Annotated in this window: 118 protein-coding genes, 1 tRNA gene, 1 pseudogene and 1 riboswitch (2 of these 121 running past the window's edge); of the genes and pseudogenes, 70 read left to right on the top strand and 50 right to left on the bottom strand. The window is 39.7% G+C overall.

What is annotated here, in order from left to right:
* From gatA to dksA, 7 genes are all read left to right on the top strand, one after another.
* Positions 1 to 1,382: the 3' portion of an Asp-tRNA(Asn)/Glu-tRNA(Gln) amidotransferase subunit GatA gene (gene gatA, locus QMN06_RS11830; protein WP_281970316.1), read on the top strand. It extends 118 nt beyond the left edge of the window; the window shows 1,382 of its 1,500 coding nt (coding positions 119-1,500); its start codon lies off the left edge, out of view; its stop codon occupies positions 1,380 to 1,382.
* Entirely contained in the window at positions 1,379 to 2,863 is a 1,485-nt protein-coding gene (gene gatB, locus QMN06_RS11825) for an Asp-tRNA(Asn)/Glu-tRNA(Gln) amidotransferase subunit GatB (RefSeq protein WP_281970315.1), read from the top strand. Before gatA ends, gatB begins: the two co-directional genes overlap by 4 nt.
* 22 nt (positions 2,864 to 2,885) lie before the next feature.
* On the top strand, positions 2,886 to 3,527 hold the full coding sequence (locus tag QMN06_RS11820) for a DUF484 family protein (RefSeq protein WP_281970314.1): 642 nt from the start codon (positions 2,886 to 2,888) through the stop codon (positions 3,525 to 3,527).
* Positions 3,527 to 4,519 carry a tyrosine recombinase XerC gene (locus QMN06_RS11815; protein ID WP_281970313.1) on the top strand — a complete coding sequence of 331 codons (993 nt, stop codon included), beginning with the start codon at positions 3,527 to 3,529 and terminating at the stop codon, positions 4,517 to 4,519. The genes QMN06_RS11820 and QMN06_RS11815 overlap by 1 nt, the downstream gene beginning before the upstream one ends.
* 2 nt (positions 4,520 to 4,521) lie before the next feature.
* On the top strand, positions 4,522 to 5,727 hold the full coding sequence (locus QMN06_RS11810; RefSeq protein ID WP_281970312.1) for a class I SAM-dependent rRNA methyltransferase: 1,206 nt from the start codon (positions 4,522 to 4,524) through the stop codon (positions 5,725 to 5,727).
* Positions 5,728 to 5,762: 35 nt separating this feature from the next.
* Positions 5,763 to 6,803: a GTP-binding protein gene (locus QMN06_RS11805; protein WP_281970311.1), complete on the top strand. Its 1,041-nt coding sequence runs from the start codon at positions 5,763 to 5,765 to the stop codon at positions 6,801 to 6,803.
* Positions 6,804 to 6,949: 146 nt separating this feature from the next.
* Entirely contained in the window at positions 6,950 to 7,399 is a 450-nt protein-coding gene (gene dksA, locus QMN06_RS11800) for an RNA polymerase-binding protein DksA (RefSeq protein ID WP_281971788.1), read from the top strand.
* Positions 7,400 to 7,411: 12 nt separating this feature from the next.
* Here the strand turns inward: dksA and QMN06_RS11795 are convergent, their stop codons facing one another.
* Positions 7,412 to 9,448, bottom strand: coding sequence for a TonB-dependent receptor (locus tag QMN06_RS11795; protein WP_281970310.1), 2,037 nt, complete (start codon positions 9,446 to 9,448; stop codon positions 7,412 to 7,414).
* A gap of 584 nt (positions 9,449 to 10,032) precedes the next feature.
* Between QMN06_RS11795 and argB the strand changes: the two genes are divergently transcribed.
* The 5 genes from argB to QMN06_RS11770 are packed head-to-tail and all read left to right on the top strand — an operon-like array spanning position 10,033 to position 14,668.
* A complete protein-coding gene (gene argB, locus QMN06_RS11790; RefSeq protein WP_281970309.1) occupies positions 10,033 to 10,935 on the top strand; it encodes an acetylglutamate kinase in 903 nt (300 codons plus the stop codon).
* Positions 10,936 to 11,586, top strand: a complete 651-nt coding sequence (gene slmA / locus QMN06_RS11785; protein WP_281970308.1) for a nucleoid occlusion factor SlmA — start codon at positions 10,936 to 10,938, stop codon at positions 11,584 to 11,586.
* Positions 11,583 to 12,719 (top strand): homoserine O-acetyltransferase, encoded by a 1,137-nt coding sequence (locus QMN06_RS11780; RefSeq protein ID WP_281970307.1) that lies wholly within the window; start codon positions 11,583 to 11,585, stop codon positions 12,717 to 12,719. Before slmA ends, QMN06_RS11780 begins: the two co-directional genes overlap by 4 nt.
* A complete protein-coding gene (gene metW / locus QMN06_RS11775) occupies positions 12,716 to 13,306 on the top strand; it encodes a methionine biosynthesis protein MetW (RefSeq protein ID WP_281970306.1) in 591 nt (196 codons plus the stop codon). The genes QMN06_RS11780 and metW overlap by 4 nt, the downstream gene beginning before the upstream one ends.
* A gap of 3 nt (positions 13,307 to 13,309) precedes the next feature.
* Complete coding sequence (locus QMN06_RS11770; protein ID WP_281970305.1) at positions 13,310 to 14,668, top strand: MFS transporter; 1,359 nt, start codon at positions 13,310 to 13,312, stop codon at positions 14,666 to 14,668.
* On the opposite strand, the gene QMN06_RS11765 is transcribed toward QMN06_RS11770, so the two are convergent.
* Positions 14,635 to 15,432 (bottom strand): exodeoxyribonuclease III, encoded by a 798-nt coding sequence (locus QMN06_RS11765; RefSeq protein ID WP_281970304.1) that lies wholly within the window; start codon positions 15,430 to 15,432, stop codon positions 14,635 to 14,637. The genes QMN06_RS11770 and QMN06_RS11765 overlap by 34 nt on opposite strands.
* Between QMN06_RS11765 and pyrE the strand changes: the two genes are divergently transcribed.
* The gene (pyrE, locus tag QMN06_RS11760; protein ID WP_281970303.1) at positions 15,431 to 16,093 is read left to right on the top strand and encodes an orotate phosphoribosyltransferase; all 663 of its coding nucleotides are present in this window, start codon (positions 15,431 to 15,433) and stop codon (positions 16,091 to 16,093) included. The genes QMN06_RS11765 and pyrE overlap by 2 nt on opposite strands.
* Positions 16,094 to 16,136: 43 nt before the next feature.
* On the opposite strand, the gene QMN06_RS11755 is transcribed toward pyrE, so the two are convergent.
* The 4 genes from QMN06_RS11755 to QMN06_RS11740 form a co-directional block, all read right to left on the bottom strand.
* Positions 16,137 to 16,628: an arsenate reductase ArsC gene (locus QMN06_RS11755; RefSeq protein ID WP_281970302.1), complete on the bottom strand. Its 492-nt coding sequence runs from the start codon at positions 16,626 to 16,628 to the stop codon at positions 16,137 to 16,139.
* A 124-nt stretch (positions 16,629 to 16,752) separates the two neighbouring features.
* On the bottom strand, positions 16,753 to 17,619 hold the full coding sequence (dapF, locus tag QMN06_RS11750) for a diaminopimelate epimerase (RefSeq protein WP_281970301.1): 867 nt from the start codon (positions 17,617 to 17,619) through the stop codon (positions 16,753 to 16,755).
* Positions 17,616 to 18,506 (bottom strand): lipid A biosynthesis acyltransferase, encoded by an 891-nt coding sequence (locus tag QMN06_RS11745; protein ID WP_281970300.1) that lies wholly within the window; start codon positions 18,504 to 18,506, stop codon positions 17,616 to 17,618. The genes dapF and QMN06_RS11745 overlap by 4 nt, the downstream gene beginning before the upstream one ends.
* A gap of 5 nt (positions 18,507 to 18,511) precedes the next feature.
* Entirely contained in the window at positions 18,512 to 19,360 is an 849-nt protein-coding gene (locus QMN06_RS11740) for a lysophospholipid acyltransferase family protein (protein ID WP_281970299.1), read from the bottom strand.
* Positions 19,361 to 19,531: 171 nt separating this feature from the next.
* On the opposite strand from QMN06_RS11740, the gene metK reads away from it, so the two are divergent.
* The 3 genes from metK (at position 19,532) to metF (ending at position 23,161) form a co-directional block, all read left to right on the top strand.
* Entirely contained in the window at positions 19,532 to 20,698 is a 1,167-nt protein-coding gene (gene metK, locus QMN06_RS11735; protein ID WP_281970298.1) for a methionine adenosyltransferase, read from the top strand.
* A 9-nt stretch (positions 20,699 to 20,707) separates the two neighbouring features.
* Positions 20,708 to 20,812: riboswitch (S-adenosyl-L-homocysteine riboswitch) on the top strand.
* Between the two features lie 69 nt (positions 20,813 to 20,881).
* The gene (ahcY, locus tag QMN06_RS11730) at positions 20,882 to 22,315 is read left to right on the top strand and encodes an adenosylhomocysteinase (RefSeq protein ID WP_281970297.1); all 1,434 of its coding nucleotides are present in this window, start codon (positions 20,882 to 20,884) and stop codon (positions 22,313 to 22,315) included.
* Between the two features lie 3 nt (positions 22,316 to 22,318).
* Complete coding sequence (gene metF, locus QMN06_RS11725; protein ID WP_281970296.1) at positions 22,319 to 23,161, top strand: methylenetetrahydrofolate reductase [NAD(P)H]; 843 nt, start codon at positions 22,319 to 22,321, stop codon at positions 23,159 to 23,161.
* Here the strand turns inward: metF and QMN06_RS11720 are convergent.
* Positions 23,158 to 23,697, bottom strand: a complete 540-nt coding sequence (locus QMN06_RS11720) for a DUF1439 domain-containing protein (protein WP_281970295.1) — start codon at positions 23,695 to 23,697, stop codon at positions 23,158 to 23,160. The two genes, metF and QMN06_RS11720, sit on opposite strands and share 4 nt — an antisense overlap.
* A gap of 2 nt (positions 23,698 to 23,699) precedes the next feature.
* Positions 23,700 to 24,326 (bottom strand): 5-formyltetrahydrofolate cyclo-ligase, encoded by a 627-nt coding sequence (locus QMN06_RS11715; protein WP_281970294.1) that lies wholly within the window; start codon positions 24,324 to 24,326, stop codon positions 23,700 to 23,702.
* A gap of 80 nt (positions 24,327 to 24,406) precedes the next feature.
* Between QMN06_RS11715 and QMN06_RS11710 the strand changes: the two genes are divergently transcribed.
* From QMN06_RS11710 to cca, 3 genes and pseudogenes are all read left to right on the top strand, one after another.
* Positions 24,407 to 26,347: a lytic transglycosylase domain-containing protein gene (locus QMN06_RS11710; protein ID WP_281970293.1), complete on the top strand. Its 1,941-nt coding sequence runs from the start codon at positions 24,407 to 24,409 to the stop codon at positions 26,345 to 26,347.
* A gap of 16 nt (positions 26,348 to 26,363) precedes the next feature.
* A complete protein-coding gene (locus QMN06_RS11705) occupies positions 26,364 to 27,278 on the top strand; it encodes a complex I NDUFA9 subunit family protein (protein WP_281970292.1) in 915 nt (304 codons plus the stop codon).
* Positions 27,275 to 27,910: pseudogene (gene cca, locus QMN06_RS11700) on the top strand (multifunctional CCA tRNA nucleotidyl transferase/2'3'-cyclic phosphodiesterase/2'nucleotidase/phosphatase); the annotation flags it as partial. The gene QMN06_RS11705 and the pseudogene cca, both read left to right, overlap by 4 nt.
* A gap of 436 nt (positions 27,911 to 28,346) precedes the next feature.
* Here the strand turns inward: cca and QMN06_RS11695 are convergent.
* Positions 28,347 to 29,576, bottom strand: a complete 1,230-nt coding sequence (locus tag QMN06_RS11695) for an SAM-dependent methyltransferase (RefSeq protein WP_281970291.1) — start codon at positions 29,574 to 29,576, stop codon at positions 28,347 to 28,349.
* Positions 29,577 to 29,593: 17 nt separating this feature from the next.
* On the opposite strand from QMN06_RS11695, the gene QMN06_RS11690 reads away from it, so the two are divergent.
* The 6 genes from QMN06_RS11690 to glmS all read left to right on the top strand — a co-directional run bounded on the left by QMN06_RS11690 (position 29,594) and on the right by glmS (position 36,651).
* Positions 29,594 to 30,394, top strand: coding sequence for an SDR family oxidoreductase (locus QMN06_RS11690; protein WP_281970290.1), 801 nt, complete (start codon positions 29,594 to 29,596; stop codon positions 30,392 to 30,394).
* A 321-nt stretch (positions 30,395 to 30,715) separates the two neighbouring features.
* A complete protein-coding gene (gene iscB / locus QMN06_RS11685) occupies positions 30,716 to 32,095 on the top strand; it encodes an RNA-guided endonuclease IscB (protein WP_281970289.1) in 1,380 nt (459 codons plus the stop codon).
* Positions 32,092 to 32,484, top strand: coding sequence for a dihydroneopterin aldolase (locus QMN06_RS11680; RefSeq protein WP_281970288.1), 393 nt, complete (start codon positions 32,092 to 32,094; stop codon positions 32,482 to 32,484). Before iscB ends, QMN06_RS11680 begins: the two co-directional genes overlap by 4 nt.
* A 9-nt stretch (positions 32,485 to 32,493) precedes the next feature.
* The gene (gene ttcA / locus QMN06_RS11675; protein WP_281970287.1) at positions 32,494 to 33,402 is read left to right on the top strand and encodes a tRNA 2-thiocytidine(32) synthetase TtcA; all 909 of its coding nucleotides are present in this window, start codon (positions 32,494 to 32,496) and stop codon (positions 33,400 to 33,402) included.
* Between the two features lie 32 nt (positions 33,403 to 33,434).
* Complete coding sequence (gene glmU, locus QMN06_RS11670) at positions 33,435 to 34,796, top strand: bifunctional UDP-N-acetylglucosamine diphosphorylase/glucosamine-1-phosphate N-acetyltransferase GlmU (RefSeq protein WP_281970286.1); 1,362 nt, start codon at positions 33,435 to 33,437, stop codon at positions 34,794 to 34,796.
* 31 nt (positions 34,797 to 34,827) lie between these two features.
* The gene (gene glmS, locus QMN06_RS11665; RefSeq protein ID WP_281970285.1) at positions 34,828 to 36,651 is read left to right on the top strand and encodes a glutamine--fructose-6-phosphate transaminase (isomerizing); all 1,824 of its coding nucleotides are present in this window, start codon (positions 34,828 to 34,830) and stop codon (positions 36,649 to 36,651) included.
* A 69-nt stretch (positions 36,652 to 36,720) separates the two neighbouring features.
* On the opposite strand, the gene QMN06_RS11660 is transcribed toward glmS, so the two are convergent.
* Genes QMN06_RS11660 through aceK form a run of 3 tightly spaced genes read right to left on the bottom strand, consistent with a single transcriptional unit; the run spans position 36,721 to position 40,090 of the window.
* On the bottom strand, positions 36,721 to 37,638 hold the full coding sequence (locus tag QMN06_RS11660; RefSeq protein ID WP_281970284.1) for an MBL fold metallo-hydrolase: 918 nt from the start codon (positions 37,636 to 37,638) through the stop codon (positions 36,721 to 36,723).
* A complete protein-coding gene (gene can, locus QMN06_RS11655) occupies positions 37,635 to 38,300 on the bottom strand; it encodes a carbonate dehydratase (protein WP_281970283.1) in 666 nt (221 codons plus the stop codon). Before can ends, QMN06_RS11660 begins: the two co-directional genes overlap by 4 nt.
* A gap of 5 nt (positions 38,301 to 38,305) precedes the next feature.
* A complete protein-coding gene (gene aceK, locus QMN06_RS11650) occupies positions 38,306 to 40,090 on the bottom strand; it encodes a bifunctional isocitrate dehydrogenase kinase/phosphatase (RefSeq protein WP_281970282.1) in 1,785 nt (594 codons plus the stop codon).
* A gap of 43 nt (positions 40,091 to 40,133) precedes the next feature.
* Between aceK and QMN06_RS11645 the strand changes: the two genes are divergently transcribed.
* Positions 40,134 to 41,192, top strand: a complete 1,059-nt coding sequence (locus tag QMN06_RS11645; protein ID WP_281970281.1) for an MBL fold metallo-hydrolase — start codon at positions 40,134 to 40,136, stop codon at positions 41,190 to 41,192.
* On the opposite strand, the gene QMN06_RS11640 is transcribed toward QMN06_RS11645, so the two are convergent.
* On the bottom strand, positions 41,143 to 41,700 hold the full coding sequence (locus QMN06_RS11640; protein WP_281970280.1) for a PhaM family polyhydroxyalkanoate granule multifunctional regulatory protein: 558 nt from the start codon (positions 41,698 to 41,700) through the stop codon (positions 41,143 to 41,145). The two genes, QMN06_RS11645 and QMN06_RS11640, sit on opposite strands and share 50 nt — an antisense overlap.
* Before the next feature lie 75 nt (positions 41,701 to 41,775).
* On the opposite strand from QMN06_RS11640, the gene QMN06_RS11635 reads away from it, so the two are divergent.
* Together QMN06_RS11635 and metH are read left to right on the top strand one after the other, a co-directional pair.
* The gene (locus tag QMN06_RS11635; protein ID WP_281970279.1) at positions 41,776 to 42,855 is read left to right on the top strand and encodes a homocysteine S-methyltransferase family protein; all 1,080 of its coding nucleotides are present in this window, start codon (positions 41,776 to 41,778) and stop codon (positions 42,853 to 42,855) included.
* On the top strand, positions 42,848 to 45,598 hold the full coding sequence (gene metH / locus QMN06_RS11630) for a methionine synthase (protein ID WP_281970278.1): 2,751 nt from the start codon (positions 42,848 to 42,850) through the stop codon (positions 45,596 to 45,598). The genes QMN06_RS11635 and metH overlap by 8 nt, the downstream gene beginning before the upstream one ends.
* Here metH and QMN06_RS11625 read toward each other — a convergent pair.
* The gene (locus tag QMN06_RS11625) at positions 45,595 to 45,927 is read right to left on the bottom strand and encodes a DUF1840 domain-containing protein (RefSeq protein ID WP_281970277.1); all 333 of its coding nucleotides are present in this window, start codon (positions 45,925 to 45,927) and stop codon (positions 45,595 to 45,597) included. The two genes, metH and QMN06_RS11625, sit on opposite strands and share 4 nt — an antisense overlap.
* On the opposite strand from QMN06_RS11625, the gene argS reads away from it, so the two are divergent.
* The 3 genes from argS to QMN06_RS11610 are packed head-to-tail and all read left to right on the top strand — an operon-like array spanning position 45,926 to position 48,996.
* On the top strand, positions 45,926 to 47,689 hold the full coding sequence (argS, locus tag QMN06_RS11620) for an arginine--tRNA ligase (protein ID WP_281970276.1): 1,764 nt from the start codon (positions 45,926 to 45,928) through the stop codon (positions 47,687 to 47,689). The genes QMN06_RS11625 and argS overlap by 2 nt on opposite strands.
* 36 nt (positions 47,690 to 47,725) lie before the next feature.
* Entirely contained in the window at positions 47,726 to 48,307 is a 582-nt protein-coding gene (locus QMN06_RS11615) for an SPOR domain-containing protein (RefSeq protein ID WP_281970275.1), read from the top strand.
* Positions 48,304 to 48,996 carry a thiol:disulfide interchange protein DsbA/DsbL gene (locus QMN06_RS11610; protein WP_348649140.1) on the top strand — a complete coding sequence of 231 codons (693 nt, stop codon included), beginning with the start codon at positions 48,304 to 48,306 and terminating at the stop codon, positions 48,994 to 48,996. Before QMN06_RS11615 ends, QMN06_RS11610 begins: the two co-directional genes overlap by 4 nt.
* A 1-nt stretch (position 48,997) precedes the next feature.
* Here the strand turns inward: QMN06_RS11610 and QMN06_RS11605 are convergent, their stop codons facing one another.
* From QMN06_RS11605 to QMN06_RS11580, 6 genes are read right to left on the bottom strand one after another with little or no spacing between them, the layout of a single operon-like run.
* Positions 48,998 to 49,429, bottom strand: a complete 432-nt coding sequence (locus QMN06_RS11605) for a nuclear transport factor 2 family protein (protein WP_281970274.1) — start codon at positions 49,427 to 49,429, stop codon at positions 48,998 to 49,000.
* Positions 49,430 to 49,438: 9 nt separating this feature from the next.
* Positions 49,439 to 50,230, bottom strand: a complete 792-nt coding sequence (locus QMN06_RS11600; protein WP_281970273.1) for an SDR family NAD(P)-dependent oxidoreductase — start codon at positions 50,228 to 50,230, stop codon at positions 49,439 to 49,441.
* On the bottom strand, positions 50,220 to 51,410 hold the full coding sequence (locus tag QMN06_RS11595) for a cyclopropane-fatty-acyl-phospholipid synthase family protein (protein WP_281970272.1): 1,191 nt from the start codon (positions 51,408 to 51,410) through the stop codon (positions 50,220 to 50,222). Before QMN06_RS11595 ends, QMN06_RS11600 begins: the two co-directional genes overlap by 11 nt.
* Before the next feature lie 2 nt (positions 51,411 to 51,412).
* Entirely contained in the window at positions 51,413 to 52,195 is a 783-nt protein-coding gene (locus QMN06_RS11590; RefSeq protein ID WP_281970271.1) for a DUF1365 domain-containing protein, read from the bottom strand.
* Positions 52,196 to 52,197: 2 nt separating this feature from the next.
* Positions 52,198 to 53,547 (bottom strand): FAD-dependent oxidoreductase, encoded by a 1,350-nt coding sequence (locus tag QMN06_RS11585; protein WP_281970270.1) that lies wholly within the window; start codon positions 53,545 to 53,547, stop codon positions 52,198 to 52,200.
* Entirely contained in the window at positions 53,547 to 54,131 is a 585-nt protein-coding gene (locus tag QMN06_RS11580) for a glutathione peroxidase (protein WP_281970269.1), read from the bottom strand. Before QMN06_RS11580 ends, QMN06_RS11585 begins: the two co-directional genes overlap by 1 nt.
* A 100-nt stretch (positions 54,132 to 54,231) precedes the next feature.
* On the opposite strand from QMN06_RS11580, the gene rfaE2 reads away from it, so the two are divergent.
* Positions 54,232 to 54,732 (top strand): D-glycero-beta-D-manno-heptose 1-phosphate adenylyltransferase, encoded by a 501-nt coding sequence (rfaE2, locus tag QMN06_RS11575; protein WP_281971786.1) that lies wholly within the window; start codon positions 54,232 to 54,234, stop codon positions 54,730 to 54,732.
* On the opposite strand, the gene QMN06_RS11570 is transcribed toward rfaE2, so the two are convergent.
* From QMN06_RS11570 to QMN06_RS11560, 3 genes are read right to left on the bottom strand one after another with little or no spacing between them, the layout of a single operon-like run.
* On the bottom strand, positions 54,729 to 54,959 hold the full coding sequence (locus tag QMN06_RS11570; RefSeq protein ID WP_281970268.1) for a hypothetical protein: 231 nt from the start codon (positions 54,957 to 54,959) through the stop codon (positions 54,729 to 54,731). The genes rfaE2 and QMN06_RS11570 overlap by 4 nt on opposite strands.
* Before the next feature lie 4 nt (positions 54,960 to 54,963).
* Positions 54,964 to 55,770: a type III pantothenate kinase gene (locus tag QMN06_RS11565; protein WP_281970267.1), complete on the bottom strand. Its 807-nt coding sequence runs from the start codon at positions 55,768 to 55,770 to the stop codon at positions 54,964 to 54,966.
* Entirely contained in the window at positions 55,770 to 56,555 is a 786-nt protein-coding gene (locus QMN06_RS11560; RefSeq protein WP_281970266.1) for a biotin--[acetyl-CoA-carboxylase] ligase, read from the bottom strand. The genes QMN06_RS11565 and QMN06_RS11560 overlap by 1 nt, the downstream gene beginning before the upstream one ends.
* Positions 56,556 to 56,595: 40 nt before the next feature.
* Here QMN06_RS11560 and QMN06_RS11555 point away from each other — a divergent pair, with 40 nt between their 5' ends.
* The 7 genes from QMN06_RS11555 to QMN06_RS11525 are packed head-to-tail and all read left to right on the top strand — an operon-like array spanning position 56,596 to position 61,213.
* The gene (locus tag QMN06_RS11555; protein ID WP_281970265.1) at positions 56,596 to 57,672 is read left to right on the top strand and encodes a VanZ family protein; all 1,077 of its coding nucleotides are present in this window, start codon (positions 56,596 to 56,598) and stop codon (positions 57,670 to 57,672) included.
* 35 nt (positions 57,673 to 57,707) lie between these two features.
* On the top strand, positions 57,708 to 58,025 hold the full coding sequence (locus QMN06_RS11550; protein ID WP_281970264.1) for a ferredoxin: 318 nt from the start codon (positions 57,708 to 57,710) through the stop codon (positions 58,023 to 58,025).
* On the top strand, positions 58,015 to 58,713 hold the full coding sequence (locus QMN06_RS11545; protein WP_281970263.1) for a CocE/NonD family hydrolase: 699 nt from the start codon (positions 58,015 to 58,017) through the stop codon (positions 58,711 to 58,713). Before QMN06_RS11550 ends, QMN06_RS11545 begins: the two co-directional genes overlap by 11 nt.
* Positions 58,703 to 58,975, top strand: coding sequence for a DUF493 family protein (locus QMN06_RS11540; RefSeq protein WP_281970262.1), 273 nt, complete (start codon positions 58,703 to 58,705; stop codon positions 58,973 to 58,975). The genes QMN06_RS11545 and QMN06_RS11540 overlap by 11 nt, the downstream gene beginning before the upstream one ends.
* Entirely contained in the window at positions 58,975 to 59,628 is a 654-nt protein-coding gene (gene lipB, locus QMN06_RS11535; RefSeq protein ID WP_281971785.1) for a lipoyl(octanoyl) transferase LipB, read from the top strand. Before QMN06_RS11540 ends, lipB begins: the two co-directional genes overlap by 1 nt.
* 9 nt (positions 59,629 to 59,637) lie before the next feature.
* Complete coding sequence (lipA, locus tag QMN06_RS11530; RefSeq protein ID WP_281970261.1) at positions 59,638 to 60,621, top strand: lipoyl synthase; 984 nt, start codon at positions 59,638 to 59,640, stop codon at positions 60,619 to 60,621.
* 10 nt (positions 60,622 to 60,631) lie between these two features.
* A complete protein-coding gene (locus QMN06_RS11525) occupies positions 60,632 to 61,213 on the top strand; it encodes a hypothetical protein (protein WP_281970260.1) in 582 nt (193 codons plus the stop codon).
* 11 nt (positions 61,214 to 61,224) lie between these two features.
* On the opposite strand, the gene QMN06_RS11520 is transcribed toward QMN06_RS11525, so the two are convergent.
* Positions 61,225 to 61,485, bottom strand: a complete 261-nt coding sequence (locus QMN06_RS11520) for an accessory factor UbiK family protein (RefSeq protein WP_281970259.1) — start codon at positions 61,483 to 61,485, stop codon at positions 61,225 to 61,227.
* A 218-nt stretch (positions 61,486 to 61,703) separates the two neighbouring features.
* Here QMN06_RS11520 and QMN06_RS11515 point away from each other — a divergent pair, with 218 nt between their 5' ends.
* From QMN06_RS11515 to ptsP, 8 genes are all read left to right on the top strand, one after another.
* Entirely contained in the window at positions 61,704 to 62,570 is an 867-nt protein-coding gene (locus QMN06_RS11515) for a TorF family putative porin (protein WP_281970258.1), read from the top strand.
* Positions 62,571 to 62,594: 24 nt separating this feature from the next.
* Positions 62,595 to 62,933: a P-II family nitrogen regulator gene (locus tag QMN06_RS11510; protein WP_281970257.1), complete on the top strand. Its 339-nt coding sequence runs from the start codon at positions 62,595 to 62,597 to the stop codon at positions 62,931 to 62,933.
* A gap of 15 nt (positions 62,934 to 62,948) precedes the next feature.
* The gene (gene amt, locus QMN06_RS11505) at positions 62,949 to 64,427 is read left to right on the top strand and encodes an ammonium transporter (RefSeq protein WP_281970256.1); all 1,479 of its coding nucleotides are present in this window, start codon (positions 62,949 to 62,951) and stop codon (positions 64,425 to 64,427) included.
* A gap of 114 nt (positions 64,428 to 64,541) precedes the next feature.
* Entirely contained in the window at positions 64,542 to 65,834 is a 1,293-nt protein-coding gene (gene gshA, locus QMN06_RS11500) for a glutamate--cysteine ligase (protein WP_281970255.1), read from the top strand.
* Position 65,835: 1 nt separating this feature from the next.
* Positions 65,836 to 66,783, top strand: coding sequence for a glutathione synthase (gene gshB, locus QMN06_RS11495; protein WP_281970254.1), 948 nt, complete (start codon positions 65,836 to 65,838; stop codon positions 66,781 to 66,783).
* Positions 66,784 to 66,785: 2 nt separating this feature from the next.
* A complete protein-coding gene (locus tag QMN06_RS11490; RefSeq protein ID WP_281970253.1) occupies positions 66,786 to 67,199 on the top strand; it encodes a PTS fructose transporter subunit IIA in 414 nt (137 codons plus the stop codon).
* 17 nt (positions 67,200 to 67,216) lie between these two features.
* Positions 67,217 to 67,486 carry an HPr family phosphocarrier protein gene (locus QMN06_RS11485; protein WP_281970252.1) on the top strand — a complete coding sequence of 90 codons (270 nt, stop codon included), beginning with the start codon at positions 67,217 to 67,219 and terminating at the stop codon, positions 67,484 to 67,486.
* Entirely contained in the window at positions 67,483 to 69,234 is a 1,752-nt protein-coding gene (ptsP, locus tag QMN06_RS11480) for a phosphoenolpyruvate--protein phosphotransferase (protein ID WP_281970251.1), read from the top strand. Before QMN06_RS11485 ends, ptsP begins: the two co-directional genes overlap by 4 nt.
* A 46-nt stretch (positions 69,235 to 69,280) precedes the next feature.
* Here the strand turns inward: ptsP and QMN06_RS11475 are convergent, their stop codons facing one another.
* The 3 genes from QMN06_RS11475 to gpmA are packed head-to-tail and all read right to left on the bottom strand — an operon-like array spanning position 69,281 to position 72,172.
* On the bottom strand, positions 69,281 to 70,030 hold the full coding sequence (locus tag QMN06_RS11475) for a HesA/MoeB/ThiF family protein (RefSeq protein ID WP_281970250.1): 750 nt from the start codon (positions 70,028 to 70,030) through the stop codon (positions 69,281 to 69,283).
* A gap of 15 nt (positions 70,031 to 70,045) precedes the next feature.
* Complete coding sequence (locus tag QMN06_RS11470) at positions 70,046 to 71,479, bottom strand: S41 family peptidase (protein WP_281970249.1); 1,434 nt, start codon at positions 71,477 to 71,479, stop codon at positions 70,046 to 70,048.
* Positions 71,480 to 71,482: 3 nt separating this feature from the next.
* Positions 71,483 to 72,172, bottom strand: a complete 690-nt coding sequence (gene gpmA / locus QMN06_RS11465) for a 2,3-diphosphoglycerate-dependent phosphoglycerate mutase (RefSeq protein ID WP_281970248.1) — start codon at positions 72,170 to 72,172, stop codon at positions 71,483 to 71,485.
* Between the two features lie 22 nt (positions 72,173 to 72,194).
* On the opposite strand from gpmA, the gene QMN06_RS11460 reads away from it, so the two are divergent.
* The 4 genes from QMN06_RS11460 to QMN06_RS11445 are packed head-to-tail and all read left to right on the top strand — an operon-like array spanning position 72,195 to position 74,446.
* Entirely contained in the window at positions 72,195 to 72,611 is a 417-nt protein-coding gene (locus tag QMN06_RS11460; protein WP_281970247.1) for a rhodanese-like domain-containing protein, read from the top strand.
* Between the two features lie 11 nt (positions 72,612 to 72,622).
* Positions 72,623 to 72,880 (top strand): glutaredoxin 3, encoded by a 258-nt coding sequence (gene grxC / locus QMN06_RS11455; RefSeq protein ID WP_281970246.1) that lies wholly within the window; start codon positions 72,623 to 72,625, stop codon positions 72,878 to 72,880.
* Positions 72,881 to 72,901: 21 nt separating this feature from the next.
* Positions 72,902 to 73,396 carry a protein-export chaperone SecB gene (gene secB, locus QMN06_RS11450; protein WP_281970245.1) on the top strand — a complete coding sequence of 165 codons (495 nt, stop codon included), beginning with the start codon at positions 72,902 to 72,904 and terminating at the stop codon, positions 73,394 to 73,396.
* A gap of 24 nt (positions 73,397 to 73,420) precedes the next feature.
* A complete protein-coding gene (locus tag QMN06_RS11445; RefSeq protein WP_281970244.1) occupies positions 73,421 to 74,446 on the top strand; it encodes an NAD(P)H-dependent glycerol-3-phosphate dehydrogenase in 1,026 nt (341 codons plus the stop codon).
* Positions 74,447 to 74,448: 2 nt separating this feature from the next.
* Here the strand turns inward: QMN06_RS11445 and trmL are convergent, their stop codons facing one another.
* Positions 74,449 to 74,919: a tRNA (uridine(34)/cytosine(34)/5-carboxymethylaminomethyluridine(34)-2'-O)-methyltransferase TrmL gene (gene trmL, locus QMN06_RS11440; RefSeq protein WP_281970243.1), complete on the bottom strand. Its 471-nt coding sequence runs from the start codon at positions 74,917 to 74,919 to the stop codon at positions 74,449 to 74,451.
* Positions 74,919 to 75,614 (bottom strand): hypothetical protein, encoded by a 696-nt coding sequence (locus tag QMN06_RS11435; protein WP_281970242.1) that lies wholly within the window; start codon positions 75,612 to 75,614, stop codon positions 74,919 to 74,921. The genes trmL and QMN06_RS11435 overlap by 1 nt, the downstream gene beginning before the upstream one ends.
* 34 nt (positions 75,615 to 75,648) lie before the next feature.
* Here QMN06_RS11435 and QMN06_RS11430 point away from each other — a divergent pair, with 34 nt between their 5' ends.
* The 6 genes from QMN06_RS11430 (at position 75,649) to QMN06_RS11405 (ending at position 81,156) form a co-directional block, all read left to right on the top strand.
* Positions 75,649 to 76,428: a hypothetical protein gene (locus QMN06_RS11430; RefSeq protein ID WP_281970241.1), complete on the top strand. Its 780-nt coding sequence runs from the start codon at positions 75,649 to 75,651 to the stop codon at positions 76,426 to 76,428.
* A 109-nt stretch (positions 76,429 to 76,537) separates the two neighbouring features.
* Entirely contained in the window at positions 76,538 to 77,695 is a 1,158-nt protein-coding gene (gene coxB / locus QMN06_RS11425) for a cytochrome c oxidase subunit II (RefSeq protein ID WP_281970240.1), read from the top strand.
* Between the two features lie 44 nt (positions 77,696 to 77,739).
* Positions 77,740 to 79,338, top strand: a complete 1,599-nt coding sequence (ctaD, locus tag QMN06_RS11420; protein ID WP_281970238.1) for a cytochrome c oxidase subunit I — start codon at positions 77,740 to 77,742, stop codon at positions 79,336 to 79,338.
* A 152-nt stretch (positions 79,339 to 79,490) separates the two neighbouring features.
* A complete protein-coding gene (locus tag QMN06_RS11415) occupies positions 79,491 to 80,054 on the top strand; it encodes a cytochrome c oxidase assembly protein (RefSeq protein ID WP_281971784.1) in 564 nt (187 codons plus the stop codon).
* Positions 80,055 to 80,062: 8 nt separating this feature from the next.
* On the top strand, positions 80,063 to 80,266 hold the full coding sequence (locus tag QMN06_RS11410) for a DUF2970 domain-containing protein (protein WP_281970237.1): 204 nt from the start codon (positions 80,063 to 80,065) through the stop codon (positions 80,264 to 80,266).
* A gap of 29 nt (positions 80,267 to 80,295) precedes the next feature.
* The gene (locus tag QMN06_RS11405) at positions 80,296 to 81,156 is read left to right on the top strand and encodes a cytochrome c oxidase subunit 3 (protein ID WP_281970236.1); all 861 of its coding nucleotides are present in this window, start codon (positions 80,296 to 80,298) and stop codon (positions 81,154 to 81,156) included.
* Between the two features lie 26 nt (positions 81,157 to 81,182).
* Here QMN06_RS11405 and QMN06_RS11400 read toward each other — a convergent pair whose 3' ends face one another.
* A complete protein-coding gene (locus QMN06_RS11400; RefSeq protein WP_281970235.1) occupies positions 81,183 to 81,392 on the bottom strand; it encodes a twin transmembrane helix small protein in 210 nt (69 codons plus the stop codon).
* 21 nt (positions 81,393 to 81,413) lie between these two features.
* On the opposite strand from QMN06_RS11400, the gene QMN06_RS11395 reads away from it, so the two are divergent.
* From QMN06_RS11395 to QMN06_RS11375, 5 genes are read left to right on the top strand one after another with little or no spacing between them, the layout of a single operon-like run.
* The gene (locus QMN06_RS11395; RefSeq protein WP_281970234.1) at positions 81,414 to 82,172 is read left to right on the top strand and encodes an SURF1 family protein; all 759 of its coding nucleotides are present in this window, start codon (positions 81,414 to 81,416) and stop codon (positions 82,170 to 82,172) included.
* A 36-nt stretch (positions 82,173 to 82,208) separates the two neighbouring features.
* On the top strand, positions 82,209 to 82,856 hold the full coding sequence (locus QMN06_RS11390; protein WP_281970233.1) for a hypothetical protein: 648 nt from the start codon (positions 82,209 to 82,211) through the stop codon (positions 82,854 to 82,856).
* 18 nt (positions 82,857 to 82,874) lie between these two features.
* A complete protein-coding gene (locus tag QMN06_RS11385) occupies positions 82,875 to 83,981 on the top strand; it encodes a COX15/CtaA family protein (protein WP_281970232.1) in 1,107 nt (368 codons plus the stop codon).
* Positions 83,978 to 84,856: a heme o synthase gene (cyoE, locus tag QMN06_RS11380; RefSeq protein ID WP_281970231.1), complete on the top strand. Its 879-nt coding sequence runs from the start codon at positions 83,978 to 83,980 to the stop codon at positions 84,854 to 84,856. Before QMN06_RS11385 ends, cyoE begins: the two co-directional genes overlap by 4 nt.
* A complete protein-coding gene (locus QMN06_RS11375; RefSeq protein ID WP_281970230.1) occupies positions 84,849 to 85,451 on the top strand; it encodes an SCO family protein in 603 nt (200 codons plus the stop codon). The genes cyoE and QMN06_RS11375 overlap by 8 nt, the downstream gene beginning before the upstream one ends.
* On the opposite strand, the gene rpoH is transcribed toward QMN06_RS11375, so the two are convergent.
* The 4 genes from rpoH to ftsY all read right to left on the bottom strand — a co-directional run bounded on the left by rpoH (position 85,448) and on the right by ftsY (position 91,300).
* Entirely contained in the window at positions 85,448 to 86,299 is an 852-nt protein-coding gene (rpoH, locus tag QMN06_RS11370; protein ID WP_281971783.1) for an RNA polymerase sigma factor RpoH, read from the bottom strand. The genes QMN06_RS11375 and rpoH overlap by 4 nt on opposite strands.
* A 213-nt stretch (positions 86,300 to 86,512) precedes the next feature.
* On the bottom strand, positions 86,513 to 88,321 hold the full coding sequence (locus tag QMN06_RS11365) for a response regulator (RefSeq protein WP_281970229.1): 1,809 nt from the start codon (positions 88,319 to 88,321) through the stop codon (positions 86,513 to 86,515).
* 544 nt (positions 88,322 to 88,865) lie between these two features.
* Positions 88,866 to 90,170, bottom strand: a complete 1,305-nt coding sequence (locus tag QMN06_RS11360; protein ID WP_281970228.1) for an AAA family ATPase — start codon at positions 90,168 to 90,170, stop codon at positions 88,866 to 88,868.
* Between the two features lie 230 nt (positions 90,171 to 90,400).
* Positions 90,401 to 91,300, bottom strand: a complete 900-nt coding sequence (ftsY, locus tag QMN06_RS11355; RefSeq protein ID WP_281970227.1) for a signal recognition particle-docking protein FtsY — start codon at positions 91,298 to 91,300, stop codon at positions 90,401 to 90,403.
* A gap of 122 nt (positions 91,301 to 91,422) precedes the next feature.
* On the opposite strand from ftsY, the gene QMN06_RS11350 reads away from it, so the two are divergent.
* From QMN06_RS11350 to QMN06_RS11330, 5 genes are read left to right on the top strand one after another with little or no spacing between them, the layout of a single operon-like run.
* Positions 91,423 to 92,757: a pitrilysin family protein gene (locus QMN06_RS11350; protein ID WP_281970226.1), complete on the top strand. Its 1,335-nt coding sequence runs from the start codon at positions 91,423 to 91,425 to the stop codon at positions 92,755 to 92,757.
* Positions 92,758 to 92,768: 11 nt separating this feature from the next.
* The gene (locus tag QMN06_RS11345) at positions 92,769 to 94,109 is read left to right on the top strand and encodes a pitrilysin family protein (RefSeq protein WP_281970225.1); all 1,341 of its coding nucleotides are present in this window, start codon (positions 92,769 to 92,771) and stop codon (positions 94,107 to 94,109) included.
* Positions 94,106 to 94,711 carry a 16S rRNA (guanine(966)-N(2))-methyltransferase RsmD gene (rsmD, locus tag QMN06_RS11340; RefSeq protein ID WP_281970224.1) on the top strand — a complete coding sequence of 202 codons (606 nt, stop codon included), beginning with the start codon at positions 94,106 to 94,108 and terminating at the stop codon, positions 94,709 to 94,711. Before QMN06_RS11345 ends, rsmD begins: the two co-directional genes overlap by 4 nt.
* Positions 94,712 to 94,738: 27 nt before the next feature.
* Positions 94,739 to 95,227, top strand: coding sequence for a pantetheine-phosphate adenylyltransferase (gene coaD / locus QMN06_RS11335; protein WP_281970223.1), 489 nt, complete (start codon positions 94,739 to 94,741; stop codon positions 95,225 to 95,227).
* A 3-nt stretch (positions 95,228 to 95,230) separates the two neighbouring features.
* On the top strand, positions 95,231 to 95,479 hold the full coding sequence (locus tag QMN06_RS11330; RefSeq protein WP_281970222.1) for a YfhL family 4Fe-4S dicluster ferredoxin: 249 nt from the start codon (positions 95,231 to 95,233) through the stop codon (positions 95,477 to 95,479).
* A 46-nt stretch (positions 95,480 to 95,525) separates the two neighbouring features.
* On the opposite strand, the gene pth is transcribed toward QMN06_RS11330, so the two are convergent.
* From pth to QMN06_RS11300, 6 genes are all read right to left on the bottom strand, one after another.
* Complete coding sequence (gene pth / locus QMN06_RS11325) at positions 95,526 to 96,116, bottom strand: aminoacyl-tRNA hydrolase (RefSeq protein ID WP_281970221.1); 591 nt, start codon at positions 96,114 to 96,116, stop codon at positions 95,526 to 95,528.
* Positions 96,117 to 96,204: 88 nt separating this feature from the next.
* Entirely contained in the window at positions 96,205 to 96,855 is a 651-nt protein-coding gene (locus QMN06_RS11320; RefSeq protein ID WP_281970220.1) for a 50S ribosomal protein L25/general stress protein Ctc, read from the bottom strand.
* A 105-nt stretch (positions 96,856 to 96,960) separates the two neighbouring features.
* Positions 96,961 to 97,920, bottom strand: coding sequence for a ribose-phosphate pyrophosphokinase (locus tag QMN06_RS11315; protein WP_281970219.1), 960 nt, complete (start codon positions 97,918 to 97,920; stop codon positions 96,961 to 96,963).
* Positions 97,921 to 97,992: 72 nt separating this feature from the next.
* Positions 97,993 to 98,069: transfer RNA gene (locus tag QMN06_RS11310), tRNA-Gln, on the bottom strand.
* Complete coding sequence (gene ispE / locus QMN06_RS11305; protein ID WP_281970218.1) at positions 98,047 to 98,946, bottom strand: 4-(cytidine 5'-diphospho)-2-C-methyl-D-erythritol kinase; 900 nt, start codon at positions 98,944 to 98,946, stop codon at positions 98,047 to 98,049. The genes QMN06_RS11310 and ispE overlap by 23 nt, the downstream gene beginning before the upstream one ends.
* A 4-nt stretch (positions 98,947 to 98,950) precedes the next feature.
* Entirely contained in the window at positions 98,951 to 100,387 is a 1,437-nt protein-coding gene (locus QMN06_RS11300; protein ID WP_281970217.1) for a lipoprotein insertase outer membrane protein LolB, read from the bottom strand.
* A gap of 100 nt (positions 100,388 to 100,487) precedes the next feature.
* Between QMN06_RS11300 and mutM the strand changes: the two genes are divergently transcribed.
* Both mutM and mutY read left to right on the top strand, forming a co-directional pair.
* Complete coding sequence (gene mutM / locus QMN06_RS11295; RefSeq protein ID WP_281970216.1) at positions 100,488 to 101,321, top strand: bifunctional DNA-formamidopyrimidine glycosylase/DNA-(apurinic or apyrimidinic site) lyase; 834 nt, start codon at positions 100,488 to 100,490, stop codon at positions 101,319 to 101,321.
* Positions 101,318 to 102,403 (top strand): A/G-specific adenine glycosylase, encoded by a 1,086-nt coding sequence (gene mutY / locus QMN06_RS11290; protein WP_281971782.1) that lies wholly within the window; start codon positions 101,318 to 101,320, stop codon positions 102,401 to 102,403. Before mutM ends, mutY begins: the two co-directional genes overlap by 4 nt.
* On the opposite strand, the gene rapZ is transcribed toward mutY, so the two are convergent.
* From rapZ to QMN06_RS11245, 9 genes are all read right to left on the bottom strand, one after another.
* Complete coding sequence (rapZ, locus tag QMN06_RS11285; RefSeq protein WP_281970215.1) at positions 102,388 to 103,290, bottom strand: RNase adapter RapZ; 903 nt, start codon at positions 103,288 to 103,290, stop codon at positions 102,388 to 102,390. The two genes, mutY and rapZ, sit on opposite strands and share 16 nt — an antisense overlap.
* The gene (gene hprK / locus QMN06_RS11280) at positions 103,290 to 104,252 is read right to left on the bottom strand and encodes an HPr(Ser) kinase/phosphatase (RefSeq protein WP_281971781.1); all 963 of its coding nucleotides are present in this window, start codon (positions 104,250 to 104,252) and stop codon (positions 103,290 to 103,292) included. The genes rapZ and hprK overlap by 1 nt, the downstream gene beginning before the upstream one ends.
* A 14-nt stretch (positions 104,253 to 104,266) precedes the next feature.
* The gene (locus QMN06_RS11275) at positions 104,267 to 104,722 is read right to left on the bottom strand and encodes a PTS sugar transporter subunit IIA (protein WP_281970214.1); all 456 of its coding nucleotides are present in this window, start codon (positions 104,720 to 104,722) and stop codon (positions 104,267 to 104,269) included.
* A 7-nt stretch (positions 104,723 to 104,729) separates the two neighbouring features.
* A complete protein-coding gene (gene raiA / locus QMN06_RS11270) occupies positions 104,730 to 105,086 on the bottom strand; it encodes a ribosome-associated translation inhibitor RaiA (RefSeq protein ID WP_281970213.1) in 357 nt (118 codons plus the stop codon).
* A 129-nt stretch (positions 105,087 to 105,215) separates the two neighbouring features.
* Complete coding sequence (gene lptB, locus QMN06_RS11265; RefSeq protein WP_281970212.1) at positions 105,216 to 105,977, bottom strand: LPS export ABC transporter ATP-binding protein; 762 nt, start codon at positions 105,975 to 105,977, stop codon at positions 105,216 to 105,218.
* Positions 105,974 to 106,537: a lipopolysaccharide transport periplasmic protein LptA gene (lptA, locus tag QMN06_RS11260; RefSeq protein ID WP_281970211.1), complete on the bottom strand. Its 564-nt coding sequence runs from the start codon at positions 106,535 to 106,537 to the stop codon at positions 105,974 to 105,976. Before lptA ends, lptB begins: the two co-directional genes overlap by 4 nt.
* 2 nt (positions 106,538 to 106,539) lie before the next feature.
* Positions 106,540 to 107,193 carry an LPS export ABC transporter periplasmic protein LptC gene (gene lptC, locus QMN06_RS11255; RefSeq protein WP_281970210.1) on the bottom strand — a complete coding sequence of 218 codons (654 nt, stop codon included), beginning with the start codon at positions 107,191 to 107,193 and terminating at the stop codon, positions 106,540 to 106,542.
* A complete protein-coding gene (locus tag QMN06_RS11250) occupies positions 107,193 to 107,759 on the bottom strand; it encodes an HAD hydrolase family protein (RefSeq protein WP_281971780.1) in 567 nt (188 codons plus the stop codon). The genes lptC and QMN06_RS11250 overlap by 1 nt, the downstream gene beginning before the upstream one ends.
* Before the next feature lie 10 nt (positions 107,760 to 107,769).
* On the bottom strand, positions 107,770 to 108,765 hold the full coding sequence (locus QMN06_RS11245; protein WP_281970209.1) for a KpsF/GutQ family sugar-phosphate isomerase: 996 nt from the start codon (positions 108,763 to 108,765) through the stop codon (positions 107,770 to 107,772).
* A 12-nt stretch (positions 108,766 to 108,777) separates the two neighbouring features.
* Between QMN06_RS11245 and QMN06_RS11240 the strand changes: the two genes are divergently transcribed.
* Positions 108,778 to 110,802: a cation:proton antiporter gene (locus tag QMN06_RS11240; RefSeq protein WP_281970208.1), complete on the top strand. Its 2,025-nt coding sequence runs from the start codon at positions 108,778 to 108,780 to the stop codon at positions 110,800 to 110,802.
* Here the strand turns inward: QMN06_RS11240 and uvrA are convergent.
* Positions 110,786 to 113,120, bottom strand: the 3' portion of a protein-coding gene (uvrA, locus tag QMN06_RS11235) for an excinuclease ABC subunit UvrA (RefSeq protein WP_281970207.1). 521 nt of this gene lie beyond the right edge of the window; 2,335 of the gene's 2,856 nt are visible here — the last part of the coding sequence; its start codon lies beyond the right edge, outside the window; the stop codon is at positions 110,786 to 110,788. The genes QMN06_RS11240 and uvrA overlap by 17 nt on opposite strands.

The raw sequence follows: 113,120 nt of genomic DNA, 5'->3' as shown, positions 1-113,120 counted from the left end.
ATTCCTACTTAGACATTCAAGAGGATTTATCCCTTCGAGATGCAAGGATCGCCGATCAAAAAATTGCAAAAGGAGAGGCTGGGCTTTTAACTGGAATTCCAATTGCACACAAAGATGTTTTTGTGACCAAGGATTGGAAATCCACCGCAGCTTCAAAAATGTTAGAAAACTATTTAAGCCCATATGATGCTAAGGTTGTGGAACTTCTTGGGGTCAATGGTGCTGGCATGGTGTGTTTGGGTAAAACCAATATGGACGAATTTGCCATGGGTTCCTCAAACGAAAACTCTGCCTATGGTCCCGCACTCAATCCTTGGAACACTAGTTATGTGTCAGGAGGATCTTCTGGAGGCTCAGCCGTGGCAGTTGCCGCAGGTTTGACGCCAATTGCCACCGGCACTGACACTGGCGGCTCCATACGTCAACCAGCAGCGTTTTGTGGGATAACAGGTATCAAACCCACTTATGGAAGCGTATCTAGGTACGGGATGATTGCTTATGCATCCTCTCTTGATCAGGCAGGTCCAATGGGTAAATCTGCTAAAGATTGCGCCCTTTTACTCAATGTAATTTCTGGGCACGACCCAAGGGACTCCACATCATTACGTAAAGATAGCTTGGATTTTGAAGGATTACTTGGAAAACCTTGGTCTACTCCTGGAGGATTACCTCTACAGGGATTACGCATTGGTATTCCAGACGAATATTTTGCACAAGGCCTTCAAGAGGAGGTTCGTAACTCGGTACAAGCGGCTTTAAAAACATTTGAAGAGTTAGGTGCGACTTGTATTTCAGTATCTTTGCCCAAAACAAAGCTTTCAATACCGGTTTACTATGTTTTGGCACCTGCAGAGGCTTCTAGTAATTTGAGTCGATATGATGGCGTACGTTATGGATTTAGAGCTAAAGAATACAAAGATCTCAATCAAATGTATGAAAGATCTAGATCCGAAGGATTTGGTGGCGAAGTGAAACGTCGAATTTTGATCGGTACTTATGTACTATCCCAAGGCTATTACGACGCATATTATTTGCAAGCGCAGAAAATTAGACGAATCATTGCCGAGGATTTTCAGGCGGCATTTACCCGGTGTGATGTTTTGATGGGTCCTGTCGCTCCTCAAGTTGCATGGAAAGTCGGCGAAAAGTCTAAAGATCCTGTGGAAATGTATTTAGAAGACATTTATACACTTAGTCCAAATCTTGCGGGTCTCCCCGCAATGAGTATTCCATGTGGAATGAGTCAACAAGGCTTACCAATCGGCATACAAATCATTGGAAATTATTTTTCTGAAGCAAAAATGTTGCAAATAGCGGATCATTATCAACAGAGTAGTTCTTGGCATCAGTTGGTCCCACCAAGTTCCGGAGTCCAGCTATGACAAGGTCAAATTGGGAGGTGGTGATTGGGCTTGAAACACACGCGCAATTAAAAACGAATTCAAAAATATTTAGTGGTGCAAGCATTGCTTTTGGTGCGGAACCGAATGTTCAGGCTTGTCCAGTTGACTTGGCGCTTCCTGGAACTTTGCCCGTATTAAACCAAGAAGCGGTCAATCATGCCATTCGTTTTGGGTTGGCGATCGGCTCTAAAATTGCCCCTATCAGCGTTTTTGCAAGAAAAAACTATTTTTATCCAGACTTACCAAAAGGTTATCAAATTAGTCAATTTGCATTACCCGTTGTAATCGGTGGCAAGATTCCTATTGAAATTGACGGCGTAAAAAAAGAAATTCAATTAACTAGAGCTCATTTAGAAGAAGATGCTGGAAAATCTTTACATGATGATTTTGTTGGACTGCATGGTGAAAAATCGAGTGGTATTGATTTAAACCGAGCGGGAACACCCTTATTAGAGATTGTTACTGATCCTGTCATGCGCAGTGCAGCTGAGGCAGTTGCGTACGCAAAAGAGTTACATGCACTCGTGATGTGGATTGGAATTTGTGATGGCAATATGCAAGAAGGCTCATTTAGATGTGATGCCAATGTGTCAGTAAGACCACTCGGACAGCAAGAGTTTGGTACAAGGTGTGAGATAAAAAATCTGAACTCCTTTAAGTTCCTAGAGGAAGCAATTCAGTATGAAGTACAACGGCAAATTGAGCTCATTGAAGATGGGGGCGTCGTTAAGCAAGAAACCCGCTTATATGACCCGGATCGTCAAGAGACCAGAAGTATGAGAAGTAAAGAGGATGCTCAAGATTACCGTTACTTTCCTGATCCAGACTTATTGCCGCTGCATATTACAGAGGAAATGATTGCCAGCATTCGAGCAACCATGCCCGCCTTACCAAGTGCATTAAGAAATACATGGCAAACCTCTTATGGTTTAAGTGACTATGACGCTTCTTTGTTAACCCAAAGTAAATCAACTGCGGATTACTTTATTGAATTACTCACCTTAATAAAAGAAGATATAGTCAAACCTGCCGTCAATCTGATGTCGGGAGATCTTGCGTCAGCTTTGAATCGAGATGGTCTTGAAGCATCCGAATCACCAGTACGACCATCCCACCTTGCTCAAATCTTGCAAAGAATTCAGGATGGAACTATTTCCAACAAAATTGCCAAAGATATATTTGCAACACTTTGGGAAAGAGGCGTATCAGGAGCATTAGCCGATCAAGGTGTAGTAGATGCACTCATCGAAGAAAAAGGATTAAAGCAAATCAGTGATGTTGGAGCGATTGAAAAAATTATTGACCAAGTTCTCTCGGATAATCCAAAATCGGTTGAAGAATTTAGGAGTGGCAAGGAAAAAGCGTTTAATTCTTTAGTAGGTCAAATTATGAAGGCATCTAAAGGCAAAGCCAATCCTGCACAAGTGAATCAGATTTTAAAAGAAAAATTAAGCAACTAATTTATTAAGAAAAAATACTTAAATGGATACTGATATCGATCAACCTCAGCAAGAACAAGAGCGTTTAGTTGCGCAGTGGCTTTTATCAACAGCCGGATTTTTTGACCGTCATCCGGATTTATTGGCCCAAATTGAGCTGGCTAACTCGCATAGTGGTAAAGCAATTTCTTTACAAGAAAAACAAATGGCTTTACTCAGAAACCAAAATCGAGATTTAAATCAGCGATTATCTGAGATGCTACGTTTCGGGACTGAAAATGATCGTACTCAAACCTTAATGGTGAAGTGGTTAGAGGGATTGCTGGCTTCTAAAGATCGAAATGCAACCATTGAGAGCATTACTACTGGCCTTAATAAGTTGTTTGATATTGGAAATGTAGAAATTATTTCCCCAGAACAAGTCTCAGAGGAATTAAAGACTAAATTAGATCTAGCGCCTATTTGCGGTAGTGTCGATCTTGTAACGAATCTAGTGAGTTCAGATCTTTTGTTAGATGCTAGCAGCATGGTTGTGATTCCATTGATGTATCAAGGTACTAATTTGGGGGCGTTATTCATGGCGAGCCAAGACAAAGAAAAATTTTCGCCTCAGATGGGCCTTAGCTATATACATCAATTGGCTCAACTGGCTGCCGCAGCGCTGTACCGATTCCAGGGTCAGTAATGCAAGGCACAACCACTAGGGAACTCCTTGCGGTTGAACAATTCATTGAAGAGCTTAGGGTCGTTAGACAACTATCTCCCCATACCCTCAAAGCTTATCGTCAAGATTTAATGATTCTTTGTCAAAACATATCCGAAGAGCATCTGGAGTTACATCAAGTAAAGAGTATTCATACAAGATCTTGGGTTGCAAAACTTCATAGTCAAGGATCTTCACCTAGATCCATCTCGCGACTTCTTTCTGCTTGGAGAACCTTTTTCGATTGGCTAGCTACAAGTAAGACTCAGGCACCTATTCATGAGATAAAGGTAAATCCTGTTCAAGATCTGCGAGCCCCAAGAAAAGCGAAGAGCCTACCTAAAGCCTTGAGTGTTGAATACGCTATTGTTTTAATGGAAAAGGCTCAGCAAGAAGCAAGTCAACCCTCAAATGAACAATGGTCTTTGTTGCGAGATCATGCCTTAGTTGAGTTGTTTTATTCATCGGGATTGCGCTTATCTGAAATTCTTGGAATTGATAGTTCCATGACAAAAGGGTATTCGAAAGATTCTTTTGGATGGATAGCTTGGGATAGTCAAGAAGTTCATGTGTTGGGTAAAGGTGGAAAACGTCGGATTGTTCCTATCGGATCGTCAGCAATGCAGGCTCTTAGAACTTGGTTTGATGCATGGGCAATAAAAATGGCGGAACAAGCGAAGAGTGCAGGCCCTCTATTTATGAATCAAAAAGCCCAAAGACTTTCGCCAAGGACTGTTCAAGAGCGTTTAAAAAATCTTGCCATGAGGTCAGGATTACCAGTCCATGTTCATCCACATATGTTGCGACACAGTTTTGCAAGTCATGTATTACAGTCATCTCATGATCTAAGGGCCGTTCAAGAAATGCTTGGACACGCCAGCATTGGGAGTACTCAGATTTATACTGCCCTAGATTTTCAACATTTAGCGCAAGCATATGACTTAGCGCATCCAAGGTCAAAGGCAAGTAAATAAATATGCAAGCAAGTATCTTTTTAGAGGGTGGTAAAGAGCACTCCGTACTTCACCAACATCCATGGATCTTTGCTAGTACAGTGGCACGCTATGAAGGCAAAGTTGGGGTTGGAACAACCGTTAGTGTTTTCAATGATGCCAAAAAAATGGTTGGTAGGGCTGCTTATAGTCCTCATTCACAAATCAGGGCAAGGATGTGGACGTGGGATCCAGAGGAGTCTATTGACCATGCTTTTTTCAAAAGAAAAATAGCCGTAGCTTTAGATCATCGAAAAAAATGGATTAAAAATACGAATGCCATACGCTTAATTTTCGGAGAGGCAGACGGACTACCTGGGCTCGTTGTCGATCAATATGACAAGCTATTGGTTTGTCAGTTCTTAAGTGCTGGCTCGGATCACTGGAAAGATGTCATTGTAGAAATTCTTGCTCAACAGACTGGTTGCGATTCGATTTATGAACGCTCAGACGCTGCTGTTCGACAACGAGAAGGACTTGAGTCGCAAACAGGCCTTTTATATGGAAAACAGCCCAATACAGAAGTTTTGGTTCAAGAAAATGCCATTTCTTATTTAGTGGACCCAATACATGGACATAAAACAGGTTTTTATATTGATCAGAGGGACAACCGTCTTCTTGTTCAAGAGTTATCTCAAAACCGTCGAGTATTAAATATGTTTTGCTATACAGGAGGGTTTTCGTTATCCGCTTTAAAGGGCGGTGCTAAAGAAGTCATCTCCGTAGATTCTTCTGGAGATGCTTTAGAGGTAGCAAAAAAACAGACAAAATTGAATGATTTTGACGAAAATCGTGCCATTTGGTTAGATGAAGATGCTTTTGAGACACTCAAAAATATGCGAATTCGAGAAGAGTTTTTTGATTTAATTATCTTAGATCCCCCTAAATTTGCCCCCTCAGCGGCGCATTTATCGAAAGCAATCAGGGCTTATAAAGAAATTAATCGAACCGCGATGCAAATGTTAAATAAAAGTGGGTTAATACTCACTTTCTCTTGTTCTGGCGCAATGGATATGGAGACTTTTGAAAAAACGATTTTTACGGCAAGTAAAGAAGCTGCTAGCCATCAAAAATCTGGCGAATTTAAATTTCGTGTACTAAAGCGCTTGACATCAGGCCTAGACCACCCTAAATTAATATGTTTCCCTGAAGGCGATTATCTCAAGGGTTTATTATTGGAACGAATTTAAGTTCATCAATAGCTTTAACAAAGATTTAGGAAAAAATGGCACTTATACCTGTAACGATTTTGACTGGCTTTTTAGGAAGCGGCAAAACGACACTTTTAAAACACATCCTGACTGCTGATCATGGAAAGAAAATTGCTGTCATAGAAAATGAGTTTGGTGAAGAAAATATCGATAATGAAATCCTAATCCAAAACAGCAATGAACAAATTGTGCAAATGAGTAACGGCTGTGTTTGTTGCACCATTCGTGGCGATTTGGTAGAAGCACTAAATCAGCTTTGGGAACAGAAAAAATCTAAACAAATCTCATTTAACCGTGTGGTGATAGAAACAACCGGAATCGCCAATCCAGGTCCAGTAGCTCAAACATTTTTCATGGATGATGATGTCGCCGAGCATTATGTATTAGATGCAGTTGTTACTCTAGTAGATGCCAAGCATGGAGATCAGCAATTAGATGAGCATGAAGAGGCGCAAAATCAAGTAGGCTTTGCCGATCAAATATTTATTACTAAATGTGATGTTGTGGATGAAAAAATTCGACAGGCTTTAAGAAATCGTATTGTCCATATGAACCCCAAAGCACCCATAAAAGAAATCACGCATGGAGTTGTCAACTTAGATGAAGTGTTTGATCTTCATGGGTTTAATTTAAACGCAAAATTAGATATAGATCCGCACTTTTTAGAACAAGAAAATCATGATGATTGTGGACATGATCATAGCCATGACCACGATCACCATCATGACCATGATCATCATCATGAGCAACATGGCCATACAGATAAAATCCAATCTTTTGTGTTTAGAAGTGAAAAGCCCTTTGATCATAAAAAGCTGGAAGATTTTTTAGGCGGCATATTATCTGTCTTTGGCTCCAAATTATTGCGCTATAAAGGCGTTTTATACGTTAAAGGTTCAAATCGTAAAGTTGTATTACAAGGTGTCCATGAAATGATGGGTAGCGATATGGCCGGCCCATGGGGCACAGAACTTAAGCAAACAAAAATTGTATTTATAGGACAGGATTTGCCAAAAGATACTTTAATGATGGGTTTAGAAGGTTGTTTAGTTTAATCTGTAAAAAACAAAAGAAAAATATATAAGGATGACAAATGGCTACTTCAACGATAAAAAAAACAGTTAGTAAAAAAACAAGCGTAGATACTGAAAAAAACACAAAAGGAAATAAAGCAGATCCTAAAGATCAAGCTAAAAATGAAATGACTACAAAAACAAAAACACCGGCTACACCGAAAGTAATTGAATTAATCTCTGAAGCGCAGTTAGTGAAAATGTCTGATAAAGACTATATGAATCCAGAGCAGTTAGAGTTTTTTAAAGATCGCCTACAAAAATTGCGTGATGATATTTTAAAAAATGCTGATGCTACTACTGAAAACTTACGTGAAAACACCTTGGTTCCAGATCCTGCTGATCGTGCAACGATTGAAGAAGAGCACGCTTTAGAATTAAGAACAAGAGATCGCGAAAGAAAGCTTTTGAAGAAAGTAGAACAAGCGCTTGGCAGAATTGAGTCAGGGGAATACGGTTGGTGTGAAGAAACTGGTGAAGCCATCGGAGTTTCAAGATTACTGGCTAGACCAACTGCCAATCTTTCACTCGAGGCTCAAGAAAGACGCGAACTTCGTCAAAAACTATTCGGTGATTAAAACCTCACAACTCTAGTAGTCAACCTTTATTCCTAAAATAAAGGTTCTACCAGGTTGCGGAGCGTAAAGCCTGAGAGTGTCTACAGTCGTTGAGTAACGAATCGTATCGTTTAATAAATTGTTCGCTTGTAAATAGTAAGTAACAAGCAATCGATTGATTGCTTGTGATTTTGACAAGCGAAAATCAAGTTTGTTATAGCCTGCTGTACTAGGCTCGTTATAAAACGTAGAAGTAGCAGTTTTATATTGCCCTAATGCATGAATTAAAGAGAGATTTGCTTTCCATCCGAACCGGCTGTAATAAATAGCACTACCTATTCGAGTAGCTGGTTGAAGCGGTAGATAACCACCTTGGTCTAATGTTCCTTCAGAGTAATCACCAAAAATTCGACCAGCAAATCCATCCCCATTCATGTTGTATGTCACTTCAGACTCAACTCCCTTAATAATTGCATTTGCTTGCAAAAATTGACGTACTGGAAAGTCACTATTTAGATCGGTTGCACCCGTATACTGGGTATAAACAAAGTTAGAGACAAAATTTTGATAAAGATTAAGCTTACCCTGTGTAAGACCTTTATTCTTTCTCCAGCCTATTTCAAAATGATTAGAGCTTTCCTTATTTAAATTTGGATTACCAACATCAAAAGTTGCTGTTGCATCATGGTTTCCGAACGAGTACAACTCATCAACGCTCGGTGCACGTTGTGAAAAGCTATAGCGAATTAATATAGCTTGTTCTGTAATAAAGTTCCAAGCTGCCTGTGAAGACAGGGACACTAAAGAAAATTGATTTGATTTAGGAATAAAACTTAATGGAGCACTCCCACCTGAGGGTATGTCAAAGTTTGGGCTATCAGAATAAGGGATTGAGGCATCGGGATTTCGTCGCACCCATTCATAGCGAAAGCCATTTTGCACATCTATATTGCCAAAAGATTTATTTTCTATGAGGAAAATGGCCATATTATCCGACTTGGTTGATGGAATGATGGCAGCGTTAAGGTTCGGATTTGTTAAATCTGTAGCAGAAATTGTGCCACTACCAGCTTGAAGACCAAATGAGCCCGTCCAACTAAGAATTGGCTCATGAAATAACTCCATGCGCGTCTCAATGGATTGGTTTTTAAATTCAGACTGTGGTGACTGTGTGTTTGATAACTCTTGATGTCTGTAATTGGTATAAATAAACTGTGTTTTAAGTTTAGAAATACCAGTAAAGGGATTTGACTCTTCATCTAGGAGGGAAAATCGATTTTGTAATAAGTCAATCTGAGACCCTTCTGCTGAGGGAATCCCATAAAAATTTTGGAATTGACTGAAAGAGAAGCCGGTGTATCCAGAGGCTCTAAAATAACATGCTCCCAATCCCAAATCATTTTGACGGGAAAATGAATATGGTTGAAGTTGACCATCAGGCCTTTGATAGTCATTCAAACGACGAGAAGTATTATCCACATGTAAGGTCCAATTGCCGATGGAGTCTTCAGCCAATATGCCAGTGGAGAGGCCCTGTTGATTCAGGTTATATTGACCAACAAAGCTCGCACTTGGCTCCGCTAAAGTACTGGAGGGTATTCGCAGATCAATCACATTAAGAAGACCTTGATTTGCACTAGAGCTATAGCGTAAGGATTCACTGCCACGCAATAATTCAAAAGATTGACTAAACATAACATCAGAGGCAACAGCGTGATCAGGAGAAACGCTCGATACATCCCCTGAATTCATGCCATTTTGAAGAATCGGTACCCTTGAACCAGACATTCCCCTGATAATCGGTCGACTAGAACTTTGACCAAATGATGAGCTACTAAATCCAAGCTCATCATGAAGAGACTCAGCAATATTAGTCGGAAGTTTACTTTGGATTTCTCGTTGCCCAACATTGAGTTCGACCCTATTAGAAAGGGGTGAGGAGCCCTCTACAGTTAATGTTGGAATGTCTGAAACCCGAATCGATGGCTCTTGAGCAAAAGTTAATTGACTTAAAAAAAAGAATGAACTTAGTAAAAATAGATGTGAAAAACAAAAATGATGTTTATTCATGACGCCCTCAAAAAAATTAATTTAAAAAACGAATTAATTTGAGAGTGGCGGAGCCCTTGATAGATAAGAAAAAGTATGGAGAAAACAGGTAGATTGATAACTCGCTTGTTGTACACCAAAGCTAACTGATAAAAGCTTTATTTGAAATATAAGACTTGACAATCCATAACCCAAAACAGCATGATCCCAAGAAACACAGTTGTGTTTAACGTCATGATAGACAAAAGGATTAGACTCTTCAAAAGCCTCAGGTGAGGCATTGAATTGATTAAAAGATATATCCGGGGAATTAACACTTACCGCGTGCGCTATTCGATGCTGAAAACCCCAGAATTGCATGAGCAAAATGCATAACAAAATGACTTTGCACCAATTGGAAGCAAATTTTTTTTGGGGATTATTAAAGTAAAACATGTAGGTAATGTATCATTTTTTTTAAAACTAGCTTAAAAGATTCAATACAAGATAGATGTTTCAAATTAGAAATAAAAGTGTTGAATTAGAAGAGTATATTTATGGTATTGCGAAAAATTAATAATTACTTAACTATCACTTATCATTAAGACTATCTCTTGTAAAAAATTATGGACCATAAAGACCTTACCCTAAGCGATATCGCGCCAACCCTTAAAGCTGAAATTCTAGCTGAGGCATTGCCTTATATCCGTCAATATCATGGCAAAACTATCGTAATTAAGTACGGTGGTAATGCGATGACAGAGGAGCGCCTTAAAGAAGGTTTTGCTCGAGATGTGATTTTGCTCAAGTTGGTTGGAATGAATCCCGTTGTTGTGCATGGTGGTGGACCACAAATTGATGATGCTTTGAAGAAAATCGGTAAAGCTGGAACTTTTATTCAAGGCATGCGTGTTACGGATGATGAAACGATGGAAGTCGTGGAGTGGGTCCTTGGTGGAGAAGTACAGCAAGACATCGTCATGATGATTAACCAATTTGGTGGTCAAGCCGTCGGTCTTACTGGTAAAGATGGTGGTTTAATTAAAGCAAGAAAATTAATGATGCCTGATAAAGATGATCCTACAAAGGAAATTGATATTGGTTTTGTCGGTGAAATTAGCTCAATCAATCCTGCCGTAGTTAAGGCCTTACAGGATGATGCTTTCATTCCGGTTATTTCACCTATTGGATTTGGTGAGGACGGAAGGGCTTACAATATTAACGCAGACTTAGTTGCGGGAAAAATGGCCGAGATTTTGCATGCAGAGAAATTAGTGATGATGACGAATATTCCTGGTGTGATGAATAGCAAAGGTGAGTTATTGACCGATTTAAGTGCAAAAGAAATAGATGGCTTGTTTGCAGATGGTACGATATCAGGTGGCATGTTACCAAAAATATCATCCGCGCTAGATGCAGCAAGAAGTGGCGTAAATTCAGTACATATCATTGATGGCAGGATTGAGCATTCTCTGCTATTAGAAATTTTGACAGAACAAGCTTTTGGAACAATGATTCGATCACATTAAATGAGTAGCCTAGATGCAGTAAATCTGGAGACATACGGTACTCCAACCCAAGAAGACTCGAAGGGCCGTAAGCGCCCTAAGCCAGGGGAGCGTCGCATCCAAATTTTGCAAGCATTAGCTGAAATGTTAGAAAATCCGCAAGGTGAAAGAGTTACAACAGCAGCTTTAGCAGCCAAAATTCAAGTATCTGAGGCAGCACTTTATCGACATTTCGCAAGTAAAGCGCAAATGTTTGATGGTTTAATTGCCTTTATTGAGCAGACTATTTTTGGACTAATTAATCAAATCATTGCTAAAGAAGAGAACGGCAGAATTCAGATTCAAGAAATTGCCATGATGTTGCTGGCTTTTTCTGAGAAGAACCCTGGCATGACAAGAGTATTGTTAGGGGATTCATTATTTCAAGAAGATGCTCGCTTGCAAGAGCGGATCAACCAAGTATTGGAGCGTGTTGAAGCTTCCATGAAGCAATCCTTTCGGATCATGCAAACACAACAAAACATTAGTTGGTCAGCGGATGATATTAGTCATCGATCGGGATTAGTGATGTCTTATGTTGTGGGGCGTTGGCATCGTTTTGCAAGAAGTGGTTTTACAAAATCGCCATTAGATAATGCAACAGCATCCATGGGTGTACTTCTATTTGTATGACTGGTCTAAATACTCAGTCATATTCCATTCAATTTAATGAGCCCCTAGCACTAAAAAGTGGCGCTCAGTTGGGTTCTTACTCTTTAGAAGTTCAAACCTACGGGCAATTAAACGCCAATAAAACGAATGCAGTTTTAATTTGTCACGCGCTTAATGCTTCACATCATGTCGCAGGAGTTGATCCTGTATCAGGAAAAGCTGGGTGGTGGGATAACATGATAGGTCCAGGCAAGCCCTTAGATACCAATCATTTTTTTGTGATTGGCGTTAATAATTTAGGGTCTTGTTTTGGCTCAACTGGTCCGATGAGCATCAATCCAGAAACTAATACACCTTATGGTAGTACTTTTCCTTTAGTAACTGTGGAAGACTGGGTAATCTCTCAAGCCCGACTTGCGGATTATTTTGGGATTCAAAAATTTGCTGCTGTTATGGGAGGTAGTTTAGGAGGGATGCAGGCACTTGCTTGGGGGATTCAGTTTCCAGAGCGAGTTGAACATTGTCTGATCATAGCCTCTGCCGCAAGTTTATCTGCACAAAATATCGCCTTTAATGAAATTGCGCGAAGCGCTATCATGAGTGATCCGGACTTTCATGAGGGCAATTATTATGCTCATCAAGTCACACCTCGCAGAGGTCTGCGTGTTGCAAGAATGATTGGGCACATAACGTATTTATCGAATGACGATATGGCAGAAAAGTTTGGTAGAGATTTAAAGCGTCTCCAAGGCGATCCGCAAGATTATCGATTTAGCTTTGACACGGAGTTTGAGGTAGAAAGTTATTTACGCTATCAAGGTGAAAAGTTTGCGGATTACTTTGATGCCAACACTTACCTGCTCATTACTCGAGCGCTTGATTATTTTGACCCAGCAAAAAATCATGGCGGAAACTTATCTAAAGCCTTAGCGGTCATGCAATCAAAATCTCTTGTCATTAGTTTTACAACGGATTGGCGTTTTGCTCCTGATCGAAGTCGAGAAATTGTCAAGGCTTTGTTAGATAACAAACATTCAGTAACGTATGCTGAGATAGACGCACCTCATGGCCATGATGCTTTTTTACTAGACGATGAAAGATATCATGGTATTCTTCGCGCCTATTTTTCTAGAATGCAAAAGGATTTGGCATGAGTACAAAAGTTCGCGCGGATTTTTCTGCCATTGCCAATTGGATACAACCTCATTCGAGCTTATTAGATCTCGGTTGTGGTGACGGTGATTTTTTGGAATACATCAGAGCACAAAAAAAAGTACAAACCTATGGCGTTGAGATTTCTGATTTAAGTGTTTTAGCTTGTGTGGAAAAAGGACTCGATGTTATTCAGCAAGATTTAGAGGCAGGCTTGGCATTATTCGAAAATCAAAGCTTTGATATGGTACTTCTGTCACAGACACTGCAAACGATTCATGAAACAGAATCGATCTTAAATGAAATCGTTCGCGTAGGTAAAGAATGCGTTATTTCATTTCCTAATTTTGCACATTGGTCGCATCGCATTGATATTCTTTTAGGCAGAATGCCCGTGTCAAAATCATTACCTTTTGATTGGTACAACACGCCTAATGTGCGTGTTTTAACTATTGCAGATTTTGAAGCATTAGCGAGTAAGATTGGCATCAAAATTCTAGATCGTGTCATTCTGCATGAAGGCAAAGAAATCAGCTGGGCCGCAAACCTGTTTGGAAGTCTCGCAATTTATAGAGTACAAAGCGCTTAAAGAATGTCAAGTACTACAACTGAAGCAAAACAATCCTTAGCGGAAATTCTGAGCGCCTATACCCAAAAAATCACACTACGGATGTTCTTTTTAGGTTTCTCCGCAGGACTGCCCTTGTTGCTGGTTTTAGGGACACTGGGTTTTTGGTTAAGAGAGGCAGGAATTGATCGTAGTACGATTGGGTACCTATCTTGGATCGGCCTTATTTACGGCCTGAAATGGGTTTGGGCGCCATTAGTTGATCGCTTGACCTTGCCCCTTTTATCCAATTGGCTTGGACGCAGAAAAGCTTGGCTACTCATTGCGCAAGTGTTGGTTATGATTGGACTTGTGGGCATGTCGATGTCAGATCCTTCGCAGCAAGTCAATGCAGTTGCATGGTTTGCAGTTTTAGTTGCCTTTGGTTCAGCCACCCAAGACATCGCTTTAGATGCATTTCGTATTGAATCAGCCGACACTAAAATGCAAGGCGTCTTAGCAGCAGCTTATCAAACGGGTTATCGATTTGCGATGATATGGGCTGGCGCAGGTGTATTGTGGATAGCCGCTCGAGCGCAAAATACTCCAGACAATGTCTATGATCATTATGGCTGGCAAATTGCTTATTTATGCATGGCCGCATCCATGTTGGTTGGTGTCATCACAGTTCTCATCTCTAAAGAGAAGCCGTTTGTTCCTAAGACAGATGTTCACTCCGTCAAACAATGGATCCATGTTGCGTTTATAGAGCCCTTTGCAGATTTTTTAAAAAGATATCAATGGCATGCCGTATTAATACTTTCATTAATTGCTGTGTACCGAATTAGTGATGTCGTGATGGGGATTATGGCGAATCCCTTTTATGTGGATATGGGCTATACCAAAGATGAGGTTGCCAGTGTGACCAAAATATTTGGCGTCATCATGACTTTATTGGGAGCATTTATTGGTGGAGGATTAACAGTTCGGTTTGGCATCTTTCGGATTTTGATGTTGGGCGCCATCTTATCTGCTGCAAGTAATCTACTTTTTGCTTGGTTAGCTACTCGAGGCCATGACTTAAGTGGTCTGATATTTGTGATATCTGCAGATAATTTAAGCTCTGGGATTGCCTCCGCAGCTTTTATTGCCTATTTATCGTCACTCACGAATGTTTCATATAGTGCGACTCAATATGCTTTATTTAGTTCAATGATGTTATTAATACCAAAATGGATGGCTGGTTTTTCAGGAGTTTTTGTAGACCATTTTGGTTATTCAACATTTTTTATTTCTACGGCAATCATTGGTTTGCCGGTACTCATTTTGGTTTGGTTCGTAAGTAAATTAAATCTTATTCAAAATAGTGATCAAGCAGAAAATTCAGTTAAATCACAATCATAATCAATGATCAAAGGGGCATGATCAGAGAAACGTTCTTGTTTATAAACTTGTTGCGTCTTCGCGAATGACCCTAAACCTGATGTAGCAATGTGGTAATCAATCCGCCAACCCACATTATTGTTATAGGCTTGACCGCGTTGACTCCACCAGGTGTAGCAACTATCTGTCGCATTTGGTTCTATTTTTCGATACACATCTACAAATCCTTCAATATCAAATAAATGGGTCATCCAAGCTCTTTCCTCAGGAAGAAAGCCAGAATTCTTGATATTCCCTTTCCAGTTTTTTAAGTCAATTTCTTGGTGGGCAATGTTGATATCACCGCATAAGGCAATTTCAAAACCCTGCTTTTTTAAGGACTGCAGATGAGGTAAAAACACCTCTAAAAACCGAAATTTAGCGGCTTGCCGATCTTCAGAGCTTGAACCTGATGGAAAGTAGACCGAGATAATCCATAACTTGCCAAAGCGCAGAGCCGTATATCGCCCTTCATCATCAAATTCCGCAACTCCAAAACCAGTGCTTACTTCATCAGGCACTTGTTTTGAATAAATGCCTGTGCCGCTATAGCCCTTTTTCTGAGCACAATGAAAATAGGATGAGTAATTTAACTGCGCAGTTAAATCATTTGATAAATCACCCAATTGTGCTTTAATTTCTTGTAAGCAAATAAAGTCTGCGTGAGTGCTTTGCATCCATTCAAAAAAGCCTTTTTTTGCTGCAGACCTTATCCCATTAACATTTGCCGTTATTATTCTTAACATGAAACCACATTCCTCTGAATTTATTGATTTTGCACTTCAGGCCAAAGTACTTTCTTTTGGCGAATTTAAAACTAAAGCTGGTCGTCTTTCACCTTATTTCTTTAATGCCGGTGATTTTAATGATGGCGCTAAATTAGGTGCTTTAGGTGAATTTTACGCTCGCACTTTACTGTCTGCACAAATCGAGTTTGACATGTTATTTGGACCCGCATACAAAGGCATTACTTTATCTGCGAGTACCGCCATTGCGCTTGCCCATTTAGATAAAAACGTTTCATTTGCATATAACCGTAAAGAGGCAAAGGATCATGGCGAGGGAGGCATTTTGGTTGGCGCACCTCTGCAAGGGCGGGTTGTGATCGTTGATGATGTGATTTCTGCAGGGACATCAGTACGTGAGTCGGTTGAGTTAATTCAAAAGGCTGGGGCAACTCCTTGCGCTGTGTTAATTGCTTTAGACCGTATGGAAAAGTCTGGAAATGCTATTGATATTGGGGAATTCTCTGCAGTTCAAGCCGTTCAAAAGGATTTTGGTATTCCGGTCATTGCGATAGCTAATCTTGCGGATCTATTACAGTTTTTAGAGAAAACAGATGACACGGTTCTAAAAGAACATCTACCCAAAGTACAAAGTTATCGTCACCAATACGGCATTAATTAGAAAGGCGCTTAGGTAAGCGCCTTTCAATGGGAATCAATCTAAATCAAGCCGTTTGATTAATCTCAGCAAGTTTCTTCTGAATAGCAATCGCATCGAGTTGCTCAAAAGGTAATGAAGCTAAAATCTCCACACGCTTTTTTAAACCAACCATGACAGCACGCATTGCACGACGTTTGACATCATCACTACCCGAAAGATTGGATGGGTCTGGGAATATCCAATAAGCGCTTGCAGGATTGCCAGGAAGATGAGGAATCGCTTCGCCATTGGAAGGGTCATACAAAGAAATAATAAAATTCATGGTCGGAGCATCTGGAGCATTAAACTCTTCCCAGCTTTTGCTACGAAGATTAGCACTTGAATATTGAAGTTCATCAGCAATTTCTAAGGCGAATGGACTAACAGAATCTTGCGGGTGTAAGCCAGCCGAGTAGCCAACAAATTTTCCACTGAGATGAGTCGAAGCAACTGCCTCACCAATAATAGAACGCGCTGAATTATGGGTACAAATAAATAGAATATTGTATTTAGACATAAAAAACCTTATTGAATGAAAACAATTCAACAAATATGAAGAATTGATAAGTTAATTTAGTCTATCAGTGTGAATAATTCGTTAAAAGCAATATAAAAATTAAAAAATCAATTAAATCAGCAGATTAAATCTCAATAATGCCATCAAAAACAGTTGTCGCTGGACCGGTCATGATAACGTTTGCCTGAAGACCAAGTTGTGCATATTGCCAATCAATCTCTAACAATCCACCACGGGTTTGAACAGAGACTGGTGAGTCAACGAGATTTTTTAAGATGACAGTTACTGCTGCAGCACAAGCGCCAGTGCCACAGGAAAGAGTTTCACCAGAGCCTCGCTCGAAGACTCTGATGTTGATATGACCACGATTCACTACTTCAACAAACCCAACATTGACTCGTTTAGGGAAGCTTGGATGGCTCTCAATTTCTGGACCAATTTGGCTGACTAAAGCAGTTTGAACTGATTCTACCAATTGGACTGCGTGAGGATTCCCCATTGAAAGTGGAGCAATCCAAACGTTTGATTGCGTTAGTGGTAATAAAAATTCACTAATGGGGCCAATCACTCGAGTATCAAAATTACCTGGAATAAAAGGAATCAAGTTATGCTCAAAAATCGGAGCGCCCATATTGACTCGAACGCGCTGATCTTCCTGCTCAGTCAGAGTGATCGTAGTGTGTGCAACTTCGACCTTGATTTCTTTTTTGGAGCTTAGACCTTTTTCACGAACAAACCTTACAAAACACCTTGAACCATTTCCGCACTGCTCTACTTCAGATCCATCGTGATTGATAATACGATAACGAAAATCTGCATCGGTAGTTGTTGGAGATTCGACAAGTAAAATTTGATCAGCGCCAATACCCAATTGACGATTGGCTAGAAAAATCCAATCGTCTTTAGTCAATTGACTAATGTCTTGCGCAATTGCATCAATGACAATAAAGTCATTTCCTGCACCATGCATCTTTGTAAAGTGAAGTTTCATGAATAAAACCTAGCTTGACCCTCAGGCCGATTTTTAAAGCGTTTATGAACCCAATAATACTCTTCTGGCCTAGGAATGATTTGTGCCTCAAAGAATTGATTTAATCGCAGCGTGTCTGCCACCTCATCATCTGTTGGGAAGTTTTCTAATGGCCTACCGATATGTACCGTGTAGGATTTTCCGTCAGGATTTAACGTCGTAATGACAGGACATACTTCAGTTTGAACAATTTTTGCCATTCGAGATATGGAGGTCACAGTGCAGGTTGGCACACCGAAGAATGGCACAAATACAGAGTCTTGTTTACCAAGATCCATATCTGGAGAAATCGCAACTGCTTGATTAGACCGAATCGCACGAATCATTTCCCTGGCATTTTGTTGCCGAAGAATCATTCTTCCACCAAAACGCTCACGCCAAAACTTAATTTTTTGATTGAAAAAATCATTTTTCATTTTGATGTAAAGCGTGATGGGGCTTTGCAACCCACGCTTATTTAAATAAAGAGAAATCCCGATTAATCCGGCTTCGATACCTAACAGATGCATACTAAAAAATAGACGGGATTTACCATCCGCCATATCAATGTCAGATGTGACTTGCACCAGTTTTTCTATTTTGGCCTCTGAACCTAACCATAAGTATCCGCGCTCAGTGATTGATCGACCAAATAATCGCCAATGCTTGAGAGCTAATTTATTTAATTCTTGTTCAGATAAATTAGGGAAGCAAAGCTTTAAGTTAATATCCACTACTTTTTTGCGCTCAATCGGCAAGTGATAGGCAATCCAACCTAAAGCATCACCAATGGCATGGTTCGCTGTAATAGGTAAGGCGTTTAGGAAATATAAAAAACCTAAGCCTAAATAATTAAAGATATGCGTCACGACTTTCATTCTGGAGGAGGTGGTGGCGCACCTGCTGGGTGCTTATATCTTTTATACATCCAAAGATATTGTTCTGGGTTTTGAATAATCACTTGCTCAAGAAAGTGATTGAGTTGTGTGGCAGCCGTTACTGAATCACTTGAAAATGGTTCAGATATCCTTTGGGCAATCATCGACCATCCATCCCCATCAGGTTTGCGGATTGCAGAAAAAACAATAGTAGGAATATTGTTTTTCAGTGCAATCTTTGCCGGTAATACTGCCGTATAGGCAGGTTTGCCAAAAAATGGTGCCCACACGCCTTCGCCATTTCCCGGAACTTGATCTGGCAAAATTCCGACTGCTTCGCCCCTGACAAGAGCTCGAGCAATTTGCCGAACCCCTTGCATATTTGCTGGCACAAAGTTCATGCGAGGATGTGCTCTACCTTCCTCAATCAGATCGTTTAACCAAGCTTGTTTAGCGGGTTTATAAATAATGGTTGCCGGAAAATGTTCCGCAAGCACCCGAGGAATCATTTCAAAAGCACCTAAATGAGGGGTAAGCATCAAAAGCCCCTTACCCTCTTCCATCGCTTGTTCGACAACATCCCAGTGAATTAATTCTGTTTTTTTCAAGGCTTCTTTGGGATGTTGCCAAATCCAAAGGCTGTCCGTTAACATTTTTCCGGCGGATTTAGCAACTTCTTTAGGGCTGGCGTTAAAGCTGTAAAGCGCTTGGGCATAAGACAAGTTTTCAAGGATCAAGGCCTTATCTTTTGGTGAGAACCAATAGGTTAAAAGACCCAGAAAAGCACCTACAGACTGTAGATACTTTAGAGGAAGGCGACCGATAAGATGAATTAACCAATGCATTCCCTCTATGATATGCAAAAAACCATGAAGTTTGAAAAAAATCAAAAGAATCGTTATACTTCATTACATCGCCGAGTTAAGACAACTTGCAGGGCGACTATAAATTCTGCTAAAGCGTCGCCGTATAGGTAGTTCGGCACGTGTTGTCGAATTTTTAATTAAGGAACCTATATGGCAAATGATTATTTTTTCACATCTGAATCTGTATCTGAGGGACACCCAGATAAAGTTGCAGATCAAATCTCAGACTCTATTCTTGACGCAATTCTTGCTCAAGATCCAACAGCAAGAGTTGCAGCAGAAACTTTATGTAATACCGGTTTAGTTGTACTCGCAGGTGAGATCACCACTACAGCTAATGTGGACTACATCAAAGTAGCTCGAGAGACTCTTCGCGAAATCGGCTATGACAATACTGATTTTGGTATTGATCATCGTGGTTGTGCGGTGTTAGTCGCTTATGACAAACAAAGCCCAGACATTGCTCAGGGCGTCAATAATGCTGAAGATGACCCTTTAGATCAAGGTGCTGGTGACCAAGGTTTGATGTTTGGTTATGCGGTGGATGAAACACCAGAACTCATGCCAATGCCGATTTATCTTTCTCATCGATTGGTTGAGCGTCAATCTCAGCTTCGCCGTGATGGTCGCCTAGACTGGTTACGCCCTGATGCGAAATCACAAGTTACTTTACGCTATGTGAATGGTCGTCCTGACTCGATCGATACGGTTGTTTTGTCGACACAACACTCCCCAGAAATGGGGCTCGATAAATTACGCGAAGCAGTGATTGAGGAAATCATCAAACCTGTATTGCCGAAAGAGCTCATTAAAGGTGAGATCAAGTATTTGGTTAATCCTACAGGTCGATTTGTCATTGGTGGTCCGCAAGGTGATTGTGGATTGACTGGTCGCAAGATCATTGTTGATACATATGGTGGCGCAGCCCCGCACGGTGGCGGCGCTTTCTCAGGCAAAGATCCATCTAAAGTAGACAGATCTGCTGCCTATGCAGCACGTTATGTTGCAAAAAATGTGGTTGCTGCAGGACTCGCGTCTAAGTGTTTAGTTCAGGTTTCTTATGCAATTGGTGTAGCTAAACCAACATCAGTCATGGTAAGCACCTATGGAACTGGAAAAATCTCTGATGAGGAAATTTCAATGTTAGTAAGTGAACACTTTGATTTAAGGCCTAAAGGTATCGTGAAAATGCTTGATCTTTTACGTCCTATATACCGTAAAACAGCTGCATATGGTCACTTTGGTCGTGAAGAGCCTGAGTTTACTTGGGAAGCAAGGGATCGTGTCATCGCACTGAAATCTGCCGCAGGTTTATAATAGTCTTAATTCTTCAAGGAGCGTTGCGAGGTTAACTTAGGTTATTTTCTAATCTAAGTTTCCCCAGGCTTGAAGGGACTCTATCTAGAGTCTAGGCAACGGCGCTCACTAACCTTTTGAACTCTTGGTTGGTGGGCTTTGAATCCAGCATCCCCAAGATTTCTGTAATTTTTGGAGAGCTGCATGAATTCCGTATCAAATATTAAAAACGACTATGTCATTGCCGATATCACTTTAGCTGATTTTGGTCGCAAAGAAATCGCCATTGCTGAAACAGAAATGCCAGGACTCATGGCAATCCGTCAAGAGTATGAAAAAGCACAACCTTTGAAAGGTGCTCGTATCACTGGTTCATTACACATGACGATTCAAACTGCCGTGTTAATTGAAACACTTGAAGCTTTAGGTGCTAAAGTGCGTTGGGCATCTTGCAATATTTACTCAACTCAAGATCATGCAGCAGCAGCAATCGCCGCTAATGGAACACCAGTATTTGCAATTAAAGGTGAAACATTAGAGCAATATTGGGATTTCACACACCGTATCTTTGAATGGGCCGATGGTTCATATTCCAATATGATTTTAGATGATGGTGGTGATGCAACTTTGTTATTGCATCTTGGCGCTAGAGCAGAAAAAGACATCACTGTTTTAAATAACCCAACGAGCGAAGAAGAAACGATTCTTTATGCATCCATCAAAGCAAAACTTGCAATTGATTCGACTTGGTATTCAGTTCGTTTAGCTGAAGTTAAAGGTGTAACAGAAGAAACTACAACTGGCGTGCACCGTTTATATCAAATGTTTGCCAAAGGCGAACTGAAGTTCCCAGCAATTAACGTCAATGACTCTGTAACAAAAAGCAAATTTGATAACTTATATGGTTGCCGCGAATCTTTAGTCGATGCGATTAAGCGCGCAACTGATGTAATGATAGCCGGTAAGGTAGCAGTCGTTGCTGGTTATGGTGATGTTGGTAAAGGTTCTGCTCAAGCATTAAGAGCATTATCTGCTCAAGTTTGGGTAACTGAAGTTGATCCAATTTGTGCATTACAAGCGGCAATGGAAGGTTACCGTGTTGTAACGATGGAATATGCTGCTGATAAAGCTGATATTTTTGTGACCGCTACTGGAAACTATCATGTGATTACCCATGACATCATGCTCAAGATGAAAAACCAAGCAATCGTATGTAATATTGGCCATTTCGATAACGAAATTGATGTTGCAAGCGTTGAAAAATATCAATGGGATGAAATCAAGCCACAAGTTGATCACATTATTTTCCCAGCGCAAAATGGCCAGCCAGAAAAAAGAATTATTCTGTTAGCAAAAGGTCGCTTAGTCAATTTAGGTTGTGGAACAGGTCATCCATCATTCGTGATGAGCTCATCATTTGCAAATCAAACGATTGCACAAATCGAACTTTGGACAAAAGCTCATACCAATGAGTACCCAATTGGTGTGTATACATTGCCTAAGCATTTGGATGAAAAAGTGGCGATATTGCAGTTAAAGAACCTAAATGCAGAATTAACAGTTCTTACAGACCAACAAGCTAATTACATCGGCGTGGATAAATCTGGGCCATTTAAACCAAATCATTATCGTTATTAAACAATGAGCCTACTCGATAATATTGAACTCAGCGCAGAATTTTTCCCCCCTAAGACGGAAGAGGGGGCGGAAAAGCTTCGTGCTGTGAGAGGCCGACTGATCCAGGAACTAGCCCCAAGCTTTTTTTCAGTAACTTTTGGTGCTGGTGGTTCTACACAAGATGGCACGATGAATACCGTGCGAGAGATTCATGAAGGCGGCATTTCTGCAGCCCCGCATTTATCTTGTGTTGGAAGTACAAAAGCCAAAGTATCAGAACTGTTAGAACAGTACCAGGCCATCGGCATTAAACGCATCGTGGCGCTTCGCGGTGATTTACCCTCTGGAATGGGAAATTATGGTGAGTTTAATCACGCCAATGAGCTCGTGGCTTTTATTCGAGAAGCCACAGGTGACTGGTTTCATATTGAAGTTGCAGCTTATCCAGAGTTTCATCCGCAGGCAACATCAGCGGTAGATGATATTGAAAAGTTTGTCCAAAAAGTTCAAGCAGGAGCAAACTCAGCAATAACACAGTACTTTTTTAATTCTGATGCCTATTTTCAGTTTTTAGAGGATGTTGCTAGCCATGATGTCAATATACCTATTATTCCAGGGATTATGCCAATCGTAAGTAGTACTCAGTTGATTCGTTTCTCTGATGCTTGTGGAGCTGAGATACCACGTTGGTTACGCAAGCGCCTCGAAAGTTTTGGTGACGACACACAATCAATTAAAGCCTATGGTTTAGAAGTGGTAACCGACTTGTGTCATCAGCTGATTGCTGGTGGTGCTCCAGGCCTCCATTTCTATACCTTAAACATGGCTGAACCGACGATTTCTATTCTGCATAATTTAGAAGATTAATCAAAGTTAAAACGTAAGCCCCCATCCTCAATGAGTATTGAGGATGGGGATTTTTTTAACATGTTGAGATCAGAACTAGAAAGTTCATACACTACTTGTTGATTAAAAATTGGGCCTAAAAAAGGACTTAATTGTTTTAAAAGAAGATTATCCTTCTCATTTAAAACATCCAGATGGATAGAAGATAATTTAGGATCTAACAAAGCGATCTTATAGGTTTTAGGATCATATTGAAAAGAAGAGTCAAGAGCTAACTCCCCCTTAACTGGCTTTTGATTCGGCGCTGAGATTTCAATATCGCAAGTTAAAAATAGGCGCTGACCTTTTTTGACAAACTCTAAAATAGGATTTGAGCATTGAATACTGAAAAATAAAAAATTCTTTGTAAAAGGCGATTGATGTATAAGGTATAGATTGATCAACCGCCCAGGTATATAGTAAGTAGATTGAGCATAAGTAATCCCTGACCTTATAAGTAAAACGGTGCCAATAATTCCAGCTGACTTGATGAGTAATTGTCGTTTTAACGAATCCATTTTTATGAAGCTGCGAAGGGCGTCAGGAAGTAATTAGATTCAGTTAGGATCCCATCCAAAGGATAATCATGAACCTGAGGAGTCCAATCGGAAGAAGATAATTCTGAAAAGTCAAAACCAATACCTACGCAAATGGGGCGACGACCGCTCTTTTCCCATGATTGAATTGATCGATCATAAAAGCCACCACCATAACCAAGCCGCCAAACTTTTTCTGCACTCTTTTGCCAGCCAATACAGGGTATAAAGATTAAATCTACTTCTAAAATAGCCGTCCCATCGGGTTCAGCAATATTTCCAAAACCTTTCGTCATGGCAGAAGTAGGGGTCCATTCATGAAATGTAAGTACCTGATCCTTTTTACAAATTGGTAATGCTAATTTTCTTAAAGGATTTTGACTTTTCCACTCAATTAAAGTTTCGGTAATCGAGGGCTCACCGCGGATTGGCCAATAAAATCCGATATGAAATAATGGTTTGGTCGTGACTTTTTCAAACTCTTGCAATACAAATAAGACGTTTTTCTTCAAAGAATCATTAGATAAGAGATAATTGGGCTGATCCTTTTGCAAATCAAGCCTTGTATTAATGAAGTCTTTTCGAATCAATTCTATCGAAGGGTTTTTCATGAATAGTAAAATTTCTCAATGTTTTTGTATGATGAATACATCATACGAAATCTTTTGCAAAGTTAGTTAATAAATTAAAAATGAACCTTCTTAGAATATCCACGCTCATCATCTCTCTACTCTTTAGTATAAGTCTTTGTGCCGCAACGAAGAATACTTTTAAGTCCTCGAGTAGTAATCAGGCATCTCAATCGACTAAGAAAGTTGAGGGCCTTTCAGAGCAAGATAAAAAGTTTATCGAGTTAAGAGAGGCTGCCAGAAAAAATGACCTTTTAAAAGCATCTCAATTGGCTAATCAACTGTCTGATTATGAAATTCCTGATTATGTAGAGTATTTCAAGATCAAACCACGTTTGTACGATAGTGCCGCAAAATCTAATGCTGCGACAGATGCAGATTCTGAAGTAAATAATTTCCTTAAAAAATATAAAGGAAGTGGTCTTGCGGATCGGATGCGCAATGATTGGTTGCTCGTACTTGGCAAAAGAAAAGATTGGGCAAATTTTGACATTGAGTATCCGCAATTTGCTTTAGATGATGATACTCAAGTCAAGTGTTATGCCATGATGTCTAAGCTTGCAAAAGGCGAGCCACCCAAAAATGTCGGAGCTCAAGCGAAGGCAACTTTATTAGACCCTAGATATTTTGGTGATGCTTGTCCAGAATTGGTCTCGCAACTCTATGCGCGTGGTGGTTTATCAAAACAAGAGTCACAGGGTATTAGCCGAAGTGCCACAGAGATGAATTTTGATAGCTTGGGACAAAGAATGGGAGTGGATGATCCCATTGCTGGAATTGTCAAAAAAGCGCGCACAAATCCCAACTTGGCAATGAAGACATTTGACGAAAATGATTGGAAAAATAATACCGAATATAAAGGTATGGCGTGGGGCGTCATTGGTCAATTTTTAGCAAAAAAACTAGACCCAACAGCAATTGATGCTTATCGTAAACAACATGCATTAGGAAATAGCGAATTACTTTCGCCAGAATCAAGTGAATGGAAAATTCGCGCAGCACTTCGAGAAAAAGATTGGCGTTTGGTTAAAGAGTCAGTTGAGACTATGCCCGAGGCTGTTCGCGCTCGTGATCCAGCCTGGACGTACTGGTATGGAAAAGCCTTAAAAGAATTAGGTGATGAGCGTGCCAATGAGCAATTTGAAAAACTAGCAAACCAATTTAATTTTTATGGACAGCTTTCATTAGAGGAGCTTGGGAGGCCTATACAAGTTCCACCAAAAACAGTTATTACAGATGCAGATATGAAGTCGATTAGTAAAAGTATTCCTGCATTTAACAAAGCCGCTAAGTTATATGACATGAACCTTCGCACTGAGGGTAATCGTGAGTGGAATTGGGAATTGCGCGGTATGTCTGACAAAGAATTACTTGCTAGCGCTGAATATGGCAAAAAAATTAATATGCTCGATCGTACCGTCAATACGTCGGATAGAACAAAGCAAGAGCATAATTTTTCATTAAGATATCCTACGCCCTATATTGATAAATTAAATCCCATTACCAAGCAAATCCAGTTGGATGTCAACTGGGTCTATGGCTTAATCCGACAAGAGTCTAGATTTGTTACGGCTGCGCGCTCACATGTTGGGGCGTCAGGACTGATGCAGGTTATGCCAGCCACAGGACAGTTTGTGGCTAAAAAAATAGGTATGAGTGATTACACGCCCGATAAGTTATCCGAATTACAAACCAATCTAGTACTTGGAAGTAATTATCTTAATATGGTTTTAAATGATCTTGATGGCTCTTGGGGATTAGCTTCTGCTGCATATAATGCTGGACCAGGAAGACCTAAGCAATGGCGTCAAACCCTTACTAAGCCTGTCAGCATGGAGATTTTTGCAGAAACAATCCCTTTTACAGAAACGAGAACCTACGTCAAAAATGTTCTTTCAAATGCTGTATATTATGAGATATTAAGTACTGGCAAGCCCCAGTCACTTAAAGCGAAACTCGGGACTGTTAATCCAAGCCAAGTCATCAATAGCAACTTGCCATAATTTTTGGAGAGTATCAATGAAAGAACGTGTAGTTCTAATTGGCGGTTCTGGTTTTGTTGGTAATAATATGTCCAAAAGGCTCACTTTTAGCGAGCATTCATCAATTATTCCAACGCGCAATAAAAACCAAATTGCTGAAATTGAAAATAAAAATTTATTTGTTAAGGCCATTCACTTACCTGAATTTACTCCAGCTGCACTGAATGAGTTTTTTAAAACTTTAACTCCAGCAGATGTGGTCATTAATTTAATTGGTATCTTACATTCAAGTAAAGGAACCCCTTATGGCCCAGAGTTTGCTCACGCTCATGTAGAAATTCCGCAGATGATTATGGCTGCAATGAAACAACATGGATTAAAAAGATATATTCATATGAGCGCCTTAGGTGCGGATGTGAACGGCCCATCGATGTACTTAAGAAGTAAAGGTGTTGCAGAAGAGCTTGTTAAAAAATCAGATCTTGATTGGACTATTTTTAGACCTTCAGTTATTTTTGGAAATAACGATAATTTCATCAATATGTTTGGTAAATTACAAAAATATTTTCCAGTGATGCCGCTTGCTGGTTCAAAGAATCTTTTTCAACCAGTCGCAGTAAAAGATGTTTCGGAAGCATTTATATCATCGATTTCAATGCCACAGACCATTCATCAGTCATATGATTTGGCTGGACCAGAGGTATTTACTTTGGCACAAATTATTCAATTTGCGGCCAAAAGAGAAGGTTTCAAACGCCCTATTATTCCCTTGCCTGCTTGGATGGGTTACATTCAAGCACTTGTTCTTGAAAATCTACCAGGTCCTAAGATTATGTCTCGCGATAACGTGGACTCCATGAAAGTACCAAGTGTATTACCACCAAATCAACCCAATGCCTTGATGGATGTTTTTGGTATTACTCCAACACCACTTGAGAGTTTAATGAAGTGAGAATTTATATTGTTGGTGGTTTTCTTCGAGACCAATTACTCGGCGTAACTCCCAAAGATAAAGATTATGTGGTGGTGGGCTCTACCCCAGTAGAAATGCAAGCCAAAGGCTTTATCCCAATTGGCCAAGATTTTCCTGTTTTTTTACATCCAAAGACAAAAGAAGAATATGCTTTAGCGAGAACTGAGCGTAAAACTGGACAGGGGTATAAGGGCTTTACTTTTTATGCTTCGGCAGAAGTCACTCTCGAGCAAGATTTGTTGAGGAGAGACTTTACGATCAATGCAATGGCCCAAGAGATCAATCTTGAAGGAGAGATGATTGGACCATTAATTGATCCATGTGGTGGTCAGAAAGATCTTGAACAGCGCGTGATTCGGCACGTGAGTAAAGCCTTCAATGAAGATCCACTGCGCATCCTTCGTTTAGCGCGGTTTATGGCCAGATTGGTTGAATTCGATATTGATCCGAATACATTGAGTTTGGTTCAGCAAATGGTAAAAGATGGCGAACTCAAATATTTAGTGCCTGAGAGAGTGTGGCAAGAATTGAGCCGTGGGTTGATAGAAACAAAGCCTTCTAGAATGCTTGACGTCCTTATTCAGACTGGGGCAAGTAAAGATGTTTTACCTAATGGTTTAGAGGATGCACAGAAAATACATCTGACAAAAGAGTATGTGAATCTGGGAATACAACACACCGCTGATTTACAAATACAGCTCGCTTATTTTCTGTCTCAGGTAGAGATGCATGAGTTAGAACAGTGGATCACACACTGGAAAATCCCAACCGAGTTAAGAAATTTTTCGCTAGCGTTTCATCATTTTTATCAAATTCTGCAAAAGCCAACATGTCGTGCTGAAGAAGTTCTTCAGTTGTTTAATAGCGTTGATGCATGGCGTAAGCCAGATCGCCTGAATAAAATATTGAATGCAATGAGCCAATTAGGCTTGAAAATAGAAAAGTGGCAAATAGCTCTTAAAGCAGCTTTGTCAGTCGATGCAGGCCTGATTGCAAAAAATCTACAAACGAATGACGGCTCAGTAATTCAGACTGTGGTTGCAGGTTCTAGACTACAAGCGATCGCTGCCTGTTGGTAAAGCCTGGTAAATTTGCGCATAGATTCTCAAACTCAATACTTGCGGGTAAATTTTTACACCAAGCAATGATTTTAAAAAGTTCACCCATTTCTGCTTCAGAAATGAGTTTTTGAAAAGCATGCCCCTCAGATGTATACCTTACTGAATCTGACGGACTAACTTTGCTCATGAACAAGTCTCCAATACCTGCGTGCAGAAGATAAGCTCCCTGACTTTGATAATGAGTAAGACTACATCCAGCACGAGCAGCGACACGATTCAGAGAAGACCATTCCACATGTGAAGTGATATCGCAAAGACCTGGCAAATAAAACATATCCGGTATCGATTGATGACGATGGTGGGCGATATGTGTGCCTTGAGTTCTTTGGGGATGATAGTACTCATGCTCAGGAAAACCATAGTCAAGAGCAATGATGAGCCCTTGAGACACATGATGAGCAATCATATCCGTCCAAGCATGGGAACGTGGATGGATTTCTGTAAGGTAATTCTCAGGATATAACTGACTAGAATCTTTGAGATAGTCAGGAAGTAAATCTGCAGAAACCTCTTCGCCAATATGCCAAAGCCAGTGATCTGAAAATGAGGGTGAACTAGGAGTTGGACTGATAGTGACCCCTTGAAAATGCCATTTGTCACCCCTTCGAATGATGAGATCAAAAGGTATTGCGTCTAGCACCTCATTCGCTAGAACGATACCCTTAAAATCCTTTGGCATCTCTGTTAACCATTCAATCTTCGTAGTGATTTTTCGCTCTTGAAGGAAACTCCTCAGACGACTTTGTTGACGATCAATTAAATCAGGTGAGACTTCTAGGATGAAGTATTGATCAGGCAATTGATCTATTTCTAAAAGATGCTCTAGGATATCCTGACAGAGTTTTCCAGAGCCAGCCCCAAACTCTAAAATCGCCTTCACTTCTTTTTGCATAGAAAAGTATTCCAATACCGGTGCAATCGTGTTGGCTATGGTCGCGCCAAATAAGGGGCTTATTTCTGGGGCGGTAATAAAGTCTCCTTTTGCACCAAATTTAAAACTTCCCGAGGTATAGTAGCCAAGTTGCGGTGCATATAGTGCATGATCCATAAATTGCGAAAATGACAGCCAACCACCATTTTTTTTGATGTCTTCATCAATAAGGTTGGATAATAGATTGCAATGCTGTAAAGCTTCGCTATTCGTTAATATTTCCATGCTGCTAAGTAATCCTCATGAATGAAACTCGTAAAATTGTATTAATCACTGGTGCCGCAAAACGCATTGGTCATATTATCGCCCTAGAAATGGCCAAGGCGGGGTGGGATATTGCTATTCATTATGGCAAATCTAAGCAAGAAGCTGATGAAACGGCCAAATTAGTCATAACCATGGGGCAACAGGCCATTTGTCTTGGAGCAGATCTTGCCCATGAATCTGAAGTAGAGCAACTTTTACCGACCTGTATAGAAAAACTGGGTTTGCCAGACTGTATTGTCAATAACGCCTCTATTTTTGAATATGATGATCCTAGCAGTTTTCAACATCAGAACTTGACACAGCATATGGCGGTCAATTTAGCCGCCCCAGTATTGTTAACCAAAATATTTGCGCAATTCTTAAAAGACTCCCCCCTTAAAAAAGGGGTCGTGGTTCATTTACTTGATCAAAAGTTAGACAACTTAAATCCCGATTTCTTTTCTTATACCTTATCTAAAAGTGCTTTGAATACAGCAGTCACTATGCAGGCGATGTTTTTTGCACCCCAATTAAGAGTGATGGGCGTAGCGCCTGGTATTTCTCTTACTTCAGGAGATCAAAGCCAGGAAGGATTTGAAGAAGCACATCAAGCTGTCTTGTTAGGACAATCATCGACCCCTAAAGATATAGCTCAAGCAATTTTATACATTACGCAAGCACAAGCCATGACAGGTAGTGTTTTATATGTGGATGGTGGGCAACATTTACAATCATCACCTCGAGACGTCATGTTTCTCACTCAAGCCAATAAGGATATGTCAACTACCCCTCCCTAAAGGAAGGGGCTTGAAGGTAAAAAGCCTTAAGAGCCAGGTTGACCAGACTCAGTAGCAGAACACCGCTACTACGTTAGCAGTAAGTCGTCAAGACGCACCTTGGAATGCTTCCTTAGTTCCAAGCTCTGCAAGAAGTAGTCGAAGAAGCAGCAAGGTAAAACTGCCAACGATTACTTCGGTAGCAAAACATCGCTACGAGCTGACTGCTAACATTGTCGAAGGGAGAACGCCGTTAGGCGTCGTAACAAGATCCCGTAAGGGATACGTAGTAACAGTGCAGTAATAGCAGTAGCAGTATTTTTTTATTAAAAGGAGTTTTAGTTGGTCTTTGTTTTAGATAAACGCGGCAAGCCTTTAATGCCATGCACGGAGCGCCGAGCAAGAATCTTGCTCGAACGAGGTCGTGCACGTGTTCATCGCCTGTATCCGATGGTTATCCGACTCGTGGACCGCTTTGCAGAGGATTGTGAGTTCCAAGAGTTAAATCTCAAGCTCGATCCAGGCAGTAAAACAACTGGTGTGGCATTAAACCGCGTAGATGGTTCGACTGAAGCAGTTTTAAATCTGTTCGAACTCATACATCGTGGTGCTTTCATTAGCAAGAAGTTAGAACAAAGACGAGCGCTGCGAAGAACTCGTAGAAATCGTCATACGAGATATCGGCAGGCTCGCTTTTTAAATCGTTGCAACAAGCAAAGAGGCTGGTTAGCGCCATCGCTGATGCACCGCGTCAATACCACAGCTGCATGGGTTGATCGGATCGTGCGCTGGTCTCCAGTGCCTCTTATCACGCAAGAGTTAGTCCGCTTCGATACACAAAAGCTCGAAAATCCAGAGATATCTGGTGTCGAATATCAGCAAGGCACACTGCTCGGCTACGAGGTGCGTGAGTATCTCCTCAACAAGTGGCATCGTGCTTGTGTTTATTGCGATGCTCAGAATGTGCCTTTTGAGGTTGAGCATATTCACCCAAAATCTAAGGGGGGCTCAAATCGTATCTCCAATCTCACACTTGCTTGCAGACCTTGCAACGAGAAGAAAGATAATCGAGACATACGGGAGTTTTTAGCAAGCGATCCAACATGCTTGGCGAAAATTCTGGCGCAAGCAAAAGCACCTCTCAAAGACGCGGCGGCAGTGAACTCCACGCGCTGGAGGCTGTTTAACGAACTAAAGACGATGGGTATTGTTGTGAAAACAGGCACCGGTGGTCAAACAAAATTTAATCGTTTACAAAACAAGATACCCAAAACCCATGCCCTGGACGCTGCTTGTACTGGTCATGTTGAGTTCATTTCCGATTGGCAAAAGCCTACGCTCTCCATCAAAAGCTCTGGTCGTGGAACCTACGCAAGAACCAAATTAGATTCTTATGGTTTCCCGCGCGGCTATTGCCTGCGTCAAAAGCAAGTACATGGTTTTGCAACGGGAGATATCGTCCGAGCCGAAGTCACTAAAGGTAAGAAGATCGGCTCTTATTTTGGCAAGGTCGCCATTCGGGAATCAGGTAGCTTTAACATCAGCACCAACGCTGGTGTCATTCAAGGTGTATCGCATAAATACTGCAAGGTAATTCAACGTGCAGATGGCTATGGATATTTGTTTAACCAAGATAGCAAACAAAGTCGAGTCAAGGGGATTGCTTTGCAATCCGCGCTATCCCTCCCCGGCATGAATGCCGAGGTTTCTCGCGCATTATGATGAACTTAGCCTCAAGCATTCCAGACTTACAGAACTGTCGGCGCCTATATTTACGTAATTACGACATATTAATCAATATTGGCGTACATGATTTTGAAAAAAAAGCTGAGCAGCATGTCATCGTCAATATTGATTTATATGTTCCCTTACTTCACAATACCCCTCAAGATGATGAGCTCCATGAAGTAGTGGATTATGATTTCATGAGAGAAACCATCAAAGAGATTGTGAGTCATGGACATATTCAGTTACAAGAAACTTTATGTGATGAAATTATCAAAAAAATGCTTGCCCATCCTTTGGTAATTGCTGCTCGGGTGTCGACTGAGAAGCCTGACGTCTATCCAGATTGCGATGGGGTTGGGGTAGAAGTTTTTATAATCAAATAATTATTGAGTATGACGGTCCTTACAGATTCTAGAAAAGTTGCCTTTGAAGAAAATAAGCTTGTTAAAAAGCTTTGCCGATTAATGGGTCAAGCCATTAATGACTTCAAGATGATTGAGGAGGGCGATAAAGTAATGGTCTGTGTTTCGGGGGGTAAAGACAGTTATGCCATGTTGGATATCCTCTTAAAACTTAGAGATCGTGCCCCCATTCATTTTGACTTAGTTGCTGTTAATCTTGATCAAAAACAACCAGGGTTTCCAGAAGAAGTTTTACCCAATTATCTAAGACACCTTCAAGTGCCTTTTCATATTGAAGAGCAAGATACATACAGTATTGTGAAACGCGTTATTCCAGATGGCAAAACGACCTGTGGCTTATGTTCCCGTTTGCGAAGAGGAATTTTGTACCGTGTTGCCGATGAGTTGGGAGCCACTAAAATTGCTCTGGGGCATCACCGAGAAGATATTCTAGAAACGTTTTTATTAAATATGTTTTATGGTGGGCAGTTAAAGTCCATGCCGCCAAAACTGCAATCGGATGATGGCAAGCATATTGTGATTAGACCTCTTGCTTATGTGCCTGAAAAATATTTAGAGCGTTACGCAAAGGATCAAGAGTTCCCGATTATTCCATGCAACCTCTGTGGAAGTCAGCCAAATTTACAGAGAAATGCCATGAAAGAGCTTCTCAAGCAATGGGGTAAGTCTCACCCTGGTCGGGTAGAAAGTATGTTTCGAGCCCTCACGCATGTGGTTCCATCGCATCTTTTGGACGCACAATTATTTAATTTCAAAGAACTCGTTGTTGGCGATGCCCCATTCGATGGGATTGGTGATCTAGCTATTGATGAAGGGCTTGACGAAGCCTGTTCCTCCGAAGAATTAATACAATCGGTGAAGTTCTTTTCGATGCCTTAAAGTCAGTCAAACTAAAGACATATAATGTTTCTATGAATATTGTGATTCTAGCCGCTGGACAAGGGAAGAGAATGTACTCCGCCCTCCCGAAAGTACTCCATCCTATTGCAGGTAAACCGATGCTTGGGCATGTGTTAGATACAGTCCAAAAGATGGATTCTACAGTCAAGCCCTGCATTGTTCTTGGGCATGGTCAAGAAGCTGTAAAGGCATACCTAAACAAGAATCACTCTAATTTTACGATTGCTATACAAGCAGAACAACAAGGCACGGGTCATGCAGTCATGCAAGCACTGCCTTATTTAAATGAAGACGCAAGTACCCTGATACTTTATGGCGATGTGCCCCTAATCCAAGCGAGTACGCTAAAAGATTTATTACTTTTAGCTCAAGATGAAACCCTGGTGATTTTGACGCAGGAGTTGGAAAACCCAACCGGATATGGACGGATTGTCAAATCCCTTGAGGGAGATGTAACCGGCATCGTCGAAGAAAAAGATGCTACTGTTGAGGTAAAGCAAGTTCGAGAAATCAATACGGGCATGATGGCTTGTCCCACAAAAGAATTGCGTCAATGGTTATCTCAAATACAACCAAATAATGCCCAAGGTGAGTATTATCTAACCGATATTGTTGGACTAGCTGCAGGGCAAGGCTTACCGATTCGTACGATGATGCCGCAATATGGATTTGAAGTTGAAGGGGTCAATAGCCGTGTGCAGTTAGCAGCATTAGAGCGAACTTGGCAGACCCATCAAGCAGAAGAATTACTCCTCAAGGGGGTAACCTTAATTGATCCACAGCGTATCGATATAAGGGGCGATTTTAACTGTAGCAACGATGTCACGATTGATATTGGGTGTATCTTTGAAGGTCAGGTTGAGATTGCCGGCAATGTGCATATTGGCCCTTACTGTGTCATTAAAGATAGCAAAATTGGGCCTCATACACAGATTAAAGCGTTTTCTCATTTAGACGGTGCCGTGGTTGGTGAGTCTGCGGTGATTGGTCCTTATGCGAGACTTCGACCTGGAACAGAAATTGATGAGCAAGCTCATATAGGTAATTTTGTTGAAGTTAAAAATAGTCGTATTGGTAAGGGAAGTAAAGCAAATCATTTGTCTTATATCGGTGATGCTCAGGTAGGCAGTCGCGTCAATATCGGTGCAGGAACGATTACTTGTAATTATGATGGCGTTAATAAACATCAAACCATTATTGAAGATGATGCCTTTATTGGTTCAGATACGCAACTCGTTGCACCTGTGACTGTCGGGAAGGGCGCAACTATTGGGGCTGGAACCACCTTAACGAAGAATGCGCCTGAAGACAAGTTGACGATTAGTCGTGCCAAGCAACTTAGCGTAGAGTGGAAGCGACCCCAGAAAAAATAATCAATCAGTTGATGAATCGAAAGAAATCTTTATGTGCGGAATTGTTGGGGCAGTCTCAAAAAATAATGTTGTAGACATTTTGGTTGAAGGACTCGAGCGTCTTGAATACCGTGGATATGATTCCTGCGGTTTAGCTGTTGTTGATTCCAAACTGGGACTGCAAAGAAGTAGAACTACTTCAAGGGTTGAAGATCTCCGACAAAGTACAGCAAATTTTGCTGGGACTTGGGGGATTGCTCATACCCGTTGGGCCACCCATGGAAAGCCCAATACCGCGAATGCACATCCGCATTTTTCAGGGGATTTAATTGGTGTTGTACATAACGGCATCATTGAAAACTTTGAGATCTTAAGACAAGATTTGCGCGCTAAAGGGTATATCTTTGAGTCACAAACAGATACTGAAGTTATTGCTCACTTAATTTACGACCATTATTCTAAGATGAGCCATCGATCATTAGTAGAGGCCGTTCAGGCAATTTTACCGAAGCTGCATGGGGCCTATGCCATTGCCGTGATCGCGACAGATGCGCCGGATACATTGGTTGGAGCGAGAGTCGGTTCACCCTTGGTAATCGCATATGGGGAGAGTCAAAATTTCTTGGCCTCAGATGCGTTGGCAGTGGCTAGGCATGCAAAACAAATGACTTATCTGGAAGAAGGTGATGTAGTAAAAATCACCTCACACCAAGTAGAAATTTATGATGGACAGGGCCAATTAGCGACCAGAGCAATTAAAGATGTCCCAGAATTGGCTGCATCTGTCGAGCTTGGACCTTACCAACACTTTATGCAAAAAGAAATTTTTGAACAGCCCTTTGCACTAGCAAATACAGTCGGTGATATAGAAACAATTGATCCGGATATTTTTGGTGCAACGAATGAGGAATGGCTCGGGATTAAAAATGTTCTGATACTGGCCTGTGGAACAAGTTATTACTCAGCTTGTGTAGCCAAATATTGGATTGAGTCTCTTGCTGGTATTAATGCACAAGTAGAAATTGCTAGTGAGTATCGTTACAGAACATCTGTTCCAAATCCACAAGCCTTAGTAGTCGTTGTATCTCAGTCTGGAGAAACCGCGGATACTTTAGCGGCACTTCGCCATGCAAAATCACTAGGACATCATCTAACGCTTGCCATTTGTAATGTGGCAACTAGCGCCATGATGCGTGAAACACTTTGGAAGTTTCAGACAAAAGCAGGCACAGAAATTGGTGTTGCTTCAACCAAAGCATTTACGACGCAACTTGTTGGATTGTATTTTTTAGCCCTAGCTTTAGCCAAAAAAGAAAACAAGTTAAATCCACAAGCAGAGCAAAAAGAAGTTCAAGCGCTAAGACATTTACCCGCCGCTCTAAACGCTGTTTTAGCCTTAGAGCCACAAATCATTGCATGGAGTGCAAAATTTGTAAAATTCAAGAATGCGATATTTTTAGGCAGAGGCATGCATTACCCAATTGCTCTTGAGGGCGCCTTAAAACTGAAAGAGATATCTTACATTCATGCTGAAGCATATCCTGCTGGAGAATTAAAGCATGGGCCACTCGCATTAATCGATGAAACGATGCCGGTGGTAACCGTAGCGCCCAACGATGAGCTTCTCGAAAAACTTAAATCAAATATGCAAGAAGTACAGGCCAGAAGTGGCCAACTATATGTATTTGCTGATGTTGATGCCAACATACAGTCCTCAGAGGGTATTCATGTCATCAGAATGCCTGAGAATTATGGAAACTTATCACCCATATTGCATGTGGTCCCACTGCAATTACTTGCATACCATACAGCTTTAGCCCTTGGCACAGATGTGGATAAACCAAGAAACCTCGCTAAAAGTGTAACTGTGGAGTAATTTCGTTGTGGGGTGGTTATGTGCGCACGTAAAAAGCACATAAATATTTCTTGATAAACATACAATTATTTACCAACGATATTGAATTTGCCCATTGATAAAAGTTAAACTTTTTTTATTTTGAAGATATTCAAGTGTTTGTGAAAGTAGTTCTTCAACACCAAGCCCCAATTGATGTGCAGACTTTCTAAATAATGGCGTTTTGTGACACCAATTGAGGCCTTCCTCCAAAGTCAGTGTCTCGGCAAACATCACCATAAACTGAAATAAAACTTGAGCAACATGGTGTGTATTGCGTTGTGGAGATGACTCCAAATAGTCTAGCCGTGAATATGCATGTTGAAGTGCCGATTGAATATTAGTAAAAGGACTACCATGACCAGGGACGACTAATTTGACAGGCAAAGATTTGATTAATTCAAGAGTAGCTCGTTGCTCTTGAAATCCAATCTGATGAGAAACTTCAGAGAAGAGTGCACCGAAACCTTTTTCCCACAGAGAGTCAGCAGAGAGCAGCAATCCCAAAGAAGGGGCAAAAAAAAGTATCGAGTGTGGATGGTGTCCTGGAGTGCCGTGGATTTCAAAATCGATGGACCCAATTTGAATCGTAGTACCAATTTTCAAAAAATCATGGGCAGTAAATTTAGGACATGGTTGACCCAAGTCGTCAAAGGACTGTTTAGCTATGGGCCAATTATTAACGGAGGCAAATTCAGATTCAGGAACAAGGCATTTCAAATGAAACTTATCTTGTAAAGCGCGATTGCCGCCACAATGATCAGAATGTAGATGTGTATTGAAAAGATGTCGAGGAAGAATTGAGGGGTGTTGAGTTAAATACGATTGAAATAATTGAATTGTTTGCTCTGAATGAAAACAAAAGCCACTATCAATGATGTCTACAAAAGAATCGTCATGAATATAAATCTGGTTAGCAGAAAGCCAACCTCGTTCAATCACATGGATATTCTTTGGAAGATCAATCAAGATGTAAAGGAATCAATCATGATGGCGTAACGCTCTTTGAGCTCTGCCATGTTTTGAATACTCATCCCTAAATCTCTGGCTAATCCATCTTTAAGACCGTAGATCCAACCATGAACTGTAAGCTCTTGGTTTCTAAGCCAAGCATCTTGCACAATCGTGGTTTCACAAACGTTAACGACTTGTTCAATCACATTGAGCTCACACAAGTGATTAAAACGTTCTTGATAATCTAACACCTGACCCAAATAAGGACCGTGTTTATCATCCACATCTTTAATATGCCTGATCCAGTTATCTGCAAGACCAACCCGAATATTGTCTAAAGCGGCTTTAACACCTGAACAGCCATAGTGACCAACAACAATGATATGTTTTACTTTGAGTTGATCAACCGCAAACTGAATCACAGATAAAGCATTTAAATCCGTATGCACAACCACATTGGCAATATTACGGTGCACAAAAATTTCACCTGGAGCAAGACCAATAATTTGATTAGCAGGAACTCTGGAATCTGAGCAACCGATCCATAGATATTCAGGAGATTGTTGAGATGCTAAACGTTGAAAGTAATCAGGATCACCCTTCGTAACGTGATCTACCCAAGTCTGATTATTATCAAAAAGTTTTGTAAGAATATGTGGATTTTTAGAGGTAGTCATAGTATTCAATTAGGGGGATAGCGATGCTTAAAACGTAACTGTTCAGGATAGCCAAAATGATCAGGGGTGCGACCATCTTTTAAAATATTTTGAGAGTTTCGCCAAGTTTGGGGATCAAAAAAATCAGCGTGATGTTTCATAAAGTATTTATTAACCCGGGTATCCCCAAGTAAAAAGGTACCATACGACTCTGGAAAAATATCTTTAGGGCCTACGTGATACCAAGTCTCCCCAGACATTTCTTCCTCTTCTGTTCGTGCTTGAGGAATGTTTCTGATATTGCAATCTGTAAAGTACTCAATTTCATCATAGTCATAAAAGACAACACGACCATGCCGCGTTAAGCCAAAGTTTTTGTACAGCATATCGCCTGGAAATATATTGGCAGCAATTAATTCTTTGATTGCATTTCCATATTCAATCAGACCTTTTTCAACCTGCTCATCTGAGCCAGTTTGAAGCATGATATTTAAAGGAATCATTCTTCTCTCAATATACAGATGAGAAATCATTAACTCTTTTTCACCGGCATCATTTTCAATATAGGAAAGTAATGATTTGCAATGTTTTTCGAGTTCAGCCAACAGTTCAGGCTCAAATCGGTCCAGTGGCAGCGCAATATTAGAAAATTCCAAGGTGTCAGCCATTCGCCCCACACGATCATGCTGTTTTACTAATTGATACTTAGACATAATCAGTTCCCTTGTCGTTTCTTTCGGAGGAGGGAAATAATCTTTTATGAGCTTAAAAACATAAGGATAACTGGGTAAATCAAATACTAGCATCACTAAACCTTTAATACCAGGCGCAATACGAAATTGATCAGTTGAGTGATGTAAGTGATGTAAAAAATCTCTATAGAAAAGATTTTTACCATGTTTTTGAAGGCCCAAAGAAGTATAAATTTCTTGACGAGGCTTACGCGGCATTAATGTTCTTAAGAAAGTGACGTAAGCAGAAGGCACTTCCATTTCCACTAAAAAATAACTATAGGTAAAACTAAATAAAATAGAAACTTCTTCTTTGTTTAGTAATATCGCATCAATCTCTAATAGGCCTTTTTGATTGATTTGTAGAGCAATCACCATCGGGATTGTGAATTCACCATTAATAATTCGCCCAACGATATAAGCCATTTTGTTACGGAAGAATAGAGATGTTAAAACATGAATCTGAAAATTCACTCTAATTTCATAAGCGCCTAATTTTTCGTCTACTGCCTTAATGAGTGCGTCTAGATTTTGATCTAAATGATCAAAGGGAACCTCAAGGTCATAACTTGTAACAATGGCGTTAAAGGTGGACTTTAAATCTTCCCTTGTTTTTGGATAATGCGCTTTATAGGTGGGTTTAGATCTGATTTCATCATTTTCAATATATTCTGTCGAAATGGTGGGCCGCAGAAAGATAAAGTCATTATGAAAGTAAGTGTGATTTAAGACTCTAGTGATGATTGAATTGAAAAAAGTTTCGGCCAATTCAGGTTGATGATGATGAGTCAATAAACCGATATAGTGCAATTTAACTTGTTGCCATATTTCCGTATCTAAATTAGCCGCATCGAACTCTTCGTCTAAAACGATGATACATTCGCTTACCCGTTCCGCATAATAATCAATTCGGCCTTTAATTAACTCCCGAATACCATTCCAATTTTGTGACTCAAAGTTCTTTTTAGCATCAAAGCTGGCTTCTCGAAAAATTCGATAATGTTTATCAAATCCTTCGAGAATGACTTGAGCCATATCATAGGCATATTGAGAAGAAAGTAGCTTTGGAAAATTTGACATATAAATATATTAAACGAAACAATTTGAGTAATAAAATAACTTTATGGAAAATATAAATTACCCCTTAGAAGATACTTTACCTGAATTAGGCCAATTACAAGAAGTAGCTGATGGTGTTTTTTGGTTAAGAATGCCTCTGCCTTTTGCACTTGATCATATTAATTTATGGTTATTACGGGACTCCTTTGAAGGAACAGAAGGTTGGACGATTGTTGATTGCGGAATTACTAGTGATATTACGAAGCAAGCCTGGGAAACGATTTTTGCTAATTGTTTAGAGGGTTTACCTATTGTTCGAGTCCTCGTGACACATATGCATCCAGATCATATTGGACTAGCCCATTGGTTATGTGAAAAATGGCAAGTGCCGTTGTGGATGTCGATGACAGATTTTCTTATGGCTAAATGGTTAAGCTCTAAAGAAGGTGGCTTAAATATTGGCTCAATTGCCGGAGGCGGTGGCTCAGCAGATCATTTTTATAAGCACGGATTAACCGATGAGGAAGATTTACAAAAAGTGCGTGCAAGAGCGGACCATTACAGTAGTTTGGTGCCACAAGTTCCACAGCGCTTTAGAAGAGTCATGGATGGTGAAGAGGTTCTCATTGGCAATCGCCAGTGGCAAGCGATTAGTGGTTATGGGCACGCACCTGAGCATCTATCTTTTGCTTGTATTTCAGATCAAATCATGATTTCTGGAGATATGATGTTACCCAGAATCTCTACCAATATTAGCGTTTACGATGCTGAGCCAGATGCTGATCCTTTAGGTATGTTTTTAGATTCAATCGCAAAATTTGAGTTTTTAGATAAAAACACATTAGTTCTCCCATCGCATGGGAAGCCTTTTTATGGCTTACATTACCGAATTGGGCAATTACGAGAGCACCATGAAGAACGTCTTAAAGAGACATTTGAGGCATGCCAAGAACCTACGACTGCCAAAAAACTACTTCCAGTGTTGTTCCATCGCAAGTTAGATACCCATCAGATGACATTTGCCATGGGTGAAGCTATTGCCCATTTAAATTATTTGTGGCGCAGAGGGACTATCAAACGCCAGCTCGACGAGCACGGGGTTTTGTGGTTTTCGCAGAAGTAGATTTTGCCGCAGCTTTTTTCGCAGCAGGTTTTTTTACAACTTTGGATTTTGGTCCTGCGCCTGTTGGGAAAGCAGCCATCATGCTCGTCATTGATTTAGACATCTGATCCATGAGGTCTTGTGCCAATTTGCCACCAGCGCCCGTCAGGTCTGTTGGTTTTGTTGGATTTGAAGAGCTAGCTTGATTTTCGGCTGGTTCGGTTGCAGTTTTCATCGTCTCAGCAATACCTTGCAGAGTAGACAATGTTGCCTTTTGTACTTCTAAGCCTTGTATGGTAGATTGCAATACGTTCAGGTTTAAGCTGAGCCAAGCTTCAACACTTTTAAGGTCTTTAATCCGTTTATCAAGTTCCTCAATGTCAACCATGGGGATACCAAAGGGGTTGAGAGTGCTCATGCCAGGCAATCCAAAGCCAGAAGAAGCATCTGAGCCACCTTTAGCGGCTGAAGACCACATGTTTTTCATCATCTCTACGCTTTGATGAAAGTCGGGCATTCCATTAAACATATCTCTCCCCAATATAAAAGTTTAATAAATGTAAAATATAGGACTTTAGTCAGTAAATCAATCTTTAAGTAATTTATGACCCAGAAAACAGATCAATCTACGATGAGTTCTTATACCAAGGGGCAACAGCTTCCAGAGTTGTTAAAAAAACGCATTCTGATTTTAGACGGTGCGATGGGAACCATGATTCAACAATATAAATTGTCTGAAAAAGATTTTCGTGGAGATTTGCCTGATCTTTTGAATCATCCCATTGATTTAAAAGGAAATAATGAACTTTTGTCGATTACAAAGCCTGAGGTTATTTCTGAAATACATGAGCAATATCTAGCCGCTGGCTCAGATATTATTGAGACGAATACGTTTGGTGCAACAACGATTGCACAAGAAGACTATAAGTTAGCTCACATGTCCCGTGCGATGAATCTTGCTTCAGCGAAATTAGCCCGTGCAGCATGTGATAAATATAGCACCCCCGAAAAACCTCGTTTTGTGGCAGGAGCTGTGGGCCCAACGCCTAAAACAGCAAGTATTTCTCCAGATGTGAATGATCCTGGAGCAAGAAATGTTGATTTTGAGTCATTACGTCAAGCCTATTATGAGCAAGTTGAAGCACTTGTTGAGGGTGGGGCTGATTTATTACTAGTTGAAACTATTTTTGATACCTTAAATGCAAAAGCTGCCATCTTTGCAATAGACGAATATTTTGAAAATTCAAAACAACGCCTACCTCTCATGATTTCAGGTACGGTGACGGATGCTTCAGGAAGAATCTTATCTGGCCAGACGGTAGAAGCCTTTTGGAATAGTTTGCGACATGCAAAACCACTTATGTTTGGACTGAATTGTGCGTTAGGTGCAACTTTAATGAAGCCCTACATTGCCGAGCTTGCCAAAATTTGTGATGTGGCAGTGTCTTGCTATCCGAATGCAGGCTTACCCAATCCGATGAGCGATACTGGCTTTGATGAAACCCCAGATATTACCTCTCATTTGTTGGAGGACTTTTCTAAAGATGGCCTTGTTAATTTAGTAGGCGGATGTTGCGGTACGACACCTGCACATATTGCGGCAATTGCAAAAGCCGTACAAAATTATCAACCACGTCAGTGGGCAGCAAAATGGAATGCTTACAAGGAGCTAGTGAGTGAGTAAAGATGTCGTTATACCCTTATTGAAACTCTCAGGACTTGAGGCCTTTAATTTAGAGTCTTACATTCGATTTGTAAATATCGGTGAGAGAACCAATGTCACTGGCTCAAAAGCATTTGCGCGTTTAATATTAAATAATTTATTTGATGAGGCTCTACAGGTAGCTCGTCAACAAGTTGAAAACGGCGCACAAATTATTGATATCAATATGGATGAAGCCATGTTGGATTCTCAGGTTGCGATGGTAAGGTTTTTAAATCTTATTGCTTCTGAACCAGATATTGCACGCGTTCCTATCATGATTGATTCCTCTAAATGGTCTGTGATCGAAGCGGGTCTCAGATGCGTTCAGGGTAAGGCAATTGTTAATTCAATATCTCTCAAAGAAGGCATTGAGCCATTTATTCATCAGGCGAAGTTAATTAAGCGTTATGGTGCTGCAACCGTAGTCATGGCGTTTGATGAAAAAGGACAAGCGGATACTTTTGAGCGCAAAACAGAAATTTGTAAACGTTCATATGATTTGCTCCTCAGTTCGATTGATTTCTCACCTGAAGATATTATTTTTGATCCAAATATCTTTGCAATTGCAACAGGAATTGAGGAACATGACAATTATGCAGTTGATTTTATCAATGCAACCCGATGGATTAAAACGAATTTACCTGGCGCAAAAGTAAGTGGTGGAGTGTCAAATGTAAGCTTCTCATTCCGGGGCAATGATGTAGTTCGTGAAGCAATCCATACAGTATTTTTATATCACGCCATTGAAGCTGGTATGGACATGGGTATCGTGAATGCTGGTCAATTAGGTGTATACGCAGATTTAGATTCAGAACTTCGTGAGCGTGTAGAAGATGTGGTTCTGAATCGTTTTAAAGAAAAAGAAGGTAAGACACCAACCGAGCGCTTGTTAGAGATTGCGGATAACTATAAAGGTGGTGGTATCAAGCAAGCAGAAACTCTTGCATGGCGAGAGTTACCTGTTCAAGAAAGACTCTCTCATGCTTTAGTTCAAGGTATAACGAATTTCATCGTAGAAGATACCGAAGTGGTTCGACAAGAAATCGAAAATCGTGGTGGAAGACCCATCGAGGTGATTGAAGGACCTCTCATGGATGGCATGAATGTCGTTGGTGAACTGTTTGGGGCTGGAAAAATGTTCTTACCTCAAGTAGTCAAAAGTGCTAGGGTCATGAAACAAGCGGTAGCCCACTTGATTCCTTACATCGAAGAAGAAAAAAGGCAATATGAAGCCGCGGGTAAGGATGTAAGGTCTAAAGGAAAAATTATCATGGCAACCGTGAAAGGTGATGTCCATGACATTGGTAAAAACATCGTCACGGTGGTTTTGCAATGTAATAACTTTGACGTTGTTAATATGGGTGTGATGGTTCCTTGTAGTCAAATTCTAGAAAAAGCTAAAGAGGAAAAAGCCGACATCATTGGTTTATCAGGCTTAATTACTCCGTCACTTGAAGAAATGACGTATGTCGCACAAGAGATGCAAAAAGATGAGTATTTTAGAAGTAGAAAAACCCCTTTGATGATAGGTGGAGCAACAACTTCAAGAGTTCATACTGCAGTAAAGATTGCGCCCCATTATGAAGGTCCAGTAATCTATGTGCCAGATGCTTCTCGCTCTGTTTCAGTTGCATCAAATTTGTTATCTGATGAGTCAGCCACGCGGTATTTAGATTCTATTAAAGAAGAGTATGAGCGGGTTCGTCAGCAACACGCAAATAAAAAAGCAACACCATTGATCACTCTCGAAGAAGCTCAAAAAAATGCTGAAATTCTTGATTGGAGCAACATCGATATCAAGCCTCCAAAGTTTATTGGTCGCAGAGTCTTCAAAAACTATGATTTAGCTGAAATTGCAAAATATATCGATTGGACTCCTTTTTTTCAAACGTGGGATTTGGCTGGTAAGTTCCCACAGATATTAACCGATGAAGTTGTTGGCGACTCTGCATCAAAAGTGTATGCAGATGCCCTAAAAATGTTGGAGCGAGTCATCCAAGGACGCTGGCTTCAGGCGCATGCGGTGATTGGCCTTTATCCAGCCAATCAAGTGGGTGATGACATTGTTTTATATGCGGATGAAACGAGAAGTGAGCCACTCCTGACTTGGAATTGTCTAAGACAACAGACCAATCGCCCCGTCGTAGATGGCGTTAAAAGACCGAATCGTTGCCTATCGGATTATGTTGCCCCTTTAAGTTCTAACAAAAAAGATTATGTTGGGATGTTTGCCGTGACAACCGGTCATGGAGTAGATAAAAAAGTTGAGGAGTTTCAGGCAAAAAATGATGACTACGATGCGATTTTGCTCAAGGCAATTGCTGATCGCCTTGCAGAGGCATTTGCTGAATGCTTACATCATCGTGTGCGGACTGATTTGTGGGGCTATGCCTCTGAAGAGACTCTGACGAATGAAGACCTCATCTCAGAAAAATATCAGGGTATCCGTCCTGCACCTGGTTATCCAGCTTGTCCAGAACATACCGTCAAACATGCCATGTTTGAAGTATTACAAGCACAAGACATCAGCATGGAGCTGACAGAGTCTTTAGCAATGAACCCGGCTTCTAGCGTTTCAGGCTTCTATTTAGCAAACGCTGCGGCCCAATATTTTAATGTTGGACCGATTGGTTTAGATCAGGTTAACTCGATTGCACTGCGCTCAGGAAGAAGTTCTGAAGAAGTGGCAAAAGCCCTTCAAAGTAACTTTGAAAGCAACTAATAACCCCAAACAATGGGCTCTGATTTCTTGAAAGACGCTTTAAGAAGTTCTAAAAAAGGAAATGCCCTCTGACCCAGTCGGTCAGATTTTAGTTGGTCATCGCCAAGTGCTTGACGCTCTTTTGCGTCATGAGCAATAGCATCTTCCAATTTAGTTATTAGACTAGGTAGTTGTTCTACGAGTAAAATACCTTCTTTACTTAATTCGCGGTCGAGAGTTTGAAAAATGCGAAGAGTTAAGTCCTCAAGCATGAGGCACTCAGGAGAATTTTTTGAATGAAATCGATAGAGCATTTTTTTAGCATACACCACTGGACACTCTTTTGTCATGCTTCCTGATATAGCCATACAAATTAAAACCTTATTTACTCAAGCTCTCAGAACTATAGGGCAAAACTTAGGTAAGGATGTAGCAAGCCTTCCTGAGCCTAGATTAGAGCGACCAAAAGTTGCTGAACATGGTGATTTGGCAACCAATATTTCTATGCAAATTGCAAAATCATGGGGTATGAATCCAAGAGATTTAGCTCTACAGCTTGTCGCAGAATTAAATAACACTCCACATATTCAGGATTGGATCAGTGGTTTAGAAATTGCTGGACCTGGCTTTATCAATATGCGTTTAAGTCAAACCACAAAAACTATGGTGATTCACCAAGTTTTAACGAGCAAAGATGATTTTGGTCGTATTTCTCATGACGCTCAACCAACTACATTAATTGAGTTTGTATCTGCAAACCCAACTGGTCCATTACATGTTGGGCACGGCAGACAAGCCGTGTTGGGTGATATTCTTGCTAATCTTTTAGCTTCGCAAGGTAAAAAGATTTATAAAGAGTTTTACTACAATGATGCCGGGGTGCAGATTCAAAATTTAGGAATCTCGACAAAAGCACGTCTTGACGGCTTAAAGCCACAACAACCGCATTGGCCAGAAAATGCATACAACGGCGATTACATCGCCGATATTGCACAAGCGTATCTGGCTGGAGAAACAGTTCAGGCTGCAGATATACAAGTGACATCACATAAAGATCTGCAAGACTTAAAAAGTATTGAGCGGTTTGCTGTTGCATATTTAAGAAATGAACAAGATATTGATTTAAAAACCTTAGGCGTCCATTTTGATAACTATTACCTAGAGTCGTCTTTATATACCGACGGGTTAGTAGAGCAAGCGGTACAAGACTTAGGAAAGATTGGTAAGACTTACGAGGAAGATGGTGCTTTGTGGTTAAAGTCAACGGACGATGGTGACGACAAAGATCGTGTTATGAAAAAATCAGATGGCACTTACACGTATTTTGTTCCAGATGTTGCTTACCACGGTAGTAAATGGTCGCGTGGTTTTCATGAAGTTATTAATATTCAAGGCAGTGATCATCACGGCACGATTGCACGGGTTCGGTCGGGTATTCAGGGCATCGCTCAAGCCAGAAGCTGGGACATTCCTAAAAATTACCCAACCTATATTTTGCACAAGATGGTGACTGTGATGAAAAATGGTCAAGAGGTGAAGATTTCTAAACGGGCAGGCTCTTATGTAACTGTTCGAGATTTAATTGAATGGTGTGGCGGATATTTAGATGGCATGACTGAACAAGAGCAACAAACTGCTCTTATCCGAGGGCGTGATGCGGTTCGTTTTTTCTTGATATCAAGAAAGGCAGATACTGAATTTGTTTTTGATATTGATCTGGCCCTTACACAAACTGATGAAAACCCCGTGTTTTATGTTCAGTATGCCCATGCCCGAATTTGTTCTATTTTGCGATCATGGGGTGGTGATGAGAGCCAATTATTACAAGCGAAGGTTAATCTATTAGAAAGCCGCGCAGCGCATGCCCTGATGCAGCGTTTAGGAGAGTTTCCGCAGGTTCTTGCTGATGCTGCTAAAGATCTTGGACCGCATGCGATTGCCTTTTATTTAAGGGATTTAGCAAGTGACTTCCACTCTTTTTATAACTCGGATCGGGTATTGGTTGATGATGCTGAATTACGATTAGCCAGAATTGCCATATTAGTTGCATGCAAACAGGTGCTTAAAAACGGTCTAACTTTGTTAGGAGTTAGTTCCCCTGAACAAATGTAATTTAGTTCACTATTTTCGAGGTATCATTATTTCATCATGACTAAAAAAGCACAATTTCAAAAAGAATTACACCAATTGCAATCAGAGCAAGGAAATATTCTTCTTGGAATGGTCATTGGTCTCGTGATTGGGCTTGGTATTGCTTTAGCTGCCGCGTATTTCATACAAAAAAATCCTCCAACAGAGAGACCTAATGTAAGACCACCAGAATTATCTGTTACGCCAAAAGTAAATGCGGATGGCACCACTACTAATGAATTAAGAGACCCTAATGCGCCTCTCCATAGCAAGCCAAAAACACCAGATAGTGTGGCAGATAATCAAAATATTCCTACCCCAGTCATTGAGCCGGTTTCTCCTGTACCCGAAGTAAAAACCTCTGCAATATATTGGCTTCAAGTTGGCGCTTACAGTGATAAAGCTTTTGCAGATAGTCAAAAAGCACAATTAGCCATGCAGGGTTTGCAGGCTAAGATCACAGAAAATAAAGTTGAAGGTCAGTCGACTTGGAGAGTGCGGATTGGTCCTTACAGTGAGTTACCCGACTTAAATGATGATAAAAATAAATTAGATAATTCAGGAATTTCTTATAGTGTTATAAAGGCGAATAAACCATGAAGCAATGTAAAAAAATATTGATGAGTATGTTGATTCTTGCAGGATCAATATTAACTGTTCAGGCACAATTATTACCTCCAGGAACTGCGAGTAAAAATACCCCCTCTAATAGTCCAAGTAATTCGGCATTTATGGAAGGCTTAGATTACAAATTATTGAGCTCTCCTCAACCGACAGAGTCTAAAGGCAAAATTGAGGTAACAGAATTTTTTTGGTACGCATGTCCGCACTGCTATGACCTTGAGCCAGAAATCCAAGCATGGGTCAAACGTCAAAAAAATGATGTGGTTTTTAAACGGGTTCCTATTGCATTTAGAGATGATTTTTTACCGCATAGTCAAATTTTCTATGCACTTGAGGCGTTGGGTAAAGAAGCAGAATATTCCCCAAAGGTTATGAAAGCGATTCATGTAGATCGTAAGCAGATGTTAAAAGAAGACGAGATTTTTAATTGGGCAACTAGCGTTGGTTTAGATACTGCTGCCTTTACGACCGCTTATAAGTCATTTTCTGTTCAGACGAAGGCAAAGACAGCTAATGCAACGGGTTCTGCGTATCGAGTCAATGGTGTACCAACTATTTTTGTTCAGGGAAAATATGAAACATCGCCCTCGATTGCGGGCACAAAAGCTAGAGCGATTGATACCTTGGATTACTTAGTCGGTAAGGCTAGAACTGAAAAAAAATAAGTTAGGCTAAGGATTTTAATCCGCGCATAACGGGGCCTATCAGAGGCAGGTGTTCATAGATACCTGCCGCGGGGTCCCAATAATCATGGTGTTTAGTTACAAGAAAAGCATCATTAAAATATAACCAGCTCACACCTGAAAAAGATTTAGGAGTTGTATTCCATCTTTTCATAGAAAACTGAAAATCCCATAAAAAAGCAACTTGCTTTTCGCCAATTAACTGTTCACGCACAATAAATTGGGGTTGATTGAGTTGTTCATACATCTTGAGAAAAATGTGCTTAATTGCTGGATGGCCTTGAACCTCTTGAAAAGGATCTTTAAAGATAGCATCGACACTATAGCAATTTAGCAATCCATCTACATTGGTAGACGATAGTTGATCATATTGTGATTTTAATTTTTCAACTGCGTCTAAAAGATGAGTGGGCATTTTTAAACCTTAGATTTTGACAAATGTTTTTAAAAGCCAAAAATAGATGGGATAGGGCAAGATTCTTAGGAACTTTAAAAAATAAGAAAACTTCTTTGGAAAGTGTATTTCAAAATCACCTCGTTGAAGACCTGCACCAATTTCTTTTGCAGCTTGATCTGCTGAGATGATCGCGGGCATCTGAAAATCGTTAATTGCCGTTGCTGGAGTTTCTACAAAGCCTGGACAAATAATATGTACATTAATTCCTCGTGGCTTTAAGTCATAGTACAAAGATTCTGCAAAATTAAGAAGAGCTGCTTTGGTTGGACCATATACGAGTGACTTAGGTAAGCCACTATAACCAGCAACACTTCCTACCAATGCGATATGACCAAAGCCCTGCTTTAAAAATTGCGGCATAAGGGTGGAGACGACTCGCATCGGCCCCATTAAATTCGTATCAATCATTTTTGAAGTAATGTCCATATCAAAATCATCTGCTCTGACAGGAGTATAAATTCCAGAAACAAACAAAATGATATCAATCTTGTTCCAAATCGAAAGAACTTGAGATAGCGCTTGACTGACTTGTTCTGCATTAGTGACATCGAGCGCGACTGGGTGAATCTGTTGACTCTGAGATTTGAGTGGGATAGAGCTCTTGAGTTCTTCTAAATTTTCCAAGCGGCGTGCTGAAAGAATCAGATTAGAACCCTGATCAGCAAACCAACTTGCACAAGCTTTGCCAATACCAGATGAGGCACCGATAATCCAAACATTTAAATGCTCGAAATTGGGAATCGGTTGATTAAGACTCATATAGAGGTTTTTCTAAAGTGAATTGGACTACGTCTAAATTCTTACCAGCAAAGCCTGCTGCACAATAGAATAAATAAAAGTTCCATAAACGAATAAATTCATCTTTGAAGCCCAAAGCCTTCACTTCTTTTAGCTTATCGTTAAAAGATAAAGCCCAAGTTCTAAGGGTATTGGCATAATCATCCCCAAAAAATAATTTATCTTTTACTCGCAGCCCAACATCATGAGCGTGTTGTTCAAACACACTGACCGCAGGTAGCATGCCACCGGGGAATACATATTGTTGAATAAAGTCAGTCTTGGTTCGATATTTAGGAAATAAAGCCTCATCAATCACAATACTTTGTATCACGGCACGCTTGCCGGGTTTGAGACAGCGATAAATCGTTTTGAAATACGATTGCCAATATTCTTCACCGACAGCTTCAAACATCTCAATAGAAACAATGCCATCATATTGTTGATGACAGTCCCTATAGTCTTTTAACATGACGGCACTTTTTGCTGCTGGCGATGCTTGGAAAGCTAATTGTTCTTGAACATAGCGATATTGTTCATTAGAAATCGTAATGGCATCAACATGAAGCCCTTGCTCGTTTGCTTGTTTAATAAACCCACCCCAACCACAGCCGATTTCTAGAATATGATCACCTGCTTGGGGATTGAGCATGCCGATGATTCGATCACACTTATCTTTTTGCGCTTGCTCTAAAGTTTTACTATTTCCTTCAGAAAATAAGGCACTTGAGTACATCATGCTAGGATCTAACCAAAGTGAATAAAAGTTATTTCCTAGGTCGTAGTGAGCCTGAATATTTTTCTTACTGCCAGTTTTCGTATTTTTGTTTAAAAAATGCTTAACTTTAGAAAATAATGAACCCCACCAGGAGCCATAAATCAAGGCATCTAATGCGGCCCTATTTTGGATGGCGAGATGTAAGAAGCGCTCTAAATCATCCGTATGCCACAGATTTTTAAAATAGGATTCAGCAACGCCAATATCACCCCTAGAAATAACCCACTTAAACGCTTGTATATCATTCACTTGGATATGAATCGGCGGCTGTTGGTTATTTTGGCCAAACTGATGTTGAGATCCATCCGGCAATGTCATGATGACACTGCCGCCTTTGATATTTTTAAAGGCTTGAAAAATGAATTTTTGAGCAAATGTTGACATAATTAAGAAATAGGCACTTCTGGCGGTTTCGGTTTTTTATAAAATTTAGCACCCTTAACCCATAGTTTAACTGCTTGCCAATGAATTTTCACAATCACTGACAAAGTAAGGAACGGAAAACTCATAATGGCCCTCATTTTAGAAGAAAAATTGAGTTCAAACTCTGAGCCGCTGACACTGGTCATTAAAGTATGTCGATCTTCCTGAAAGTAGTCGATACGACTAACAAACTTTGGATGCACAGCACTACCCTCTTGTTTCATAAATCGGAATCGGTATTGTCCTACAACATCAAAAAATGGAGAAACATGAAATATTTTTTTCGTCGTCAGTTCTTGACCCCAGAGGATATTAGTTGATGTTTCAGATTGCAACAAGTAGGCATGGCGCTCACCAAACGTATTATTCACTTCAGCAACAATCACTTTTAAATCACCATTTGAGGCATGACAAAACCAAAAGCTGACAGGATTAAAGACATAGCCAAATACTCTGGGAAAGGTATGTAGCCAGATTTCACCATCAACATCATTACATTGGTTCATTTTTAGCAAATGCTCGACCCAATCTAAAGAGGAAAGACTTGTATCCCCATAATCTCGATCATAAAAAGAAATCCATGAAAAAGAGTTATCACCAATACCCTGATTTTTTAATAAATGATGGTCTAACCTTCTTGAGCGCATAGGGATGCGCAAATAAAAGGTCGGGTAATTAAAACGATTATTGGGTGAGTAACGTTGATGGATAACTTGCCCAAAATGAATGGAGGCCTGATTGAGCATACTTAGTTTAATTTCAGGGAATCAAGCAGAGATTGAGCCACATTTTTTCCAGATTGAAAGCCATCTTCATGAAAACCATAGCGCGTCCAAGCACCGCAAAAATAGGTATTTTGGATTCCCTGAATCCTAGGCAGTTTTTCTTGAGCTTGGATTGCCGCTTGATTAAATATGGGATGAGAATACTCGATAGTTGCATGTGTTTTATCAACAGCAGGTTTAATTTGAGGATTAAGGCTAACCACCACAGGTGGCAGACCTTTAATTTCTGGCAATGGTTGTAATTTATTAATCAGGTAGTGAACGCAAACGGCCGGAGACTGATCCACTCCAGTACCCGGTGTTTGCTCGCAGGTATAGTTCCAAGCAGCCCATACTTCAGATAGTTGCGGCAGTAGTTGACGATCTTCATGAACATAGGCGATATTTTTTTTATAGGCAACAGCACTTAATACCTGGTTTTCTTCAATAGATGCATCAGCTAATATTGCTCGTGTTTCGTCAGAGTGACAGGCAAAAATGACTTTGTCATAATATCGTTTTTCGCCACTGCTTAATACAAGTTGAATAGGACCATCTGTCGAATCAGTGAGGCGATGACATTGATCAACTTTAACTTGATCAATACAAACGTGGTTTTCTTTTAAAGCTGCAATAGCACGCGAAACATATTCTTGAGAGCCACCTGCAACCGTCCTCCATTGTGGGCGGTTGATGATGTTGAGTAAGCCATGGTTATTACAAAACTGCATCAAGGTTTGAATGGGAAATTTCAGCATATCTGATAATGAACATGACCATATAGCTCCAATCATTGGGAGTAAATACCAGTCACGAAAAGCCGAGCTAAATTTTTTACGGGTTAAAAATTCTTCAACCAACTCCAATTGATGCTTATGGGCAAGGCTGGCTGGATGGGCACACATTTTTTTCCCAGCTTGATTAAACCTCACAATATCCACTAGCATTTGTAAAAAACGAGGCCTGAATATGTTTTTACGTTGTGCAAATAAAGTATTTAAATTATCTCCAGCCCACTCAAGACGCTGCTGATCATGTGTTTTCAAGGAAACAGAAAAAGACATTTCAGACTTAGCAATTGGAACATTAAGCTCTTTAAAAAAGGCGATGAGTCCAGGGTAAGTCCAATCATTAAATACCAAGAAGCCTGTATCAATTGGAAAACTATCGGAAAAACCCTTGGGTGTAAATTCGATGGTATTACTATGACCACCAATGTAAGAGGCTTTTTCAAACAAAGTAATATCTAGAGATGCTTGTTTTCGTAGGGCATAAGCACAACTTAATCCTGAGATACCAGCCCCTACAATAGCAACCCGCAACTTATTCGTCATTACTTGCTTCCAACTAATAATTTTTCGATTTCTGAAGTGATTGTTTTACTATCAGGCTTCACCATACTGCTGTAAGAGTTAACCACATTCCCCTCACGATCAATCAGGTATTTATAGAAATTCCATTTAGGTGAAGTTTTTGTTTTTTCTATTAATAGTTTAAACATTGGATTGGCATTCGAGCCACTCACGATGCTTTTAGCCATCATTGGAAACTTCACATCGTAGGTATTTTTACAAAAATCTGCAATTTCTTTATTACTGCCAGGCTCTTGTTGGCCAAAGTCATTCGATGGAAAACCAATAACGACCAGACCTTTAGAGGCATACTTCGAATAAATGCTCTCTAAACCCTCATATTGAGATGTGAAGCCACAATAACTTGCAGTATTTACAACCATCACAACTTTACCCTTGTACTGACATAAGTCTTGTATTTTTTCATCTTGTAGTCTGGGAAATTTAAAATTAAGAGCCGCTGGACAATTACCGCTCATTGCAGGATTTTTATCATTAGATTGTGCATGAACCGTGAGACTACATCCAGTGAAAATCAAAGGGATTAAAAATTTCCAGAAGTTCATAAAAATCCTATTAGTAAGCAACAGTTTCAAGTGATTCTTGTGAGAGTCTAAGCGAAAATGAAAACTCTTTCAGAAACCATCATAGAATATACCCATGGATATGAGCCATTTACCTTTACCTAATTTTGAGAAAAAAATTCTTGCCTTAGATTTTAGTCAAGAAAATCTCCAAAAACTCTTACAAGCTCTTGAAAAGCCAGTAGTTTTCACTAATGGAGTATTTGATATCTTGCATCGTGGTCATGTGACTTATTTAGCTCAAGCAAGATCTTTAGGAAAAAGCTTAATTGTTGGCGTCAATGCGGATGAGTCGGTAAAGATGTTGGGTAAAGGTGATGATCGACCAATTAATAATGAAAGCGATCGGATGGCTCTTTTAGCATCACTTGAGTGTGTTGACTTAGTGATCTGTTTTAAAGAAAAAACACCCGTTGAATTAATGTCTCGTGTTCGACCAGATATTTATGTAAAAGGTGGTGATTATCAAATTGATACTTTACCGGAAACTGCATTGATCAGAACTTGGGGTGGTCAAGCTTTTGCAATCCCTTTTCTGTTTAGAAGGTCAACTACCGCGTTATTGCAAAAAATAAGAACTTAGAGCTCTTTTTTGACAAACTCAGCTTCACCAGTGATTGAGCCATTGACCTCAATCCTTTGTATATTGAACCTCAAATCCTTTTCTAAAATAGAGTCTTCAGGGCTTATATGGCTAATCGCTATAGTTTCTACCCAGTGAGTAAACGTGTATGGAATATAAAGAATAAGGCTGGCAGCACAAAAATTAAAAGTAATCAAAAGCCAAAGAGAAATATGTAGGAAGCGCATCAGATTATTTAATTGATTGAAGATACCAAAGACGAAGTCCACGAAAAATAACATGTAGATCTAGAGTGACTGAACAAGAAGTATGGGTATTCAAATCCAGATTTTTGTGAATTAAGGCACCATTACCACCAGAAATAATCAAATGACGAATTTCCGGGTGATGATGAAGTGCAAACTGAATAGACCCTAATTGGGCATGCAACACGCCTTGCAAAATTGCAGACTCGGTAGAGTTGCCAAATATATTTTCATTCTTCTCATCATACGGATGTTGAGAAAGATTTGGCAAGAGCGCTGTTTTAGAGCCTAAAGACTGTAACATCATGTTGATACCTGGCAGAATCCAGCCACCATTAAACTCCAAATTACGGTTGACATAATCGATGGTTGTGGCAGTGCCACTATTGACGATCAGATAGTTACCTTCTTTTGCAAAATGATAGCCCCCAATAATCGCCGCCCATCGATCATTCCCTAAATCACTTGGTGCTTGATAAAGGTTTTGAATAGGCAAAAAATTCAAACTTGAATCAAATACAGAAATCGGAGAGTTTGGTAATTGTTGTGCAAACCATTGATGCCAGATACTCTCAATAGAAACACTAGCAACACTACACAAAATAATATGAAAGATGGAGTCTTTCACTTGAACTAATGATTGCAGTTGATTTGCGCCTTGTTGTGAAAAGGGGGATTCTGTATGAGGTAAAGCGCCATATACAAAATCGAAATCCTCGCTCCGGACAGCATCAGATACACACCATTTGGCTCTAGTATTACCAATATCGACGAAAAGTAGTTTTCGGTTCATCAATTTTCTTTACTCAGCGATAAATCACCACTTGAAATTTCTTGTATACCTAAAGGAGTATCTAATAATAAATAGCCTTTTTCATTCACACCAAGGTTTTTCCCCTGAAACATTTTGTTTGATTCTTGATGAAGAACCACAGTTTGATTGTGCCAAAGATCCCATTCATTCCAGTCATCTTTAAAACCCCTAAAGCCACTTTCAGAAAATATCTCAATAGTATGACCCAACCGCAGGGTAAGATCTTTCCAAAGAGCATCAATGTCTAGCGAAAGATCATTTACATTAATTTCGCTTAGATTAGTTGTCATTAAATGATTGGTGGATTGATTGGGCAAATCCAAATTAAGACCAATACCAATCACCATCCAAATCGGATCCTGAGCAGATTTTTGGCCGCCTTCAACCAATATACCCCCGAATTTTCTATCTCCAATTAAGATGTCATTTGGCCACTTTAGACCAAGACCTAAAGACTGCGCATTTGATTTAGATAGTTGTAAAAATTGACATAAACCTTGGATGATACTCAAGCCACATGCAAGAGATAGGCCTTGGAGTTGCATCAGATTGAGATGGTTTACAAAAGGGTAGGCCAATGAAAAAGTGAGGGATTGATTTTTCTTAGAAATCCATTGATTTCCTCTTCTACCTCGTCCTGATGTTTGTTCAAGAGCCAAATAAGACGTAGGCTTAGTTAGGGTATGATGATGCCAACGATTCAATAAATCTGAATTGGTAGATTCAGTTATAGATACTGTTTCATAATGCCAATTGATAGTCATACATGCTATTGTAGAAACAAATCGATTGCCTAGGGATAAATTGATTCATTCAAGTGATAAATTGAAGATAGCTAAGCCATTTTATTTGGCTCAGCTTTTACTTATTTTGTATCTTTGCTTAGTCATCTATACAAGCCTTACCCCTTTTAATTTTTTATTAGATAGCCATTTATTGCCATGGGCATGGCTATTGGCTGCAACACCTCGTTATATTCCTATCTTTGATGTCATAACAAATATTGTTGGTTATTTACCCTTTGGTTTTTTGATGGTTTTTTCGCTGTATCCTAGACTATTAAAATGGTCGGCTTTTATGGCGACTCTTTTTTTAGGGATATTTGTTTCTGGTTGTTTAGAAAGCTTACAAACGTATTTGCCGACTAGAATTCCGAGCTCTATTGATTGGTATTCAAATGCATTAGGCGTTTTAATTGGAGCGCTCTTTGCCTTGCCATTTAGTCCGCAGTGGTTGTCAGGAAATAAGGCTGAGCGGATTCGAGAGTCAATTTTTGGGGAACATCAAGGATTTTTGTTGTTGTTGCTTTTATGTCCATTCGCACAGATTTATCCTCAAAATGCATGGCTTGGTATGGGCGACTTTGGTTTTCAAATAACACGTATATCCCCCTTTTGGAGTTTTCCGTTAAATAACGCCTCACAAGAAATTTTAATTACCTCCTTAGCGACGCTGAGTATTGGAACGGTATTCCTTTTTGGAGTCCGTAAAAAAGCCTCACCACTGAAGTTGATTGGCGGACTATTAATTTTCATGCTTCTTTTAAAACTGCTGATTTCGCAATTTCAATTTGGTCAAACGGGAGCTTCTATTTGGTGGAGTGCCTCTGTCGGTGTTGGCCTAGCAACTGGGTTTTTATTGATATTCTTAGCCAATTTTTTATCTCGAAAATCCATCTGGAAATTGAGTATGTTGTCTTTGGTATGCCTCATCGTTTTTGTCAATATCTTGCCATATAACCCATATTTTTTTAACTTGTTGGAGCAATTACCTCAAGGTAAGATGATTCATATCAATGGTTTGTTTGCCTGGATTTCGATAGTATGGCCATTTTTAGCGATGATATTGTTGTTGAAAAGTAGAAATTCAAGCTTTAAATAAATGTTGGTAATAACAGCAAAGGATATAATTTTTTCATGGAATATTTCAAGCACCACGCCTTTTTTTGCCTCAATCTTAGAACAAATGGAAATGCCTCATGTGATCAGCATGACGCATCCAAATTATTTGATTACGCAAAAAATAAATGTAAAGCATTAAACCTCAATGGCAAGCATCAAGTGCGTGTGAATCGAGCTGGCTGCTTAGATCGTTGTGAATATGGACCTGTAATGGTTGTATATCCTCAAGGAGTTTGGTATCAATTTGTTGATGAGCACGACATTGATGAGATTATCCAAAGCCATTTTATTGAGGGTGTGCCGGTCGAAAGGTTGATGATTAATGAATCCTAGAACCATGCATCATTTAATCCACATTGGGGTTGGCATTGCTGAAGTCAGCATTGATTTACCAGAAGAGTTGCAAAATAATCCTGAATTTAAGCCAAGAGGCCTGGCATTAATTGGTCACCCCCACCCGCTTTTGGGTGGCTCTATGGATAATAAAGTCGCGCAAACCTTAGCGAAGACTTTGAATCTATTGGGGTATGTGAGTGTTCGCCCCAATTTCAGAGGCGTTGGTAAATCACAGGGAAGTTTTGATGATGGCGTTGGTGAAATTGATGATCTAGAGCAAATTCTGGAATGGATGCAAAAGCCAAATTCATGGAAAGAACTTACTTCCATTGTGGACGATGGCTGGACAAATGAAGTAGCAAATTTACCTGTTGTCCTAGCGGGCTTTTCTTTCGGAAGCTTTGTGAACAGCAATCTGACAGAACGTTTAACAAACAAGGGAAAAGCGCCTGAAAGATTAGTCTTAATCGGTAGCGCAGCTGGTAAATGGGATATGCCCAATATTCCTAAAAATTCAATCGTCATACATGGTGAAGTTGATGAAACCATTCCTTTGCAAGCAGTCTTTGATTGGTTAAAAGAGCAGGAAGTGGTTGTGCATGTGATACCTGGCGCAGATCACTTTTTTCATCGTAAGTTACATTTGATTCGGGATACAGTGATGGGTCTTTGGCATGCAAAATAATCCACCTGAGTCCTTAATCGAATATCCTTGTGATTTTCCTATTAAGGTCATGGGCAAAAATAGCCCAGACTTTAAACCTGCAGTGATTCATATCTGCCAACAATTTGACGCTAATTTTGATATTGCTAAAGTTGAAGAGCGTAGCTCGAAAGAAAATAAATATATTGGTTTAACGGTGCTGATTCATACAACCAGTCGAGCGCAGTTAGATGAGATTTATAGGACACTTTCTACCCATCCCTTAGTGAGTGTCGTCTTGTGATGCAAGCGCCTGTAGAGATTCATTATTTAGGTCTGCAGGATTATCAACATACGTATGATGCGATGAAGGAGTTCACTCTTCATCGAGATCAAGACACACCCGATCAAATTTGGGTTTTAGAGCACCCTCCCGTTTTTACATTGGGACTCGCTGGAGATTTGAATCATTTGCTTGATCACAATACCAAGATCGATCTTGTACAAGTGGATCGGGGTGGACAAATTACTTACCACGGACCAGGGCAAATTATTGTTTATTTGCTCCTAGATTTAAAAAGATTAGGTATTTACGTTAAAGAATTAGTCTTTCGGATGGAGCAGGCCATCATTAATACCCTCGAGCATTATCAAATTGATACAGAAAGACAAGCGGGGGCGCCTGGAATATATATCAGTTCGACAGGTGCATCTCTACATGCCGGGGCAAAAATTGCCGCCTTGGGCCTAAAAGTTACCCGCCATTGCTCTTATCATGGCTTAGCACTTAATGTAAATATGGATTTAGCCCCTTTTTTGATGATTAATCCATGCGGTTACCCTGATCTTGAGACAGTCGATATGAAAAGTTTGGGAGTAGAGAAAGAGCTTGCAGAGGTTTCAAAGACCTTAGTGAATGAACTACAACTGCAACTGAGTTCACTCAATTTCCAATAGAATAGATGTATGAATGATAAAAATGTAGTTGCCTCGACTTACGACCCGACAAAGAAACAAAAATCTGCGGAAAAAACTTCGCGCATTCCTATCAAAATCGTTCCCATCGAGGAGGTATTAAAAAAGCCCGATTGGATTAGGGTTCGCGCTAGTTCTGGTAATTCACGGTTTGGTGAAATTAAAAAAATCTTAAGAGAGAACCAATTAGTCACTGTCTGTGAAGAAGCGAGTTGCCCAAATATTGGTGAGTGTTTTGGTAAGGGTACTGCCACTTTTATGATTATGGGTGAGAAATGTACGCGCCGGTGCCCATTCTGCGATGTCGGACATGGCAGGCCTGATCCACTAGATGTCAATGAACCTGCCAATCTTGCTAAGACAATCGCTGCATTAAAACTCAATTATGTAGTGATTACGAGTGTGGATCGAGATGATTTACGCGATGGTGGTGCAATGCATTTTGTGCAGTGTATTGAGCAAACAAAAGAACTTTCCCCAATGACTAAAGTAGAAGTTTTAGTGCCTGACTTTAGGGGGCGTCTCGAGTTTGCTTTAGAGGTTTTTGGCACCAATGACGGTCGAGGCTTACCAGATGTGATGAACCACAATTTAGAAACTGTGCCACGCTTATACAAAGAAGCAAGACCTGGCGCAGATTATTTGCACTCCTTAAAGTTACTGAAAGACTTCAAAGCAAAGTATCCTGGAATACCTACCAAAAGTGGACTCATGGTTGGATTAGGTGAAACCGATGATGAAATCTTACAAGTCATGCAAGATATGCGTGACCACGATATAGATATGCTCACGATTGGGCAATATCTAGCACCCTCTAATCATCATTTGCCCGTGAGGCGTTATGTACATCCAGATACCTTTAAGATGTTCGAAAAACGTGCTGTTGAAATGGGCTTTACACATGCAGCAGTTGGCGCGATGGTCAGATCAAGTTATCACGCTGATCAACAAGCGCATTTAGCTGGAATTGTTTAATTTAAGATTCATGAAAAAAATACTTTTCACTTTGACAGTGATGCTGATGCTTTTACAGGCGTCTTGTACGGCTACTTATAATTGGCGTGAAGTCAAGTTAGATGAGCAGAAGTTTTTGGCTTTATTCCCAGCAAAGCATCATTTTGAGCAACAAACTTTTCTTTTTGAAAAAAATGAACTCACTATGACAATGGCTGCGTCTAAGGCAGGTGAGATTTTATTTGCAATTGGTGCGATTCCTTTTGATACAAAGGTCATATCGGAAACAGCTTTGATTGATTGGATGAAGTCGAATGTCGCCAAAATTGTTCAAGGTAATTCAGAACAACAACTCATACAATTTGAAGTGAAGACGGCTGGAACACCAGCACTAATTCTCCCTGCGCAGGGATATAACTTAAAAGGTTTTGGACCTGATGGTGTGTATCGAATCTATTGGGTACGCTGGGTCATCAGACAACATGCTAATGGTCAGTCATCTATTTATCAAATGAGCGCGATTCAGTCGTTCAAAGCAGAACCTACAGCACAGATTCAGAAACAAACAACTGAGCAGATAGAAACTTTTATGGGTGGGTTTCACCCATATTAATTAGCTACTTATTAGCCATTAATTTTGGCTTGGAGAGCTTCAACTTTTGCTTCAAGCTCTTCTAATTTCTCACGAGTTTTAGCCAAAACTTGGATTTGAATATCAAACTCTTGGCGAGTAATCAGATCCATTTTCTGAAATCCTTGATTCATTAAGCCACGCACATTTTTTTCTAAATCTTTGGCCGGAGAGTCTTTGACTGCATCAGCTACCTTTTTTTGTACATCTTCAGCCATCGTTTGAAATTTTTGGAAAAAATCAGAATTACTCATATTAAAACCTATCAAGTTGATATATTGAAGCCCTATTATGGGGAATATTATGTGAATATGCAATTCACCAAATTGGTGCAAATATGACAGTTATGCTACAAAATGGGGTGAAACCCTAAGAATACCCAAGCTCGAATGGTGAAAATAGCATTAAGCAAGAAGAGGAATTTTTGATTAACTTCTCGCTATACCCTTTACATTTTTATAGGAGTTTTGCAATGAAAAAATTTATCGCTATATCCGCAATCGCAGCAGCATCATCATTCATGGTCGGCAACGTGATGGCAGCAGACGAGCCAGCAGCAGCTCCTGATACAGGTCCTGTAACTGCTAACGTTACATTAGCTAGCCAATACCGTTATCGTGGTATTTCGCAGTCAAACTCATTACCTGCGATTCAAGGTGGTTTTGATTACGCTCATGAGAGCGGTTTCTATATTGGTAACTGGAATTCAAGCATTAGTTGGATTAATGATGGATATGGCTCAAATGCGGCTCCGCCCGCTACAGGTGTATCAGCTCCTATTGAAATGGATTTCTACGCAGGCTACAAAAAAGAAGTTACTGAAGGTTTGATGTTAGACGTTGGTTTATTAGAGTACTACTATCCAACTAAAAACCTAATTGGCGCAACTACATATACGGGCAGTACTGGTGCTTACTCTGGACGCCAAGCAGTTGGCCAATCTCCAAGTACTTTAGAAGCTTATATCGGCGCTACTTACGGTTTTGCAACATTGAAGTATTCCTATGCTTTAACGAATTTATTCGGCATTGACCAAAGTAAAGGTTCTCAGTACATCGACCTTTCGCTTAACTACGACACAGGTTGGGAAGGCGTAACACTTAATGGTCACGTTGGTTATCAATATGTTCCAAGTGTTTCCGTAGTAGCAGGTAATGTAGCTGATGCATCTTTCTCATACACTGATTGGAAAATTGGATTAACGAAGGACTTTGGTCATGGTTTAGCTGGCGCAATCGCTTATATTGGAACTAATGCAAATGGATATGCTTATTACAATCCAAACTTAGACAATACCGGTAAGGGTACGGCTTTTGTTTCTTTAACAAAAACTTTCTAATAATCATCTGACTGGGAGTCAAGTATGAAATTGATCATTGCAATTATCAAACCCTTCAAGTTAGATGAAGTTCGTGAAGCGCTCGCGGGAGTGGGCGTTTCAGGAATTACAGTAACTGAAGTTAAAGGTTTTGGCCGTCAAAAAGGTCACACTGAGTTGTATCGTGGAGCTGAATACGTTGTTGATTTTCTACCTAAAGTACGTGTAGATGCTGTAGTTAGTGACGATTTAGTTGATCGTGCTATCGAAGTCATCGAGACAGCTGCAAGGACTGGAAAAATTGGCGACGGAAAAATCTTCGTTACCCCTGTTGAGCAAGTTGTGCGTATCCGTACCGGTGAAACCGGCGCGGCGGCACTATAAAGAGGAGCAATACTAATGAAACATTGGATGAAAAAATTAATTGTCTCAGGCGCCTTGTTATTGAGTTTTGGAGCTGCATCTTTAGCACCAACATCAATGGCATTTGCTGAAGATAAAGCAGCACCTGCTGTATCCGCTCCTGCCGCTACTCCAGCAGCAGCTGAACCAGCAGCACCAGCACTTGTTCCAAACAAGGGTGATACTGCCTGGTTATTAGTCTGTACGGCATTGGTAATTATGATGTCAGTTCCGGCTTTAGCCTTATTCTACGGTGGTTTAGTCAGAAAAAAGAACATGCTTTCTGTATTAATGCAATGTTTGGTCGTGTTCTCGCTCATTATGGTTTTATGGGCTATTTACGGCTACAGTATTGCGTTTACCGAGGGTAATGCTTTCTTTGGTGGATTTGATCGCTTATTCTTGATGGGCATAACTCCTGATTCTGTTGTAGCAACTTTCAGTAAGGGTGTTGTAGTTCCTGAATTAGCATACATGGTCTTCCAGGCAGCTTTTGCATCCATTACAGTATGTTTAATTGTGGGTGCGTTTGTAGAGCGTATGAAGTTTTCTGCGGTGCTTTTGTTTGCAGTCTTATGGTTTACTTTCAGTTACTTACCAATGGCACACATGGTTTGGTTCTGGTCAGGTCCTGATGCCTTTACAGATGCTGCCGCAGCTGAAAAAGCATTGGCTACTGCTGGATGGTTATTCCAAAAAGGTGCGCTTGATTTCGCTGGTGGTACGGTAGTTCACATTAATGCCGCGATTGCTGGTTTAGTTGGTGCTTACGTAGTTGGTAAAAGAATTGGCTACGGTAAAGAGCCATTCAAGCCACATAACCTTACATTAACGATGGTTGGTGCATCTTTACTGTGGGTAGGTTGGTTTGGATTCAATGCTGGATCTGCTTTAGAAGCCAACGGCAGTGCATCACTCGCTTTTGCAAATACATTGATGGCAACTGCAGCTGCAGTTTTATCATGGATCTTTGCTGAGTGGGCACTAAAAGGTAAACCATCGATGTTAGGCGGCGCTTCTGGTGCAGTTGCTGGATTAGTAGCCATTACTCCTGCAGCAGGCTTTGTTGGTGTCATGGGATCCCTCATTATTGGCTTAATCGCTGGTGCTTTATGTTTGTGGGGCGTAACAGGACTCAAGAAGCTGTTGAAAGCTGACGATAGTCTTGATGTTTTCGGTGTTCATGGCGTCGGTGGTATCACAGGAGCATTATTAACAGGTGTATTTGCAGCCCCGTCATTGGGTGGAACAGGCATCTATGACTACGTAGCTAATGCTGTAGCTCCTGAGTATGACATGATGGGCCAAGTGATGATCCAAGCAACTGCCGTTGTAACAACTTTAGTTTGGTCTGGTGTGGTTGCTTTCATTAGCTATAAATTGGTTGATATGTTAATTGGTTTGCGTGTTTCTGAAGAAGAAGAGCGCGAAGGCTTAGATATCTCATCACACGGTGAAACTGCCTACGAAATGTAATATCCCCTAGTAGTTGGAGTATCTTAAGGGCATCTTTTGATGCCCTTTTTTTACTTTTGATTAGACCTATGAAGATTTTGTACGAGTTCGCAAAAGTTAAATACAATAGGGGGTATGGTTCCTCATTTAATTACTGCCCTTACTGGCCCTTTACTCGAGTTAGAGAAAAAGGTATTAGACGCTACCCCAACAATCGAACGTTGGTTCAGATTAGAGTGGCAAGATCACACGCCGCCTTTTTACTGCTCGGTGGATTTGCGAAATGCTGGTTTTAAGCTAGCGCCTGTAGATACCAATTTATTTCCTGGGGGATTTAACAATCTTTCTCAAGAAATGATGCCCTTAGCTGTGCAAGCTGCAATGGCCTCTATTGAAAAGATCTGTCCTGAAGCTAGAAATTTATTATTAATTCCAGAACGGCATACCCGTAATGTGTTTTATCTGCAAAACGTGGCCAGGTTAGCTGCCATATTAAGACAAACAGGATTAAATGTTCGCTTAGGAGGTCTTTCAGAAGAAATTAAAAAGCCTACTAATGTTGATCTTCCAGATGGACAACGTCTGGTTTTAGAACCTTTAGTTCGTTTGGGTTTAAAAGGTAGAAGACTTGGATTAAAAGATTTTGATCCTTGCTCTATTTTGTTGAATAATGATTTATCAGCTGGTGTTCCTGAAATCTTGAAAAATATTCATGAACAGTATGTGCTACCACCATTGCATGCGGGATGGTCGACTAGACGCAAATCGAATCACTTTGCTGCATATGATGATGTCATTAAAAAATTTACGAAAGTTGTTGATATTGATCCTTGGTTATTAAACCCTTATTTTTCAACAGTAAAAAACGTAGACTTCAATGAGCGCATTGGAGAGGAAGAGCTTCAAGATAAAGCTGCCGCGTTACTGAAAAAAATTGCGAAAAAATATAAGCAAATGGGTATCAAAGAAAAGCCTTATGTCGTTGTGAAGCCCGATGCGGGAACATACGGTATGGGAATTATGTCGATTCATGATGCGAGTGAGTTAAAAGAGCTCAATCGCCGCGATAGAAACAAAATGAGTGTCATTAAAGAAGGTTTAGAGGTTCATGACGTTATTATTCAAGAAGGGGTACACACCTTTGAGAAAGTAAACGAAGCGGTCTCTGAGCCAGTTGTATACATGATTGATCGTTATGTTGTTGGTGGATTCTATCGTGTGCATACAGGTCGCGGACCAAATGAAGTTTTAAATGCTCCAGGGATGCATTTTGTGCCACTTGCTTTTGAACAAAACGCTATTCCGGATGTAACTGCTAAACCTGGTAGTGCTATACCTAATCGTTTTTATTTATATGGAGTTGTTGCACGCTTAGCGCTATTAGCAGCATCCTTAGAACTCGAGCGCACAGACCCCAATATCGAATAATATGTTAAAGCTGCTTTTTATTGCTGACCCACTTGAGACTTTTAAAGCATATAAAGACTCAAGCTTAGTAATGATGCAAGTAGCTTTTACGGCTGGTCATCAGGTATTCCATGCGAAAGCGCATACCTTAAGTGCAAAGCATGATGATATTCAGGCTATTTGCCAAAAAATTTCCATTGATACGGAAAAAGATCCTTGGTTTGAAGTACTTCAGGAGCAATTACAAAGTTTAAGAAACTTTGATGCGGTCATCATGCGCCAAGACCCTCCTTTTAACGTCGAATACTTAGCAAACACCTGGCTACTTTCTCAAGCAAAACGAATGGGAGTTCGTGTTGTGAATGAACCCAGTGCTTTAAGAGACCATTCAGAAAAAATAGCCATCTTAGAGTTCCCTGATTTTGTGGCACCAACCATGGTTACTCGATCACTAGAGCAGATTCGAGAGTTTCATGGATTGCATCAAGATATAGTCATTAAACCTTTAGATGGTATGGGTGGGATGGGGGTTTTTCGTGTAAACCAAGATGGATTAAACCTTGGTAGCATTGTAGAAACACTAGGGGAGTACGGTCAACGAAGTTTGATGGTGCAAAAATATTTACCAGAAATTAAAGATGGCGATAAAAGGCTATTGTTGATTCATGGGCAACCAGTACCTTATGTTCTCGCACGTATTCCTCAAGCTGGAGATATTCGAGGTAATTTAGCGGCAGGTGGTAAAGGCGTTGCTAAACCACTTTCTGCCCGCGAACAAGAAATAGCATCTTTGATAGGGCCCATTTTGGAAAAAAGAGGTTTGAATATCGTAGGCTTGGATATCATTGGTAATTATTTAACTGAAATCAACGTCACAAGTCCAACGGGTTTTGTGGAAATTACTCAGCAAACAGGTTTTAACGTTGCCAAATTTTGGCTTGAACAACTTGAAAAAAGTTTGAAAAATTAAACATGGCTGGAATTATTATTGTTGCTCACACCCCCCTAGCAAGCGCTTTGTTAGAGTTTGTTGGACATATTTACGGCCAAGTGCCAGAAAATATTTTTGCAGTCAATGTCCCTCCTCATGAGGACTCCAAAATCACGTTAAACAAACTACAAGAGTTAGTAGATGGCCTTCACTCTGAACATGAGGTTCTGGTGATTACGGATATTATGGGAGCAACTCCCTCTAATGTGGCAAGTCGTTTAACGAGTAGGTCGAATCAAGCGCAGGATATTCAAGTTCTGACGGGGGTGAATTTACCCATGTTATTACGCGCGGTTAGTCATCGCCATGAACCAATTTCTGAAATCGTTGAAAAATCACTCCAAGGTGGCCAGCAAGGAGTGATGAGAATTAGAGACGCCACAAAAATTTCTTAGTCAATTATTCTATCTATATGCCATCAGAATCTATTACGATCATCAATAAATTAGGGTTACATGCAAGAGCCTCAGCAAAACTGACGCAACTAGCTAGTCAATATCCTTGTGAAATCACCTTGGAGCGTAAAGGTAGAAAAATTAACGCTAAAAGTATTATGGGAGTAATGATGCTTGCAGCAGGAATTGGTTCCGAGGTTGTCCTTGAAACCCAAGGAGATCAAGAACAAGAAGCTTTTGATGCAATTAAAGCCCTCATCAATGATTATTTTGGAGAGGGTGGATGACGTTTGTCATTTCTGGACTTTCAGTATCCAATGGTGTGGCTATTGGAAGGGCGCTTACTATTTCCTCAGCATCTTTGGAAGTGAATCATCGATTCATTCAAGAAGGTGAGGAAGAGCAAGAATTACAAAGACTCTTTGATGCATTTGAAATTGCCAAAAAAGAATTATTTGATCTGAAAAAAAGCCTGCCAGAAGATGCTCCTGAAGAGATGGAAGCTTTTTTAGAGGTTCATCAATTAATTCTAGATGATCCTGAGTTACAAAAAAAACCGATTGAGTTGATCAAAAAAAGAAGATTGAATGCGGCTTGGGCTTTGACTACTGAGTTAGATGACTTACTAGATAACTTTGAAACTATAGAAGATCCATATTTGAAAGAGCGTGGAGCAGATTTTCGTCAGGTCATTGAAAGAGTATTAGTTGCACTTCAAGACTCTAATAAAAAAGAGGAAACAACGAAGTATCAAAAACTTGATCGAGAAAATTCTGAAGTAATTATTGTTGCTCAAGACATTGCCCCACATGATATGTTGCGCTTTAAAGAATTAAATTTTTGTGCTTTTGTAACAGATTTGGGTGGTAAAAATTCTCATACAGCAATTGTTGCAAGAAGTTTAGATATTCCAGCGGCAGTAGGTGTAAAAAATGCTTCTATGCTTATTAAGCAGGATGATTGGCTGATTGTAGATGGTGATAGAGGAGTAGTCATTATCGATCCTCCGCAAATAGTTTTAGATGAGTATCGTCATCGTCAAGCTGAATTACGTCTAGCAAAAAATAAATTACAACTTTTAAAACACACTCCAACTCAAACATTAGATGGCAAGAAAATTGTTTTAATGGCTAATATTGAAATGCCAGAAGATGCGAATGATGCTCTAACAAAAGGTGCATTAGGAATTGGTTTGTTTCGATCCGAGTTTTTGTTTATGAATCGTCTTCATGGGATTCCGGATGAAGAAGAGCAATATAAAGCCTATGCACAAACTGTCATTGCCATGCATGGTATGCCCGTTAATATTCGAACGATAGATATTGGCGCAGATAAAAATTTAGATACCGAAGTAGAAACAATTACCTCGGATATATCTCCCTTAGGATTAAGAGGTATCCGTTGGTCACTGAGTGAGCCTGATATATTTTTAGAGCAATTACGGGCAATTTTAAGAGCTTCAGCACATGGCAAGGCTCAAATTTTAATCCCGATGCTTGCACAAGTGAACGAAATTGAGCAAACATTTGAACTAATTGATCAAGCAAAAAAACAGCTAGATGAGCGTGGCATCGCCTATAACCCACAAATACGTGTCGGTGCAATGATTGAACTACCCGCTGCAGTATTTATTCTTCCTGTATTTCTAAAATACTTTGATTTTTTATCGATTGGCACGAATGATTTAATTCAATATACATTGGGAATTGATCGAGCAGACAGCTCTGTGGCGCATTTGTATGATCCATTGCATCCCGCAATTTTGAGTATGATTTATAAAGTTATTCATGATAGTCAAGACGTTGGTAAATCTGTTTCTATTTGTGGTGAGATGGCGGGTGACTCTAAATTAACCAGATTATTAATTGCCATGGGTTTAACAGACTTTTCAATGCATGCAAGTCAACTATTGACTGTCAAAAGAGAGTTACTTAAATCAGATATGGGTAAATTACAGCAAGCACTGAATAAAATACTTACCACTTATGAACCTCAAGTCCAAGCAAAACTGATTGCAGATCTCTCCAAAGTTTAACCAAATGCTCAGAAAGAAATCCCCGTCCTTTAAGACGGGGAGGATGTCAAGCCTGACTACAGACTTTACAATGCGGTGCTTTTTTAAGTTTGATTTTAGTCATAACGCTTTTTTGAGCATCCCACATCAGTAGTTGATTGGTGAGCGGCTCACCACTTTGAGTAATCAGTTGTAATACCTGCGCAGCTTGAAGCGATCCAATTAAGCCTACCAATGGAGAAAAGACTCCCATCGTGGAGCAGGCAACTTCTTCAAAAGATTCCTCCTCCGGAAAAATGCAGGCATAACATGCGGCATGATCATCTTGCAGGTTATAAACACTCACTTGACCATCCCACTGAATTGCCGCTCCTGAAACTAAAGGCTTTTTATGAGATACACATAATTGATTAATCAAGTGGCGAGTCTTGAAATTATCAGTACAGTCAACCACGATATCAACAGTAGGAACCCTCATTTGAAGGGTTTCTTTAGTTGCTTTTTCTTGTATGGGAATAATCTTAATCAGTGGGTTTAATTGTTGCAGCATATGTTTTGCTGAAGATACTTTGGGTTTTCCAACTGCATCAGACGTATGAATGATTTGGCGCTGAAGGTTCGTTAACTCAACAATATCATGATCCATGATGCTAAGAGTACCAACCCCAGCCGCTGCAAGGTAAGGAGCACAGGCAGAGCCTAAGCCACCAGCACCAACTATAAGAACATGAGAGTCATGAATTCGCTGTTGACCCTCAATCCCAATCTCATCTAGGAGGATATGTCTTGAATATCGAAGGAGTTCAAGATCATCCATAAGCTTTAAAGAACATTATTCAAGTTTGGATTTTGAGCGAATCACTGTATTGCCAGTTAGATAAGCTTTCGCTTGAGTTAACATGAAGTCTTCAGGAGATCCAAATTCAGGAGCCTTCTTCGCTTTTTCTTTAGCTTTTTCTTCAGGCGTCATTTTTGAATTTTTTTCTTCTAAGATTTGTAACTCATCCATGCGTCTTTTTTCACGATCAGTAATGAGCTTGTCTTCAGACTTTTGCTTATTTCTTAAATGATTTTCACTATCTACTTCACGAGAAATTAAAACATCATTTGGATCACCATCAGCATTTTGATCAACAGCAATATCTGGCTTGATACCATAGGCCTGAATAGATTTACCACTTGGAGTGTAGTAATAGGCAGTTGTTATTTTCAGTGCAGTATCTGAAGAAATCTGGCGGACTGTTTGTACGGAACCCTTACCAAAGGTAGTTTTTCCCATAATCGTGCCACGTTTGTAATCTTGTAAAGCACCAGCTACGATTTCAGAGGCAGAGGCGGAATATGCATTTGTTAAAACGACCAATGGAATTTTTTTAAATATATCTGGAAGTCCAGCAAGAGGGTCTGAAGACTCGGATAACTTATAGTTTTCAGGTTCAGCTTTAAAGAGTTGCTTGCTGCTATTCGATTGACCTTTTGTGGAAACAATTGTTGAGCCTTGAGGTAAAAATGCAGCGCTTACACCTACCGCACCTTGTAGGATTCCACCACCATTGTTTCGGAGATCTAAAATCACACCCTTTAAATTAGGATTCTGTGCATAGGCATCAGACATTCTCTTTGCCAAATCAGGAACAGTACGCTCTTGGAAGCTTGTAATTCTCACCCAAAGTAGGTTGTTTTCAAGTAGCTTACTTTTCACAGATTGCACTTTAATTTCCGCGCGAGTAATGGTCACCGGGAAAGTTCTTTCCTCAGATTTTCTGTAAATCGTTAAAGTGATTTTAGTGCCAGGATCGCCACGCATTTTGCGCACTGCTTGGTCTAAGGTCATACCACGTACTGGTTTGTCATCTAAACGAGTAATCAGATCCCCAGCTAATAAACCTGCTTTTGCAGCTGGAGTATCTTCAATAGGATTCATGACTTTTACTAAACCATCTTCTGATGAGATTTCAATACCAAGTCCAGCAAATTTACCTTGCGTTTGCTCTTGCATTTCAGAAAAATCTTTAGTGTCTAAAAATGCTGAATGTGGATCTAAACTACTTACCATGCCCTTCACAGCATCAGTAATGAGTTTTTTGTCGTCAATTGGTTCGACGTAATCACGTTTCACGCTTCCAAACACAGTAGAAAATAACCTTAACTCATCTAAGGGTAGTGTTCCAGATTGCTGTGCTGTTGCTGAAAGCTGCCAAGTTACTACGACACCAGCCAGCGCACCAAATGAAACCCAAAGTATGTTTTTAAATAGTTGACGCATGGTTTAGTCCAAGTAAAAGTGGCGAATAGGCTTTAGGTTATCATCAAATTCATAAACGAGTGGTTGCCCATTCGGAATATTCACTTCCATGATGTCCGAGTCAGAAACTTGATCTATAAATTTGACCAAAGAGCGAATACTATTTCCATGAGCCGCGATCACAATTTTTTTATCCGACTTTAACGCCGGGGCAATGGATTCATGCCACAAGGGCAATACTCGTTGGACGTTATCTTTCAAACATTCCCCCCGAGGAATTTCTTCAGGCTTTAATTTTGCGTATCTTGGATCAGAAAAAGAGTTTCTAGGGTCATTCTCCTCAAGGAGCGGGGGAGGAACATCATATGAGCGACGCCAGATATGAACTTGCTCGTTACCGTATTTTTCAGCCGTTTCAGCCTTATTTAGACCAGCGAGGGCCCCATAATGACGTTCATTTAAGCGCCAGCTATGAACTGTTGGAATCCACATCAGGTCCATTTGCTCTTGAACATGCCATAGAGTTTTAATAGCCCTTCTCAAAACAGAGGTAAAGGCGATATCAAATGTATATCCTTGAGCCTTCAATTTTTGACCAGCTTCAATGGCTTGTTGAGCGCCTTTGGGCGTTAAATCAACGTCTACCCAGCCTGTAAACCGATTTTCTAGATTCCAGGAAGACTCGCCGTGACGAATAAGAACTAACTGTTTCATAACATCATTCTATAATTGTTAAATGGAATTCATATCAAATACAAATAACCTTATCTTACTTGCATTAATGCTTGTGAGCGGCGCATTGCTTCTAGCCCCTAATTTACAGGGTCTAATTCAAGGAAAAGTAGGTGTTTCTCCTGCAATTGCAACTCAATTAATAAATCGTAGTAAAGCCAATATTATAGATATACGAGCGATAGAAGACTATCAAAAAGGTCATATTGCACGTGCAAGGCAGATAAATGCCCAAGATTTGATACCAAACTTAGCTGGAATACGCCTTGATAAGTCGGTTCCCCTTATTTTGGTCTGTGAAACTGGTCAAAAGTCAGCTTCCTATGTTGGAAAGTTACAAAAAGAAGGTTATGCCGACGTTGTTTGTCTAGAGGGTGGGATTAAATCCTGGAATGTCGCTGGCCTACCATTGGTAAAGTAATTGGAGAAAATATGCCAAATGTATTGATGTATAGCACTCAAGTATGCCCCTATTGCAGAATGGCGGAAAAATTACTCGCTTCAAAGGGCGTGACGGAGATTGAAAAAGTCTTAATTGATTCAGACCCAGTCAAGCGTGAAGAAATGATGACTAGGACGGGTAGAAGAACAGTACCTCAAATTTATATCGGGGATTTTCATGTCGGTGGATTTGATGATTTATCCGCATTAGATAAAGCGGGCAAGTTAGACCCATTGTTACAAAAATAATTAATTTAAAACGGAAATTGAATGTCAGAAACTTCAAACCACTCTGCTCAGCAGGAAACAACAAATCCAATCTTTCAGATTCAAAGACTTTATTTAAAAGATATTTCTTTAGAGCAGCCCAATGCCCCTGATATTTTTTTAACACCAGGTGAGCCAAATGTTCAAATTCAGATAGATATTCAATTTGGTCAATTACAAGGTGATTTATTTGAAGTGATCGTGATTGGTAATGTCACCACTAGAGTAGAAGATAAAGTATTGTTTTTGGTTGAAGCTCAGCAAGCTGGGATTTTTGAATTAAAAAATATTCCTGCAGAGCAAGTTGAGCCAATGTTGGCGATTGCCTGCCCAAGCATTATTTATCCTTACTTGAGATCAAATATTGCTGACCTTATTGGAAGAGCTGGATTTCAGCCTATTCACTTATCAGAAATTAACTTCCATCAGTTATACGAACAACGCTTGATGGCCGCTAATAACGAAACCGCTGACTCAGGAATTATTCTACCCAACTAGCAAATGGACGCTATCACTACCCCCATGAAAATAACCATTATTGGTGCAGGATCATGGGGTACTGCAATGGCGATACATGCCGCAAGGTCTTCAACGAACAAGACTGAAATTACGTTATGCCCAAGGCAGGAAACGCAAGCTCAAGCTTTACGCACCGATGGCGAAAATACACGATATTTACCTGGTGTTGCACTCCCCAATAATTTGCAAATCAATGCCTGTTGGCAAGATATCTTTGCAATACCGAGTGAGTCCCATCATGTGTTAGTTATTGCCACCCCATTTTCTGGATTAAAAGAAATTGCCCAAGATGTATTGAAACTTGGTAAATTTCCTAAATACTGGATTTGGCTGTGTAAAGGCATTGATCCTGACAATGGAAAACTATCACATGAAATCCTGTCTGAAGTTTTTGCACAGCACCCTCAGTCCAAAGGCATCAGCGCGGGTATTCTTTCTGGTCCAAGTTTTGCAATTGAAGTCGCTAAAGGCATGCCCTGCGCCTTGACCATAGCAAGCCCAAATCAAGAGTTATGCCTTATCGCACAACAAGCGTTTCATCATGGCAATATGCGGATTTATGCAACTGATGATGTAATAGGTGTGGAGTTAGGTGGAGCTATTAAAAATATTTTAGCGATTGCTTCTGGAATCGCCGATGGGCTTCATTTAGGGCTTAATGCCAGGGCTGCGTTGATTACCCGAGGGATGGCTGAAATGACCAGACTAGGAATTGCCATGGGGGCTCAAGCTGAAACTTTTGCAGGTTTAACTGGGTTAGGAGATTTGATTCTGACAGCAACGGGAGACTTGTCTAGAAATCGACGTGTTGGATTAGCCTTAGCTCAAGGACAATCTTTACAGGACATATTACAGAGTTTAGGCCATGTTGCTGAAGGTGTGAGATGTGCACACGCTGTTTTAGAACTTGCGAATACTCATCAAGTAGATATGCCCATTGTGCAGGCCGTTGTTAGGGTTCTAGATCAAAAATTAACCCCGCAGCAGGCGGTTGCGAAAATCATGTCTCGAGACCCTAAACAAGAATAAAGCTATAGACCTCCAATAAAGTTATTTTGGCGCCATGCCTCATAAACAACAATCGCAACTGAATTGGATAAATTAAGACTTCTACTATTTGGCATCATTGGTAAACGCCAATGATTGTTATTGGGGATTGCTTGCCTAATGTCTTGAGGCAGACCTTTTGTTTCTGAGCCAAAGATCAAATAATCGCCAGGGAGAAATCTTGCATCTCCAACAGAGTGTTTAGATTTTGTTGTTAGCGCATGAAGCTGGTCAGGATGAGGTTTTTCCAAATCAAGGAATTCTTGCCAATGGCGGTGAACTTGTAAATTGGCAAATTCGTGATAATCAAGCCCTGCCCTTTTTAAGCGACTACTTTCTAGTGCGAATCCTAGAGGTTCAATTAAATGTAGCGTACATCCAGTATTTGCACAAAGACGAATAATATTTCCTGTGTTTGGCGGAATTTCTGGATGAACAAGAACAATATGAAACATTAGCAATAATCCTTTTTAGGCTTTCGAGTAAGGGACCAGTAAGCAACCCATCTCACACCTTGGTTTTTTAATTGAGTGGCTAATAGATGTAAAACATGCTCACTTTGCATCAATGGCATCACAATCGCAATTCTTTTATTCCACAATACATCAGTATGTAAGTATTTAGGATCTACATAATATAAAGGCATATTCATTTCTGCACTTTTGTTAGCCGTTGTATCAATATTAATTAATTCTTTATTGTAGGGAGTCCTTGTGAGTTGACTCCATTTTTTGACAAGAATGAGAGCAAACCAAAAGCCACGTTTTTGCGATTTGGTAAAAAGCTCTGGAAGTGGAATTAAAAGATCTACGGGGGGCATTTTTTTTAAATTGAATGTATTCCAGGCGTAAAAAATGGCTGGAAGATATTTGATTTGCCCGGATTCATCACACCCCTTAATTAAAGGGATTAAGCGACTAGACTCATCGCAAAGGACCAGGGATTGGTCAAACGACCACTTTGCATATTGGCACGATTTACAAACCCATGTTTTGTTGGGTGTCCCACACATAATGCATCTCATATGAACTGACTGTTTGAGAAGCTGTATTAAGCAAGCCTCACAAATTGCATGGCACTGTCTACGTTGGCATAGTGCACAACAGTTCGGCAATAAAAGGCGAAGGATTGGATTCAATACGTTGCGCATTCTTTCTAAACCTAAAGCAGTTATTATTCAGAGCATGACTAAGCATTTAAACACTCCTCGTAATCAATTTTGGACATGGTTGACGTCAGAAATTTCTGAAAGAATGGCTCAAAATTTGCCATTTATCAAAATCGATCCGAAAAAGATTCTATTGTTAGGAAATTTTGATAAAAGTACTTTTAATTATTTTTTAGAAAAGTATCCACAGGCAGAGATATCGTCAGATCAGAAAAGTTTTCAACAGAAGAGCTTCTTAAATTTGATTAATCCTTTAAAGAAAAAAAGGATTTCATTTTTTGACTTCGAAAAAGAATTTGATAGGGCTGATTTTGATTTTGTTTGGGCGGGACCATTGCGCCAATTAGTTGAGAACTACCCTTCATTTTTTTTAAAAGTAGGCAAATGCCTCAATAATCAGGGTTTGATGATGTTTAATTATTTGGGACCTGATACAGGAAAGGAGTATTTTGGGCTAAATTTACAAGTTGGCCATGTTGGACCAGATATGCATGAAATCGGCGACCTTTTAATCCAATCTAGCTTTGCTGATCCTGTTATGAATATGGAATACTTGAATTTAGAGTACGAAAGTAGTGAATTGTTACTTAGGGATTTACTTGCAATTCATGATGTTGATGGTCATTTTGCTAATGCACAAAATCTCAATCAACAATTAGCAGAAATGAAGCAAGAATATGAAAAAATGGTTTTAACTGTAGAAATTGTTTATGGCCATGCATGGAAGGTGCCAAAGAAAGAACCTGGAGTTACAAGAATATCCCCAGAAAGTATTAAAAAAACTTATAAAAATTAGCGCTCACTTACATTTCAGGAAGCAGAATTCAACGCAAGTCTGAATATGTTAATAAAACAATAATATAATAGGAATTCAAATTATAAAAATCTTCAATTTTGGGAAGAAAATGAAATTACAGCGCAGCGTTACACATTATTTTGTAGGCTTTTTAAGCCTCGTATTAAGCCCTCTATCATTTGCATACACTGATATGCCTGGCGGCCCAGCGGTTCGACAGTTAAACTTTGCAGCTCCAGTAACCAAAATTATGGAAGATATTCATTGGTTACATTGGTTCATGATGATTATCTGTACAGTCATCTTTGTCGTTGTTTTTGGTGCAATGCTGTATTCGATTCTTAAACATAGAAAATCATTAGGCCATAAACCTGCATCTTTTCATGAAAGTACGACAGTTGAGATCATTTGGACGATTATTCCACTGCTCATCGTGATTGGTATGGCACTGCCTGCGACTAAAACTGTAGTTGCAATGAAAGATACTACGAATGCCGATATAACTATTAAGGCAATTGGCTATCAGTGGAAGTGGGGTTACGAATACATTAAAGGTGAGGGTGAGGGCATTAATTTCCTATCAACCTTGTCCACGCCCCGTGAGCAAATCAATAACTTAGAAGAAAAATCAAACACCTACTTGATGGAAGTCGATAATGAAGTGGTTGTACCAGTCAACAAAAAAATTCGTGTGATTACAACTGCTGATGATGTGATTCATGCTTGGACAGTTCAAGGTTTTGGCGTTAAGCAAGATGCAATCCCTGGTTTTGTAAGAGATACATGGTTCAAGGCAGAAAAAATTGGTACATATCGCGGACAGTGTTCTGAATTGTGCGGTAAAGAACACGCTTTCATGCCGATTGTTGTGAAAGTAGTTTCTGATGCAGATTATTCAACTTGGGTATCTGCCAAGAAAAAAGAATTAGCTGCTCTTGCTGACGACCCATCAAAAACATACACACTTGAAGAGTTAAAAGATCGCGGCGCTAAAGTATATGCTGCAAACTGCTCTGTTTGTCATCAACCAAACGGTAAAGGTGGCGGCGCCTTCCCAGCACTTGATGGTGATAAAATTGTTCTTGGTCCCAAAGAAGGTCAATATCAAATTCTTCTCAAAGGTAAAAATGCAATGCCAAATTGGTCGCGTTTATCAGACACTGAGCTTGCAGCTGTAATGACTTTTACCCGGAATTCGTGGAGCAATAAAACTGGCGAAGTTATTCAGCCTAGCGACTTTGTTTCTGCAAGAGCAGCTAATAAATAAATAAATAAATAAATTAAATTCATATTCAAGATATTGGAGTAATAATGACAACGATCACTACAGCGCACGATACACATCACGGTCATGATGACCATGCCCATGCCATGCCCCATGGCTGGCGTCGTTGGCTATTTGCCACGAATCACAAAGACATTGGAACCATGTATTTAATTTTTGCATTGGTTAATTTGTTTGGTGGTGGAACGATGGCTTTATTAATTCGTTTGGAATTGTTTCAGCCAGGACTTCAGTTCCTCAGGCCCGAGTTCTTTAATCAATTAACTACGATGCATGGTTTGATTATGGTCTTTGGCGCTATTATGCCGGCCTTTGTAGGCTTTGCTAACCTGATGATTCCATTGCAAATTGGTGCATCAGACATGGCTTTTGCTAGGATGAATAATTTTAGTTTTTGGATAATGCCTGTGGCGGGACTCTTGTTATTTGGATCATTTTTAGCACCCGGCGGAGCTACCGCAGCTGGATGGACTCTGTATGCACCTCTTTCTGTGCAAATGGGCCCTGGAATGGATATGACCATTTTTGCGATTCACTTAATGGGTGCCTCATCCATTATGGGATCAATTAATATCATTGTGACGATTCTCAATATGCGAGCTCCTGGCTTATCATTAATGAAGATGCCGATGTTCTGCTGGACATGGTTAATTACTGCTTACTTATTAATCGCTGTGATGCCTGTTCTTGCAGGTGCTATCACGATGGTATTAACAGACCGCCATTTTGGTACGAGTTTCTTCGCGGCTGCTGGCGGCGGTGATCCAGTGATGTATCAGCATATTTTCTGGTTCTTTGGACACCCAGAAGTTTATATTATGATTCTTCCCGCATTCGGAATCGTGAGTGAAGTAATACCTACATTTGCACGCAAAAAATTGTTTGGCTATAGCTCAATGGTTTATGCAACATCTTCTATTGCGATTCTGTCATTTATCGTTTGGGCTCATCATATGTTCGCAACTGGTATGCCAGTGACTGGACAATTATTCTTTATGTACGCAACGATGTTAATTGCTGTTCCTACTGGCGTAAAAGTATTTAATTGGATTGCAACAATGTGGAAGGGTTCATTAACTTTTGAAACTCCTATGTTGTGGGCGATTGGTTTTATTTTCGTATTTACCTTGGGTGGGTTTACTGGATTAATTTGTGCGATGGCACCAATTGATATTGGTATTCAAGACACTTATTATGTAGTGGCTCATTTCCATTATGTTTTGGTTGCTGGATCATTATTCGCTATGTTCTCAGGTTTTTACTATTGGGCGCCTAAGTGGACTGGCTACATGGTGAATGAAACACGTGGCAAAATTCACTTTTGGGGTTCAATGATTTTCTTCAACCTTACTTTTTTCCCAATGCACTTTTTGGGTCTTGCTGGAATGCCAAGACGTTATGCGGACTACCCAGTTCAATTTGCGGACTTTAATGCAGTTGCATCTATAGGCGCTCTTGGTTTTGGGTTATCACAACTGTATTTCCTCTTAGCGGTTGTTTTACCCACGTATCGTGGTGGTAAAAAAGCTGAAGCCCAAGCGTGGGAAGGTGCTGAAGGTTTAGAGTGGACAATTCCATCACCTGCACCATTCCACACATTTGAAACACCTCCAACGGTTAAATAATACAAATGGAGAAAACATCGGCAACAAATAAAAGAATGGCATTTACTTTAATTAGTATTGCAGTAACTTTTTTTGTAGCAATTATTCTTAAAAAAATAATTTTTGGTTAAAAATAACTAAACGTGTTTTCTATAACCGTTCTAAATCGTCAAATGCTCATAAGGCTACTTTCAGTAGCCTTATTTATGTTTGGTTTTGGATATGCTTTAGTTCCAGCTTATAAGGCAATTTGTGAGATTACCGGCATTAATGTCGTAACTAATAAAAATGAATATGGCATTCGTGCCTTTGGGGCTCAAAAACCTGCAAAAGATAGTTCTCAAGTCGATTTAACAAGGACTATCACGATTGAATTTGATTCTAATACCAAAGGACCTCTTCGCTTTAGGCCGGTTAAAAATTATATGGAAGTACATCCTGGTGAGTTGAATCAAATTACCTATGAGGTGGTCAACGAACAGAATAAAATTATTGTTGCGCAGGCAATACCCAGCTACGCTCCTAAGGTTGCAACAAACCATTTCACTAAGATAGAGTGCTTTTGTTTTTCACAACAAACCTTACAGCCTAAAGAGTCCCGGCAAATGCCTGTTATGTTTGTAGTGGACAAGAACTTACCCAAAGACGTCAAGACAATTACTTTGTCCTATACATTTTTTGAAATACAAGGAGCAACACCAGTTGTCAGAGGTGAAGTGAAGCCGTCTAAAATATAAGGTATTGAATGGCAAATGAAAATGAAGTGATACGTTTTTTCAAATCCATGAAAGCTGTTTTTTGGGGGTTTTTAGGAGTAAGAAAAGGCAGTGGACAAGATGAGGATATGGCCTCTTTGACATTTGTTCATGTAATAATTGCAGGTGTGGTTGGTGTGGTTATTTTTATGACCATCCTTCTTTTAATAGTTAAAGCAGTTTTAGCAAAATAATTTTTTACTTTATTTTTTAGGAGAGCATTATGTCCTCAACGACAACTCAAGCACCTTATTACTATGTGCCTGAGCCATCTAGACACCCGGTACGTGCAAGTATTGGTTTATTGGCTTTTGGTCTTGGTATGTCTCAATGGGTAAATGGTCATGATTGGGCCGCATATTTAACTTTAGCTGGTACCCTATGGACATTGTTTGTTCTCTATCAGTGGTTTGGAGATGCAATCCGTGAGTCAGAAAGTGGACTTAACAGTGTCAACGTAGATATTTCCTATCGCTGGTCAATGAGCTGGTTTATCTTCTCTGAAATTATGTTTTTCGGAGCATTTTTCTCGGCATTGTTCTACGCTAGAAGTATTGCGATGCCTTGGCTAGGTGACATCGACAATCAGTTAATTTGGCCTAATTTTGCTGCAACTTGGCCAAATGCAGGACCAGGGGGCCTTGTTGATAAGTTTCAAACGATGGGACCTTGGCCAATTCCAACCATTAATACAGCGATTCTTTTAACCTCAGGATTAACTGTTACTTGGGCACACCATGCATTGCGCGAAAATCATCGTAAACAAGCAATTACCGGATTAGCACTCACAGTTGCCTTGGGATTTGTTTTTGTATGTTTCCAAGTATATGAATATGTTCATGCATATTCAGAATTAAATTTAAAGTTGACCTCTGGTATTTATGGCTCAACATTTTTCATGTTGACAGGCTTTCATGGATTTCACGTGACTTTGGGTGCCATTATGTTGGCCGTGGTTCTGCGTCGTTTAATTAAGGGTCACTTTACCGCTGAAAATCACTTTGGATTTGAAGGTGCTGCTTGGTATTGGCACTTTGTTGACGTTGTGTGGTTAGGGCTCTATTTAGTAGTTTATTGGATGTAAAAAAACCGCTGCATAGCAGCGGTTTTTTATTGCCCGACTTTAATTCCTGTGCTTTGGATCCAACCAAGAGAGTGTGCGATCCAAACAGTTGCAAATAAAAGTAAAGATAAGCTAATACGGATAAAGAGTGATCTCACCATATTAGAGCTAGATCCTTTATCGCGCATCATAAAAAACAGCGCTGATCCAAGGCTAGCTAAAATACATAAAAAGATAATCGGGATAATAATTTTCATAATAGGGTATTTAATAAATTAATGATTGTATCTAGAGTTATTCAGGATATCAAAAATCGACGCATCGCATTTATTGCCATGTTATTTTTAGTGTTTCTAGGTGTGGAGTTAGGCTTTTGGCAATTACGCAGAGCAGAAGTAAAAATTCAAAAAGCACAACAAATACATGAACTGGCACAACAAGCACCTCTTAACGCTAACGAACGTTATTGGACATTGGATCAAGCTTTATACCATCGCATGCAAGCTACGGGGTATTGGATGTCTGAACGAGGTATTTGGCTTCAAAATAGACCGCACCCCTTAGGTAAAGACCCAAAAACTGGTATTGCAACAGGCTTTAATTTGATCATGCCCCTACAACTTACATCGAGTCCTGAAATGGTTTTATGGGTCAATCGTGGTTGGATGCCTCGTAGCTTTGAGAAGATAAATCAAGTATCTCAAGTAAAGACCAAAACAGAAATAGTGACTATTGAAGGTATTGTGTTTCCAGACAGCGGTAAAACATATCAACTTGCGCCTGAAGTGGAAAATAAGGCGAGTGATGATTTAAAAATTCAAGAGAATCTTGTGATTGAACAAACATCTTTTTTAGGAAAGCAAGTATTACCTTTTGTATTACGTGAACAAAATAGTCAAAACGACGGTTTAGATAAATCGCCACCAGCCTTTCAATCTGGCGTTAATACACATTACGGTTATGCGTTTCAATGGTTTGGGTTAGCTTTAATGACCTTTTTGTATTGGGGATTTACAGCTTTCCGCAAAAGATCGTAATCATTGCGATAATAGATATTTATTTCAACTAGTGCCATGCAAAATCAAGAACCTTTAATCCCAGCAAGTCAAATCAGTACAACTACAAAGACTAAGTCTAGCATGTGGCAAATGTGGTTAATTATTATTATCTTCGCTGCTCCAGTTATTGCATCTTACTTAACTTTTTATGTGATTAAGCCAACTGGTGGGAAGACCAACTATGGACAGTTGGTGTCTCCGGTTCAGCCAGCCCCAGAAGATTCTTTAATGCCGATTGTCTATGGTAAGTGGACTCTTCTTATCGCCAGACCTGCTGAGGCATGCTCTAAAGAGGAAGAACATTGTGTGAAGTTACTTTTTTTGATGAGACAAGTTAGAGCCTCCTTAGGACGAGAAATGGAGCGAGTACAAATTGTTTGGATTAATACAGATAATTCAAAAGTTAGTGAAAATCTTCAAGAAGCTTATAACGATCAAGTGGGAGTAAAGATTGTTGGAATGCCAACGAATGAAGAAAATAAAGATAAATTGACTCAATGGTTGAATATGGATGACGCTAAAGACGCAATCCACTTATTAGATCCTAAAGGTGATCGAATGATGCGTTTTAGCGTTAACCCACAACCCCCAGAGTTTCCTAAAATGAGAAAAGATATCGAAAAACTTTTAAAGTGGAATCCGACTGGTAAGTATGGCAAGTAAATTAAAAAGGTTTTTTTGATGACCTGGAAGTTAATAATTCAGCTTGGATTGATTGCTTTATTTGTTGGAGCAATACCGCTCCTTATAACTGCTTATAAAGGTAATTTGCAGAACTTACACCGTTTTGTGTGGCTTTTGATTTTTCTAACCTTTGATTTAATTCTTTTTGGGGCATTCACTCGATTGACTGACTCTGGACTCGGGTGTCCAGATTGGCCGGGTTGTTATGGCCACTCGAATCCACTATTAGCCATGCAACATATTCAAGAGGCAGAGCAACAAATGCCTTTTGGGCCGGTAACCGTAACTAAGGCATGGATCGAAATGTTACACCGTTATTTTGCTAGTGGATTAGGATTCTTGATACTTAGCCTTACGATAATGGCATGGTTAAAAAGAAAAGAGTTTGGCCATCGCATCTTCCTATTCTCCCTGGGACTTTTTTTCCTGGTTTGCTTGCAAGGCGCCTTTGGTGCTTTTACAGTCACTTTTCGTCTTCAGCCGCTCATTGTATCGATTCACCTCATACTTGCCTTATGTTTCATCATGGGGCTCACAGCGTTATCTGGACTAACTCAACAAAAGCATCAGATATTAAAACCTCAGAAATATATCAAGGCAATACCACTCTTGGCGATTCTGATCGTCTTTAGTCAAATACTATTAGGAGCATGGGTTAGTACGAATTATGCTGTCTTGGCTTGCAGTGGTTTTCCAATGTGTAATGAAGAGTGGGTTCCACAAATGGACTTCCTAAATGGATTCACGTGGTGGAGAGAGCTTGGTAAAACTGCTTCAGGGGAGTATTTACCTATTGAGGCTTTAATTGCGATTCATTGGACACACCGATTAGGAGCAATGATTACAACGCTAACGGTGGCGACATTTTTGTATTACTTGGCAAAAATCAAACCAGCAGGAAATTTAAATTTTCAAATGGAAGCAAAGTACTGGAGTAGATTCGTTTTACTCGTGCTTTGTGCTCAAATTTTAAGTGGCTTATCTAATGTGATTTTTCAATGGCCGATGATTGCAGCATTAATCCACACTGGTGGAGCTGCTGCTTTGATAATTGGTTTAACTAAGTTACTATTACTCTCTTTCCAAAAGTCTTTATCAAAATGACTAAACATACTTTACCGAAAACAAAATGGCGCCAATTGTATGCCTTGACTAAACCTCGAGTAACTCAATTGGCTGTTTTTTGTGCAATTATTGGAATGTTTTTGGCTACTCCCGGAATGGTTCCTTGGCCAATACTGATTGGTGGTTCTTTTGGAATTTTGTTATTGGCGAGTGCTGCATTTGCAGTTAACTGCTTAATTGAGCAAAAAGTGGATGCCAAAATGAAAAGAACTGCTTGGCGCGCATCCGCAACAGGAGAGGCAACCACATCTGAAATCCTAATTCTATCTGCAGTTTTAGGTGTGATTGGATCAATCATGTTGTGGGTTTTTGCTAATCCTTTAACGATGTGGTTAACCATCTTGACCTTTGTTGGATACGCCATTATTTATACGTGGTTTTTAAAGCCAGCAACTTCGCAAAATATCGTGATTGGTGGTTTATCTGGAGCAATGCCTCCTGCCCTTGGATGGGCAGCTGTAGCGAATGATGTGCCTCCCGAGGCATGGTTATTAGTGTTAATTATTTTTGTTTGGACACCGCCTCATTTTTGGGCTCTTGCCCTATATCGTCGTGAGGATTACCAAAACTCCGAATTGCCTATGTTGCCCAATACCCATGGCGAACAATATACGTTATTACACATTGTTTTATATACTTTAATTATGTTTGCTGCTTCGATTTTGCCTTATGTTTATGGCATGAGTGGTTTACTTTATTTACTCAGTGCAATTATTCTTGGCGGAATATTTTTAGCTTACTCTGTAAAGCTTTATTTTCATTATTCAGATGCATTAGCCAAAAAAACATTCAAATACTCTATTTGGTATTTGTCATTATTATTTGTGGCCTTATTGATTGATCATTATGTTTAAGCTAAAAGTATTCAAATTATTGTTGGCCCTGTTTGGTGCATTGACACTGCTGGTGTCTTGTTCACAACATGAAAAATTTACCAATGTAGATATTTCAGGTTCTACATCGTTTTCACCAGTATTTGAATTACAGGATCATCATGGACAAGTAAGACATCTTGAAGACTTTAAGGGAAAGGTTTTGGTGGTTTTTTTTGGATATACACAATGTCCAGATGTTTGTCCTTCAACAATGTTTGAGATGAAAAAAGTCATGGAGCTTCTGGGAAAGGATGCAGATCAAGTTCAAGTGGCATTTATAACGCTTGACCCAGATAGAGACACTTTAGAGTTATTAGAAAAGTACGTTCCAAGCTTTGATGCTCGATTTTTAGGTCTTCGTCCACAAAGTCCTGAAGCCTTAGAAAAAGTAGTTAAAGGATATAAAATCTTTTATCAAAAGGTATCAGGTAAAGATCCGAAGTACTACACCATTGACCACACTGCGGGTAGTTATGTTATAGATAAAAAGGGTCAATTACGGCTTTTTGTAAAACATAACCAAGGCGAAAAAAACCTAGCTGATGATTTAAAAAAGCTCGTAAGGGCGAATTAATTCTTTACCTGGTTCAGGTGTTCACGCATTTTTTTGAGAGCGGCAGTTTCAATTTGACGAACACGCTCAGCTGAAATATTAAACTCTGCAGCTAATTCATGAAGCGTTAAAGGAGCTTTACCTGAAGAGGCAGACAGCCATCTGGCATTGATAATCCGCTCGCTTCTTTCATCTAAAACATGCAATGCTGAGTCAAGTCCTGAGGTTTCCAATTCTAGCGCTTCCTTCCGAGAAAGCACCTCGGTTGGTTCAAGGCTAGAATCTGACATCCAAGCACCAATTTCTTTTGGTGAGTCCTCGTCATGATCGGGTTCTAGTTGCACATCATGCCCACCTAAACGAATTTCCATATGGCGAACATCATCCGCTTTGACATCTAAAGCTTTAGCCAATGCATTAATCTCGTCATCTGACATTGCATTTAAATGAGGTTTATTACTTCTTAAATTGAAAAAAAGTTTACGTTGAGGTTTAGTCGTTGCAACTCTTACTAGGCGCCAGTTTTTAAGAATGAACTCATGAATCTCAGCTTTAATCCAATAGATAGCATAAGACACTAAGCGTGTGCCTTGAGACAAGTCAAACTTTTTCACCGCCTTCATCAAACCAATATTACCCTCCTGAATCAGATCAGCGTGCGGTAATCCATAGCCTAAATACTGACGAGAAACAGAAACCACTACACGAAGATGGCTCAGAACAAGTCTACGAGCGGCCTCTAAGTCATTTTTTTCAGAAAGATCTTTTGCTAGCTGAATCTCTTCCGCTGCAGTTAACATTGGCATTTGGTTAACTGCAGAAATGTAAGCATCCAAATTCCCAACCCCGCCCTGTGGAAGGGTAGGCATCAACGGAATAACCCCATTGGATATTTTGGCTGTTGTAGCTGGAACAGTTAATTTACTCATACAAATATTTTAGCACTCATTTTGACAGAGTGCTAAAATATTTTAGGCGCTTAAGTTGTTGAAAAATATATATAAAATAAAATATTTGTGAAGATATATATCCATCTTGGAACTTGCGTCATGTATGTTTGGACTCTTCAGAAGTACAAAATATTAGTTAATTGGCTTTTGGGGATTGGGGTTTGAGTTTGTTGGACTTTGGTATACGCAGAGATACTTCATAAGTGTTTTGGCGAGTTCTTCTACATCAAAAGGCTTGACTAGAAAATCATTCATGCCGCTTTGAAGTCCCTTCTCTCGATCACTCTTAGCAACTCCAGCGCTTAACCCAATAATCGGTATATCTTTCAACTCCTTGATCAAGCGTATCCGATACGTTGCCTGTATACCATCTAAATTCGGCATTTGGATATCCATCAACACACCATCATATCGGTTGTTCTTCAATGCTTCTAAGCATTGCTGTCCGTCCATCACAATATGGTACTTAATCTTTAAAAAGTTTAAATAATGACGCACCACCTCAATATTAATCGGATTATCTTCTGCTACCAACACATGTAGACCCGCTAACGATTTATACGGCACACTTACTTCTGTTACTGGGTTAGTACTCTGCAAGGTGAAGTGTTGATTAGGGGCGTCATGATTAATTCCTAAACGTATTGCAAAAGTAGACTCCGTCCCAACGCCCGGTTGACTTTTCATCACGAGCTCAGTCCCCATCTTTAATAAAATACTCTGAGTAATCGGCAAGCCTAAACCAACGCCATCATATTGACGACTATTTGTGTTATCTAACTGATTAAAGGGCTCAAAAATGGCCTTGAGATCTTTCTCAGAGATACCGAAACCTGTATCTTTGATCGTCATTGTCAATCGCACTGTCTCTGCTTCTATCTGATCTATCCGAACTTTTACTTCCACATAACCTTGATGAGTAAATTTAATCGAGTTCCCGACCAAATTAAATAATACCTGGCGCAATTTGTAAAAATCACCGACCATTACTTCGGGAGTTGCTGGATCAATATCGAATCTTAATTCGATACCTTTTTCGGCAGCCGGTATTGAAAATAAATCATGCGTATCGTCTAATAAACTCTTCATTTTGAATGGCTCATTTCTGATCTCAATTACCCCAGCTTCAATTTTAGAAAAATCTAAAATGTCATTTAAGATCACTAATAAGGCTTTCGATGAATACAGAACTTTATCTAATGACTTCCTGACTTCTTCTGATAATGAAGACTTTAATACCATCGATACCAATCCAATTAATCCATGTAAGGGTGTCCGAATCTCATGCGATATATTTGCTAAAAATTGCCCCTTAGCCTTATTAACTATTTCCACATTAGCTCTTTCCAAACTAGACTTTTCAATAAAGTACCCAATGATGTTGATATACGAAAGAGATTGGAAAGAAAACCAACACAATCTGAATAAAGTACTTAAAAATGGTTCTTGGTATAAGTTGATGTGGAGTTCGGGAGGATCAACAAACAATAAAATTAACCTAGCTGAAGCGAATATGATTTCTGCAAAGGTACTTATTAATAATAATTTCAGTTGATTAGACTTTTTCACCCCAAATAAGATGAGTGATAAAGATGTCCAAATCATGCAAAGGATAGACATAACCACAACTAAACTGACGCGCTGTACAAAGGTTCCATTTTGCCGCAGTATCTCAAACACGATTCCAAAAAACAAAATTCCGAGCAAAGGTAAATACCTCCATTTCCGAATTGCAGGGTTAAGTAATGAGCTTGTATAAAAGGCAAAATACAGGTGACTGGCAACGAAACAGGCATTAGCTAAAGTAATGAGGACTATAAAAGTAGAAGATGCAATCGCAAAAAAAGAATATGCAGATGCTAAAAACACCAACGCCCAAAACCAATAGGCATCAGACTTACCTTTCTCTTCTAATTTAATTAAAGATGAAGAAGCAAACACCAATCCCCATAGTGTGAGTGCTGAAACTAAAAAGAACAATTCATTTGCATATCTCATAACTAAAGGGAAACTATCTTTTAAATAAGTTAGTTAGTATAAACCCTTAGTTCTTTTATATACAGATTAATAGTAATAAACAATACAGAGTTTTTCTCACATTAAACTCTTGTGCGTTTAAATAAGAATGAGATTAGAAAATAAAGATGAAATCAAGCCCTTATTAACTAGAAGAAAGTAAAAACTGAAAAGTTCCAAGATATCTGACGACAAGGGTTAAAAATTCTAAGATATGTGAAGAATAAGTTTCTAGTTGCCTGAATAGACTTTTATAAACCTATGATTTATGCAGATAGTTGGTTTCAAGATCAATCAATATCTTCAGATTGACGATATTCACCTATCTTAGAACTTTTGTCATATACCTTGTAACTGTTGAGGATGCTATGAATCATCATGTAGTTTAAAACAACACTGTCAAGCTGGAGTATTAGCAGTCTATAGAAAATCTTGATGAATTACGTTAATGTGCCAAAACCTAGAACCATCATTGCCAGCGAGTTGGCAAATATTGTGCATAGTAAAGCGGCATCACGATATGAGTTTGCATAATCTCTGTTGACCCCTGCGTTCCAGTAAGTTTAATTGTTTTGTGTGGTTGGCATTTTTCAATATATGATTGCAACGACTTTGCTCGTGTGCGTTTACCGCTTTTGACTTCGATCGGAATAATTTGGCCTTGATCATTGGTAACAATGAATTCAATTTCTGCGCGTGCATCACTCCATGAAAAGCTAGGCTCTATGCCGATTGCGGCCAATTCTTGTTGGACGAAATTTTCAGCGATATAGCCTTTGTATTCCAATGCTTGCTGTTTGATTTCGCGATAGCCGACACCGAGCATATTGTTGAGTAGACCGACATCAAACAGGAAGAGCTTAACCTTGTTTTCTTCTTGGTAAGCAGCTAGTGGTGTCCTAGGCATTCCTTCTATCGGGTGGTTCTTCAATGCGAGGCGACATCTGTATAACCAATTGATCGCTGTTTCAAATTCACCATAGCGTGATTTATTTTGATAGACACCTTTGAATTTGAAACGGTTGACTGACGCATCGACGACTGCAGACAACTGAGCAGGGATTTGATTGAAGACGGCTTCAATTAATTGAGCGTTGCCTTTGTTAGAATACTTTCCAAAATCGCGACGGTACCCTTCAACTAAGTTTGTATGAATCTGTGTAACGTTTGATATTCGTTCGAGTATGCTTGCGTCTGGATTCGCAAACCATGCTGCGACTGCTTCAGGCAGTCCGCCAGTGAAATAGTAATCGGTTAGTTTGTCAAATAATATGCTGTGCGCCGTGGCGCTATTAACTTGAGTTTCGAAAGCTTTGATCAGTGCAGGCTCATTTGAAGCGAGTAGGAATTCATAAAATGTCAGAGGTCGCAAATTGTATTGCTCGACTTTGCCAACGGGAAAAGAATTGAGTAGTCCTATATTAGAACCACTGGCAGCGATGTAATAGTCTGGAGTTTTTTCTGCAAAATATTTTAAAGATGATATTGCACGCTCGCACTCACCAATTTCGTCGAGTATTAAAAAATCGGTAGTGGGATTAAAAACTTGTCCTGTAAGTAATTCAATATTTGACAGAATATCGTTTGGTTCTAGTGATCCCGCAAATGCTTGGGCAAGATCAGGGCGTTCCAGAAAATCGAGATGGAGCGTGTGAGTAAATTCCTGCCCTAATAATTGTTTCAGTAGATACGTTTTTCCGGTCTGACGCGCCCCATAAATTAACAATGGCTTACGTTGCGGCTGCGATTTCCAATTAATGAGCTTATCAAGCAATTATCGTTTCAATGGTGTCCTCTCAGGAATATGGCAATATTAGCAGCACCGATATAATTTTACTGCCACATTTTGTGGTCTAATTATACTTTATTTACACTATTATGCGCATAAAAATGTAAATTAATTCATTTTTATGCGCATAATAGTGTTTATTATTGCTTTTATATGCGCGAAAAGAAGTTTTGTTGCATTAACGAGATGCTCAAAAGACTAATCAGTATCGTTATTTAATCGTTGTTTAACAACTCTTGTGCAAATAAAAGCGCTGAAAATGCCTGAATTTGTTCCATTTTTTCTCCTACTCCAAGAGCCATAATTTGAGGGAAATTTGGGGTAGAACGCAAAGAGTGAGCGATTGCACATAGAACCCCCCCTTTAGCTGTACCATCAACCTTTGTGATAATCAAACTAGATAGTTGTAAAGCTTCATGAAATGCTTTAACCTGCGTTAAGCCATTTTGGCCAGTATTGCCATCTAATACCAAAAGAGTTTGGTGTGGAGCACTAGGGATTAATTTTTGGATAACCCTTTTGACCTTTTTGAGTTCTTCCATCAAATTCGATTGAGTTGCAAGTCGACCTGCAGTATCAATAATCAATATGTCGGCTTGTCTTGCAAGTGCAGCACCAATCGCATCATGAGCAACTGTGGCAGCATCTCCACTAGATTGAGTAATGACTTCAACCTCATTGCGCTTACCCCATTCTCCTAACTGTTCCTTTGCGGCAGCTCGAAACGTATCTCCAGCCGCCAATAAGACCTTTTTATTTTGATTTTGGAGTGCGTGGCACAATTTGCCTATAGTTGTGGTTTTACCTGCGCCATTAACACCTACAATGAGCCAGATTTCAGGGGTGTGAGTAGGGGTATGCTGATTTAAAGGATTAATATTAAACTCTAAGGGATAGAGAAGTTCTGCAATAAGAATTTCTAATTGTTTTTTGAGTTCAATAGGATCCGATATTTTTTCTTTTTTAGAAGTGGAGCGTAATTTGTTCATTAGTTCTTGTGTGGCATGAATGCCCACATCAGCTAATAACAATGACTCTTCGAGAGATTCAAATAATTCTTCATCAACCTTAGAGCGGTTAAATAGGGATGATAAAGTTTTGCGTAAACCAAACATAAGATTATTTTACAGATGAAATTTAAAAAAGGTAATTCATAGTGAATCAATACAAGACCAATAGACTTTGTACAAATTTAAAACAAATATTTTTCTGCGCTTTCATTGTATTAATACCAAATTTGAGCAACGCGCAGAAACAGGAATTTACACACGAAACCACTTTAGAAAATGGTTTAAAGGTTATTGTGAAGGAAGATCATCGAGCTCCAACAGTCGCTCATATGGTTTGGTACCGCACTGGATCAATAGATGAAACCATGGGCACAACAGGGGTGGCTCATGTCCTTGAGCACATGATGTTTAAGGGCACAAAAACTCTAGGACCCGGGGAGTTTTCTAAAAAAGTTGCAGCACTTGGTGGTAGAGAAAATGCATTTACTAGTAATGATTACACCGCATATTTCCAGCAAATAGAAAAATCTTATCTTGCAGAAATGATGCGCTTAGAAGCCGACAGAATGCACAATTTAGTACTTTCCGAAGAAGAGTTTAAAAAAGAAATAAAAGTTGTCATGGAGGAACGACGTTTAAGAACTGATGATCAAGCATCTGGATTGTTGTATGAGCAATTTATTGCAACCGCCTTTAACTCAGCACCCAATAGAAATCCAGTGATCGGATGGATGGACGATTTAAAAAATATGACCTATTTAGATGCTCAAAATTGGTATAAAAAGTGGTATACGCCAAGCAATGCTATTTTAGTAGTTGTTGGTGATGTTGATCCTAAACAAGTCTTTGAAATGGCTAGGAGTACCTATGGCAAAGTTCCCAAGCAAATATTAGATGATAGAAAAGTGCAAGGAGAGCCAGAACAAAAAGGTGTAAAGCGCTTTAGTTTAAAAGCTCCGGCAGAAAATATAGTGGTGATGATGGGGTGGAAAGTCCCTAAAGTGATAGATACAAATATTGATGTTGTGGATCCTTGGGCATTAGAGGTATTGGCAGGTGTCTTGGATGGCAATCAAAATACACGATTGAATCGCATACTTGTGAAAGAAAAAAATATTAGTACTGGTGTGAATGCAGGATCGGATGCCATTGGCAGAAGCGAGCAGTTATTTATGATTAGTACCGTTCTGGCCAAAGGAAAAACTCCTGCGACATTTGAGACAGAAGTGAAAAAAATCATTGCTGATATTGCTCAAAATGGTATTAAGCCAGATGAATTAAAGCGGGTCAAAATTGCAGTAACAGCTTCACAAATCTATAAAAGAGATTCGGTTTTTGGGCAAGCAATGGAAATTGGTTCATTAGAAGTTGTGGGGATTCCTTGGAACAAAATAGATGCATTAACCGATAAAATTCGAGATGTTACAGCTGATCAAGTTCAAGCGGTAGCAAAAAAATATTTAATCGATGATCGTTTAACTGTAGGGGTTTTAGATCCACAACCGATTGACCCCCAAAAAAAATTAGCCAATGACAAAGCTGCAGCGTCGATTAAACATTAAGGTAAATATATATGCTCAAGAATAAAACGAATTTAAAGTACTTATTAACTGGCTTGATAGGTATTTTTACTCAAACTTATGTTTGCGCAACATTACCCATCCAAAAAATTGATTTGTCCACTGGGGCAAAATTATTTTATGTAGAGGCAAGAACCATTCCGATGGTAAATATTGGAATCGATTTTCCTGGCGGATTTGCACATGACCCAAAAGATCGTATTGGGGTTGCAAACTTTACATCTCTATTAATGAATAAAGGTTCTAGAATTAATGGGGTAGAAAAAAATGAAGCCTTTATTGCTGATAGTATTTCTGAATTGGGTTCGATGGTTGCCTTCATACCAGGCAAAGAGATGTCATCATTACGTATTAAAACGCTCAGTACACCAGAGGTTTTAAACCCATTAATTTCTCAAGCAAGTGATATGTTGGCATTTCCGATATTTTCAAAGAAAATTTTAGAAAGAGAAAAGGCAATTGAAATTAGCGGCCTCTTAGAAAGCCAAACAAAGCCTGAATATATTATGGCGAAGCAATTTAAGAAGATGATTTATCGCGACAATCCTTTAGGCAATGAACAAAGTGTCAACTCGATAAAAGCAGTATCTATAGATGACTTGAAGAAATTTCATCAAACTTATTATCGCGCTGATCAAATGAATATTATGATTATTGGTGATTTGAGTCGTGAACAAGCAATTGAAATTGGGAGCAAGTTAACGAAAAACTTACCAAAGACGGGGGCTTCTAAATTAATCATTCCACCATTGGCCCCCCTGCCAAGTCAAGATGTATCTCAACGAGAAATAAAAATTGCTCATCCATCGCAACAGGCTCATATACAAATGGGCAGTACTAGCCCTTCAAGAAAAGACCCAGACTATTTCCCTTTATTAGTTGGAAATTACATATTGGGGGGAGGCGGCTTTGTCTCAAGACTGATGAATGAAATTAGAGAAAAAAGAGGACTTGCTTATAGTGTTTCAAGCTATTTTTATCCTGCGAAAAATTCAGGATATTTTGTGGCTGGTATGCAAACAAAAAAAGATCAATCTGACGAGTCCGTTAAATTATTAAAAGAAACGATTCAAACATTTGTGAATCAAGGACCTAATGACGACGAAGTTCAAGCAGCTAAAAGTAATTTAATTAATGGGTTCCCTTTAAGAATTGATAGTAATAGTAAATTATTAGATAACTTATCTGCTATAGCTTGGTATGATTTGCCCTTGAATACACTTGATGAGTGGACCAATGAGGTTAAAAAAGTTACAAAAGACGATATTCATAAAGCATTTCAGAAAAATTTAGATATGAATAAAATGGTTACGGTAGTTGTCGGAGGCCAATGAGAAAAAGTTCATTGACGCAACATCGAGTCAGAATTATCGCGGGATTTTGGCGTAGTCGCCAAGTAGATATTGTGGATGTCATTGGTTTAAGGCCATCAACGGACCGCGTTAGAGAAACCGTATTTAATTGGTTAAACCCCTACTTAAATCAAGCGAAAGTAATTGATTTATTTGCGGGCACTGGAATTCTAGGGATGGAATCCTGTTCTAGAGGTGCCAAAGAAACTCTATTAATAGAAAAAAATCCGGTTGTCTTTAGAGCTTTACAAAACAATTTAGAGAAATTAAAACCTAATCCACCTCATTCTATAATTACGGTAGTTGCCATGGATGCCTTGCAATGGTTGAAAAATCAAGACTCAATTGATGCTGATCTTATATTTATTGACCCACCATTTGAGCAAATTAATCTTCTCGAAGAGGCTTTGCTATTAATTAACGCTAAGACAAAAATGGACACCTCGCCAATTATTTATGTAGAATCGAGTTCAAAGTTAGATATTGATCGTATTCTTCAAAAATTAGCTGGATGGAAAGTGGAGAAGCAACTAATAGCTGGCGCTGTAAGAGCAAGTATTTTGCGGTTAAGTAAAGACGTCTAAGCGTAAACCAATTAGAGGAGCAGCATTATGGCGATAGCGGTATATCCGGGCACTTTTGACCCATTTACAAGAGGTCACGAAGACTTAGTCAGAAGAGGGTCCTCCATTTTTGAAGAGCTTGTAGTTGGGATTGCTGATAGCAAAAATAAAAAGCCTATATTTAATTTAGAAGAAAGAATACAAATTGCGCAAGAAGTATTAGGCCACTATCCAAATGTTCGGATTGAAGGTTTTAGTGGATTACTTAAAGATTTTGTACGTAAAAATAATGCAAGAGTAATTTTGCGTGGGTTACGTGCTGTTTCAGACTTCGAATATGAATTTCAAATGGCAGGCATGAACCGCTACTTGGTACCTGATGTTGAAACATTATTTTTAACTCCTTCTGACCAATACCAATTTATTTCAGGAACATTCGTGCGCGAAATTGCACTTTTAGGCGGTGATGTTAGTAAATTTGTATTTCCTTCGGTTGAGGCTTGGTTGAAAAAGAAAAATAACCTAGGCAATGAGTAATCTATGGCATTAATGATTACGGATGATTGCATTAATTGCGATGTTTGTGAGCCAGAGTGCCCAAATGATGCTATCAGTATGGGGCTTGAAATCTATGAGATTGACCCACATAAATGTACTGAATGCGTAGGTCATTACGACAAACCGCAATGCCAAATCGTATGCCCGATTGCTTGTATTCCTTTTAACCCTGAGTTTTTAGAAGATAAATCGCAATTACTAGAAAAATATCGACAATTACAAAATAAGTAACTCATCAAACACCCCGAAAATCCCCTTACTTTAGGTGGGGAGGAGGTCAATGAGTATGTAAGTCTTTCATTGCAGAACTGGGATCGTCAGATAATATAAAAGGTAAGACTTGCAGAGTTTTTTCAAACGTTTTTTCAATGAGTTTGAGCTCATTTTGAGAAGGTTTTTTAAGAACAAAACTTGCGACCTCTTGATGTGGACTTCCTGCCGGAGCTAAATCTCGCGGATGACCAATACCAATTCTTAAGCGCCAATAATCAGGCGTTCCAAGATGAGCTGAAATGCTTTTAAGACCATTATGCCCCCCCGTACCACCACCAAATTTTAGCCGTGTTACACCCGCGGGTAAATCAAGTTCATCGTGTAATACTAAAATTTGCTTAGGGGGTATTTGATAAAACTTAGCGAGTTGCCCAACGGATTCACCACTTAAATTCATGAAGGTTTGAGGTTTTAAAAGAAATAGTTTTAAAGAGCCATTTTGTACTTTGGCAACTTGTCCTTTAAGAGTTTTTTCATTTGCAAAAGAAGTGGAGAACTTTGATCCTAATTGATCGCATAGCCAAAAACCAGCATTATGCCTGTCTGAAACATGCTCATCACCAGGGTTGCCGAGGCCAACAATTAATTGAATCATGCAATAACTTTAAACGAAATTTTATTGTGGGTTTATAAAATAAAAAACCCGCCATAAATGCATGGCGGGTTTTTAATCCAGAGGGCAATTACTCCTTACCTTCTTTGTCCTTCAGTTTTGTGGCAGTTGGAGCTGCAGGAGCTTCAGGAGCTCCAGTTGCTTCAGGTTCTGCTTTAACTTTTGGTTCCCTAGCCACTACCACAGCTGGATTTTCTTGCTCAACATGCAAGCTTAAACTAACGCCTTTTGGTAGGACAACATCTTTAGCGTGGATTGCTTGATCAAGCTCCATTTTAGATAAGTCAATTTCAATAAACTCTGGCAAATCAGTTGGTAAACAAATGATTTCAAGTTCGTTAGAAATATGATTAATCACACCGCCACCGATTTTGACTGCTGGGCAGATATCATCACCTTTAAAGTGAAGAGGAACCTTCATGTGAACTTTTTGCTTAGCATCAATTCGCTGAAAATCAATATGAAGCACTAAAGGTTTAAAAGGATGCATCTGATAATCACGCAACAAAGCTTGTTGCACTTTACCTGCCACTTCAATCTCTAAGATAGATGAATGGAAGGCTTCTTTTTTTAAAGCATGGAAAAGAGCATTGTGATCCAATTCCACTGCTTGCGGTAATTCTGTTCCACCATAAATGATGCCAGGTGTTTTTCCAGAGTTGCGCAGGCGGCGGCTCGCACCAGTGCCCTGTACGCTACGTTCGTAGGCGACGACTTTCATATAAGACTCCTTAAGGTTTGTTTACTAACCCTACTAGGGCTAGTGCTTTTCTACTCGCGACCAAGCAGAAAAGTCTTCCATTATAACTTTTTTAAATGGGCTTGACTAGTCAGTTTCCGTAAACATAGAAATAACTGAATCTCCTCGACTAATTCTGAGGAGGGTTTCTCCAAGAAGTGGGGCGACCGATAAGCTTCTAATTTTAGGACTAGATTTTGCAGCATCATTTAAAGGGATAGTGTCAGTGACCACAACCTCATCAAGAGCAGATTCCATAATACGAGAAATAGCGTTACCAGAAAGGACTGGGTGCGTACAATAGGCCATGACATTTTTGGCACCCCTTTGCTTTAGAACCTCAGCGGCTTTGCATAGCGTGCCACCAGTGTCAATCATGTCATCCATAATGACACATTTACGACCTTCAACTTCACCAATGACGTGCATCACTTCTGAAACATTTGCTTTTGGACGACGTTTATCAATAATGGCAAGGTCACAACCTAATTGTTTTGCCAAAGCACGGGCTCTCACAACCCCTCCAATATCAGGGGATACAACGAGTAGGTCACCATCATTTTTATGCTGAAGATCAGCCAAAAGGATTGGCGAGGCGTAAATATTATCTACTGGGATATCAAAAAAACCTTGAATTTGATCAGCATGAAGGTCCATCGTTAAGACTCTTCCTACACCAGCAACTGACTGCAACATGTTAGCAACTAGTCGGGCAGAGATGGCAACCCTTGCAGAGCGAGGACGTCGATCTTGTCTGGCATATCCGAAGTAAGGAATCACTGCGGTTATTGTGCCTGCAGACGCACGTTTAAGAGCATCCACCATAATCATCAATTCCATTAAATTGTCATTGGTAGGTGCACAGGTGGGTTGTAACACGACAACGTGCTTACTTCGTACATTTTCTTGAATCTCTACTTGAATTTCACCATCTGAAAATCTTCCCACCATAGCTTTTCCGAGTTCTTGACCAAGGTAATCCGCAACCGACTTTGCTAAAACGGGATTGGCATTACCAGTAAAAATTGTCATTGACTCATTACTCATGATTTCTCCGATAGAGGGAGCAAAGTAAGATTTGCTTGGGGGAATTGATGGAATTGGAACATAAAAGAAAGGTGGCAGAGGAGGAAGGACTCGAACCTTCGGATGCCGGAATCAAAATCCGGTGCCTTAACCAACTTGGCGACTCCCCTCTTGTGTGTTGACCTTAGATCCTAAATTATAAGCCGAGTGCTGCAAAAGACTATGAACTTTAAAACCTAGCCACATAGGTGGTAGTAATGATAAACATTTTTCCACCGATGTAGATTCTGAAATTTCACAAAAAACTGAACTTCCTGAACCAGTCATCAATGGATGAGTATTTGGAAATTGCTGCTCCAAAAAGCTCAATGCCATCGAAACTTCCGAATACATTTGCGTTGCCACTGCTTGTAAATCATTATCTAACTTCTTTTGACTAGCGTAACGCTCTTCAAAGTCAGTTATTGTAATCTGTGATCGATTTCGCGTCAAATGAGGCGCTGAAAATATATTTTTTGTTGTTATTGAAACCCCTGGATAAATGACAAAAAAGGTAGATTTTCTTAAGGAAACTTCATGTAACACATCCCCAATACCCTCTACGAAAGCATTTTTCCCATAAATAAAAAAAGGGACATCCGCACCTAAACGCACGCCTAAAGACATTAATTCTTGTAATGGTAGATTTAAGTTCCAAAGATGATTGAGCCCTAATAAGGTACTAGCAGCATCTGAAGATCCACCTCCAAGACCAGCACCCATAGGGATTTTTTTATCTAAAGCGATATCAACCCCACACTTTAAATGAAAAGTTTCTTGTAATAAACGTGCTGCTTTTACAACTAAATCATCCTCAGGAGGTACGTTTGGTAAAGGGCGAATACGATTAATAAGAGAGTCTTCTCTAGGACGTAATTGAACGGTATCTGACAAATCAATGAGTTGAAAAACACTTTGCAAAAGGTGATAACCATCATCTCTTCTTCCAGTGACATGTAAAAAGAGATTTAATTTTGCAGGCGCTGAAATGTTTAAAAACTCAGACATGCCATTAATCGATAATGAGTCTGACTTCGATATCACCATCTTGGTTGGAGCGAGTCATATTAAGTCTTTGCAATTTATTATTCGTATCCCAAGTATATTTAAGCAACCAACCATCTTGGGTAATTTCCGTCACTTGACCAGCCTCATTACGTTTAACAGCCCCAGGTGAGCCTGGTCTTGAGAAACCTGAAAGCCAAGCAGAAAGTCCTCTTGCTGGGATGGGTAACTGTGTCGCTTGAAACACTAATTGGTCTGCATCAATCTCTGAAATAGTCCGACCATTTTGTTCTAAGGTGGCGCGACTGGGAGTTACATTAATTTTTGCAATAGATGCTCCTAAAGGACCTCTAATTTCAAGATTATCATTTAGGTTTTCGTGAATCAATGTAAAGGCCCCATTGCCACCATTTTTGGTTTGTTTTGAATTGATGGTAACCGCAAATCGCCCATCCCATTGACGAGATATGGCTTCATCAAAAAGTTCTGCGCTAGACCAGTCTGGCCTAAGACGTCTAAGGGTATCTCTTAAAGTAACTTGACTGGCATTAATGGATTCTGCTTTACGCCAAACTTTTTCAGCAGCTTCAGGCTGTTGGCTGACCCAAAGCACTTCACCTAAATGAGCTCCAACTTCAGCTTCAGCGAGCTGGTTAAAAGACTGTGTTAAGTATTGAATAGCTAAATCATTTCTTCCAAGACGAAAATAAACCCAACCTAGGCTATCAAGAATATAGGGATCATTTGGTGATAATGAATTTGCTTTCAGAATTAAACGTAATGCTTCAGTTAAATTAATATTTCTATCAGCATATGAGTAACCAAGCGCATTTAAAGCACTAGCATCATCGGGTTTTTGTTGAATGATGGAAAGTAAAACTTTCTCCATATTCGAAAAGTTACCTAATTTCTCTTCACCTAAAGCATAGATAAACAAAATATTTGTGTTTTTTGGCAATGGTTTAAGAGCGTTAATAATCTTTGCTATGGCAACGTTCGAAACATCTTGATTATTTGATTTACCGATAATAGGTAGTATTTGAGTTAAAAAATCCTCCCGTTTAGCTGGAGTTTGAGATTTTAAATACTTGATTGTTGGCTCAACCGCTTCATTCCATTTATTGTTGAACATTAAAAGTGTGAGAAAAACCTCTTTGGAGTTTGTATCAGTATCCGGAGTGAGTTCATCCCAAAGCCTTGCTGACTCTAGGGATGCATCTGGTGATTGAGCGGCAAGAGCGATCTCCATAGCGCTTTGAGCAATTCGAGGATCTCGTGTATTTTTGGCGAGATTAAACATCGTTTGATAAGACAGGGCGATATCACCTCTTTGTAACGCAACCTGAGAAACTAAATACTGAAACATTTCACTAGCATAACGCTCACCCTCACTCCTAGAGCTTTGAGGCTGTGCAATGCTATGGGCAACCATAAAATATGGCATGATGCTAATGATACATAGCGTGAAAATTCGTCTAATTTGATATAAATTGTATTTAAGCATTTGTCTATTCTATATAACTCTGAATTAATCTACTGAATATATGCCCGAATTACCAGAAGTTGAAGTGACTAGGCAAGGGATCTCGCCACAAATTAAGGGAAAAACAATTACAAAAGTAATTGTTCATGATGGTCGCTTGAGGTGGCCAGTCCCGCATCATTTGGAAAAAATACTTTTAGGTCAACCTTGTATAGATATTAGGCGGCGTGGAAAATATTTATTATTTGAGTTCAGTCATGGGGTGATGCTATTGCATTTAGGGATGACTGGGGTATTACGTATCCACAAAGTAGAAGAAGCTCCTAAAAAATATAATCGGGTTGAGTTTCATTTTGGAAAATTAGCTTTACGCTTACATGACCCAAGAAAATTTGGTTCGATACACTGGCATCCTAAAGAAGATGGTCCAGTGGAGAGTTTCCCTTTATTAACTAAATTAGGGGTAGAGCCATTTGAACCAGAATTTTCAGGTGAGCTAGGTGGAGAATTGTTATATAAAAAATCTCGTGGAAGAACGATATCAGTAAAGCAATATCTTTTAGCAGGTCAGGTTGTCGTAGGAGTTGGCAACATTTACTGTTCAGAGAGTCTGTTTGAGGCAAAAATAAATCCCAAAAAAGCCGCAGGCAAGATTTCTAAGCAAGGATATGCTAGATTGGCTCAAGCTGTGCGCTTGATCCTTGAAAAAGCGATTAGGGCAGGTGGCAGTAGTTTAAAAGACTTTGTACACAGTGATGGTGAGCCAGGACACTTTATGGTTTTAACCAATGTGTATGATCGTGCTGGAATGCCATGTAATGCTTGTCAAACTTCGATCAAACAAATTGTCCAAGGCCAACGATCAACATATTTTTGTCCTGTTTGTCAAAAGTGAACGATTTTTCTTCAACACTTTTGCAATGGAGCAAGTTCCACGGCAGAAAAGGACTCCCTTGGCAAAATCAAAAAGATCCATATAAAGTGTGGTTGTCAGAAATTATGTTGCAACAAACTCAGGTTGCAACAGTTAAAGAACGATACATAGAGTTCATACAAGTCTTCCCCACGGTACATGATCTTGCGCTGGCATCTCAGGATCAAGTGATGGCCCTCTGGGCTGGCCTTGGGTACTATACAAGAGCTAGAAATCTCCACGCCTGTGCCAAGACGATCGAGGAGCAATTTTCCGGGCGGTTTCCCGAGTCTTCAGCGCTCTTAGCCACTCTACCAGGTATCGGAATGTCTACCGCTGCAGCAATCGCCTCATTTTGTTTTGATGAGCGTATCAGCATCTTAGACGCTAATGTAAAAAGACTTCTTGCAAGATTTTTAGGTGTTGAGGGTGATGTCAAGAATGCAACAGTACATCAAGATTTATGGAAAAAAGCACAAACATTCGTGCCACAAAATGCCAAAGATATGCCCGCATATACTCAAGCCTTGATGGATTTTGGGGCAACCGTTTGCACTCCTAAAAATCCTAAATGCTCGAATTGTGTTTTTCAATCTTCATGTCAGGCGTTTACACAATCTAAAGTAAGCCTGATCCCACTTCAAGTCAAAAAAGTCAAAAATAAAATGGTGCAATCAGAGATGCTTTTTATTTTGGCAAATCATCAGGTTTTATTTGAATTAAGACCCGCGAAAGGTATATGGGGAGGGTTGTGGAGCCTACCAGAGTCTAGTTGGGTTGAAGTGATGCAAACACCGTCAGAGCCTTTGCAACTATCTATTCAGGATTTTTTAGGATTGCCAAGTGATTTGCTAAAGCTTCCTTATAAAACCGCAAAATTATTAGCCCCTCGAAAGCATGTTTTTACGCATCGTACTTTATATTTTCAAATTCGAATTATTGAATTAAATGAAAAATTTGATTTAAATTTAAATCAATATCAGTGGGTAAACATTTCTGATTGTGAACATTTAGGACTACCAACACCCATCAGACAATGGGTTAATGACTATTTGTGCTCTTGAGATACCACTTGTGAATGTCGATTCAATTCACGATGTCGCTTCAGAATCGTCATCGATTGAAACATTTTTTCTGAGCTTTTTAAACATGCTTGATGAAGGTCATTCACCATTGCCACAGATCGGTGTTGACCTCCTGTACAGCCAATGCCAATCGTTAAATAGCTACGACCATCAATTTGATATTTAGGTATCCAACGACAAAGGAAGTCATAAATATCTTTTTTTAGATCTTTAAATTCTGCCTGTATATTAAGAAATTCTTTTACTGGATCATCATTGCCAGTTAAATGGCGAAGTGCATTTTCATAGTAAGGATTTGGAATGCAGCGCATATCAAAAATAAGATCAATATCCTGAGGGATCCCATGCTTATAACCAAAAGATTCAAACAAGAGTGTAAGACCTTGAACATTTTCTTGCACTAAATCCTTTACCCAGTTTCTAAGAGTATTTGAGGATAAATTAGTTGTATCAATATGATGCCCAATGTTATTAATGCTCGATAGTAATTCGCGCTCGAAATTAATGGATTCAATTAAGGAGTATTCAGATTGATTATTGGCTTTTATCGATAAGGGGTGTCGCCTTCTGGTTTCTGAGAAGCGATTGACTAAAGTTGTTGTTGAGGCATCTAAAAATAAAACGGTTATCTCATAATTTGCTTTTAACTTAGCGATGATGGACGGTAAATTATGAATCGAGTCACCTTGTCTGCCATCAATAGCAACCGCAACTAAATTATTGTTTATTGGATCTAGGCCTTGTATTAAATTTTCAAGAAGATTGACAGGTAAGTTATCAATGCAATTAAAACCTGCGTCCTCTAAAGCGCGAATAACAACAGATTTACCTGACCCTGAGGTTCCTGAAATAATATATATGTGCATTATTTCGAACCTTTTGATCCCGATTCTAAATGCATCATTTCTCGTTGACGAGACACAAAATCATCAAGCGTATTGATGCCTCGTAATTGAAGAATGGTGTTACGAACTGCGGCTTCAACGAGAACTGCAAGATTTCGACCAGCAGCAACTTGTATTTTTACAGTACGAATGGGTAAACCCAGAACCTCTATAAATTGAGATTCTAGAGGCAAGCGTTCAAACTCGCCTTCATTGCGCCGAACTAGTTGTACGATTAATCGCAGTTTAAGTTTTCTTCTAACAGCAGTTTCACCAAATATAGTACGAATATCTAAAAGACCTAAACCCCTGACTTCAAGAAGGTCTCTTAAAATACTAGGGCATCGGCCTTCGACATAATCAGGCCCTAATCTAGCAAAATCAACTGCATCATCAGCGACAAGACCATGTCCCCTTGAGATCAGCTCTAGCCCTAATTCGCTTTTACCTAAACCAGAATCACCAGTTAGTAGGACACCGAGACCCAAAATATCCATAAAAACACCATGCATTGTGATTTTTGGAGCGCCTAATTTAGTCAGGTAAAGTCGTAAGTGATCAATGACCTCAGAAGCTGCTAGAGTTGTAGAAAATAGGGGAGTAGAAGATCGCTGGCAAAAAAGTTTGAGATCCTCAGTTGCCTCTTCTCCATCTGCCACAATCAGACACGGGGGCCGCATATTAATTAAATCAACTAATTGATGACGCAATTGTGCTTTATGCAGACGCTCTAGGTACTGTATTTCAGGCTGACCACAAACCTGCAATCGACTGGGGTGAATCAAGTTCAAATGGCCTACTAAGTCTGAAGATGAAGAAGCCTCTTTTACAATACCTGGGTCAAAGCAACGATCAGCACCTTCCTGACCGGTAACCCAGTGTAATTTTAAATCTTCAAAATTTTCATCAAAAATATGTTGTGCACTGATCCCAATAAGTGACAGTTGCTGAATCATTTTTAATGTGTCCTATTGGTCATTTCAGAAAGAAGATTGTTTACAGATGTCATTTCACGCAACAAAGAACGCTTTGATTTATCGGCTAAGATTTGGGCAATTTCTGATAATAGTTCGAGATGTTTTTGAGTAGCTGCTTCAGGAACTAATAAGAAAATGACAATATCAACTGCGATTTGGTCAGATGTTTTAAAGTCAATCCCTTTCGAGAGCCTATAAAAACTAGCATGAGCTTCCTTGAGGCCTTTAACTCGACCGTGAGGAATTGCTACACCTACTCCAAGACCCGTAGAACCAAGAGATTCTCGTGCTTGTAAGCATTCATAAATTAATTTCTCAGGGAGCTCTGTAACAGCAGCAAATTGAGAACTCGCTAGAGAAAATAAACCATTGACGTCATTTACTTCGACATCAAGATAAATTTGGTTAGTAGGTAGTATCTCTGCGAGTTCGCTCATGCGCCTATTATAGATTCAACACGGCACTATCCGCTGAAATATGCTTCATTGCAACAGGATGGTGGTGGTTTTTGACTTTTTCTTTAACTTTAATAATTTGTTTATCTAATTTAGCAACGGCTAAATCAATTGCTTGATAAAGATTTTCATGATGGGATATGGCAAAAAGGTCCTTTCCCTTGACATGAAGTGTAAGCTCTGCAGATTGGCGCAGTTCTTTTTCATGTGCTTTTTCAACTCCAAGAACTGCGTTGATTTGAATGATTTGATCAAAATGCTTCTTAATGACAGTTAATTTTTCTTCCAAGTGATCTTTTATGCTGGGACTTACTGCAACGTGATGGCTGTGAATTATGACTTTCATACATTCCCCAATAAGCGTGACGGTTAATAAAATTGACAAAAGCAATTCAACTACGACCTACCTACCATTTCACTACAATTACAGGTTATCAGTCCTTGCCCAAAAAGCCAAGTACTGAATAAAATTTATTTACATTCGGAAATTTTCACCGAGATAAACTCGTCTGACGCTTTCGTTCTCGATGATTTCACTTGGGAGGCCCTGTGCTAAAACAGTGCCCTCACTAATAATATAAGCATGGTCACAAATACCAAGAGTTTCTCTCACATTATGATCAGTAATGAGAACGCCGATATTGCGCTCTTTTAAAAATCGAATAATCCTCTGAATTTCCCCAACGGCAATGGGGTCTACCCCTGCAAATGGTTCATCTAAGAGGATAAATTTAGGATTGGTAGCTAAAGCGCGGGCAATTTCAACCCTTCTTCTTTCCCCGCCTGACAAGGATAGTGCCTGGTTATCTCGGAGGTGAGGTATTTGTAATTCATCAAGCAATTCATTTAGCTTGGCATTCATGGCACTTTTGGTGAGCCTTTTACCATTTGCTGCAGTTTGTAGTTCTAAAACCGCTTGTATATTTTCAGCGACGGTTAATTTGCGAAAAATAGAGACTTCTTGAGGTAAATATGAAAGGCCCCTCAAAGACCTTTCATGTATTGGCAAGCCACTGATAATTTTATTATCTAAAGATATTGTGCCTTTATCGGCAGGTACTAAGCCTACGATCATATAGAAGGAAGTCGTTTTTCCAGCTCCATTAGGACCTAAAAGTCCTACAATTTCACCAGTTTTGACCTCTAATCCGACATCACGAACGACTGTTCTTTTACCATACGTTTTTTGTAATCCTACGGCAATTAAGGAAGATTGGTTTTGTTGATCAAGGCTCATTTTTTTGTGTTTTGCAATTCAATTTTTGGGTTTTGTCTAGGAGCTAGCACGGTTCGCGTTGGTTTATTTAACTCTTTACTGACGGCACTATATTCTTCGGTATATAAATCATAATTAATTTTGTCTGCCACTAGCTTATCCATCGATTGAAGGCCTTTTCTTCGATTAGTATAAGCTTGACCAGACAAAAGAAGTTGGTCATTTTTGGCTTCATAAAAAATTAAATCCCCTTCCCCGTCAATAAATTCAGGTTCTGGTTTATCGAGTTGCTGGGTAAATGAGGCTAATTGATTAGCATTACCTCTTACTGTAATTTGTTGATATCCATCAGGGTCAACAATGACAACAGCTTTTGCGCCTTTAATGATGATGCTGCCTTTGATAATCACGACATTTCCAGTCAAAATATACTCTTGTGTGACATCATTAAAATCAGCCTTATCTGAAGATAATTTAGTCGCCTGATTTTTATCTGTTTTAAGTGCAAAAGCCGATGGTTGAAAAAAAGCGATGAGTAGTAAACACAATATAGGCAGTAAAGAGCGATAGGAGATTGTCATGTTCAGGGAGAAACTTTTTTAGAAGTATCGCTAGGGGCAATTGTGCCTTGAACGTTACCAAACATTGAGACGGCTTGATTGACATTGTCGTATGTTGCTCCCTGACTAGCCGTCATCACTGACTCACCGCGTTGTATTCTTACAGGCAAATGAGTTTTCATTTTGTCATCATTGATAAAAAACTTCAGATAATTTGACTGTAAATGAAGTAATGGATTGATCACTTTTCCGGACGAATTTAATTGAGCAGGGCGACTAATATCTGCATTGATAAATAATTCAATAATATCTAAATCACCTGTGACATGTGCAGTGTTAGCAGTAACAGTTAGAGGGGGGGTCTTTGGGTCAAAAAGGCGCAATCTCGGTTGAGCAATATCAATTGATGCATCATCTTCATAATGTTTGAATTCTTTTCCTAAAAGGCGATATTTAGTTGTGCCATCAGGATTAAGAACAGTTAATCTAGCATTTGTAAAAACATAGTCAGGGGTATGATTTTTAATGCGCGAGGGTTGAACTGGCTCATCCACAATATTTTTCTTCAGAAACCAAAATGAGGCTAGAGTAAGCAAGCCCATGATGATTAATGGAATGAGTTTTAAGCCCATCTCATAAAGAAGCCCGCCAATATTAGGAAGTGCTCGTATAGCCATTATTTTTTAGCGTCAGCCAATAAGTCTTGGTAATGATTTTGCGCCATCAGAATTAAATCGCAAATTTCGCGCACAGCGCCACTACCACCACGTTTAGAGCATACGTAGTGAGATATAGTTTGAACTTCTTGATGGGCATTGGCAGGAGCAGCAGCAAATCGAACTTGAGTTAAAACTGCCAAGTCAGGCCAATCGTCACCCATTGCGGCACAATTAGATGCTTGCAATTTGAGTTGCGCAAGTAAATTGATGAAAGTAGATTTTTTATCATCAACTCCCATGAACACGTGTTCAATCCCGAGAGCTTGGGCGCGCATCTTTACCATAGGGGAATTTCTACCAGTAATGATTGCAACTCGAATGCCTTTAGAGATCAACAATTTCAAACCATGACCATCTAAGCTATCAAATACCTTTAGATGTTCAACACCATCAGGACTGATAAATAAAGAGCCATCAGTTAAAACACCATCGACATCTAAAATGAGTAACTGAATATCCTGAGCGCGTTCTAGTGCTTGAGGATAATTAGAGTATAGGTTCGTGTTGAGAGTTGGATTCAAAATATACTTTAAATTAAATAATTTTAGAGGCTAACAAGTCATGTAAGTTTAAAGCCCCCTCTACATGGCCATTTTCATCAACAACAATCAAGTGATTAATTCGAAATCTTTCCATCATTTCCACTGCTTGGGCAACTAAAATATTTTTAGTGATGGTTTTAGGGTTTTTCGTAATTACATCTTTCAGTTGAATAGACTCCAAGTCTAAGGTCTTTTCTAAAAGTCTTCGCAAGTCACCGTCAGTAAAAATTCCTAAAACCTGATTGGACTCATCAACAATGACGGTCATCCCCAGTCGTTTTTTGGAAATTTCTAAAAGGGCATCTTTAAGTGGAGCTTGAATACTTGTTTTTGGGACTTCATCGCCAGAACGCATAACGTCTTTTACATAAGTTAATAAGCGTTTTCCAAGGCTACCACCTGGATGAGATCGAGCAAAATCATCTGCACTAAAGTTTTTCGCATCTAAAAGAACAACGGCTAAGGCGTCCCCCATAACTAAACTGACGGTAGTGCTTGTGGTTGGGGCAAGATTCAATGGACAAGCTTCTTTTGCAACAGAAACATCTAAATGGACATCCGCGAGCTCAGCTAATTTTGAATGAGGATTGCCCGTCATTGCTATTAATTTGGCCCCCATTCTTTTTACAAGTGGGACAATTGTTAGGAGTTCAGCTGTTTCCCCGGAATAGGAAAGTGCTAAAAAAACATCGGCTTGTTGGACCATGCCAAGGTCACCATGACTAGCTTCTGCGGGATGAACAAAAAATGCGGGGGAGCCAGTTGAGGCAAAAGTCGCAGCAATCTTATTTGCTATGTGACCAGACTTACCTATTCCAGATACGACGATTCTTCCATGGCACTTAAGCAATAAGCTAATGGCATTGGTAAAGGATTGTTGAAATGTCCCATCAGAAAATTTATCCAATAGTTGATGAATACCCTGATTTTCTATTTCTAAGGTATCTTTTGCTAATTGAATGTAATGTTCATTAACTTTGTCTATCATATTAGGTAGTATATGCCTTCCATCTTGCAAATTATATTAACTTTCCTTGCCTGCGCTCTAGGAGGAGTTCTGCTCGCAAGATTTTTTAAGCTTCCTTCCATATTAGGTTACTTACTGGTCGGATTAGCTATTGGACCCCACGCCCTTGGATTTGCTCCTGATTCTGAAACTGTAAAAGATATTGCAGAATTTGGAGTCGTTTTTCTCATGTTTTCAATTGGATTGGAATTCAATCTTACCAAATTGATGGCTATGCGTCATATCGTCTTTGGATTTGGGGTTAGTCAAGTATTTTTAACCATGTTACTGGCAATTCCTGCTGGTTACTTTATGCGTTTTGTTCTACCTATCGTATTGCCCTGGCATGTTTTATTTGCCCTAGGGGGTGCATTGGCAATGTCATCTACTGCAATCGTAGTAAAAGCGCTTGCTGAAAAAGGTGAACTTGATACCCAACATGGAAAAAATGTTCTTGGAGTTCTGCTGTTTCAGGATCTTGTAGTCATTTTACTTTTAATTTTGATTCCCTCCCTTGGTAAGAATCCAGGTGATATAGTTTTTGCACTTTCGATTGCTGGAATAAAAATTGCCGTTGCATTGGTACTGATATTTTTTGTTGGACAAAAAATATTTAGCTCCTGGTTTCGCATTGTTGCTAGCCTTCGATCCCAAGAGTTATTTATGCTGAATGTTTTTTTAATAGCAATAGGAATGTCAGCCATCACCTATTATTTTGGATTATCGATGGCTTTAGGGGCTTTTATGGCAGGTATGTTGATATCAGAGACCCCTTATCGATATCAAGTTGAGGAAGGAATCGCCTCATTTAGAGACATTTTATTAGGGCTATTTTTCATTACTGTTGGGATGATGGTCGATATAAATGCCGTCATAAAGGAATTGCACCTAGTTTTATTTTTATTTTTTGCGGCACTGATCTTTAAATTTATCATTATTGCTGGTTTAGCAAGACGCTTTGGCTCTTCCTCTGGGGTTGCTATTCGGACGGGTATTTGTTTAGCGCAGGCGGGTGAATTTGGTTTTGTTTTAATCAATCAAATTGACCAGTTAGATTGGATTGATCCGAGTTTATCTCAAGCAGTATTAGCGGCGATGTTGTTATCTATGTTAGTGGCGCCGATATTGATTCAATATAGCAATTCCATCGCACTTCGTTTTTCTAAAAATGAATGGTTTAGTCAATCGGTAGACTTGACAAAAATTGTGGCTCAAAGCATTCAAAATGACCAACATGTCATTATTTGTGGGTTTGGAGCAAGTGGACAGCATGTAGCAACGATGTTAGAAAATGAAGGTATCAGTTATTTAGCACTAGATTCAGATCCTGCTCGCGTTCACCAAGCAAGCGAAGCGGGTAAATCAGTTGTTTATGGAGCTTCTCATAACTCCAATAATTTGATTGCAGCAGGGATTGTTCGTGCAAAAGCAATTGTGATTACTTTTCGATCTGTTCAAGAGTCAATTAAAGTGATTCAACAAATTGAAGAATTAAATCCTGGTATTCCCATTTTGGTTCGAGCCAGAGATGATACGGAAATGAATAAATTAATTTTGGCAGGGGCAACACAAGTAATCCCAGAAAAAGCTGAAGGTAGTGTCATGTTAGCTGCACAAGTTTTATCTTTGGCGGGAGTTCCTTTACGCAGAGTGATGAGGCAAGTCAGTCAGGCTAGGGAAGATCGATATGGAAAATTACGAGGATATTTTCCAAGCACTGAGGAAGAGGGTGCTGATGATGTTGATGCCATCAGGTTAAGTACCGTTCATTTGAAGTCTCAAATGAACGGTGTAAACAAGAGTTTAGAGTGGGTAGAAAATTTTGGCGTAGTGGTACAAAATGTAAGGCGAAAGCTTAACGGTCAAAAGGCATATACAAAATTAGAGCCTTCCCCTGAGCTTCTTCTAGAGTCAGAAGATATCCTTGTTTTATCAGGAAATGTTGAAACCTTGCACAAAGCTGAAAAATTAATTACAAAAGCCATTAAAGTTAAAGCAAAAATCAAAGTAAAGGTTTGAGATATTTACCTGTATAACTTCCTTTGACCTTGACTACAGTTTCTGGACTACCTTCGGCAATAATTAGACCGCCGCCTGAACCGCCTTCAGGACCCATGTCAATAATCCAATCAGCAGTTTTAATGACATCTAGATTATGTTCAATAATCAGTATGGTATTACCTTGTTCTCTCAAGGAAAAAATGACTTCGAGTAATAATTGAATATCTTGGAAGTGAAGTCCAGTAGTGGGCTCATCCAAAATATATAAAGTTCGACCTGTATCGCGTTTAGATAATTCTAACGAAAGTTTTACACGTTGTGCTTCACCACCAGATAGAGTTGTCGCGCTTTGTCCAAGTTTTACATAGCCTAAACCGACATCAAGTAAGGTTTTTAATTTACGCTTAACTACTGGAACTGCTTCAAAGAATTCAAAAGCTTGCTCAATCGTCATCGATAAAACTTCATGAATGTTTTTGCCCTTATAGCGCACATCCAGAGTTTCACGGTTATAGCGTTTGCCATGGCAGACATCGCAGGGCACGTAGACATCAGGTAAAAAATGCATTTCTACCTTGATTACGCCATCGCCTTCACAGGTCTCACACCTACCACCTTTGACATTGAAAGAGAATCTACCCACTTCATAACCACGTTCACGAGATGCTGGAACACCAGCAAAAAGCTCTCGTATAGGGGTAAATAAACCAGTATAGGTTGCTGGATTTGATCGTGGTGTTCTGCCAATAGGAGACTGGTCTACGCTAATAATCTTATCGAAATGCTCAAGACCGTCAATCTCCGTATAAGGCGAAGGCTCTGCAACGGATCCATATAAATGCTTGGCAACCACATGGTGTAAAGTGTCATTAATAAGTGTAGATTTTCCTGATCCAGACACACCAGTGATACAAGTGAGAAGACCTACCGGAATCTTCGCAGTTACATCTCTAAGATTATTGCCACTTGCACCCTGGATGGTAATCCACCGATCACTTGGTTTTCTTCTTGCGGTGGGAATCGATATGCTTTTCTTACCACTCAAATATTGACCGGTTAAGGAGACTTCATTTTTTTCTATTTCTGCAGGCGTTCCTATAGCAACAACCTTGCCGCCATGTACTCCAGCCCCGGGCCCTATATCTATTACATAATCAGAAGAGCGAATCATATCTTCATCATGTTCGACCACAAGAACGGAGTTGCCTAAATCACGCAGGTGGACTAAAGTTTTAATAAGACGATCATTATCACGTTGATGAAGGCCAATAGATGGCTCATCTAAAACATACATAACACCGGTAAGACCTGAGCCGATTTGTGAAGCTAAGCGAATGCGTTGTGCTTCTCCGCCTGATAAGGTGTCAGCACTTCGATCTAAGGATAAATAATTAAGTCCCACATCGTTTAAAAACTTCAGTCGAGCAGAAATTTCTTTAATAATCCGGTCAGCAATTTCCCGTTTAGATCCTTTTAACTCAAGAGAGGAAAAATATAAATAAGCTTCTTTAAGTGGCAGATTACTGACTTCAAAAATTGCTCTGCTTTGTTCACCTTCGCCAACTTTTACAAATCTTGCTTCCTTACGAAGGCGGCTACCTTCACATTCAGGGCATGTTTGAATATTTTGGTAACGCGCCAACTCTTCTTTGACTGCAATCGAATCAGTTTCTCGATAACGTCTTTCAAAATTGGAAATAATGCCCTCGAAGGAATGTGGCTTAGAAATGGCAACCCCTTTTTCGTTCAAGTATTCGAAGGGTATTTTTGTTTGACCTGAACCATACAAAATTAAATCCTGAGCTTTTTTGGCCAGTGATTCAAATGGTTTTTCTAAATCAAATTTAGCATAGTCAGCTAAATTTTGTAGCATTCTGAAATAAAATTGATTGCGTCGATCCCAGCCTTTAATTGCACCTGAAGCCATCGATAGTTCTGGGTGTGCGACGATTCTTTTTGGGTCAAAAAAAGATACATGCCCTAGACCATCACAACTTGGGCAAGCACCCATCGGATTATTAAAAGAAAATAATCTTGGTTCTAGTTCTTGTAGGGCAAATGAGCAAACTGGGCAGGCAAATTTATTAGAAAATAAAAACTCTTCATCCGTATCCATATTGACTGCTAATACTCGACCATCGGCTAGGCGAAGAGCTGTTTCAAGCGATTCAGCTAATCTTTGTTTAATATCTTGTTTGACTTTGATTCGGTCAACCACTACTTCAATCGAGTGTTTATCCGTTTTTTTAAGAGTTGGTAATTGATCAACTTCGTGAACCATGGGTTTGGCTATATGGGTCGTGCCACCGCCACTTCGTATTCTGAACCTTACAAAG

The organism is Polynucleobacter sp. SHI8, from assembly GCF_027944005.1.
GTDB lineage: Bacteria > Pseudomonadota > Gammaproteobacteria > Burkholderiales > Burkholderiaceae > Polynucleobacter.
Note: the sequence above shows the minus strand (reverse complement) of the source record. Positions and strands in the feature narration are given on the sequence as shown.

What these genes read in the sequence shown, in the direction of transcription:
- gatB (WP_281970315.1), top strand. Translation starts at nt 1,379, where the DNA reads ATGACAAGGTCAAATTGGGAGGTGGTGATTGGGCTTGAAACACACGCG.
- QMN06_RS11820 (WP_281970314.1), top strand. Translation starts at nt 2,886, where the DNA reads ATGGATACTGATATCGATCAACCTCAGCAAGAACAAGAGCGTTTAGTT.
- QMN06_RS11815 (WP_281970313.1), top strand. Translation starts at nt 3,527, where the DNA reads ATGCAAGGCACAACCACTAGGGAACTCCTTGCGGTTGAACAATTCATT.
- QMN06_RS11810 (WP_281970312.1), top strand. Translation starts at nt 4,522, where the DNA reads ATGCAAGCAAGTATCTTTTTAGAGGGTGGTAAAGAGCACTCCGTACTT.
- QMN06_RS11805 (WP_281970311.1), top strand. Translation starts at nt 5,763, where the DNA reads ATGGCACTTATACCTGTAACGATTTTGACTGGCTTTTTAGGAAGCGGC.
- dksA (WP_281971788.1), top strand. Translation starts at nt 6,950, where the DNA reads ATGACTACAAAAACAAAAACACCGGCTACACCGAAAGTAATTGAATTA.
- QMN06_RS11795 (WP_281970310.1), bottom strand. Translation starts at nt 9,448, where the DNA reads ATGAATAAACATCATTTTTGTTTTTCACATCTATTTTTACTAAGTTCA.
- argB (WP_281970309.1), top strand. Translation starts at nt 10,033, where the DNA reads ATGGACCATAAAGACCTTACCCTAAGCGATATCGCGCCAACCCTTAAA.
- slmA (WP_281970308.1), top strand. Translation starts at nt 10,936, where the DNA reads ATGAGTAGCCTAGATGCAGTAAATCTGGAGACATACGGTACTCCAACC.
- QMN06_RS11780 (WP_281970307.1), top strand. Translation starts at nt 11,583, where the DNA reads ATGACTGGTCTAAATACTCAGTCATATTCCATTCAATTTAATGAGCCC.
- metW (WP_281970306.1), top strand. Translation starts at nt 12,716, where the DNA reads ATGAGTACAAAAGTTCGCGCGGATTTTTCTGCCATTGCCAATTGGATA.
- QMN06_RS11770 (WP_281970305.1), top strand. Translation starts at nt 13,310, where the DNA reads ATGTCAAGTACTACAACTGAAGCAAAACAATCCTTAGCGGAAATTCTG.
- pyrE (WP_281970303.1), top strand. Translation starts at nt 15,431, where the DNA reads ATGAAACCACATTCCTCTGAATTTATTGATTTTGCACTTCAGGCCAAA.
- QMN06_RS11765 (WP_281970304.1), bottom strand. Translation starts at nt 15,432, where the DNA reads ATGTTAAGAATAATAACGGCAAATGTTAATGGGATAAGGTCTGCAGCA.
- QMN06_RS11755 (WP_281970302.1), bottom strand. Translation starts at nt 16,628, where the DNA reads ATGTCTAAATACAATATTCTATTTATTTGTACCCATAATTCAGCGCGT.
- dapF (WP_281970301.1), bottom strand. Translation starts at nt 17,619, where the DNA reads ATGAAACTTCACTTTACAAAGATGCATGGTGCAGGAAATGACTTTATT.
- QMN06_RS11740 (WP_281970299.1), bottom strand. Translation starts at nt 19,360, where the DNA reads ATGCATTGGTTAATTCATCTTATCGGTCGCCTTCCTCTAAAGTATCTA.
- metK (WP_281970298.1), top strand. Translation starts at nt 19,532, where the DNA reads ATGGCAAATGATTATTTTTTCACATCTGAATCTGTATCTGAGGGACAC.
- ahcY (WP_281970297.1), top strand. Translation starts at nt 20,882, where the DNA reads ATGAATTCCGTATCAAATATTAAAAACGACTATGTCATTGCCGATATC.
- metF (WP_281970296.1), top strand. Translation starts at nt 22,319, where the DNA reads ATGAGCCTACTCGATAATATTGAACTCAGCGCAGAATTTTTCCCCCCT.
- QMN06_RS11720 (WP_281970295.1), bottom strand. Translation starts at nt 23,697, where the DNA reads ATGGATTCGTTAAAACGACAATTACTCATCAAGTCAGCTGGAATTATT.
- QMN06_RS11715 (WP_281970294.1), bottom strand. Translation starts at nt 24,326, where the DNA reads ATGAAAAACCCTTCGATAGAATTGATTCGAAAAGACTTCATTAATACA.
- QMN06_RS11710 (WP_281970293.1), top strand. Translation starts at nt 24,407, where the DNA reads ATGAACCTTCTTAGAATATCCACGCTCATCATCTCTCTACTCTTTAGT.
- QMN06_RS11705 (WP_281970292.1), top strand. Translation starts at nt 26,364, where the DNA reads ATGAAAGAACGTGTAGTTCTAATTGGCGGTTCTGGTTTTGTTGGTAAT.
- QMN06_RS11695 (WP_281970291.1), bottom strand. Translation starts at nt 29,576, where the DNA reads ATGGAAATATTAACGAATAGCGAAGCTTTACAGCATTGCAATCTATTA.
- QMN06_RS11690 (WP_281970290.1), top strand. Translation starts at nt 29,594, where the DNA reads ATGAATGAAACTCGTAAAATTGTATTAATCACTGGTGCCGCAAAACGC.
- QMN06_RS11680 (WP_281970288.1), top strand. Translation starts at nt 32,092, where the DNA reads ATGATGAACTTAGCCTCAAGCATTCCAGACTTACAGAACTGTCGGCGC.
- ttcA (WP_281970287.1), top strand. Translation starts at nt 32,494, where the DNA reads ATGACGGTCCTTACAGATTCTAGAAAAGTTGCCTTTGAAGAAAATAAG.
- glmU (WP_281970286.1), top strand. Translation starts at nt 33,435, where the DNA reads ATGAATATTGTGATTCTAGCCGCTGGACAAGGGAAGAGAATGTACTCC.
- glmS (WP_281970285.1), top strand. Translation starts at nt 34,828, where the DNA reads ATGTGCGGAATTGTTGGGGCAGTCTCAAAAAATAATGTTGTAGACATT.
- can (WP_281970283.1), bottom strand. Translation starts at nt 38,300, where the DNA reads ATGACTACCTCTAAAAATCCACATATTCTTACAAAACTTTTTGATAAT.
- aceK (WP_281970282.1), bottom strand. Translation starts at nt 40,090, where the DNA reads ATGTCAAATTTTCCAAAGCTACTTTCTTCTCAATATGCCTATGATATG.
- QMN06_RS11645 (WP_281970281.1), top strand. Translation starts at nt 40,134, where the DNA reads ATGGAAAATATAAATTACCCCTTAGAAGATACTTTACCTGAATTAGGC.
- QMN06_RS11640 (WP_281970280.1), bottom strand. Translation starts at nt 41,700, where the DNA reads ATGTTTAATGGAATGCCCGACTTTCATCAAAGCGTAGAGATGATGAAA.
- QMN06_RS11635 (WP_281970279.1), top strand. Translation starts at nt 41,776, where the DNA reads ATGACCCAGAAAACAGATCAATCTACGATGAGTTCTTATACCAAGGGG.
- argS (WP_281970276.1), top strand. Translation starts at nt 45,926, where the DNA reads ATGCTTCCTGATATAGCCATACAAATTAAAACCTTATTTACTCAAGCT.
- QMN06_RS11625 (WP_281970277.1), bottom strand. Translation starts at nt 45,927, where the DNA reads ATGACAAAAGAGTGTCCAGTGGTGTATGCTAAAAAAATGCTCTATCGA.
- QMN06_RS11615 (WP_281970275.1), top strand. Translation starts at nt 47,726, where the DNA reads ATGACTAAAAAAGCACAATTTCAAAAAGAATTACACCAATTGCAATCA.
- QMN06_RS11610 (WP_348649140.1), top strand. Translation starts at nt 48,304, where the DNA reads ATGAAGCAATGTAAAAAAATATTGATGAGTATGTTGATTCTTGCAGGA.
- QMN06_RS11605 (WP_281970274.1), bottom strand. Translation starts at nt 49,429, where the DNA reads ATGCCCACTCATCTTTTAGACGCAGTTGAAAAATTAAAATCACAATAT.
- QMN06_RS11600 (WP_281970273.1), bottom strand. Translation starts at nt 50,230, where the DNA reads ATGAGTCTTAATCAACCGATTCCCAATTTCGAGCATTTAAATGTTTGG.
- QMN06_RS11595 (WP_281970272.1), bottom strand. Translation starts at nt 51,410, where the DNA reads ATGTCAACATTTGCTCAAAAATTCATTTTTCAAGCCTTTAAAAATATC.
- QMN06_RS11590 (WP_281970271.1), bottom strand. Translation starts at nt 52,195, where the DNA reads ATGCTCAATCAGGCCTCCATTCATTTTGGGCAAGTTATCCATCAACGT.
- QMN06_RS11585 (WP_281970270.1), bottom strand. Translation starts at nt 53,547, where the DNA reads ATGACGAATAAGTTGCGGGTTGCTATTGTAGGGGCTGGTATCTCAGGA.
- QMN06_RS11580 (WP_281970269.1), bottom strand. Translation starts at nt 54,131, where the DNA reads ATGAACTTCTGGAAATTTTTAATCCCTTTGATTTTCACTGGATGTAGT.
- rfaE2 (WP_281971786.1), top strand. Translation starts at nt 54,232, where the DNA reads ATGAGCCATTTACCTTTACCTAATTTTGAGAAAAAAATTCTTGCCTTA.
- QMN06_RS11570 (WP_281970268.1), bottom strand. Translation starts at nt 54,959, where the DNA reads ATGCGCTTCCTACATATTTCTCTTTGGCTTTTGATTACTTTTAATTTT.
- QMN06_RS11565 (WP_281970267.1), bottom strand. Translation starts at nt 55,770, where the DNA reads ATGAACCGAAAACTACTTTTCGTCGATATTGGTAATACTAGAGCCAAA.
- QMN06_RS11560 (WP_281970266.1), bottom strand. Translation starts at nt 56,555, where the DNA reads ATGACTATCAATTGGCATTATGAAACAGTATCTATAACTGAATCTACC.
- QMN06_RS11550 (WP_281970264.1), top strand. Translation starts at nt 57,708, where the DNA reads ATGGAATATTTCAAGCACCACGCCTTTTTTTGCCTCAATCTTAGAACA.
- QMN06_RS11545 (WP_281970263.1), top strand. Translation starts at nt 58,015, where the DNA reads ATGAATCCTAGAACCATGCATCATTTAATCCACATTGGGGTTGGCATT.
- QMN06_RS11540 (WP_281970262.1), top strand. Translation starts at nt 58,703, where the DNA reads ATGCAAAATAATCCACCTGAGTCCTTAATCGAATATCCTTGTGATTTT.
- lipB (WP_281971785.1), top strand. Translation starts at nt 58,975, where the DNA reads ATGCAAGCGCCTGTAGAGATTCATTATTTAGGTCTGCAGGATTATCAA.
- lipA (WP_281970261.1), top strand. Translation starts at nt 59,638, where the DNA reads ATGAATGATAAAAATGTAGTTGCCTCGACTTACGACCCGACAAAGAAA.
- QMN06_RS11525 (WP_281970260.1), top strand. Translation starts at nt 60,632, where the DNA reads ATGAAAAAAATACTTTTCACTTTGACAGTGATGCTGATGCTTTTACAG.
- QMN06_RS11520 (WP_281970259.1), bottom strand. Translation starts at nt 61,485, where the DNA reads ATGAGTAATTCTGATTTTTTCCAAAAATTTCAAACGATGGCTGAAGAT.
- QMN06_RS11515 (WP_281970258.1), top strand. Translation starts at nt 61,704, where the DNA reads ATGAAAAAATTTATCGCTATATCCGCAATCGCAGCAGCATCATCATTC.
- QMN06_RS11510 (WP_281970257.1), top strand. Translation starts at nt 62,595, where the DNA reads ATGAAATTGATCATTGCAATTATCAAACCCTTCAAGTTAGATGAAGTT.
- amt (WP_281970256.1), top strand. Translation starts at nt 62,949, where the DNA reads ATGAAACATTGGATGAAAAAATTAATTGTCTCAGGCGCCTTGTTATTG.
- gshA (WP_281970255.1), top strand. Translation starts at nt 64,542, where the DNA reads ATGGTTCCTCATTTAATTACTGCCCTTACTGGCCCTTTACTCGAGTTA.
- gshB (WP_281970254.1), top strand. Translation starts at nt 65,836, where the DNA reads ATGTTAAAGCTGCTTTTTATTGCTGACCCACTTGAGACTTTTAAAGCA.
- QMN06_RS11490 (WP_281970253.1), top strand. Translation starts at nt 66,786, where the DNA reads ATGGCTGGAATTATTATTGTTGCTCACACCCCCCTAGCAAGCGCTTTG.
- QMN06_RS11485 (WP_281970252.1), top strand. Translation starts at nt 67,217, where the DNA reads ATGCCATCAGAATCTATTACGATCATCAATAAATTAGGGTTACATGCA.
- ptsP (WP_281970251.1), top strand. Translation starts at nt 67,483, where the DNA reads ATGACGTTTGTCATTTCTGGACTTTCAGTATCCAATGGTGTGGCTATT.
- QMN06_RS11475 (WP_281970250.1), bottom strand. Translation starts at nt 70,030, where the DNA reads ATGGATGATCTTGAACTCCTTCGATATTCAAGACATATCCTCCTAGAT.
- QMN06_RS11470 (WP_281970249.1), bottom strand. Translation starts at nt 71,479, where the DNA reads ATGCGTCAACTATTTAAAAACATACTTTGGGTTTCATTTGGTGCGCTG.
- gpmA (WP_281970248.1), bottom strand. Translation starts at nt 72,172, where the DNA reads ATGAAACAGTTAGTTCTTATTCGTCACGGCGAGTCTTCCTGGAATCTA.
- QMN06_RS11460 (WP_281970247.1), top strand. Translation starts at nt 72,195, where the DNA reads ATGGAATTCATATCAAATACAAATAACCTTATCTTACTTGCATTAATG.
- grxC (WP_281970246.1), top strand. Translation starts at nt 72,623, where the DNA reads ATGCCAAATGTATTGATGTATAGCACTCAAGTATGCCCCTATTGCAGA.
- secB (WP_281970245.1), top strand. Translation starts at nt 72,902, where the DNA reads ATGTCAGAAACTTCAAACCACTCTGCTCAGCAGGAAACAACAAATCCA.
- QMN06_RS11445 (WP_281970244.1), top strand. Translation starts at nt 73,421, where the DNA reads ATGAAAATAACCATTATTGGTGCAGGATCATGGGGTACTGCAATGGCG.
- trmL (WP_281970243.1), bottom strand. Translation starts at nt 74,919, where the DNA reads ATGTTTCATATTGTTCTTGTTCATCCAGAAATTCCGCCAAACACAGGA.
- QMN06_RS11435 (WP_281970242.1), bottom strand. Translation starts at nt 75,614, where the DNA reads ATGCGCAACGTATTGAATCCAATCCTTCGCCTTTTATTGCCGAACTGT.
- QMN06_RS11430 (WP_281970241.1), top strand. Translation starts at nt 75,649, where the DNA reads ATGACTAAGCATTTAAACACTCCTCGTAATCAATTTTGGACATGGTTG.
- coxB (WP_281970240.1), top strand. Translation starts at nt 76,538, where the DNA reads ATGAAATTACAGCGCAGCGTTACACATTATTTTGTAGGCTTTTTAAGC.
- ctaD (WP_281970238.1), top strand. Translation starts at nt 77,740, where the DNA reads ATGACAACGATCACTACAGCGCACGATACACATCACGGTCATGATGAC.
- QMN06_RS11415 (WP_281971784.1), top strand. Translation starts at nt 79,491, where the DNA reads ATGCTCATAAGGCTACTTTCAGTAGCCTTATTTATGTTTGGTTTTGGA.
- QMN06_RS11410 (WP_281970237.1), top strand. Translation starts at nt 80,063, where the DNA reads ATGGCAAATGAAAATGAAGTGATACGTTTTTTCAAATCCATGAAAGCT.
- QMN06_RS11405 (WP_281970236.1), top strand. Translation starts at nt 80,296, where the DNA reads ATGTCCTCAACGACAACTCAAGCACCTTATTACTATGTGCCTGAGCCA.
- QMN06_RS11400 (WP_281970235.1), bottom strand. Translation starts at nt 81,392, where the DNA reads ATGAAAATTATTATCCCGATTATCTTTTTATGTATTTTAGCTAGCCTT.
- QMN06_RS11395 (WP_281970234.1), top strand. Translation starts at nt 81,414, where the DNA reads ATGATTGTATCTAGAGTTATTCAGGATATCAAAAATCGACGCATCGCA.
- QMN06_RS11390 (WP_281970233.1), top strand. Translation starts at nt 82,209, where the DNA reads ATGCAAAATCAAGAACCTTTAATCCCAGCAAGTCAAATCAGTACAACT.
- QMN06_RS11385 (WP_281970232.1), top strand. Translation starts at nt 82,875, where the DNA reads ATGACCTGGAAGTTAATAATTCAGCTTGGATTGATTGCTTTATTTGTT.
- cyoE (WP_281970231.1), top strand. Translation starts at nt 83,978, where the DNA reads ATGACTAAACATACTTTACCGAAAACAAAATGGCGCCAATTGTATGCC.
- QMN06_RS11375 (WP_281970230.1), top strand. Translation starts at nt 84,849, where the DNA reads ATGTTTAAGCTAAAAGTATTCAAATTATTGTTGGCCCTGTTTGGTGCA.
- rpoH (WP_281971783.1), bottom strand. Translation starts at nt 86,299, where the DNA reads ATGCCTACCCTTCCACAGGGCGGGGTTGGGAATTTGGATGCTTACATT.
- ftsY (WP_281970227.1), bottom strand. Translation starts at nt 91,300, where the DNA reads ATGTTTGGTTTACGCAAAACTTTATCATCCCTATTTAACCGCTCTAAG.
- QMN06_RS11345 (WP_281970225.1), top strand. Translation starts at nt 92,769, where the DNA reads ATGCTCAAGAATAAAACGAATTTAAAGTACTTATTAACTGGCTTGATA.
- rsmD (WP_281970224.1), top strand. Translation starts at nt 94,106, where the DNA reads ATGAGAAAAAGTTCATTGACGCAACATCGAGTCAGAATTATCGCGGGA.
- coaD (WP_281970223.1), top strand. Translation starts at nt 94,739, where the DNA reads ATGGCGATAGCGGTATATCCGGGCACTTTTGACCCATTTACAAGAGGT.
- QMN06_RS11330 (WP_281970222.1), top strand. Translation starts at nt 95,231, where the DNA reads ATGGCATTAATGATTACGGATGATTGCATTAATTGCGATGTTTGTGAG.
- pth (WP_281970221.1), bottom strand. Translation starts at nt 96,116, where the DNA reads ATGATTCAATTAATTGTTGGCCTCGGCAACCCTGGTGATGAGCATGTT.
- QMN06_RS11320 (WP_281970220.1), bottom strand. Translation starts at nt 96,855, where the DNA reads ATGAAAGTCGTCGCCTACGAACGTAGCGTACAGGGCACTGGTGCGAGC.
- QMN06_RS11315 (WP_281970219.1), bottom strand. Translation starts at nt 97,920, where the DNA reads ATGAGTAATGAGTCAATGACAATTTTTACTGGTAATGCCAATCCCGTT.
- ispE (WP_281970218.1), bottom strand. Translation starts at nt 98,946, where the DNA reads ATGTCTGAGTTTTTAAACATTTCAGCGCCTGCAAAATTAAATCTCTTT.
- QMN06_RS11300 (WP_281970217.1), bottom strand. Translation starts at nt 100,387, where the DNA reads ATGCCATATTTTATGGTTGCCCATAGCATTGCACAGCCTCAAAGCTCT.
- mutM (WP_281970216.1), top strand. Translation starts at nt 100,488, where the DNA reads ATGCCCGAATTACCAGAAGTTGAAGTGACTAGGCAAGGGATCTCGCCA.
- rapZ (WP_281970215.1), bottom strand. Translation starts at nt 103,290, where the DNA reads ATGCACATATATATTATTTCAGGAACCTCAGGGTCAGGTAAATCTGTT.
- QMN06_RS11275 (WP_281970214.1), bottom strand. Translation starts at nt 104,722, where the DNA reads ATGAGCGAACTCGCAGAGATACTACCTACTAACCAAATTTATCTTGAT.
- raiA (WP_281970213.1), bottom strand. Translation starts at nt 105,086, where the DNA reads ATGAAAGTCATAATTCACAGCCATCACGTTGCAGTAAGTCCCAGCATA.
- lptB (WP_281970212.1), bottom strand. Translation starts at nt 105,977, where the DNA reads ATGAGCCTTGATCAACAAAACCAATCTTCCTTAATTGCCGTAGGATTA.
- lptA (WP_281970211.1), bottom strand. Translation starts at nt 106,537, where the DNA reads ATGACAATCTCCTATCGCTCTTTACTGCCTATATTGTGTTTACTACTC.
- lptC (WP_281970210.1), bottom strand. Translation starts at nt 107,193, where the DNA reads ATGGCTATACGAGCACTTCCTAATATTGGCGGGCTTCTTTATGAGATG.
- QMN06_RS11245 (WP_281970209.1), bottom strand. Translation starts at nt 108,765, where the DNA reads ATGATAGACAAAGTTAATGAACATTACATTCAATTAGCAAAAGATACC.
- QMN06_RS11240 (WP_281970208.1), top strand. Translation starts at nt 108,778, where the DNA reads ATGCCTTCCATCTTGCAAATTATATTAACTTTCCTTGCCTGCGCTCTA.